The sequence below is a fragment of the Azospirillum brasilense genome (genome assembly GCF_005222205.1).
GTDB lineage: Bacteria > Pseudomonadota > Alphaproteobacteria > Azospirillales > Azospirillaceae > Azospirillum > Azospirillum brasilense_G.
Window position 1 is genome coordinate 65,001 of record NZ_CP032345.1, and the last position, 111,057, is coordinate 176,057.

A 111,057-nucleotide genomic window follows, 5' to 3' on the forward strand; every position below is an offset into this window, starting at 1 on the left:
GGCATAAGCCCGCCTGACTGCAAGACAGACAAGTCGAGCAGAGACGAAAGTCGGCCATAGTGATCCGGTGGTTCCATGTGGACGGGCCATCGCTCAACGGATAAAAGGTACGCCGGGGATAACAGGCTGATGACTCCCAAGAGTCCATATCGACGGAGTCGTTTGGCACCTCGATGTCGGCTCATCACATCCTGGGGCTGGAGCAGGTCCCAAGGGTTCGGCTGTTCGCCGATTAAAGTGGTACGTGAGCTGGGTTTAGAACGTCGTGAGACAGTTCGGTCCCTATCTGCCGTGGGTGTCGGAGTTTTGCGAGGATCTGTCCCTAGTACGAGAGGACCGGGATGGACATACCTCTGGTGCACCGGTTGTCACGCCAGTGGCATGGCCGGGTAGCTAAGTATGGACGGGATAACCGCTGAAAGCATCTAAGCGGGAAACCCACCTCTAAACCAGAACTCCCTTGAGAGCCGTGACAGACCATCACGTCGATAGGAGGCATGTGGACGGGCGGCAACGCCTGAAGCTGAGCCTTACTAATCGCTCGATCGGCTTGATCCTTCCCAGCCGGCGGCCCGCGCGCAGCGGCAAGCCCTGGGCGCACGAGCCAACACCGCAAGTACAAGAACGCATACGTCCTCACTTAACGAAACCTGCCGTCCCTGTCCGGATGGTTCGCGTGTGCCTTGGTGACCTGGTGGTCATGGCGAGGCTCCCAACACCCGATCCCATTCCGAACTCGGCCGTGAAACGCCTCAGCGCCGATGGTACTGCGTCTTAAGACGTGGGAGAGTAGGTCGCCGCCAGGTCACCACGGCACACGCCACACCACACCGGATGTGGACGCAGAAGGCTTCGCACCAACTTGACAATCGGCTTCATGAACGGCAAAGCCGGCGCGTTCCCAATGGGAGGCGCCGGCTTTTCGTTGTGCCTGGGGCCAACGTCGGCGCAAACCTTTGGATTGCCTGAGGGCTGCGCGGAGAGGCAAAGGGTTGGGAGACGGCGAGGAAAAACGGGGGCATGTCTATGCCGATGGCTGGTGACGTACCGGATTGCGAACGCTGCGGGGCCTGTTGCGCCTATTCCTGGGAGTGGCCGACCTTCATCGGTGAATGGGATGGCGACGGGATCATGGAGCACTTGAAGGAGGACGGGCGCATGCGGTGCAACGGCAACCGCTGTTCCGCCCTGATGGGAACCCTTGGTGAGTCCGTCTTCTGCAGCGTCTATGAGCACCGGCCCCTGGTGTGCCGCGAGTTTACGGCGGGGAGCGATGCCTGTTACACTGTCAGGTCCCAGTTGGGGCTGAAAGATTGAACCAAGCGCCGACGCGGTGACGCAAGCTGCGCCGGCGGTCCTCCTCCGGGGCTGGGGCGATGTCCCAGTCCCAAGCCCGGTCGGGATGAGGAAGCTCGAGTCCCCACAGGGAGTCCTCGCGCTCCTGCACTGCGCCGTTTTCCAGCCAGAGACTCTCCACATCGGTGAACAGAGCGGCCTGCTCGGCGACGCGAGACAGCCAGGAGCGATGAGTCTGCGCCAGGGCTCGGGCGAAGCGTTCCTGCTCCGCTTCGGGTGTGTTCGGAGCCTTGCGGTCGATGGCGTTCAGGGGCAGGAGGGGAAGCTGCGACAGGAGATTGCAGGACACGGCGAAAGCAAACCGCTCCCCCGGCAGGTTGGGCGGCGATGGCGAGGGCAGCGGTGAACCCTCGGACAGAGCGGTGTCCAGGGGCGCCAGCGCACCGGTGACGTCGAGAGTGAGCAGACGGACGTTGGGATGGCGCCGCGCCTGTCGGCGGGCGGCATGGGTGTGCACCATGTCGATCATCACCACCTCATCGAATCGCTCGGCCAGAAGTGGCAGCGGAACCTCGATCAGCAAGCCGGACCCCGCCACCAGCGCCCGCCCGCCGCGCGGCGCCTGCCCGGCGGCTTCCCGCACGAAGCGCCGGCAGGCCTCGACGTGGGGAGCCCAGGCCCGCCGCTGGCGCCGGTGGCGCGCACCGAGAGCCACCGCCTCCGCCAGATAGCCGTAGCGCCGGCCCAAGGGCGGGCAGGGTGTCATCAGGTACTCGAAGGCTTCCCTCAGCATGGCCGCGTCCCGCTCCGCGCGTCTTTCGCCGGTCCGGAGCCTGACCCGAAGGGAACCCCTTGACCGGAACGGGTGGCAGGGTACCTATGGCGGCATGGTGGAGATCAAGAGGAAAGCGGCCCTGGTCACCGGGGCCGGAAAGCGGATCGGACGCGCCATCGCGCTCGATCTCGCGGCGCGCGGCTGGCGCGTGGGTGTGCATTTCGGGCATTCCCGCAGTGAGGCCGACGCGGTGGTGACACAGATCGTCGGGCAGGGCGGCGTCGCCGTCGCGCTCCAGGCCGACCTGGAACGTGAACTGGACGCACAGGCGCTGGTGCCCGAAGCGGTGGAGCGGCTGGGCACGCTGTCGTTGCTGGTCAACAACGCCTCCCGCTTCGAGCGGGACGAGGTTGAGGACGTGACCCGCGAGTCCTGGGACCGCCACATGGAGGCCAACCTCCGCGCCCCCTTCGTGTTGAGCCAGGCCTTCGCGGCTCAGGTGCCGGGCGATGTGGAGGGGCTGATTGTCAACATGATCGATCAGCGGGTGTGGAACCTCACTCCGCACTTTATCTCCTATACCCTGTCGAAGGCCGGCCTGTGGACGCTGACCCAGACGCTCGCCATGGCGCTCGCCCCGCGCATCCGGGTCAACGCGATCGGTCCGGGGCCGACATTGAAGAACGCCCGTCAGACGGACGAAGAATTCGCCGCCCAGCGCGACGCGACACCGTTGAGGCGCGGTCCCTCACCGGACGAGATCTGCGCGGCTCTGCGCTTCCTCATCGACGCGCCGTCGGTCACTGGGCAGATGGTCGCGCTCGACGGGGGCGAGCATCTGGGCTGGGCGCAGCCGACCTTGGGGTTCGTGCCGACGGAATAGGCGATTCGGTCAGGCAAAGCCATGCCGTTCGGAAGCCGACGCCCTGATCGGTCGGGCACCCCGTCAAGAGGACCGCGCGTTGTACACACCCGGCCTCATCGGCGCAAGGGGCTGTTTGCACGATCCGGAAAAATAGCGGCACAGCGCCAAACTGCCGTCTTGACTCAAAGCGAAGCAAGGAAAAACAATAACTTAGCATAATTGCCTAATTTTTGTGCATAGCCAAGGAATCCCTTGGGCCATCTTGGTTCCGTTGGGGTAACTCCGGGGTTATCGACACACTTATCCACAGGAGTCGTGGATATCCCGACGGATGCCCACCGAAGCGGTGAGTCGTTCGTCTTAACCATTCAGGACAGGGGTGGTTGACCCCCTTCCAGGACCCGACGACATTCGAGACATGCCCGACACCGCAGACACCCCCACGGATATCACTCTCCCGGAGACGGACGGCACCGGTCTTCTGGATGCCGGCTCTCCGGGAGCGGACGCCCTCCAGGGAGCGGATGCCCCCAAGGGAGCGGGTGTCCATGGCGCGGACGCGACGCCGAGCCTTCGGCGGCGCCCCGCCGATCTCGCCCGCGGAGCGGAAGTGATCCGCGACCATCTCAAGACCCTGCCGCAGACCCCCGGCGTCTATCGCATGCTGGCGGGGGACGGGGCCGTGCTCTATGTCGGCAAGGCCAAGAACCTGAAGCGTCGGGTGTTCAACTACACCCAGGTCAACCGCCTGCCCGTGCGGCTGCAGCGCATGGTGTCGGAAACGGAGACCATGGAGTTCGTCACGACCCACACCGAGGTCGAGGCGCTGCTTCTCGAGTCGAATCTGATCAAGCGGCTGATGCCGCGCTACAACGTGCTGCTGCGGGACGACAAGACCTTCCCGCACATCATGATCACCAAGGACCACGACTACCCGCAGCTCACCAAGCACCGGGGGGCGCGGTCGCGCGACGCCGACTATTTCGGACCCTTCGCCTCGGCGGGGGCGGTCAACCGGACGATCACCGCGCTCCAGCGCGCCTTCCTGCTGCGCAACTGCGCCGACACGGTGTTCGCGGCGCGCACCCGGCCCTGCCTGCAATACCAGATCAAGCGCTGCACCGCGCCCTGCGTGGAGCGGGTCAGCCCGGCGGAGTATCAGGCGCAGGTCGATCAGGCCCGCGCCTTCCTTTCCGGCAAGAGCCGGGACATCCAGACGGAATTCGTCGCGGAGATGACCAAGGCGGCGGAGAATCTCGACTATGAGACCGCCGCCCGCTACCGCGACCGCATCCGTGCGCTGACCGCGGTGCAGGCGCACCAGGACATCAACGTCGAAGGGGTGATCGAGGACGCCGACGTGATCGCCGCCCATGCGGAGGGCGGGATGACCTGCGTGCAGGTGTTCTTCTTCCGCGGCGGGCGCAACTACGGCAACCGTGCCTACTTCCCCAGCCACGACAAGAGCGCCGAGACCCCGGAGGTGCTGGCCGCCTTCATCGCCCAGTTCTACGAGAACAAGGCGGCCCCCGGCCTCGTCCTGGTCAGCCACGACCTTCCGGAACAGGAGCTGCTGACCGAGGCCCTGGCGCTGCGCGCCGGCCACCGGGTGGAACTGGCCGCGCCCAAGCGGGGCGACAAGCGCCGCATCGTCGAACACGCCCTGACCAACGCGCGCGAGGCCCATGGGCGGCGGCTGGCCGAAAGCTCGTCGCAGGCGCGGCTGCTCGACGGGGTGGCGACGGTCTTCGGGCTGGACGGTCCGCCGCAACGCATCGAGGTCTACGACAACTCCCACGTCCAGGGCGCCCACGCCATCGGTGCCATGATCGTCGCCGGGCCGGAGGGCTTCATCAAGAACGCCTACCGCAAGTTCAACATCAAGACCGAGGGCGCCGCTGGCGACGACTTCGCGATGATGCGCGAGGTCATGGCCCGCCGCTTCGGCCGGGCGATCAAGGAGGACCCGGAGCGGACGCAGGGCACATGGCCCGATCTGGTGCTGATCGACGGCGGCATCGGGCAGCTCAACATGGCGCTGGGGGTGCTGGCCGATTTGGGGATCGACGACGTGACGCTGGTCGGCATCGCCAAGGGACCGGACCGCGACGCCGGGCGGGAACGCTTCTTCATGCCGGACCGCGCGCCGTTCCAGCTGGAAATACGCGACCCGGTGCTCTATTTCCTGCAACGGCTGCGGGACGAGGCGCACCGCTTCGCCATCGGCACCCATCGGGCGAAGCGCACCAAGGCGTTGGGAAAATCGATGATCGACGAGATCCCGGGAATCGGTCCCAGCCGGAAGAAGGCCCTGCTTCATCATTTCGGCAGCGCCGTCGCCGTCTCCCGCGCCGGTCTGGCGGATCTGGAGTCGGTCGAAGGGATCAGCAAAACAGTGGCGAAAAAGATATACGATCATTTCCATTCAGACGGTTAGAATGACGCCGCCCGCCGCGCGTTTCCTCCGACTCCAGAGTTGCGACCGATGCTGACCAGCCTGCCGAACCTGCTCACCCTGTCGCGCATCGCGGTGATTCCCGTCGTGGTCGGGTTGTTCTACGTGCCGGAGGCGTGGGCCGCCTACACGGCCTGCGCCCTGTTCGCCGCGGCCTGCATCACCGACTGGTTCGACGGCTATCTGGCCCGCGCCTGGGAGCAGGAAAGCGTCATTGGCAAGTTCCTCGACCCGATCGCGGACAAGCTGCTGGTCGCCGCGACTCTGATCATGCTGGTCGCCTTCGCGCGGCTGTCCGGGCTGTCGGTGCTGGCCGCCGTGGTTATCCTGCTGCGCGAGGTTCTGGTGTCCGGCCTGCGCGAGTATCTGGCCGGGCTGAACGTCGGGGTGCCGGTCACCTGGATGGCCAAATGGAAGACGACGATCCAGATGGTGGCGATCGGCTTCCTGATCGTCGGCGACTACGGCCCGGCCCACATCCCGGTCACGCTGATCGGCACGCTGGGCCTGTGGGTGGCGGCGATCCTCACCTTCGTCACCGGCTGGGATTACATGCGCGCCGGGCTGAAGCACATGATGGCCCACCAGCCGGCCAAGCCCCGGAAGGACGCCCCGGGCAACCCGGCCCGCACGCCGGGCTGATCCGGCCGCGGCTGCACCGCTGTTCACCGCGGTCGGCTTTCCGACACGTGGCAGAGCGGGCCGCCATTCCGGTTTGTCCGTTCGCATGCCCGTGTGTTTCTGCTATGTGACCGGGGAACGCCCGCGCAGCGATGGGCGGCAAGGCGGAGGATAGGGGCTTCCATGAAGATGTTCGGCCTGACGGGGTGGAGCGGCAGCGGCAAGACGACGCTGATCGTTCGCCTGATCCCGGCGCTGATCCGGCGCGGCCTGACCGTTTCGACCATGAAGCACGCGCACAAGGGCTTCGACATCGATCATCCCGGCAAGGACAGCCACAACCACCGCGAGGCCGGCGCCACCGAGGTGCTGGTCAGCTCGCCCCGCCGCTGGGCGCTGATGCACGAGATCCGCGACGACGAGCCGGAGCTGTCCCTGGCCGAACTTCTGCCGAAGCTGTCGCCGGTCGATCTGCTGCTGATCGAAGGCTTCAAGCGCGAACCGCACGAAAAGATCGAGGTGTGGCGCGCCTCGGTGGGCAAATCGCTGATCGCACGGGACGATCCGAGCATCGTCGCGATCGCCAGCGACGGGCCGGTTCCGGACGCCAAGGTGCCCGTCTTCGACCTGAACGACGAGGAGGCCATCGCGTCCTTCATCATCGAGCGTTGCGCGCTGGACCGGTGCAGGGCAACGGGGCAGGCTGTCTGAGACAGCGGACGGCCTGAAACAGGGTGGTCCGGCATAAGGTTGTCGGACGGCGGTGTGCGGGGTGGAATGGGGCGATGGCTCAGCTTAGCGACGATTGCTTCGCCTTCGGCGGGGACATGATGGCGGTGGACCGGGCGCTGGATCTTCTCTCCGGTCGACTCCACCCCGTCACGGAGACCCATCGCATCGGTCTTGCCGACGCGCTGGGCCATGTTCTGGCCGAGGATGTCGTCGCTCCGTTCAACGTGCCGCCCCACGACAATTCGGCGGTGGACGGCTACGCGGTCTTCTTCGACGATCTGACGCCCGACGCGGCCACGCGCTTGCCGGTCACGGCGCGCGTCGCCGCCGGCCATGCGCTGGACCGTCCAGGGCGGCGCGGAGAGGCGGTGCGCATCTTCACCGGTGCCCCGATGCCCGAAGGCTTCGACACGGTGCTGATGCAGGAGGACTGCAGGGCGGAGGAGGGTACCGTCGCCATTCCCCCCGGCATCCGTCGTGGCGCCAACCGCCGCCGCGCCGGGGAGGATATGACGCAGGGCAGCACCGTCCTGACCGCCGGCCGCCGGCTGCGGGCGGAGGACATCGGCCTGCTCGCCTCGCTGGGGCGGCGGGAGGTTATGGTGCGCACGACCCTGCGCGTCGCCGTCTTCTCCACCGGGGACGAGGTGCGTGAGCCGGGCGTGCCGCTGGAGCCCGGCTGCATCTACGACGCCAACCGATTCGCCCTGATCGCCTCGCTGCGCCAGCTTGGCTGCGGCGTGACCGACCTCGGCATCCTGCCCGACCGGCTCGACGCCGTTCGCGGCGCGCTGGAGGCGGCGGCAGGAACGCACGATGTCCTCATCACCTCGGGCGGCATGTCCACCGGGGAGGAGGACCACGTCAAGGCGGCGGTGGAGTCCCTGGGCGGACTGCATTTCTGGCGGCTGGCGATCAAGCCGGGACGTCCGGTGGCGCTGGGCACGGCCAAGAGCGCGGTTTTCATCGGCCTGCCGGGCAATCCGGTGGCGGTCATGGTCACCTTCCTGCGCATCGCCCGCCCGATCCTGCTGCGGCTGATGGGGGCGGCTGACGAGGCGCCCGCCTTGTTCCCGCTGCGCGCGGGCTTTACCTACAAGAAGAAGGCGGGGCGGCGCGAGTATGTGCGGGCCACGCTCGCCCGCGCCGCCGACGGGGTTTTGACCGCGGTCAAGCACCCGCGCGACGGGGCGGGCATCCTGTCGTCGATGGTCGAGTCCGACGGGCTCGTCGAACTGCCGGAAGAGATCACCCGCGTCGAGCCGGGGATGATCGTGGATTTCCTGCCTTTCAGTGAGGTTCGGTGATGAAGATCCTCTATTTCGCCTGGCTGCGCACCAAGATCGGCGTGGCGACCGAGACGGTGGACCTGCCGGCGGAGGTCCGCGACGTCGGCACCCTGGTGGAGTGGCTGAAAACCCGCAGCCCGAAGCACGCCGACGCGCTCGCCAACAGCACGGTGGTCAAGGTCGCGGTGAACCAGGAGCATGTGCCCTACGACCACCCGGTCGGCCCCGGCGACGAGGTGGCCCTGTTCCCGCCGGTGACCGGCGGCTGAAGAAGGAAGCTTTGCCGTGACGGTGAAGGTGCAGAGCGAGGATTTCGACGTCGGGGCGGAACTGGCCGCGATGACCGGCGGCAAGACGGGCATCGGCGGGGTGACCCTGTTCGTCGGGCTGGTGCGCGACATGGCCGGCGGCGAGTCCGTCAGCGCCATGATGCTGGAGCATTATCCCGGCATGACCGAACGGCAGTTGGAGGCGATCGAGGCGGAGGCTCGGGCGCGCTGGCCGCTGGACGACGCTCTGATCATCCACCGCTATGGGCGGTTGGAGCCGGGCGATCGGATCGTGCTGGTCGCCACCGCCAGCGCCCATCGCGAGGCGGCCTTTGAAAGCTGCCATTTCCTGATCGACTGGCTGAAGACCAGGGCGCCCTTCTGGAAGATGGAGGCCACCCCGGACGGCGAGCGCTGGGTGGCGGCCAAGGACTCCGACGACGCGGCGGCGGCCCGCTGGACGAAACCGGCGTGAGGTGAGAGGCAGCGCACAGACGGCGCCCTCCTCACGGTGATTGGATCCGCTCCCGCGCAAGGCTGTGCGCGCGTGCGGAGTGTCCGATCATGCGAACCCGGTTCCTGCTCGCCGGACTGGCGGTCCTGTCGCTGGGCGCGCTCCTGTCGTGCCCCGTCCAAGGGAAGGAGCGGCAGACGGCCGAGCGGATTCGGACTGACCCGGCCAGCGGCTGCCGCGTCCGCGATCCTGATCCGAGCCGGGGGAGATCCGTCCGCTGGAACGGCGCCTGCCGCAACGGCTTCGCTCAGGGTGCCGGCGTTCTTGAAACGTTCGATGGTGCGGAGCCGGCGGACTGGACCGAGGCGGTCTTCGTCGATGGCCGGGCCGAGGGACCGGGACGCAGCGGGCGCAAGGATGGGGCAATCTTCCAGGGCCGTTTCCGGCATGGCCTCGCCACCGGCAAGGGCACTCTGACCTTGCCGGACGGTCACCGCTACGTCGGGGCCTTCGCGTTCGGCCGTCCGACCGGGGAGGGGGAGTTCGTCGCGTCCATGGGGTTGCGCTACCGCGCCCAGGTCGATCGGGATGGGCGGGTGTGGCCCGGCGCGCTTCTCGGTGCGAAGCCTCCCGAGCCCATCCAGTCGGCCGAGCGGCCGGAACCGCGGGGCAAGGCGGCGCCGGGCAGCCTGGAGGAGTGGCTGCGCACGCCGCCCTGGGACTACCGCGATCCGGCGTCCGTCGATCCGGCGCCGGGCGACGCGAAGCGGCGTTGACCAGCTTTGCGCAGGCGGCGTTTGCCAGACGCGCCGCGCCGTGGTGACATCGCAAGGCCCCCCTTCGGAACACGGCGATGAACTGGCAGACTCTCGGATTCTTCTTCGCGACGGCCTTCGTGCTGTCGATGACCCCCGGCCCCAACATGCTGCTGGCGATGAGCCTCGGCCTGCGCTACGGCGTCCGCCGCGCGGCCTGGGGCGGGCTCGGCATGTGCGTGGCGCTGACGACGATGGCCACCCTGTCGGTGCTGGGGCTCGGCGCCCTGCTGGCGGCGTCGGAGCCGGCCTTCCAGGCGGTGAAGTGGGCGGGTGTGGCCTATCTGACCTGGCTCGGCATCGCCGCGTGGCGGGCGCCGGTGCCAGACGGCTCGCCGCGCGCCACCGGCGCCGCGGCGGTGGAGGAAGCCCCGGCCCATCGCCTGTTCCTGCGCGGGCTGCTGGTCGCCTTCAGCAACCCGAAGGCGCTGGTCTTCATGGCTGCCCTGTTCCCGCAGTTCATCGACCCGGCGGCCCCGCTGATGCCGCAGCTCGTCGCGCTGGTGGCGATCATGGTGGTGATCGAGTTCGGCTGGATCATGGCCTACGCCACCGGCGGCAACAGCATCGGCGCCCGCCTGACCAGCGGCTCCGCAGCCCGCACCCTCAACCGCCTGACCGGCGGCCTGATGATCGGCGCCGGCGGGCTGCTGGCGCTCGCCCGCCGGCTGTGATCGGCCGCGGCGTTCAGTCCATTCGGCGGAGGGTCGTCTCCAGACGGCCCTTGCCGGACCGGTCCAGCCAAGTGGCGGACAGGCGCCCGTCGGTCCGGACGCTGTAGCGCAGCACGTTGCGTCCCTTCTCGTCGAACACCAGCTCGTCGTTCTCGATGCGGCCCTTGCGCTGGGCGCGCTCCATCGGCTGGTCGGCCTCCATGCCCGGACCCAGCACGTAGTCGGCGTAGACGGCGTCGCCGTCGACCCGGTCCACCGCCAGCGCGATCTCCCGCCCGTTGATGTAGGCGCCGTACCAGACGCCGAGGAAGGAGCGGGCTCCGGTGCCCGCCGGGGAGGAGGTGCCGCTGCCGGTGCGCGGCTCCGGCACCGCGGCCCGCATCAGCTCCGCGCTCGGCGTGCGGCCCCAGGATTCGTCGCAGGAGGGATCGCCACGGCGCGGCGGCGCCTCGGCGAAGCGCAGGATGCAGGCGCCGAAGCGTCGGACGAACATGCCGGTCGTCGCCGCGCCGTGGCCGGTCAGCAGGGCCGGCTGATCCACCACGATGTGGTCCAGACCGCGCGAGGACAGGATGCCGCGCGCCGACTCCCCGCGCCCGCCGGGGTCGAAATCATCGCCGTGGAAGAAGAACAGCATCACCCGCGCGCTGTGGATGCCGCGCAGGATCGGCCAGAGCTGAGCGGCGTTCTCGCGGAAGCTGTCGTAGGAATCGGAGAAGTTTCCGAAGGCCGCGGGGGCGGTGCCGACGACGGCGTCCACCCGGTCGCTCTGCCCGGCGGCCATCAGCGAGAGAAAGGCGCCGAAGGACTGGCCGGTCAGCACGACCTTGCGGTAGCCGCGGTCCTTCAACTGGTCGGCGTAGCCCGCCAGCGCGCGGGAGCTGTTCGGCAGCGTGTCGCTGACCCGCATGCGGTCCAGACGGAACACGTCCCACCCGGCGTCCTTCATGGTCTTCATGTAGAGCGGCGTGGGGGCGTTCGAATCCTCCACGTCCACCGAACGGCCATGGCTCCACACCACCGCGCCGCGGGCCACGGTCGGGCCGAGCAGGGTGCCGTCGCCATAGGCCGGGTTCAGGTGAATCTGGGCCGCCGCCGTCTGCGCCATCCCAAGCATCGCCAACGCCGTCACCAAACCGAGCAGCGCCTGTCCGATTGTCCGCCTCATCCTTCCACGCTCCTGTCTGCGGGCGTGGAAAGGGTCCAGGAATATGGTTAACCCGACCTTTCCAGCAGGGCAGGCCGGCGTTTGTCACGGAGCGTTGTCACAGCCCCCGATCGGTGGCGGTGCCCTGCGTCAGAAGGTCCATGGATTGCAAATGCGAATGACTCGCAATCCTGAGGCGGATCGTCTAAGGTCGGGTCCGTCACTTCAGTCGGGAGGGGTCAACATGTGCGATTCGGTGGGCGAGGGGAGGCTGTCCCCCTGGACGGTGTCCGATCTGACGACGGCGGAGCGCGCGCTGCTGACCGGTTTCCGGCAATGGTTCCGTCACGGCACCGCGGGGGCGATGGCCGCCATGCGGGCCAGTTTCGGCGTGGCCGGCGTGCCTTCGTCGGCTTTGCTGCCGCTGTTCGCCCTGTTGGGGACCTTCGCCGTGACCAACGCCGGCCGGCCGGCGTTCCGCTGCCCCTCCTGCTCGCGGGTCGGGATGGACGAGATGGCGGTTCTGGACGCGCTGGCCGCCATGCAGGCCGGGGAGGGCGACGTGACGACCCAGGTGTTCGACCGCTGGCTTCCCCTGGTCGCCCTGACCATGGCCACGGATTCGGCACGGGAACTGGCGGACATCCTGGACGGCGCGCGCATCCGTCTGCCGCGGCGCCGCCCGGCCCGGCTCATAGCGCTGGCGGCGGAATGACCGGCGCGAAGCCGGTCCCGGTCTGCCACGCCGCCTGCCGGAACAGCGGCTTGCGCATGATCCATTGATCGATGGGCACCTGGACCAGCTCGCCGGCCGGGGTGCGGTAGGAATAACGCCCCCGTTCGGTGCCGCGCAGCTCGTAGCCCAGCCGCTCGTAGAAGGCGAGGACCCCGGCGTTGTCCCGGTCCACGCCCAGTTCCGCTTCCGAATAGCCGTGGTCGAGCGCGGTGCCTTCGGCGGCGGCCATCAGCCGTGTGGCGATCCCCCGGTTGCGGAAGGGCTGGAACACCCGCAAGGCCCACAGCGTCGCCCGGCGCAGATGCCGCTTGCGCTGGAAGTCGATACAGATCTGACCGGCGGGGAAGCCGTTGACCTCCGCCACGAGAAGGGCGCCGCTTCCGCGTTCCTGGGCGCGGAAGGCCGTGGCGAGGATTTCCCGATGCGGCGTGTGCAGCCCGAACCATTCGAGGTCCGGCAGGTCGGTCCGGCAGGCCGGGCGAATTGCGACGGGCAGGCTGATGACATCCTGCGACGCGGTGGCGGCGTCCATTCCTCCTCCGGGCTTCAAACCATTTGAAGGAATGAACGGACCGGCGCAGCGCAGCGTTCCCCCCGGTCTATGAAAGTCTTTTCGACAAGGCTTTCACGAAGGTTGGGCACGGCTCCCAAGGGGCAGGGGGTGTCGCTGCACTTCGAGGCCAGGTCCTCTGAAGGAAAGACAATCTGTGGTCTATGTCGATTGGCCTCGTTGACCGAATGTGAGTGTTTTTGGTAAGTCTCTAAATGAAATGGGGAGAACGCGACGCCGTGCGATGGCCGGACGCGAATCGATACCCCGGAGACGGAGGAGGAGAGTGCGATGATCAAGATCGTGAATCTCGGACGCACAGGCCTTTTCGTTGCGATGCAAAACGGCTCTCTGACCACGATCGGTGGCCGCAGCCATTGGCGCTCGCTCGACGATCTCCGTTCGGCGGCTAACGCGGCCAAGATAAAGGTCAGCGAAACGGTTCTTCGCACCGTTCTTTGATCGCGCGGCTCGAGCCGACGGGCTGGGCGCAGGCCGGTCAATGAGGCAGGCTGGTCCGTGAGTGGGAAGGGCGGCACAGGGTTGCGTCGCCCCTCCACTCCAGCGATCAACCGGCCCGCACCCGCGCCAGGAAGCGGTCGACCTCGGCCCGCAGATTGTTCGACTGAATGGACAGCTCGTTCGTCGCCGACAGGACGCTGCGCGCTTCCGATCCGGTTTCGGACGCCGAGGAATTGACCCGCACGATGGTTTCGCTGACCTCGCGCGTTCCGATCGAAGCCTGTTGGACGTTGCGGGCGATCTCGGTGGTGGCCGCTCCCTGCTCCTCCATGGCCGAAGCGATGGAGGTCGAGATGTCGTTGATCCGCGCGATGGTTTCCGAGATGGAGCGGATGGCGAGCACAGCGTCCTGCGTCGCGCCCTGAACCGCGCCGATCTGCGCGTTGATTTCCTCCGTCGCCTTGGCGGTCTGGTTGGCGAGGCTCTTCACCTCGGACGCCACGACCGCGAAGCCCTTGCCGGCCTCGCCCGCGCGGGCGGCCTCGATGGTGGCGTTCAAGGCCAGCAGGTTGGTCTGGCTGGCGATGTCGTGGATCAGCTTCACCACCTGACCGATCCGGCTGGCGGCGTCGGCCAACCCCTGCACGGTGGTGTTGGTGCGCTCCGCCTGCGACATGGCCTCGCCGGCGATCGCTGCCGACTGGGTCACCTGATGGCTGATCTCGCCGATGGAGGCGGTCAGCTCCTCCGCCGCCGCGGCGACCGTCTGGATGTTGACGGAGGCCTCCTCCGCCGCCGCCGCGACCTGGGTCGACTGCGCGCTGGTCTCCTCGGCCGTGCGGCTCATGTTCTGGGCGGTGCCCTGGAGCTGGTGCGCGGCGGAGGCCACGGCCTGCACCACGCTTTTCACTTCGCGTTCGAACGAGTCGGCGGTGGTTCCCAGCTCGCGCGAGATGATCGCGGCGGTGTTCAGGTCCACATAAACCGAGGTCGCCAGATCCATGTCCAGGAAGACCGCTTTGTTGATCGCCTGCATCAGTTGGGCGAGCTTCTCCGGCTTCTTGCGGTAGACCTGGTAGGCGAGGTCGATCAGCTTGTTCAGGGTGAAGCAATAGGCACCGGTGTACCAGCGCGGCTCCAGGCCGATGCGCTGGTGAGCCTGCCCGATCTTCAGAACCTGCGCCATGTAGGCGTCGTCGAAGGTTCCGGTGAAGACGTTCTTCAGCCAATGCTGCTTCTGCATGTCCCGTGCCCGGCTGACCACCGTCGGATTGGCGAGCAGTGTCGCGACCTGGGGGACGGAGCGCAGGTAGCCGTAGAAATCCTCGAGGATCTGATCGATGCGCTGGGCGAGATAGGGCTGGAATTCCCGAAGGATGGCCTTCGTGGGTTCGTCGATTCGCAGAAAGGAGATTCGGTCGAGAATGGATTGCGTCTGGGCAGAATGCGACATGGATCGACTTCCCCGCGAAAATAGGACCGCATCAGATTAGCGAAATTTGTTTCGAATGCAAAGTAACTAACCTGCGGGCGGCACTATGGAGGGTTACGATCGGTGTGAAAACCGGCAGCGTTGTCGCAGGCCGCCAAATCATTAAAGTCCTATAAAAATAGAAACCGGCGGAGCCGTTTGGCATCCGCCGGTATGTTGTGTGCCGCCGTGAAGATCGACTGTTCGTCTACATCAGGCAGCCATATGAGCCGGGGCGCGGCGCAGCGCCTGGGCGGCGCTCAGGACGGCCTTCTGAAGCTTCTCGAAGGCCCGCACCTCAATCTGCCGCACCCGCTCGCGCGACACGCAGAACTGCTGGCTCAACGACTCCAGGGTGGAGGGATCGTCCTTCAGGCGGCGCTCGAACAGGATGCGGCGCTCGCGGTCGTCCAGCCGTTCCAGGGCCTGCCCGACCAGCCGGCGGCGCAGCGCCAGCTCGTCGGCGTCGGCGATCACGCTTTCCTGCGTCGGACGGTCGTCGGCCAGGAGTTCCAGCCAGTTGGTCTCGCCGTCGCTGGACAGGGCGGCATCGAGCGAGCTGTCGTTCGACGAGAGCCGGCGGTTCATCTCCACCACCTCCTGCTCCGGCACATCCAGTTCGGTGGCGATGGCGGTGACGGTCGAGGGCGACAGGTCGCCCTGTTCCAACTCCTGCATCTGGCTCTTCAGGCGGCGCAGGTTGAAGAACAGCTTCTTCTGGGCGGCGGTCGTGCCCATCTTCACCAGCGACCAGCTGTGCAGGATGTATTCCTGGATGGAGGCGCGGATCCACCAGGTGGCGTAGGTCGCGAAGCGGAAGCCGCGTTCCGGATCGAACTTCTGGGCGGCCTGCATCAGGCCCACATTGCCTTCGGCGACGAGGTCGGGCAGCGGCAGACCGTAGCCGCCGAAGCCGCGGGCGATCTTGATCACCAACCGCAGGTGGCTGCCCACCAGACGCTCCAGCGCATGGCCGTTCCCGCGGTCGCGCCAGGCGACGGCGAGCTCGCGCTCTTCGTCGGGGGCCAGGATGGGGAACCGCTTCGACTCCTCGACGTAACGGGTCAGGCTGGCGTTTTCACCAGTCAGGAGTTTCTTGAGCACACCGGCCTCCTCTCTCCAACGCTCCACCGTCTCTTGCCGCGGAACCCTTTCGATGGCCGTTCGCAGACGCCCACCGTTTCGGCATTTTTTTTGTGGGGGATTTGCCGAAATTATCCGGGAACACGTCAATCAGACATTGATACTGTGCCGCCACCTCCAAGTTGGATCAAGCCTTGAAACGGCGGTGCAGCAATATTTTTTGGCCTATGTCCGGACTATTCGGTCCTTATGAATGCCGAAAAGATCGGGAGAACTTTTGGAATATTGGCGAAAAGATGACGATTTTCGTTTGGAGCTAAGGCAGATGCGGCTCTCTCCGCTTGGTCATCACTCGACGGCATGGATGTGTCTTTTGCATGATCTATGGCCATACAGGCTAAGGAGTATGGCCGCTTGGCATAGGACGTTCCTCCAGGGGGGATCAGGGATGCAATCCCTGGGCGGCAACGGTGGTGTTCTCCGGCGTCGCGGGCGTGCTATTCCAGCTGTTCGAACAAGGCGGGAGGCCACCCATGCACATCCGCGACAGCCGGCCGGACGATCTGCCGCGCATCCAGACGATCTACACCCATCATGTCCTGACCGGCACGGCCAGCTTCGAGGAGGTGCCTCCCAGCCTGGAGGAGCTTGCCCGCCGACGCGACGACGTGCTGGACCGGGGCATGCCCTATGTCGTTGCGGAGATGGACGGGCGGGTCATAGGATACGCCTATGCGGGCCCCTACCGGCTGCGCACCGCCTACCGGTACAGCGTCGAGGATTCGATCTATCTCGATCCGGACTGTATGGGCCGCGGCGCCGGTCGGGCGTTGCTCGCGGCGGTGATTGACCGCTGCACGGCGGCAGGGTGCCGCCAGATGCTCGCGGTCATCGGCGACAGCGGCAACGCGGCGTCCATCGGCCTGCACCGAAGCCTGGGTTTCGAATCAGCGGGCCTGCTGAAGGCGATCGGGTTCAAGTTCGGGCGCTGGGTGGACAGCGTCCTGATGCAGCGTCCGCTTGGTCACGGGGAAACGACGTCACCTGACGGTCGCTGAGGGCGCCGTATCGTCATCTTCCGCCGTTTCACGGCCATGCAGCGGCGAAGGCGGTAAGAAAAAGGCGCACCCCGAGGGTGCGCCTGCCGGCGGGTCCAGAGTGGAGCGCAGGGGGTCAGTCCTGCGCAACCCGCTTGCGGCCCAAACCGAGCTTCGTGGCCATTTCCGAGCGGGCCTTGGCGTAGTTCGGAGCGACCATCGGATATTCCGCCGGCAGATTCCATTTGGCCCGGTAATCGTCCGGCGACATGTCGTAGACGGTCTTCAGATGCCGCTTGAGCATCTTCAGCTTCTTGCCGTCCTCAAGGCAGACGATGTATTCCGGGGTCACCGACTTCTTGATCGGCACCGCGGGGACCAGTTCGGCCTTGGCCGGCGCGGTCTTTTCCTCGCCCAGACCGTTGAAGGCCGCCTGGACGTTGAGGATCAGTGCCGGCAGGTCGGCGACCGGCACCGTGTTGTTGCCGACATAGGCCGAGACGACCTTGGCGGTCAGGGCCTGCAATTCCGATGCTTCGATGGTCATGGCCGCGTTCAGCTCCGTTCCCCTGTGAGTCGGCCGTTTTGGAACAGCCTTGGATTGGGCGATGTCGATCAGACGTTCACCACGTCGCGCAATTGCTTGGCCGGTTTGAACCGCGGCGCTTTGGACGCGGCGATCCGCACCGCCTCGCCGGTGCGCGGGTTGCGCCCCTCGCGGGCGGCGCGCTCGGCCACTTCGAAAATGCCGAACCCGGCGAGACGCACCTCCTCGCCGCGGGCGAGCGCCGAAGAAATGCCTTCGAACACCGACTGAACGACCTTCGCCGCATCGGACTTGCGGATGCCGGCGTTGGTCGCGATGGTCTCGATGAGCTCGGCTTGGTTCATGCGAAACTCCTGGTGCCTTCGCGCGTGTGGATTTTTCCGTGTTCTTGGCAGATCGAATCCATCGGCACAAGAGTGATGGGTGGGAAAGCAACCATAAGTGTTTCACTGCTTGTGAATTCTTGCCTTCACTGTGGCTTGGATGCATCAAAAAGACCACCCTGGGCGACACAACGGCGCCGCGTGGCCGGCAAAGGAAGGATGTCCTGCCCGGAAAGTTGATCGACTCGCGGGATGCGGTTCTTGAACGATCAATCGGCAGCACCATTTGCGTGGCGTTCGGGTCCGGGCCCCTCTGACGGCTGAGGCGTCAGCCGTGATGTCGGACACCGCTTGAATTCACTGCAGACGCAGCGCAATCAAGTGGGTGTTGTTATGGATTCCCTTGTCACCCCCCTCTTTCTCGATGTCATGGGAAAGCCGGCGTGGGTCTGGCTGACCTTCGTCGGCCTCGTCCTGGCCTTGCTGGCCTTCGACCTCGGCATTCTCAACCGCCGCGACCGCGAGATCGGCGTGAAGGAAAGCCTTCGCCTCTCGGCCTTCTACATCGCCGTCGCCCTGCTGTTCGGCGGCTGGGTCTGGTGGTCGATGGGCGACGCCGCGGCCGCCCAGTACTACACGGGCTTCTTCATCGAAAAGAGCCTGTCGCTCGACAACGTGTTCGTCATATCGCTGATCTTCACCTACTTCGCGGTCCCGCGGGCCTACCAGCACCGCGTGCTGTTCTGGGGCATCCTGGGCGTGATCGTGATGCGCGGCCTGATGATCGCCGCGGGCGCCGCCCTGGTCAGCGAGTTCCACTGGGTGCTTTACGTCTTCGGCGCCTTCCTTCTGCTGACCGGCGTGAAGATGCTGTTCGCCGTGGACAAGGAGCCGGACCTCGCCGACAACCCGGCGCTGCGTTTCCTGAACCGGCATCTGCGCATCACCGACGGCTTCCGCGGCCAGAAATTCTTCGTGCGCGAGGCGGGGCCGGACGGGCGGACCGCGCTCTACGCCACCCCGCTGTTCCTGGCGCTGATGATGGTCGAGTTCGCCGACCTGATCTTCGCGGTGGACAGCGTGCCGGCGATCTTCGCCATCACCACAGACCCCTACATCATCTACACGAGCAACATCTTCGCCATCCTCGGCCTGCGCGCGCTCTACTTCGCGCTGGCGGCGATGGTCCACCGCTTCCGTTATTTGAAGTACGCGCTGGCGCTGGTGCTGGTCTTCATCGGCGGCAAGATCTTCTACGCGCAGCTCTTCGGCAAGCCGGACCCGCTGGTCTCGCTGGGCGTGACGCTGACCCTGATCGCGGGCGGCGTGGTCGTCTCGCTTCTCAAGACGCGCGGCGAGGGCAAGCGGCTGCCGGCGGAATGACCCCGGTCAGCCGGTGAAGCCCAGGCGCTTCAGGGCGGCGATGCTCTCCTTCGCGCTGGTGTGGAGGATGAAGTCGCCGCCCGCCTGGGTCCAGGGATCGCGGGCCTTCTCGCGGTCGTCCACCAGAACCGTGCCCGGCCCGCCGTGGCGGTGCTTGTCGCGGGCCATGCAGGTGATGACCCGCACGTGGGGTCCCAGCATGTGGGCGACCCAGCGCCGCTTCTGCTCCGGCGCCCAGGAGCCGAGCGGCAGGCCGGTCAGGATGGTCGGCGCGTAAGGCTCGCAGAATTGCCAGAGATCCTGCGCGTCGTGCATGAAATTCAGCGTGCCGAAGAAGTCCGGGTGGCGCGACAACTCCCGCCACATGACCTTCATCGGGATCTCCTCCGGGCGTTTGCCGGTGACCGCCTTCACGCCGCGGTCGAAGTCGGCGAGAACGCCATCGAGGTCGAGGAACAGCTTGGGTCTCGGCATCGTCTTCCTTGGAATTGTCCGTCCAACGCCGGGCGGACGGGACCGAAGAATACCGGTTGCACGGAACCTTCGCCAGCCGGTCGGGTTGCACCCGAAGGCATAGGCGCACGGCTTCGGTGCGGCAGGGGGTACGGATGACGGTCATAGGCATTTCAGGATCTTACGGCGGCCTGAATCTGGGTGATGAGGCGATCCTCACCTCGGCCATCCAGCAGCTCCGCACCACGGTGCCGGGGGTCGAGGTGGTCGTCTTCTCCCGAAACGCCGCTCATACCCGCGCGAACCACACGGTGGACCGCGTCCTGAATCCGCGGGAAGCCATGAAGGACGAGATCACCCCGGAGGTCGAGCGGCTCGACCTGCTGCTCCTTGGCGGCGGCGGCATCCTCTATGACAGCGAGGCGCAGACCTACCTGCGCGAGGTCACCATCGCGCAGAGGCTGGGCGTGCCCACCTACACCTTCGCCATCGGCGTCGGCCCGCTGAGGGACCGGGTGGAGCGCGACGCGGTGCGCGAGGGGCTGGACCGCATGGCCGGCATCACCGTCCGCGAGCCGAGCGCCAAGCGGCTGATCGAGGAAATCGGCGTGCAGGTTCCCGTGACGGTCACCGCCGATCCGGCGCTGCTGCTGACGCCGGAGCCCTTCACCGAGGAGATGCTGGCCGAGGCGGGCATCCCGCGCGGCCGTCCGCTGGTCGGCCTGTCGGTGCGCGAGCAGGGCGCTGCGGCGCCCGAACTCACCGACGCGGCCTACCACCAGCTTCTGGCGGAGGCGGCGGACTACATCGTGCAGCGGTTCGGCGCCGACGTGGTGTTCGTGCCGATGGAGCGCGCCGACGTGCGGGAGGCGCACCGAGTCATGGGCCGTATGGCCGTGTCCGAGCGTGCCCATCTGCTGCAGTACCGCTACACGCCGCGCCAGATCATCGGATTGATGGATCATTTCGAGATGGCCGTGGGGATGCGGCTGCATTTCCTGATCTTCGCGGCCATCACCGGCACGCCGCTGATCGCGCTGCCCTACGCCTCCAAGGTGTCGGACTTCCTGTCCTCGGTCGGGCTGGAGCCGCGGGCGACCGTGTCCCACACCACCGCCGGGACCTTCCTCGCCGACCTCGACCGCCTGTGGGATCACCGCGCCGAGCAGAAGGGACTGCTGCGCGACCGGATTCCCGTACTGATGGAGCGCGCCCGTGAAACGGCGCCGCTGGCCCTGCGGACGGTGGCCCCGCACGCCGAACCGGCGGTGGAACCGGCGGAATGATGGCCGGCGGAATGACGAAAGGAGCCAGTCTTGCCCGTTCTGCCCTGTCCCCCGAACCCTGAATCGGTCACGCTGCCGCCGCGCCGCGCCATGAAGGTGGCTCGCTGCCACGTCCTTGTCGTCGGCGGCGGCCCCGCCGGCATGGGGGCAGCCATCGGCGCCGCCCAGTCGGGGGCCGAGACGATCCTGGTGGAGCGCTACGGCTTCCTCGGCGGCAACGCCACGGCGGCGCTCGTCATGCCCTGGATGAGCTTCTACACCCAGCGCGGTTCGGTGGCCGTCGTCGACAACACGCGCCTGATGCCGCAGGACCACGGCCCCGGCGAGCCGGTGGTGGGTGGCGCGCTTGCCGTCTTCCTGGGGCGCCTCTACACCAACCAGGGTGCCATCCCGCCCTCGCCGGACACCGGCTTCACCGTTCCCTTCGATCCCGAGGTGCTCAAGGTCACCGCGCAGCAGATCCTCGACGAGGCCGGGGTGAAGGTGCTGCTGCACGCCTTCGCGTCCACCGTCCTCGGCGAACCGGGCAAGCCCGACGCCGTGGTGTTCGAGACGAAGTCCGGCCCGGTGGTCATCGAGGCCGACGTGATCGTGGATTGCACCGGCGACGGCGACATCGCGGCGCTGGCCGGCTGCGACTACGAGGTCGGGCGGGAGGAGGACGGGCTGACCCAGCCCATGACGCTGATGTTCCGCATGGTCGGCTTCGACCACGACGCCTTCAATGGCTATGTGCGGGAGCATCCGACGCAATGGCGCGGCGTGCACGGGCTGTGGGACCTCGTCTCCAAGGCCACCGCCAACGGCGACCTCGATCTGGCGCGCGAGGACATCCTGTTCTTCGCCACCACCCACCCCGGTGAAATCGCCCTGAACTGCACGCGGGTCACCGGCGCGCTGGGCACCAACGTCTTCGACCTGACCCGCGCGGAGTGGGAGAGCCACCGGCAGGCCGCGCAGATCGCCGGTTTCCTGCGCAAGTACGCTCCCGGCTTCGCCGATGCCTACACCTGCCAGACCGGCACCGGAATCGGCATCCGCGAGACGCGGCGCATCGTCGGCGACTACGCCATGACCGCGGACGACGTGCTGGGCGCGGCCAAGTTCAAGGACGCCATCGCCCGCGGCACCTACCCGGTGGACATCCACAGCCCGACGGGCCGCGGCACGGTGCTGAAGCGTGTGCCTTCCGGCGAATGGTACGAGGTGCCGATGCGCGCCCTGCTGCCCAAGGGGACGGAGAAGCTGCTGGTGGCGGGCCGTTGCATTTCCGGCAGCCACGAGGCCCACTCCTCCTACCGGGTCACGCCCACCTGCATGGCGACGGGGCAGGCGGCCGGGGTCTGCGCCTCGATGGCGGCGCGGCGCGGCGAGCGCACCCGCGACATCCCGGTCGGCGCCATCCAGCGTGAACTGCTGCGCCAGGGCGCCCTGCTGCGCGAGCCTGAGGCGTAGGCCCGCGAGGCGAGGTCAGCGCATCGCGAAGAGTTCCTGGTGAAAGCGTTGCTCCACCGGCAGGCCATGGGCTGCGAAGTCGTGCCGCAGCGCCTGCCCGAAGCCGATCGGGCCGCAGAACCAGACGCTGGCGTCACGCCAGTCCGGCACCAGGGTACGGATGCGCTGGCCGTCCAAGCGGCCGTCGCGGCTGTCGACCAGGACATGGAGGCGAACCCCCGCCGCCGCAGCGTCGGCGGTGAGCTTCGCGATCGCGTCCCCGTCGTACTCGCTGGTGGTGTGGAAGAAGTCGACGGTTTGCCGTGGCCGTTCAGCATTTTCCGCAAGGAACTTCATGCGGGCGATGAACGGCGTCACGCCGATGCCGCCGCCCACCCAGATCTGGTGCGGGCAGGAATCGTCGAAGGTGAAGCAGCCGTAGGGTCCCTCCACCGTCACCGCCTGACCGATCGCCAGCCGTTTGCGCAGCCGCCGGGTGTGGTCGCCCAGTTCCTTGACCACGAAGGTGATCCGGCGCTCGGCATCGTTCCAGGCCGAGGCGATGGTGTAGGGATGGGCGCCCTCCGCGCGGTCCGAGGTGGCGAAGGCGAACTGGCCCGCCTTGTGCCCCGGCCAGCCTTGCGGAACGTCGATCGCGATCTCCAGCGTGCGCACGCCGGGAAAGTAATGGAGCGCGCTGATGGTGCCGGGAACCCGCCGGTCAGCGGCGACCCGGCCGAGCAGCGCGACAACGGCGGCCCAGGCGCTGGCGGCGAGCAGCGGAGCCATCACCCAGCCGATGGGCGCGCTCCAGTAGGCGAAGTCGGTCAGCACGACGGCGTGGAAGACCAGCACGAGGTACGCCATCGCCAGCAGGCGGTGCGTTTTGAAGAACAGCCGGTAGGGAAGGCGTTTGAACAGCGCCAGCGCGATCAGCAGCACCGCCGCGTAGAAGGCCCATTCGCCGAGCCATTCGGCGGTGCCGCGCAGGCCGCGGAGCGACTGTTCGAGGGAGCTGTCGGGGATCGCCCGCGGTCCCCGTTGCGGCCGGGCCAGCCACCCCCAGCCCACCGCCCATTTCGGCCCCTGGGCCCACAGCCAATGGACGACCGCCGCGACGAGTCCGGCGATGCCCAGCCATTTGTGCAGGCGGTACATCTTGTCGAGACCGCCGAACCACGCCTCCGGCCAGCGCGGCCGCAGCGCCAGGATGGTCGCCATGCCCATGCAACCAATGGCGACGATCCCGCTGTACTGAACCAATGCAGCGCGAAGACCGAAGACGCCGTCCGCCCAAAACACTTCAGGTTCGGCGGCAAGCCATAAAATCGTGAGAAGGGCTAAAACACCCCATAAGGACAGTTTGATCGCTTTCATGGCGACATCCTCCGTGTCGGCCACCGTCAAGGTGCGGATGGAGGGATGTTTCGCGATCGCCTTTCCGGTGACAAGCCGATCCCGATCATCGCAGCCATTCGAATCGTCGGCCACGGCAACGGCGGGGGATGACGGGGAATTCGGTTACTTGCGGATCCAGACCTTGGTTTCCATGAAGCGGTTGGCGAGGAAGCGGTAGGTCTGCTTCTGCAACTGCTCGATGGCGGTCGACTTCTCCACCGGGGTGGTGTCCCAGGCCTGAAGGATGTCCTCCCACTCCAGCAGCCGGGCGCGCAGGTCGTCGCGGATCTTGCGGATGAAGGTCACGGTGGTGTCGAAGGCCTTCAGCGCGCCGAAGATCTCGCCGGTCTGGGCGTCCGCCTGCTCGAAGATGGCGTCGTAGTCCTTCAGCGGCTTGTTCAGCAGCCCCTGCATGCGCGCGACCTCGTTGCACAAGGTCCGGTCGGTCCGGTAGAGCTGGGTCAGCCGGGTCAGCTTGCCGCCGATGGCGCGGATGGCGTTGAAGCGATCGCGCAGCGCCTCGATGTAGGACAGCTCCTGCGTCAGGTCCTCGATGCGGTCGGTCAGGTACTGCTCGTAATTGTCCTTCAGGCCCAGCTTCGCCGCGATGTCCTTGAAGGCGGCCTTGACGCGCTGCTTGGTCTGAGGATCCTCGACGATCTGTTCCAACTCGTCGGCCTTCACCACGATCATCTCGGTTCCGGAGATCGAGGAGACGAGCTGGACGGTCAGGCGCCCGCGCGCGATGGTCCGGTGCTTCTCCTCGACCGACCAGGAGGCCCGGCCGTCCAGCAACTCCCCCGGGATCTGCTCGCCGGGACGGATCTGCTTCACGAAGGCCAGCCCCTTGGCAACGACGTCCAGCAGCTTGGCGTCGCGGCTGTCCTCCTTGATGTCGAAGGATTCCATCAGCGTGTTGAAGGGCAGGGCGGCCTTCAGATCGCCCAGCAGGATGTGCAGAACCGGCTGCTTGGCGGACGGGTCGATGCAGAAGAAGGCCCCGGACAGGCTGAACACCTTGTGTTCGAAATCGAAATGCGTGTCCCGCATCGGCGCAGCCGGAGAGGAATCGGGCGCCGCGGCGTCGGTTGGCGCCGACGCGGCGGGGGGAGCCTCGGCATCGGCTTCCATGCTTCCGGTTTCGGGATCGGGGACTTCGGACATGGGCGGGAACCGGAAGCGGGAATGGGACGGGCAGGTTACAGCAGATCGCGCAGCCGGAACCAGAGCATCGCGAGGACAAGCGCGGGTGTGCGGAACCGCCGTCCGCCGGGGAAGGGCAGGTGGGGCACGCGGGCGAAGACGTCGAACCGCTCCGCCGTGCCGCGGATCGCCTCGGCCATCACCCGCCCGGCCATGCCGGCCAGCGCCACCCCGTGGCCGGAATAGCCGTGGGCGAAACAGGTGGTGGGCGTCAGCCGCCCGACATCGGGCATGCGGTTCATGGTGATGGCGACGTGGCCGCCCCAGAAATGATCGACCGCGACGCCGCGAAGCTGCGGGAAGACCGCCAGCATCTTGGACCGCATGGCGATCTTCAGCCCCGGCGCGTCCAGCCCGGAATAGCTGACGCCGCCGCCGAACAGCAGACGGTGGTCGGCGGAGCGGCGGAAATAGTTCAGCACGAAGTTCATGTCGCTGACCGCCGCGTTGGTCGGCAGCAGGGCGGAGGCCGTCGCCTCCCCCAGCGGTTCAGTGGCGATCATGTAGGTGGCGACCGGCATCACCTTGGCCGACAGGCGCGGCGCCAGCGCCCCCAGATAGGCGTTCCCGGCGAGCACGAGGAAGCGCGCCGCCACCCGCCCCTCGGCCGTGGTGGCGCTGGGTTTGTCCCCGGTGTCGATGGCGGTGACGCGGCTGTCCTCGAAGATGCGGACTCCGGCCCGGACGGCGGCTCTGGCGAGGCCCAGCGCGTAGTTCAGCGGGTGCAGATGGCCGCTTCCGTCGTCGGCCAGCCCACCGACATAGGCGTCGCTGCACACCACTGCCCGTATCGCCTCACGGTCGAGCATGCGGACCTTGTCGTAGCCGTAGCGGTCGCGCATCTCGCGTTCCATCGCCGCCACGTCGTCCATGTGGCGCGGCTTCACCGCCGCGTGGGCGAAGCCCCAGGTGAGGTCGCAGGGAATGGCGTGCTTCGCCACCCGCTCCGCCAGAAGCGCCTTGGACTCCTCGCCGAGGTCCCACAGCCGCTTGGCATCCTCCGCCCCGACCCAACGCTCGATGGTGCTCATCGACTTGTTGTAGCCGGTGATGATCTGTCCGCCGTTGCGGCCCGACGCCCCCCAGCCGACGCGGTTGGCCTCCAGCAGGACCACGTCGTAGCCCCGCTCGGCCAGTTCCAGCGCGGTCATCAGCCCGGTGTAGCCGCCGCCGACCACGCAGACGTCGCAGGACAGCGTTCCTTTCAGCACCGGGTGTCGCGGATGCGGAGTCGCGGTGTCGGCGTACCACGAGCGGATGTGGGATGATGTCGGCATGACTGCCGAGTTAGGGGAGGGACCCCCGCCCCGTCAATGATTCCAGCGGTCAAATGGGCAGGGTCTTTGTTCCCCTCTGGCGCGAGGAGGGGGTGCGGGATCATAGTGTGGCGGTCGTTCACAGCAGGGAGGGGCTGCCCACCGTCCGGTGCGGTCCATACGTTCATGGGTTTCATGGAAGACTTCATCAAGAAGAACCGCATCACCGAAGTGGAATGCCTCGTGCCCGACATGTCGGGCATCGCGCGCGGCAAGATCGTGCCCGCCGAGAAGTTCCTGCGCATCCTGCGCGACCGCGGTCTGCGGCTGCCCGAGGCTATTTTCGTCCAGACCGTCACCGGTGAATATCCCGAAGACGATTCGGTCACCTCGGATGAGAATTCCGACATCTACATGATCCCCGACGAGCGGACGATCCGCTTCGTCCCCTGGTACGAGGAGCCGACGGCCCAGGTCATCACCGACTGCGTCTACGCCGATGGCAGCCCGGTGAACTTCTCGCCCCGCCATGTGCTGAAGCGCGTGCTGTCGCTCTACGAGGAGCGCGGCTGGAAGCCGATGGTGGCGCCGGAACTGGAGTTCTTCCTCGTCCAGATCAACAAGGACCCCGACTATCCGCTGGTGCCGCCGGTCGGGCGCAACGGGCGCGTGGAGAGCGGACGGCAGGCCTTCGGCATCGACGCGGTGAACGAGTTCGATCCGATCTTCGAGATGGTTTACGACTTCTGCGAGGCGCAGGACATCGACATCGACACCCTGACCCACGAGGCCGGGGCGGCGCAGATCGAGATCAACTTCAACCACGGCGACGCGCTGGAACTGGCCGACCAGGCCTTCCTGTTCAAGCGCACGGCGCGCGAGGCGGCGCTGCGCCATCAGGTCTACGCGACCTTCATGGCCAAGCCGATGCAGAACGAGCCGGGCAGCGCCATGCACATCCACCAGTCGGTGGTCGACGCGGATTCCGGGCGCAACCTGTTCTCCGACGCCAGCGGGGCGGACACGCCGCTGTTCATGTCCCACATCGCCGGGCTCCAGAAGTATCTGCCCTACGCGATGCCGCTGCTGGCACCGAACGTGAACTCCTACCGGCGGCTGGTGCCGAACTCCGACGCGCCGATCAACGTGCATTGGGGCCGCGACAACCGCACCACCGGCCTGCGTGTCCCCGTCTCGCCCGCCGATTCGCGCCGGGTGGAGAACCGGGTGGCCGGTGCCGACGCGAATCCGTACCTCGCCATCGCCGCGTCGCTGGCCTGCGGCTATCTCGGCATGGCCCAGGGGTTGGAGCCGACCGACCCGGTGAAGGGCTCCGCCTACCGGCTGGCCTTCACGCTGCCGCGCCACCAGGGCGATGCCTTGCAGAAGTTCAACGCCTGCAAGCCGCTGAAGGAGGTGCTTGGCGAGAAGTTCCTCGACGCCGTGACCTGCGTGAAGGAGGCCGAGTATGAGGCCTACCACCGCGTGATCAGTTCCTGGGAGCGCGAGAATCTTCTGCTGAACGTTTGAGCATTTTTCCGCCCCCTTCCGCCGCTGCCGCGGGAGGGGGCGTTCGCGTTCCGCAAAACCCGCAAAACCACCCGCAAATCGTTGACAACGAACCCCCCCGTGGGTGCAATAGCGCTCGCGCCGGGGACGCCGTGCACCGCACGCCGCCTCCCACGTCGAATGGAAAAAAGTCGACCAGTCACGAACTGACGAACGATCCAGAATTCGGGGGCTTTCTGCATGAAACGTTTCGCTCTCAGCGTCATCGGCGCCGTCGCGGCGATCGCCATCGCCGGCCCGGCGCTGGCCCAGGCCAAGAAGCCGGTCAACATCTACATCTGGAACGATTATCTGGGCGAATCGACGCTGGCGGACTTCACCAAGGCCACCGGCTACGACACCAAGGTGGACCTCTACGACAGCCTTGAGCTGCTGGAGCAGAAGGTGCTGGTCGGCAAGTCCGGCTACGACGTGATCGTCCCGACCGCCGAGCCGACCCTGTCGCGCATGATCCAGGCGAAGGTCGTGGCGCCGCTCGACAAGGCGAAGATCCCGAACCTGAAGAACGTCGATCCGAAGGTTCTCAAGCTCCTCGAGAACTCGGACCCCGGCAACAAGTTCTCCGTGCCCTATCTCGGCGGCACGGTCGGCATCGCCATCATCCCGGAGAAGATCAAGGCCGTCGCCCCCGACGTCCCGCTCGACAGCTGGGACCTGATCTTCAAGCCGGAGGTGGCGAAGAAGGTCGCGGCCTGCGGCATCACCGTGATGGACTCGGCCATCGACGTGATCCCGTCGGTGCTGAACTACCTCGGCCTCGATCCGAACTCCGAGAAGAAAGAGGATCTGGACAAGGTCGAGAAGACGCTGCTGGCGGTCCGCCCCTACATCAAGCAGTTCGTCACCGGCCAGAACATCAACATCCTGGCCGGCGGCGACGCCTGCGTCGTCATGGCCTACAACGGCGACGCCATCCAGGGTGCGGCCCGCGCCGAGGAAGCCAAGAACGGCGTGAAGGTCGAGTTCGTCACGCCGAAGGAAGGCGTGCAGGTGTGGTGGGACACGCTGGCCATCCCGGCGGACGCGCCGAACAAGGAGGGTGCGCACGCCTACATCAACTTCATCCTCGACCCGGCGAACATCGCCGCTGTGTCCAACACGGTCAGCTACGCCAACGCCGTTCCGGCCTCGCTGGCCTCGGTTGACGAGGGCGTGAAGACCAACCCCGCCGTCTTCCTGCCGGAGAACAGCAACGTCAAGCTGTTCGCCCTGAAGTCGATCAAGCAGACCACCGACCGCGCCCGCACCCGCGTCTGGACCAAGGTCAAGACCGGCAAGTAAGCGCGCCGCGAACCGGCACGCACGACACGCGCCCTGGTCGTTTCCCATCGGGAACGGCCGGGGCGTTCCCATGAGAAGAGGACGCCGAGAGGAGCCGCATGGCCGTCCAGCCGATCCGCAAGCCCACGCGCCTGGAACCCTGGCAGGACCCGGGACAGAAGCCCTATGTGCGAATCGAGAAGGTGACCAAGACCTTCGGCGATTTCGTCGCCGTGGACGAGGTCAGCCTGTCGATCTACCGGGGCGAGTTCTTCGCCCTGCTGGGTGGCTCCGGCTCCGGAAAGACGACCCTGCTGCGCATGCTGGCCGGGTTCGAGACGCCGACCGAGGGCAAGATCTTCATCGACGGCGTCGACATGGCCGGCATCCCGCCCTACGAGCGGCCGGTCAACATGATGTTCCAGTCCTACGCCCTGTTCCCGCACATGTCGGTGGAGCAGAACGTCGCCTTCGGCCTGAAGCAGGACGGCGTTCCGAAGGCCGAGATCAAGGAGCGGGTGGGGGCGATCCTCGACCTCGTCCAGCTCGGCCAGTTCGGCAAGCGCAAGCCGCACCAGCTCTCCGGCGGCCAGCGGCAGCGCGTGGCGCTGGCCCGCTCTCTGGTCAAGCGGCCCAAGCTGCTTCTGCTCGACGAGCCGCTGGGCGCGCTGGACAAGCGGCTGCGCGAGCGCACCCAGTTCGAGCTGGTCAACATCCAGGAGAAGCTGGGCGTCACCTTCATCGTGGTCACCCACGACCAGGAGGAGGCGATGACCATGTCCTCGCGGATCGCCGTGATGAACCACGGCGTCATCGCCCAGACCGGCACGCCGACCGAGATCTACGAATACCCACAGTCCCGCTTCGTCGCCGAGTTCATCGGCTCGGTGAACATGTTCGAGGGCAGGGTGGTGGAGGATCAGGCCGACCATGTGCTGATCCGCTCCGAGGACGCCGGCTGCGACCTCTACATCAACCACGCTGTGGCGGTCCCCGCCGGCGCCACGGTGGGCGTCGCCGTCCGTCCGGAGAAGATCGCGCTGAGCAAGGAGCCGCCGGCCAACGCCGCGGCCAACGCCGACGGGCGTAACGTCACCAGTGGGATCGTGCGCGAGATCGCCTATCTCGGCGACGTGTCGATCTATCTGGTGGAGCTGAAGACGGGCAAGACGGTGCGCGTCACGGCGCCCAACGTGGTGCGGCGCACCGAGATGCCCATCACCTGGGACGACGAGGTTTATTTGAGTTGGCGTCCCTTCGCCGGGGTGGTGCTGACGCAATGATCGACCTTCTGCGCCGGATCGGCCTGTGGGGGCGGGGGGTGGTGGTCGCCATCCCCTACCTGTGGCTTCTGCTGTTCTTCCTGGTGCCCTTCCTGATCGTGTTCGGCATCAGCCTGTCGGAGGCGATGCTGGCGCAGCCGCCCTACGCGCCGTTGGTCGACTGGCTGGTGGACGAGGATGCGGGCACGACCAAGCTCCAGATCCTGCTGAACCTGTCCAACTACCTGCGGCTGGGCGGGGACGACCTCTACATCCTGGCCTATCTGAACTCGGTGAAGATCGCGCTGGTCACCACCGTCTGCTGCCTGCTGCTGGGCTACCCCATGGCCTACGCCATCGCCCGGGCGGAGCCGTCCAAGCGCGGGCCGCTGATGATGCTGGTCATCCTGCCCTTCTGGACCAGCTTCCTGATCCGCATCTACGCCTGGATCGGCATCCTGAAGGCCAACGGGGTGGTGGACAACCTGCTGCAATGGACCGGCATGACGACGGAGCCGTTCGAGCTGCTCTACTCGGATTGGGCCGTCTACATCGGCATGACCTACTGCTATCTGCCCTTCATGGTGCTGCCGCTCTACGCGACGCTGGAGAAGCTCGACCCGACGCTGCTGGAGGCGGCGGCGGACCTCGGCTGCCGGCCCTGGAAGGCGTTCCTGACGGTGACTCTGCCGCTGTCTCTGCCTGGCATCATCGCCGGGTCGCTTCTGGTCTTCATCCCCTCGGTCGGCGAGTTCGTGACTCCGGAGCTGCTGGGCGGTCCGGACACGCTGATGATCGGGCGCGTGCTGTGGAACGAGTTCTTCGCCAACCGCGACTGGCCGGTCGCCTCGGCGGTGGCCATCGCGCTCCTGCTGTTCCTGGTGGTGCCGATCATGGTCTTCCAGCATGTCCAGGGGCGCCAGACGGAGGCCGGGCGATGAAGCAGATGGGCAAACTCGCCTGGGCGCTGTGGTTCGGCTACGCCTTCCTCTACGTGCCGATCGCGCTGCTGATCTTCTACTCCTTCAACGAATCGCGTCTGGTCACGGTGTGGGGCGGCTTCTCCACCAAATGGTACGCGGAGCTGCTGCAGAACGACCAGCTTCTCGGGGCGGCCTGGCTGTCGCTCAAGGTGGCGGCGATGTCGGCGACCGCGTCGGTGGTGCTCGGCACCGTCGCCGGTCTGGCGCTGGCCCGCTTCGGGCGGTTCCGCGGTCGGACGCTGTTCGGCGGCATGATCACCGCGCCGCTGGTTATGCCGGAGGTCATCACCGGCCTGTCGCTGCTTCTGCTGTTCGTGGCGCTGGAGCAGGCCATCGGCTGGCCGGACGGGCGGGGCATGACGACGATCACCATCGCCCACACCACCTTCACCATGGCCTATGTGGCGGTGATCATCCAGTCGCGTCTCGTCAGCCTGGACGAGAGCCTGGAGGAGGCGGCGATGGACCTCGGCGCCCGCCCGGCCAAGGTCTTCTTCGTCATCACGCTGCCGATCATCGCGCCGGCCATCGTGTCGGGCTGGCTGCTCGCCTTCACCCTGTCGCTCGACGACGTGGTGGTCGCCAGCTTCGTGTCGGGTCCGGGCTCCACCACACTGCCGATGGTCATCTTCTCCAGCGTGAAGTTCGGCATCAGCCCGCAGATCAACGCGCTGGCGACGCTGATGATGGTGGTGGTCGCCACCGGCATCTTCATCGCCAGTTTGGTCATGGCGCGGCAGGAACGTCAGCGGAAGCGGGACGAGCAGATGGCGGTGCAGGGGGGCTGAAGAGCCCCCTGTCACCCCAAAGCACCGTCTCATAGGGGCTATGCCGTTAGGCCGCAGACGGCGGGGTGGCCGTTCGCCGTTGCATTTGCTAGTGTATTGGCATCTGCAACAGCGAATGAGGTCGTATCGTGCGCGCGCTCTTATGGTTCCCAATGCTTCGTCTTGGTTTTTCGATGCCTTTTTCGGCGCCCAAGCGCCGTTATTCGGACCGTCCGCCCTCCCGCCACTGAGCGGTCGAGCGCGCTGCCCTTTCGGGCATTTCAGTGGCCCCTTTGGTGGCCGTTGCCAAATCCTCCGCTCCGTGGTTAGGGTGACCGTGGGTCACGGGTGACGCCGTGACGACTCGCTCCGGCCACGCACAAGAGCCGGACAGTTCAGGGATTTGGCAGGAGATTCAAAGATGACGACACCGGCGGCGGAAGGCTTCACCATGCCGGGCGAATGGGAACGGCACACGCGCTGCTGGATGGCGTGGCCGTGCCGGCCCGAGACGTGGCCCGAGGGGGCCTTCGACGCCGCCGCTGCCGCCTACACCGATGTCGCCCGCGCCATCAGCCGGTTCGAGCCGGTGACCATGGTCTGCGATCCCGCCGACGTCGCGGACGCTTCCCTGGCCTGCGGGCCGGGCGTCGAGATCCTGCCCCTGCCCATCAGCGATTCCTGGATCCGCGACACCGGACCCAGCTTCGTCACCGATGGGAAAGGGCAGGTGGCCGGCGTCCATTGGCGTTTCAACGCCTGGGGCGGCAACTACCAGGACAGCGCCAAGGACCAGCAGGTCGGGCGCCTGATGCTCGACCATCTCGGCTTGCGCTGCTTCGAAGCGCCCCTGGTCATGGAGGGCGGCTCCTTCCATGTGGACGGGGAGGGGACGCTGCTGACGACCGAGCAGTGCCTGCTGAATCCCAACCGCAACCCGAATCTCGGCAAGGCGGAGATCGAGGCGCTGCTCAAGGAGCACCTTGGCATCTCCAGCGTGATCTGGCTGGGCGAGGGCTATCAGGACGACGAGACGGACGGTCACATCGACGAGATCGCCCTGTTCGTAAAGCCCGGCGTCGTCATGGCGATCACCACCGACGATCCCGGCGATGCCAATTTCAAGGCGTTCCAGGACAATCTGGACCGGCTGAAGCGCGCCCGCGACGCCCAGGGCCGGGAGCTGGAAGTCATCCCGGTCCGCCAGCCGGCGCGGCGCGACGAGAATGGCGTCCGGCTGACGCTATCCTACACGAATCTCTACATCGCCAACGGCGGCATCGTCATGCCGGCCTTCGAGGATCCGGCGGACGACGAAGCCTTCCGCATCGTGCGCCGGGCCTTCCCGGACCGCGAGGTGGTGCAGGTCCCGGCCCTCGACATCGTGCGCGGCGGCGGCGGCATCCACTGCATAACGCAGCAGCAGCCGGCGGTCTGATCCGACATCTTGCGGGTTGCGAAAAGGCGAAGGCTGTTCCGGCTTTCGCCTGTGAATCGGCGAGTGCGGCGTTTGGGGTCTTGAATCGGTGGATGCGCGGGCGCATCTTCTTAACATGCAATTAAACCCGCTCAACATGCCACCGTTGGCAAAGCCTCAGCCGCCGATCACACCGGCGATGCAGATGGCCATGTCTCCGGCGGTCCAGGCGGCGCAGCAAACCGCCCCCACCGTCCGCACCCAGACGGTCCAGGCGACACAGGCGGTCGGCAAGATGGACCAGACGCGGGAAACCCGCAACGCCACCCAGTCGGGGCAGGCCATCGACCCGCAGACGGCGGCGGTCCAGGCGCGGACCAATGGCGCCGGCTATGGTGCCAAGCAGCGCGGCACGCTCCTCGACGTCAGCGTCTGAGGCGTTTACACGCGTCCTTTCCCGCTGTTCAATTCACACGCTCTCCGCCATTATCTTATGCAAAGCCGAGGCGGTTTTTCGCGTTGCCGAAGGCTGTTTCCAGGAAGCTGGTTCGGCTGTAACGCGCTGGAGCCGTTCGCGTGATGCATTCCGCCCTGATCGAGATGATCGCCGCCGGACAAACGGATGTTGGCCGTGTCCGGTCGCGCAACGAGGATTCGTTCCACCTCGACCCGGCGCGCGGCTTGGCGGTGATCTGCGACGGTATGGGCGGACACGCCGGGGGCGACATCGCCAGCCGCACCGCGGTGGAGGTGGTGGCCGCCGTCATCGCCTCCCAGGACCGGGCCGACGGTGCTCGGACGCCGTCCGCAGCGGAGGAGGAGAGGGCGGCGGCGGACGCCGCATCGGTGGTGCGTTCCGCGGTGGTGGCCGCCAATCGCCGGATCAACGCCCTGAATCGCCAGCGTGGCTTTCCCGAAGGGCGCGGCATGGGAACCACGTTGGTGGGGCTCTGGCGGGTTCCGGGAACCGGGCGCGTCGTCGTGTTCCATGCCGGGGACAGTCGCCTATATCGCCTGCGCGGCGGCGAGTTGCGTCCGCTGACGCGCGATCACAGCCTCTACCAGCTCTGGCTGGACAACGGACGCCGCGGGCAGGCCCCCCACCGCAACATCATCGTTCGCGCGCTCGGCACCGGCGAGCAGGTCGAGCCCGACATCGCCGTCCACGATCTGCAGCCGGATGACCTCTATCTTCTCTGTTCGGACGGGCTCACCGGCATCGTGCCGGAGGGCGTGATCCAGCGCATTCTCACCCAACAGCCGCCGCCGGCTGGCGAAGACGTCTGCGCCCGGCTGATCGACCTTGCCAACGGCGCGGGCGGGCCGGACAACATCACCCTCATCCTTGCCCGGTTCGTCCTTCTTCCGGCCTGACCAAACGGCCCCTTCAGGGCGCTCTGGTTTTGACAAAGCGCGCGGTGGCCACGGTGGCCGGCGCGGCGGAGTCCAACGCCTGTTTCAGCGCGGGCAGATACGACGCTGCGGCCTCGGCTTCGGGGCGCGGCGCGGCAAACAGCGGTGTGGGGCTGGCGATCACGACAATCAGTTCATGGCCGTAAGGCGGCCCAACCGTCCAGAAACGCCCGCCGGCGCCGCGCTCACCCAACCGGCGAATCGCGCCGGACTCCACGCGGCCGCTGATTTCCAGAGGATTGGGCAACAGATGGATCACGTCGCCATCCGACGTGAAATAGTCCACCTGCAAATACACCGGAAAATCGGGGGCCGCGACGTCGAACATCAGGGTCTGGCCGCCCTCGAACAGAATTCCGGTCGATCCCTTGAGGTCGATCGACAAGGGGGTGGCCAATCCGGCGTTGGCGGACCGGAGTTGGCCGATCAGCGTCAGGGGCTCGCACAGGGCAGGGGACGCGCGCTCGACCTCGACGGCGGCCCGTTGGCCGGTCAGGAGGTCCTGGGCGAGCAGTGCGAGGCTGTCCGGATCGGTATCGCCCGCGGTCAGGCCGGAGATCGCGACCCGCTGGTCTGCGCCGACGGCGACATCGAGTTCGGCACAATGGAATTCCGCCAAGGCCGTCCGCAAGGCCGACAGATCGGGCACGGCAGAAACAGGCGGTCCGTCCGCCGCGGGGACTGTCTGTGCTGGAAGAACGGTCTCGCTTTCCGAAGACGCTTCGGACGCCGCATCGGCGCGGTCCGTCCAGGCGGCCGTGGCGCCTCCAATGGCAGCGGCGAGCAGCGCGGCCGAGCATCGCAGTCGCCATGTCATCGGCGCGTAGACGTCCTTCACCGGCATCTGACCGTTGGTTATAAACTGCGATTTATGTAGCGTGCATTTTGGGCAACGCCAAGGGTGGAGGGACGAATCCCCTGCGGCGAAGGACGATCATATAATCTGTATTATGGAAAATAATAGCGCAGGGAAGCGAGCAGGGCACCAATCCGTCCCTTCCGGCGTTCCAGCCGATGGACTATCGTCGCGGTTCGTTCCCGCATCCATTCCCTCGATGAAGGTTGCGCTTTATGCCTCGCTCCTCGTGGCTTATCGGCCCCGTGCTGTCGTTTTGTCTGCTTCCGTTTGCCGCCTCCGCCCAAACGCCACCGGATTGTGCGAGGCCGGCCGGTCGCGCGGACCGGACCATCTGCGCGAGCGCCGACCTGAAGGTTGCTGCCGAGGATTTGGCGGCGCTCCTGCGTGACACCTTGGGAAACACGCCGGCCGACGGCCGGGACGCCATCGAGCGCGCGCAGAAGGCTTTCCTGGCCGCGCGTGACAGCACCTGCGCCGACAAATCCGCCGTTCCGGCCTGCCGTGCCCTCTATGAAGCCCGCGCCGCCGACCTCGCCGCCCAGAATTCGGCGGCGCAGAAAAAGCTGGCCGCAATCGTCGCCGGCATTCCGAAGGACGCCAAGGCCGCCGCCGCCGCTCTTCAGCGCCACGACGGCGCGCCCGCAAAGGCATGGCTGGTCTATCTCTACCAGAGCGGCATGGTGACCGTGGCCGACAAGGACGCCACCGTGCGCCGGCTTGTCGATGAAATCCTGAACCAGGATCTTCCGAAAGATCCCTATCTCCATGAGGAGATGGCGAATCTCGGCGATGTTCCGAGCGCTCCGCTGGGCACGGTTCTGCTGTTCCTGCGCCACGTCCTGTCGACCACGGAGATGGACGCGCCCTGCTTCCTGTTCACCAAGCACGGGCAGCCGGCGTTCGAAGCCTTCGGGGCCTTCTGGGGCAACGCGCGCGACGAGACGCCCGGGCTGTGCAGCCCGCCGTCTTCGGTGTTCGATCTGCCGGAATGGAAGTCCGTCTCCGCCCACATGGACCCGGCCATCGAACCGGCCCTGGTGGAGCGCGGCAGCATCCGTCACGGTTATGAGCGCCAGTTCGAGGTGGACGACCTTCAGGCGTCGCTTGTGCCCAGCACGCTTCTGGAGGCGCCGATGTCCGCCGAAGCCAGGAAGATGGCCGAGCAGCGGGGAAAGGCCGTGGCCGCCTTCCGGTCCTGGAGCGATTTCGAGGTTTGGCCGGAAAAGGAGTACCGCGCGGCGGCGCATGCCCTTCCGGTGGCCATCTCAGCCACATCAAAGCTTTACAGGGAGAAGTTCAGACTGAATCCCCAGACGGCGGATCAGGCTGCCAGGGCGGCCGCAGACCGCTTCATCGCCGGCCGGCTGGGCCTCATCATGCCGGACGATTAAAGCGGATTGCAATCCGCTTTGGACCGCGCCGGCGGTCCCGGTCGCACATGCGACCGGAGCCCGCCGGCGAATGAGGCGCTATGAGTCTAAAGCGAACGGAAGTTCGCTGTAAGGATCCCCTGCCCCATTTTTCCTTGGGCCCCCAAGGTCAAAGCTCGATGACGAGCCCGTCATAGGCGGGCTCGACGCCGGCGGGCAGCAGCCGGCGGAGCGTGTCGTAATCCATGGTCTGGTCCATGTGCGTCAGGTAGGCCCGCTCGGGGCGCACCCGCGCGATCCATTCCAGCGTCAGGGCGAGATGGGCATGGACCGGGTGCGGCGGTTCGATCCGTGCGCAGTCGACCACCCACACCTCGACGCCCTCCAACGCCGCGAAGGCGTCTTCATCCAATCTCACAACATCGGTCGAATAGGCAAATTTATCAAAGCGATAGCCAAGGGTCTTCAGATAACCATGATCCTGCTCGAAGGGCACGATCCGGTGACCGCGCACCTCGAACGGGCCTTCCACGGCGCGAGGCGTCAACACCGGGCGGTAAAAGGGATCGCCGGGGCGAAGAGGCTCGAAGCAATAGCCGAAACGCCGCTCCAGCTCGGCCAGATCATCGGCGCTGCCAAAGGCGTCGATGGGCGCGTGCATGGCGCGGCACAGTTCCCTGAGTTCGTCGATGCCATGGGAGTGGTCGGCGTGCTGGTGCGTCCAGAGCACAGCGTCGAGCCGCCGCACATCGGCGTTGAGAAGCTGCTGGCGAAGGTCCGGCGAGGTGTCGACCAGGACGCTGACCTCACCACCCTGCCCGGCCCCCTCCTGTTCCCACTCCACCAGGATGGACGGGCGCATCCGGTGGTTCCTGGGGTTCGCCGGGTCGCAGGACCCCCAGCCGAGACCGATCACGGGCACGCCCCGCGATCCGCCGCAGCCGAGGATCGTGACCCGCTGGCCGGTCATGCAGCGACCTGTTGGCCCGTGCCGGCACGGGGAAACAGGCGGAAGAAGTTGTCCGTTGAAATCCGGGCCAGATCCGCCGCGTCCACGCCCTTGACCCCGGCGACGCAGGCCGCGGTGTGGGCGACGTAGGCCGGCTCGTTGCGCTTGCCGCGGAAGGGCACCGGCGCCAGATAGGGCGCGTCCGTCTCCACCAGAATCCGGTCCAGCGGAACGTCCTTCACGATGGCGCGGAGGTCCTCAGACTTCTTGAAGGTGACGATCCCGGACAGGGAGATGTAGAAACCGAAATCCAAAGCCTCTTCAGCGAGTTGCCGACCGGAGCTGAAGCAGTGCAGCAAGCCGTTGACCGGCTGCCCGGCGGCTTCCTCGCGGACGATCTGCATGGTGTCGTCGTCGGCGTCGCGGGTGTGAACGATCAGCGGCAGCCCGGTGTCCAGGCTGGCCCGGATGTGCCGGCGGAAGCACTCCTGCTGAATGTCGCGCGGGCTCTTGTCGTAGAAGTAGTCCAGCCCGGTCTCGCCCAGCCCGATCACCTTCGGGTGCTTCGACAGTTCGACGAGGCGCTCGACGCTCACCCCGTCGATCTCCGCCGCCGCCTGGTGTGGGTGAACGCCGAGGGAGCACAGAACGTCGTCGTACCGTTCGGCGACCGCCAGGATGCGGTCGAAGCGTGACAGGTAGGTGCAGATGGTCACCATCCGCCCCACCCCCGCCTGCCGGGCGCGGTCGACGACCGCGTCCAGCTCCTCGGCGAAATCGGGAAAGTCGAGATGGCAGTGGCTATCGACCAGCATCGTTCGTCAGCTCTTCGCTTCGTCCACGTAGCGCGGGAACACGCCCTGAGGCGTCGGCAGCGGCGTGCCGGGGACCAGCGCCCCACCCGCCCCCAGCCGGTCGAACCCGCGGGCCTCCGGCCCTTGCGCCAGCTGGTCCAGGATCCTAGCCGAGGCTTCCGGCATGATCGGCTGGGTCAGGATGGCGAGATGGCGGATGGTCTCGGCCAGCACATACAGCACCGTGGCCATGCGCGCCGGATCGGTCTTCTTCAGCGCCCAGGGCGCCTGCTCGTCCACATAGCGGTTGCCGTCGCCGATCACCGCCCAGATGGCGTCCAGCGCCTTGTGGAAGGACTGCGACTGGATCTCCGCCCGCACGATCGGCAACAGGTTGCGGGCGGCGCCGAGCAGGGCCTCGTCGGCCTCGGTGAAGGCGCCCGGCTGCGGCACGGCGGCCCCGCAGTTCTTGCCGATCATCGACAGCGAGCGCTGCACGAGGTTCCCATAATCGTTGGCGAGGTTGCCGTTGATCCGCTGGACCATCTGCTTGTGCGAGAAGTCGCCGTCGTTGCCGAAGGGCACCTCGCGCAGCAGGAAGTAGCGGGTCTGGTCCAGGCCGTAGGTGTTGACCAGCGTCTCCGGCGCGATGACGTTGCCCAGCGACTTCGACATCTTCTGGCCTTCGATGGTCCACCAGCCGTGCGCGAAGACGCGCTTGGGCGGGGCCAGCTTGGCGGCCATCAGGAAGGCCGGCCAGTAGACGGCGTGGAAGCGCAGGATGTCCTTGCCGACCATGTGCAGGTTGGCCGGCCAGTATTTGGCGTACGCGCCGCCCTCGTCCGGGAAGCCGACCGCGGTGATGTAGTTGGCCAGGGCGTCCAGCCACACATACATGATGTGGTCGGGATTGCCGGGCACCGGAATGCCCCACTTGAAGGTGGTGCGGCTGACCGACAGGTCCTTCAGCCCCGACTTGACGAAGGCGACGACCTCGTTGCGCTTGCCGGCCGGGGCGATGAAGTCCGGGTTCTGCTCGTAGAACTCCAGCAGGCGGTCCTGCCAGGCCGAGAGGCGGAAGAAGTAGGAGGGCTCCTCCACCCACTCGCACTCGGCGCCGGTCGGGGCGATCTTCTTGCCCGACGGCGACGTGGTCAGTTCGTCCTCGCCGTAGAAGGCCTCGTCGCGCACCGAGTACCAGCCGGCGTAGCTGCCGAGATAGATCTCGCCGGCCGACTCCAGGCGGCGCCACAGTTCCTGCACCGACGCGATGTGCCGCGGCTCGGTCGTGCGGATGAAGTCGTCGTTGGAGAAGTTCATCAGCGAGACGAGGTCGCGGAAGTTCTTCGACACGCGGTCGGTGAACTCCTGGGGCGCGACGCCGGCGTTCATGGCGGATTTCTCCACCTTCTGGCCGTGCTCGTCGGTGCCGGTGAGGAACTTCACGTCATAGCCGTCCAGCCGCATGAAGCGGGCCAGCACGTCGCAGGCGAGCGTGGTGTACGCGTGCCCGATGTGCGGCACGTCGTTCACGTAATAGATCGGAGTCGTCAGGTAGAAGGTCTTCGACCCGGTCATGTCAGAGGCTCTCCCGAGAATGCGCCGGCCCGGCGCGTCGCCGGCCCGGGTGGGCGTGTTGTGTCGTCCGTGTTAAGTAGCAGCCGCTTCCAGCGTCGCCAAGGCGTTCAGGACCACCTGTTTGCGGTCGAGGTTGGCGGATTCCGCACGGGCGAAGTGGCGTTGGACCTTTTCCCACACCTCCACCCAACGTTCAAGGCCGCGGGCGTTGGCCAGGCGGGTCATCAGGGCGGCCTCGCCGGCCACCACCTCCGCCGGCCATGCCCCGCGGGCCAGCGACCGGACGAAGCGGGCCAGCCACCAGACGAGCAGGTCGGTGGCCGTCTCGTACAGACCATCGTCCTGCTTGCGGGTCAGCTTGTCGCCGAAGGCGTGGGCGGCGGTGATGTCCAGTCGCGGCAGGGTGCCGAGCAGACCGATCAGTTCCCGGTAGAGGTCGAGCCCGCCGGCCTCGGCCAGCCCGATGGCCCGCCCGATGCTGCCCTCCGCCAGCCGGGCGAGCGCCGCCCGGTCCTCGTCGCCGAGGTCAGGGCGATGCTGGACCAACAGGTTGAGGACCGTTTCCTCAGGAAGTGGTTGAAGCGTCAGCTTGCGGCAGCGGGAGCGGATGGTGGGCAGCATGCCGCCGGGGTTGTCGCTGACCAGAAGCAGCAGAGCGCCCGGCGGCGGCTCCTCCAGAATCTTGAGAATGGCGTTCAAGCCACTGAGATTCATGCGGTCCGCGCCGTCGATCACAGCCACGCGCCAGCCGCCCTCGGCGGCGGTCTTGCGCAGGAACGGGCCGATCTTGCGCACATCGTCCACGGCGATGTCGCGCTTCAGCCGGTCGCGCTTTTCGTCGCGTTGGCGCTCGACGGTCAGCAGGTCGGCGTGCCCGCCCGAGGCGACGCGGCGGAAGACCGGGGCGTCCGGGGACAGCGCCAGCGAGGCGGGTGGCGGCGGTGCGCCGAACAGGCCGGCGTCCGGCGGCTCGTGCCCCTGGGACAGGACGAAGCGGGCGAAGCGGAAGGCCAGGGTCGCCTTGCCGATCCCCGGCGGGCCGCCGATCAGCCAGGCGTGCGGCAGCCGCCCGGAGTTCCAGGCGTCGAGCAGCAAGCGCTCGGCGTCGTCATGGCCGGTCAGCTCGGGGTTGCGGCGCGGGGCGAGGGCATCCTCCTCCGCGACCGGTTCGGGCGCGCGGGCGCGGCTCACCTCAGGACGCTCCCAGACGGCGGGTCACCGCGTCCAGAATGGCCGCCTGCACCGCTTCGACGGGGTGTCCGGCGTCGACGAGCACGCAGCGCTCCGGCTCCCGCGCGGCGATGTCGAGGAAGCCGTCGCGCAGACGGTGGTGGAAGGCGACGTCCATGCGCTCGTAGCGGTCCTCCCCGCCGCGGCGGGCGGCGGCGCGGGCCAGCCCATCCTCCACCGGCAGGTCGAGGATCAGCGTCAGGTCGGGCCGGAAGTCGCCCAGGGCCGTGGCCTGGAGCGTGGCGACCAGATCGCGCCCCAGCCCCAGCCCATAGCCCTGATAGGCCATGGTGCTGTCGAAGAAGCGGTCGCAGATGACCCAGTGCCCGGCCTCCAGCGCCGGCCAGACGGTGCGCTCCAGATGGTCGCGGCGGGCGGCGGTGTGCAGCAGCGCCTCGGTCACCGGCCCCCAGCGCCCGGTTTCGCCTGAGACCAGCAGGCCGCGGATCTCTTCCGCACCCGGCGAGCCGCCGGGCTCGCGGGTCAGCACGACCCGCTTCCCCCAACCGATCAGCGCGTCGGCGAGCAGGCGGATCTGGGTGGTCTTGCCCGCCCCTTCGCCGCCCTCCAGCGTGATGAACCGCCCGCGCGTCATGGTCTGCTCCCGATGGTGATGAGGCCCGCCGCTGTCCGGATTCCGGCGGTGACGGGCCGGCTTACACCAATCAGCTCGCCCCGAAAATGAGGAACTTCGCCGCCGCCAGGGCGCGGCCGACGAAGCCCAGCTTCTCCACGTCCTGGGCGGCGACCACCGGGAACTCCTTGCCCGGGAAGCCCGGCGCGGAAACCACGACCTTGCCGACCACGTCGCCCTTCTTCACCGGGGCGGCGACCGGGGCGTTGCTGACCAGCGACACCTTCATGCCGCTGCGGTCGGCGCGGGCCATGGTGACCTTCATGTCCTCCGGCACGGTGACCGGAACGCTGTCCTGCGCGCCCAGCCAGAGCGGCACCTGATCCACCGTCTCGCCGGCCTTGAACAGGGCATAGGTGGCGAATTCGCGGAAGCCCCACTCGATCAGCCGGGCCGATTCGTCGGCGCGGGCCTGCATGTTCGGCAGCCCGTTGACCACCAGGATGAGACGGCGCCCTTCCCGCTCCGCTGAGGCGGTCAGGCCGTAGCCGCCGGCCTCGGTGTGGCCGGTCTTCATGCCGTCCACGTCCATGCCGCGGTAGAGCAGCGGGTTGCGATTGCCCTGGTTGATCCCGTGGTATTTGAACTCCCGGATCGAGTAGTAGTGGTAGTATTCCGGGAAGTCCTTGATCAGATGCTCGGCCAGGACCGCGAGATCGCGGGCGGTCATGTAGTGATTCGGGTCCGGCCAGCCCGTCGCGTTGGTCAGGTTGGTGTCCTTCAGCCCCAACTCGCGGGCGCGCTTGTTCATGCGCTCGGCGAAGGCCGATTCGGAGCCGGCGAGACCTTCGGCGAAGACGATGCAGGCGTCGTTGCCCGACTGCACGATCACGCCCTTGATGAGGTCGTCGACCTTGATGTTGTTGTGCAGCTCCACGAACATCTTGGAGCCCTGCATCCGCCACGCGCGTTCCGACACCGGCAGCGTGCTCTCCAGCGTCAGCCGGCCCTCCTTGATCGAATCGAAGACCATGTACATCGTCATGATCTTGCTCATCGAGGACGGCGCCATGCGCTGATCCGGGTTCTTCTCGAACAGCACGGTGTTCGAGGTGATATCGACCAGGATCGCCTGCTTGGCGATGGTTTCGATGCTGGCGGCGTGAGCCACCGGCCCCACCCCCGCCGCGAACAGCGCGACCGCAAGGCCCATGGCGAAACGGGTGCGGGCAACGCGGGTGCGGACGACAGCGACCATGACAACTCCCTTCGAAACGCGGACTGGACAAGACGTGAAACGGAACGAGGCCCGACATCGGGCCAAGCTTGGACTGGGCTCGCGGGTGATCAATCAACCACGATTTTGGCGTCGGTAAGGCCGGCTTGGAGGATCTGGTTCAAAACGGCGTCGGCAGACTCCACGCTGGCCAGCGGCCCCACCCTCACCCGCTGCAGCCGCTGCCGTCCGGCGACCGTCTGGGTGACCTGCGCCTGTTGGCCGAGCGAGGCCAGACGGGCGCGCACGCGGGTGACGTTGTCCGAACTGCCGAAGGCGCCGACCTGCACGTAGATCTGCTCGTAGGGCTTCACCGGAAGTTCGGCGACCACGGGGGCGGGAACGAAGCGCCCGTCCACCATGTCGCCGGCCACCGTCGCGGGCGGCGGCACCGGGGCGCGGGTGACCGCGGCGGGAGTCGCGCGGGCGGTGCCGTCGACCTCCACCGAGCCGCGCGGGGCGGCCTTCGGGGGCGGGCCGTCCAGTTCCGCCAGCATCGGGGCCGGTGTGCCCTGGCGGGCCGCGGCGGCGACCGCGCGGCTTTCCTCCGCCAGAATCTGCACGCGCACCTTGGCCGTGCCCGTGCCTTCGAACCCCAGCAATTGCGCGCCGCGCCGCGACATGTCGATGATTCGCCCGTTGGCGTAGGGGCCGCGGTCGTTGATGCGAACAACCAGCGACCGGCCGTTGTCGAGATTGGTGACGCGCACGAGGCTTGGCATGGGCAAGGTCTTGTGCGCGGCCGTCAGCTCATTTTGGTCGTAAACCTCGCCATTGGCGGTGACCTTTTGGTGGAATCCCGGCCCATACCAGGAGGCGATCCCGGTTTCGCTGTAGGAGTAATCCTCGGCGGGATAGTACCAGACGCCATTGACCTGATAGGGCTTGCCGACCTTGTAGACGCCGCTGCGCGGCAGTCCGGACGGCGATGGCGCGGAGGGCGCGGAGGCGCAGGCGGCGAGAGTCAGCGCCCCTGCGAGCACGACCGCCCCCCTCAGCATATGCGCGCGTCGCATGGCCCCACCCCGCTAAATCTGGTGGCGCCACTCTAGCCGAGTTACCTCCCCGCGCCAACCGCGCAGCGCCCGTCAGGAGCCCGCCGGCGCTGCATCGCGGTCATGGGCGGGCCCCGGAAACAGCGCTTCGGTCCGTCCCATCAGGCGGTAGGCGACGAGGCCGATCCATTCGCGGACCGGGTCCTGGAGCGCGTCGATCTGTTTGTCGAACTCGAACCGGAAGAAGGGGCGTCCACCGAAGCGCGTGCGGTAATCCACCGGGTGGGGGATCACCTCCCAGCCGATGCGCCGGAAGATGCCGACCGACCGCGGCATGTGCATGGCCGAGGTCACGAGAATCCATCGTTCGCCCGGCTTGGGCTGGACGATCCGCTGGCTGAACAGGGCGTTTTCCCAGGTGTTGCGGGACTCGTTCTCATAGGTCACGTGGTCCGGGTCGATTCCGACCTGCCGAAGCGCGCCGCGGACCGCGAGGTCCTCCCGCAGCTCCAGGGCATCCTGCCCGGCCAGCCGTCCTGAGCCGCCGGAAAAGACCGCGTGCGCCTGGGGATAGCGACGGATCAGTTCGGCAAAGGCGAGAACGCGCTCCGCCGCGTCGTTGAGGGACGGTTCCCCCCGATCGCGGGTGATTGGAGGATTCACCGCCCCACCCAGCATGATGATTCCGTCCACCCGCTCCGGCAGGTCGGGACGGGGAAAACGCTCCTCCAACGGCAGCGCCACCCAGGAAGCGATCGGCGTGACCATGACGATGACGAAGCCGACGGTCACCGCCACGACCAGCCGCCGCCCCCAGTGGGCCAGACGGCGGGTGAACAGCAGCGTCGTCCCGGCGGTGAGGATCAGCACGAGCAGATTGCCCGGCGAGACCAGGAGCCACAGCAGCTTCGACAGCACGAAGGACAACAGCCGACCTCCCCTTTCGATTTTCGGTGGTTTCTAGATACGGATGTTCATCCCCGATGCCCAGGGGGCGACGGCACGGTAACGAATCCGCCATCAAACCGTAACAGCGGCGTCTTCGGCGGCGGGTAAGGTCCGCGGCGCAACCAAGGATTTTCCGCATATGCTGTCGAACATTTCCATCGGCACGCGAATCGCGCTGCTGGTCGCCGCGTCCGTGGTCACCTTGGGCCTGCTGGGCGGGACGGTCACCGTCGGCGCCCAACGCATCTTCGAGGCGACCGCCGAATTGGACCAGTTCCGCGACGCCTATGAGCACACCGCCGCCGTGGAGCGCCGGGCCAGCCGCCTGCGCTTCCAGGCGCTGCGCTTCGTGGCCGACCGGGACGAGGCGGCGGCCGAAGCCTTCGCAAGGAACGCGGAGGAGGCCTCCCGCCTGCTGGACAATCTCAAGGAACGCAGTGCCGAGCGCCTGCCGCCGGAGGAACTGGACAATCTGTCGCAGGGCATCGGCACGCTGAAGGAGCACTTCTCGTCGGTGGTCGCGCGGGCGAAGGAATTGGGTCTGTCCGATGACAGCGGCCTGCGCGGCGGCCTGCGCGCCTCGGCCCGCGCCATCGAGGACGAGCTGAAGCAGTGGCCGAACGCCGACAAGCTGACCGGCCGCATGGAATCCATGCGGAAGATGGAAAAGGACTTCATCATCTACAGCGACGAATCGCTGCTGTCCGGCCACCGCAAAGCCTTCAACGAGTTCACCTTTTTCCTTGCCGATTCGGGTCTGGACGCGACCACCCAGACCAGGCTGGAGAAGCAGGCCCGCACCTACCGTTCGGATCTCGGCCGGTTCGTCGACGCCACCAAGGCCTTCCGGGGCGAGGTGCAGACCTTCAACGACGCGTTCCAGGCCATGGTGCCGCGCTTCGAAGCCCTGCTGGACTCGGCCAACGCCGGCATGGCCGGGGCGGTGGAAACGCAGAACCGGGTCCGCGGCGAGGTGATCGCCAACGTGCTTCAGGTCGGCTCCGTCCTGCTGGTCGGCTTCGCGATCATCAGCCTGCTGGTCGCCCGCAGCATCACCCGGCCGCTGCGCCTGATCGAGGGCGTGATGGAGCGGCTGGCCGGCGGCGACCGGACGGCCACCGTGCCGGAGACCGGGCGGCGCGACGAGATCGGCGCAATGGCCCGCGCCGTCAGCGTCTTCAAGGAGAATCTTCAGCGCACGCATGAGCTGGAGCAGGAATCCCGCCGGGCCGAACGGCGGGCGGAGGAGGAGCGCGAGAACGCGCTGCGCGCCATCGCCCACGACTTCGATTCGGCCTTCGGGCGCGTGCTGCACACCGTCGGCCACGCCGCCGACCAGATCCGCAACGGCGCGCACATCCTGCGCGACACCGCGGAGAAGATGAAGGAGCAGGCGCTCGACACCTCGGAGAAGGCGGAGCAGACCTCCGAGGTGGTCGGCATCGTCAACAACGTGTCGCGTACCCTCTCCGCTTCCATCGGCGAGATCGGCGGGCGGGTGACCACCTCCAGCACGGCGATTCGCCGCGCCGTGGACCACGCCCGGCAGAGCGACTCGGCGGTGGCGGCGCTGGCCGACAGCTCGCAGCGGATTGGAGAGATCGTCCGGCTGATCAACGACATCGCCGGGCAGACGAACCTGCTGGCGCTCAACGCCACCATCGAGGCCGCCCGCGCCGGAGAAGCCGGCAAGGGCTTCGCCGTCGTCGCGTCGGAGGTCAAGGTGCTGGCCAACCAGACCGCGAAGGCGACCGAGGACATCGCCGGTCAGGTCGGCGCCATCCAGGAGGCCACCGGCTCCGTCGTCGAGGCGATCCGGGCCATCCGGACGACCGTGGAGGAGGTCGCCCACCTGTCGGAGGACGTGTCCGCCGCCGTGCGCGACCAGCTCGAACAGACCGAGGAGATCGTCGGTGCGGTGGGCCGGGCCAACGACAACACCCACGAGGTGACCGAGAGCGTCAGCACCATGGCGATCACCGCCGCGGAAACTGGCAAGTCGGCCATCGAGATGATCTACTCCGCCGCCCAGCTGGCCGACGAACTCCGGCAACTCGAAGCCGACGCCGACCGCTTCGTGTCTTCGATCAAGATCTGAGGCAGCAAGCGGTCAGGCGCTCTTCAGACAAAGAGAAAGGGCAGGAGCCGAAGCCCCTGCCCTTTCACGCTTTTCTGGTCCAGATGAGCAGCCTTACGCGGCCAGCATCTCCAGCGCCTTCTGCAGCTTGTCGCGGGCCTGCTCCGCGGTGTCGCGGCGGTCGCGCTGCTCCTCGATCACCTCTTCCGGCGCCTTGGCGACGAACTGCTCGTTCGACAGCTTGGCGTCGATCTTCTTGATCTCGCCGGACAGCTTCTCGATCTCCTTGGTCAGGCGCGCCCGCTCCTTGTCGAGGTCGACGATGCCTTCCAGCGGCAGGATCAGCGTGGCCTCGTCCAGCACCGCCTGGACGGCGCTCTTGGGCACCGGGCCGGACAGCGGCTCGACGCTGGACAGGCGGCCCATGCGCAGGATCAGGTCGCGGTGCGTGTCCAGCCGCTTCAGGCTCTCCGGACCGGCGTCCTTCAGCTTCAGCTCGATCTGCGCCGCCGGCGGCACGTTCATCTCCGACCGCATGGAGCGGACCGAGGAGATCGCCCGCACCACCCAATCCATCTCGTCGCGGGCGGCCGGGTCGATCAGTTCCGCGCCATGCTCCGGCCAGCGGGCGGAGATCAGGCGGTTCGCCCGGTCGGTGGACAGCTGCTCCCACAGCTCCTCGGTGATGAAGGGCATCAGCGGGTGGAGCATGTGCAGGATCTCGTCCAGCACCCAGGCGGTGGTCGCCCGCGTCTCGGCGATGGCGGCCTCGTCCGAACCGTTCAGGATCGGCTTGGTGAACTCCAGGTACCAGTCGCAGAAGGTGCCCCAGGTGAAGGCGTAGGCGGTGTTGGCGGCCTCGTTGAACTTGTAGGCCTCGATGGACTCGCCGACCTTCTTCGCCGCCTCCGCCAGGGCGCCGACGATCCAGCGGTTGACCGTCTGGGTGAGCCCGACCGGCTTGAAGCCGGGGACCGGGGCCACCCCGTTCATCTGGGTGTAGCGCGCGGCGTTCCACAGCTTCGTCGCGAAGTTGCGGTAACCCTCGACGCGGCTGACCGCCAGCTTGATGTCGCGGCCCTGGGCGGCCATGGCCGTCAGGGTGAAGCGCAGGGCGTCGGTGCCGTACTGGTCGATCAGCTCCAGCGGGTCGATGACGTTGCCCTTGGACTTCGACATCTTCTGGCCCTTCTCGTCGCGGACCAGGGCGTGGATGTAGACCGTCCGGAAGGGCACGTCCTTCATGAAGTGCAGACCCATCATCATCATCCGGGCGACCCAGAAGAAGATGATGTCGAAGCCCGTCACCAGCACGTCGGTCGGGTAATAGCGCGCCAGCTCCGGCGTCTCGTCCGGCCAGCCCAGCGTGGAGAAGGGCCACAGGGCCGACGAGAACCAGGTGTCCAGCACGTCCTGGTCGCGGGTCAGCGCCACATCCTCGCCGTAGTGGGCCTTGGCCGCGGCGATGGCCGCCTCCTCGGTCTCCTCGACGAAGAAATGGCCGTCCGGGCCGTACCAGGCGGGAATCTGATGGCCCCACCAGATCTGGCGGCTGATGCACCAGGGCTGGATGTTGCGCATCCACTCGAAATAGGTGTTCTCCCACTGCTTGGGAACGAACACGGTCTTGCCGGTTTCCACGGCCTCGATGGCCGGCTTGGCGAGCGTGGCGGCGTCGACGTACCACTGGTCGGTCAGCCAGGGCTCGATGGCCACGCCGGAGCGGTCGCCGTGCGGCACCATGTGGGTGTGCGGCTCGATCTTCTCCAGAAGGCCCAGCGCCTCCAGCTCGGCCACGACCTTCTTGCGCGCCTCGTAGCGGTCGAGCCCGCGGTAGGCCTCGGGGACCTCGTCGCCGGTGATGCGGGCGTCGCGGTCCATGATGTTGATGGCCGCGAGGTTGTTGCGCCGTCCGACCTCGAAGTCGTTGAAGTCGTGGGCCGGGGTGATCTTCACGGCACCCGAGCCGGTCTCCGGATCGGCGTACTCGTCGCCGACGATCGGGATCAAACGGCCGACCAGCGGCAGGACGACGTTCTTGCCGATCAGGTCCTTGTAGCGCTCATCCTCCGGATGAACGGCGACGCCGGTGTCGCCCAGCATCGTCTCGGGGCGCGTGGTGGCGACCACGATGAAGCGGTCCGCCTCGCCTTCAATCGGGTAGCGGAAGTGCCAGAGGTTGCCCTTGATCTCCTTCTGCTCGACCTCCAGGTCGGAGATGGCGGTGTGCAGCTTGGGGTCCCAGTTGACCAGCCGCTTGTCCTTGTAGATCAGGCCTTGCTTGTGCAGCTCCACGAACACCTTGCGGACGGCGCGGCTCAGCCCCTCGTCCATGGTGAAGCGCTCGCGCGGCCAGTCGGGCGAGGCGCCCAGCCGGCGGAGCTGGCGGGTGATGGTGCCACCCGATTCGGCCTTCCACTCCCACACCTTGTCGATGAAGGCATCGCGGCCGAAGTCGTGGCGCGTCTTGCCTTCCTTGGCGAGATTCCGTTCGACGACCATCTGGGTCGCGATGCCGGCGTGGTCGGTGCCGGGCTGCCACAGGGCGTCGCGCCCGCGCATCCGGTTGTAGCGGGTCAGAACGTCCTGGAGCGTGAAGGTCAGCGCGTGGCCCATGTGCAGGCTGCCGGTCACGTTCGGCGGCGGCATCATGATGGTGTAAGGCTTGCCGTTCGACTCGGTCTTCGCCGCGAACGCGCCCGTCTCTTCCCACAGCCGGTAGTGCTTTTCCTCGACCTCGGCGGGCCGGTACGTCTTTTCCAACATCACCAGGAACTTTCGCTTACGAATTCAAACGGAATGCGTGGCGGGCGTGACGCCGCTCAGAATTTCTGGGAGCGCCGGATCATCCGGTCGATTTCCTGCTGCACCAGCCGTTCGACGATGGTCGGCAGGTTCTCGTCCAGCCACTCCTTCAGCAACGGCTTCAACAGCTCGCGGACCACCTCCTCCACGGTGCGGATGCCGACGGGCATCGGGCCGATGGACAGGTCGTCGCCGAGCTGGCGCGCCAGATGCGTGAAATGGTGAGACGACTCCTCGGCCACCCGGCGGGAGATCAGCCCGTCGTCGAGATCCGACGGACGGATGCGCGGCCGCGGCGGCGGCGGCTCGTCGTCGTCGAAATCGTCGAAGGCCGGGGCCGGGCGCTTCACCGCCGGCCGCGGCGGCGGCGGCGGCGGTTCGGGGTCCGGTGCGTGGAACGCCGGTTCCGGGTCGGCCATGCCACCAAAGGACGGCTCGTCGCGCCACGGATCGGGCTCCGGCTCGTCGGGCTCGTCCCTCCCCTCGTCCTGGAGCATCTGCGTGAGTTCCAGAACGTCATCGTCGTCATCCTCCATGGGAGGTGGCGGCGGAGGCGGAGGGGGTGGCGGCGGAGGAGGTGGTGGCGGGGGCGGCGGAGGAGGCGCCGCTTCCGCCTTCGCGGGTTCGCCATCCTCCGAGATGATCCGGCGGATGGAGGCGAGGATCTCCTCCATCGACGGTTCTTGCTGGCCTTTATCGCTCATCGTGGCAAACCCGGGGACGTCATCCTGACGCGGACACTAGGGCAGGACTGGGTAAAAAGCCACCAGACAAAAACGGCCCGCCGAGGCGGGCCGTTTCGATCATCCGGGGACGATCACCCAGGAAGCGGCATTCAAGTGCGGTCACTCCGGCACGCCGGTTCCGATCCACTTGTTCCGCACCTGCTTGTAGTGCGTGTCGGCATCGTAATACTGGACCGGCAGGTTGAGCTGCCGCGCCGTCAACTGGCCGATGGCACCCAGGACCGTGAAGGCCTGGACCATCTCCGTCCGCTGCGCGCGGACGAGGTTGACGCGGGCGTTCAGCAGCTCCTGCTCCTGGTTCAGAACGTCGAGCACGGTGCGCGAGCCGACCTGGGCCTCCTGCCGCACGCCTTCCAGCGCGATTTCGGCGGCCCGGATCTGGGAGTTGTAGGACTCGATGCTCGCCCGCGCGGCCTGCAGGCCCTGCCACGCGCTGATCGCCGCCTCGACCGCCTGACGGCGGGTGTCGTCGATCTGCAGGCGGGCCTGATTCGCCGTGTGCTTCGCCTCGCGGGTCAGCGCTTCCGGCAAGCCGGCCTGGTAGAGCGGGATGGTGATCTGCGCGGTAAGCTGGGCGCCGTCCTGCCGCTTGATGTCGATGCCGGACGAACGGCCGGCGTCGATGGTGCGGTTGGCCTGCGCCGACAGGTTGGCCGACGGGAGCAGGCGGCCGAACTGCTGGTCCACCGCCTCGCGCTGGGCCGCCTCGGTGTAGGTGGCCGACAGCACCGACGGGTTGTTGGAGCGGGCCATCTCGACGACCTCGTCCAGCGTCCCCGGCAGCTTGAACTTCGGCTTGGGCGCCTTCAGCTTGCCGGGCATCGAGCCGACGACGCGCTCGTACGTCGCGCGCGACGCCTGGAGCGTGCCTTCGGCGGAGATGCGCGCGGCGATGGAGGCGGCCAGACGCGATTCCGACTGGCTGACGTCGGTGCGGGTGTACTCACCGACGCGGAAGCGGTCGCGGGCGGCGTCGAGCTGGCGGCGCAGAACCTGCTCGTTGTTGGCCTGAAGCTCCAGCACCGCCTGGTTCTGCACGACGTCCAGATAGGCCGCCGCGGCGTTCAGCAGGATCTGCTGTTCGTTGGCGAGCACGGTGGCGCGCTGGGCTTCGACGGTGCGCTCGGCGCGGCGGACGGCCGGACCTACGGTCGCGTCGTAGAGCGGCTGGGTGGCGGTGATTCCGACGCTCTTGGCGTTGTTCTCGGAACCGGTTTCGCCGCCCTGAAAGGTGCTGTTGCTGGCGTTGCGGGTGATCCCCGCCGTCGCCCGCACCGTCGGGCGGTAGCCGGACAGGGCCTGCGGAACGCTCTCGTCCACGGCGCGCTGGCGGGCGCGCTGGGCGGCGAGCGCCGGGTTGTTGGAATAGGCCTGCGCTAGCGCGTCTTCGAGGGATTGGGCCGACGCAGTGTCGATGCCCCCGACGAAGGCGACCCCCAGCGTAAGGGCGGTCGCCATCAAATGGCGCGCGAAACGGCTTCGCACAGTCATGTTCAGTAGACCTTCATGTTCGGGTCGATTCGGCGCGCCCAGGCATCCACCCCGCCATTCAGATTGGTGGCGCGGGAAAATCCCTGGGAACGCAACCACATGGTCACCTGCGCGCTGCGCCCGCCGTGATGGCAGACGACCACGATGTCGCGGTCCCGCGGCAACTCTCCGACGCGGGCGGGCAGCGCCCCCATCGGGATGTGGAGGCTGTCGGGAAGGGCGCAGATGGCCACCTCCCCCGGTTCCCGTACATCAAGCACCAGCGGATCGCCACCCGATGTCCGGATGCGGTCCAGGTCCTCGACTTCCATCTCAAACGGCGCCGGCATGCCTTGATTCTCCGCTGCGGGCCGCAGGACCGCGGCCGGTGAAAGGCAAGGTGACAGGCTGGGGGAAAGGGGGGCCGAAGCCCCTGGGATCACTCACTCTGCGATCAGAATACGAATTTCGGCTTGGCTTCGAAACCGGGCAGCGGGTGCGTGTGCGCCTCGAACAGCGTGCGGGCCGAGGTGACGCCGCCGCTGCGCTGGTAGAGCTTCACCTCGCCGACCCCGCGGTCGCCCATGACGGCGGTGACCAGCCGGCCGCCCTCGGCCAGCTGGGCCAGAATGCCGTCCGGAACCTCCGACACCAGGCCTTCGATCACGACCACGTCGTAAGGAGCCTGCTGCGGGTAACCCTCGGCCAGGGGCGCCGAGATGATGACGGCGTTGTCCGCGCCGACGGCGGTCAGCGATTCCGTGGCCTGCCGGGCCAGTTCGGCGTCGGATTCGATGCCGACGACGGTCGCGGCGAGGCGGGAGAGCACGGCGGTCGAGTAGCCGGAGCCGCTGCCGATGTCGAGCACGACGTCGGTCGCGTCGATGCCGACTTCCTGGAGCATGCGGGCGAAGACCATCGGCTCCATCAGGTAGCGGCCTTTGCCGATGGCGAGATCCTCGTCCACATAGGCAATGCCGCGCGCCGCCTTCGGCACGAACTGTTCACGGGGGATGTCGAGCATGGCATCGACCAGACGCTGGTCGGTCACCTTGTTCGGTCGGATCTGCCCTTCGACCATGTTGAGGCGGGCGGCGGCGTATTCGGACATGGCGGTCGCTTACAATCTGGTGGACGGAGCGCGGCGCCAAGCCGTGGTGCGCGGCCTCGCTGCCTCGTCGCGTATATATCTTCAAAGTCTCACGAACACAACGCCGCACCGGTTCGTCGGAAAACGCCACAAAGGCGCTTGACCCCCTGTGTGAACAGCAGTATACGTCCGCTCCCACGCCGCGGCGCTCCCGCTAGGGGGTGCCGGACGCAAGGATGGCGCGGTGGCAGAGTGGTGATGCAGCGGACTGCAAATCCGTGTACGTGGGTTCGATTCCCGCCCGTGCCTCCATCCTTGATCCGGCTGAGACATCAGCGAAATCAAAGTATTTGATAAGCATCGCGCCGGAACGGCGCGGTGCGTTTCTGCGTTTTCGCATCGTGGGACCTGCGGCCCCCTGCCCTGCACCGACCGTCATTTTTTGCCATCAAAAGGCTTGGCAAGCGTCGGAGGGTCCGCTATATAGCCGCCCACGCCGGACGTTGCGCCTCGCAAGGCCGGTCAGACTGATCCCGGTTAGCTCAGTCGGTAGAGCAGCGGACTGTTAATCCGCGTGTCGCTGGTTCGAGTCCAGCACCGGGAGCCACTTCGATGAAAAGGCCGAGTCCTCGCGGGCTCGGCCTTTTCTCATAGCGGAATTCCGCCACATCGCTTCCGGCATCATCCGAAGGAATGGCTGTTCCGACCGAAGGCCTGATGCGTCCGCCCGCCTTCCGGCGCTACACTTTGAACCAGGAAACCCTTCGAGTCGGGATTGCGCCTGTTCAGCGGTGGAGGCGACCCATGACGATTATCCCACTCCTCTCGCGACCACCCATCTCCCAGAACGACCCCTCACGCTCCGGCGGCCCGCAGGACGGCGGGGGATGGATCGGCGCGGTGGCCGTCATCGCCCTGTCCATGGCCCTGGCGGTCGCCCTGCTCGGTATCGACTGGCATCGGATGCTGGTCCGGGGAGAGTCGGTGCTCCCGGAAAACCAGCGGTCCATGGTGGTCGCGCCGATGCCCCGCTGAATCGCGGGCCTGATGGTCCGATGACAGGTCGGACCCAGGCCCCGGATCCCTATCGGGGTTGCGGGTCGTCGTAGATCAGGCGGTTGTCCGCCGCCTCGCCGGCTGGATCGCCGATGTCGCGTTTCCATTCGCCGCACCAGTCGGTGGACAGGGTGATCGGAAAGCGTCCTTCGGTGTCGCGCGGCGTCACCTGCGGCGGAAAGCGGCGGCACAGGCCCTTCGGTCCCCTCTGGCGGATGCCCTGCCCTTCCCAGAACAGGCAGGTGTAGCAATTGTCGATTCGCTTCATCGTGGGGACGCGCTCCTTCCTTCAACGGCGGCGTCCCGGCCCGGCGACCCGGCCCGGGAGCGGCGGCAGTGTCGGTCAGCCGCCCCCTCCGCGTCGATGAAGAAATGCGCCCGCCGACGGGCGGAGAGTCACTCGTGGCGCGGCTTGCCCTTGCGCATGTCGTCGGAATGCTGGGCATAGAAAGCCTTGATATCCGCATCCAGTTCGAGCTTCCGGCGCTCGCCGGACGATCCGGCGGGCTCGTCGGCAAGACGCTGGAACTCCGCCATCGCCTGTTCGAGTTCGCGTTCGTTGTTGATGGGCATCGTCCCGTCCTTCGTGGTGTCGTTGCCTCGGGTAACGTCGCGCGGCCGGCGGAGGTTTCATGGCCCCGGCAAGGGACTCCCGTGGAATCGGAGCCCCCCTTGATGGCAGCGCCCCGACGCTCATGTTTAATTCAGGGATCGAGCAATCCGGCGTCCGGCCCGACTCGACTCCGGCACGGGAGGGAAGCATGACGGGTCGCTGGCGCCGCATCCCCTGGACCACAGCCTTCCATGCGGGTGTCCTTGCCGCCGTCTTTGCGGCGCTTCTTTCCATCACCGCGGCACGGGCGGACCAGCTCGACGCGGCGAAGCTGGCGGGTGCCCTGGTCCGCATTTCCGCCACCATCCTTCCCGACAGCCAGAGCGCCCGCTCGCTCGGCACGGAGCGCGAGGGAACCGGCGTCGTCATCGATGGCTCCGGGCTGATCCTGACGATCGGCTACACGATCCTGGAGGCGTCCCAGCTCCAGGTGACCACCGGCGAGGGGCGCGGCTACCCGGCGGAGTTCGTGGCCTACGATCAGGCCAGCGGGTTCGGCCTGCTGCGCGCCGGCATGGGCTTCAGCGCCGCCCCGGTGCGGCTCGGCGATTCCGACGCGATCAAGGAAGGCGAACGCGCCATGGTGCTCACCCGGCAGGGCTCCACCGGAGTGCAGCCGGTGCTGATCGCCGCGAAGCGCGAGTTCGCCGGCTATTGGGAGTATCTGCTGGATGAGGCGATCTTCACCACGCCGCCGATCATGGGCTTCAACGGCGCCGCCCTGATCGACCGCAAGGGCGAGTTGGTCGGGATCGGCTCGCTGATCGTGCGCGACGCGGTGCCGGCCCATGGCGGCATTCCCGGCAACATGTTCGTTCCCGTGTCCGCGCTGAAACCGATCCTGGCCGACCTGCTGGCCTTCGGCCGGCGGCAGGAGCCGGCGCGCCCCTGGCTGGGCGTTACCCTGCGCGAGGAGCAGGGCCGCCTGATGGTCGAGCGGGTCACCCCGCAGAGCCCCGCCGCGACTGTGGGAATTCAGCCGGGCGACATGATTGTCGGCGTCGCCGGCCAGCGGCCGAAAGGACTGGCGGACTTCTATCGGAAGGTCTGGGACCTCGGCCCGGCCGGCGTGACCGTGCCGCTGGAGTTGCTGCGCGGTCCCAAGCTGGAGCCGGTCGCCGTCCCCTCCGCCGACCGCTACAGCACGCTGAAGCTCAACCCGACCTTCTGAGGGCAGACATCCGGTCGCCTCGCCGTGGCCGGGCGGATGCGCTACATCCTTGGACCGTGCCCGCATCGCCAGCCAAGGAGTCCCGCCCGTGGATCATCCGGACATCGAGGTCCAAGAGAAGAAGAGGGCCTACGACGGCTATCTCAAGGTCGACGTCTACCGTCTGCGTCACAAGAAGTTCGACGGCTCCTGGACCGGCGTCCTGCCGCCGCGCGAGGTCTGCGTGCGCGGCGAGGCCGTGGGCGTCCTGCTCTACGACCCGGACCGCGACAGCGTCGTGCTGATCGAACAGTTCCGGGTCGGCTCGGCTTCGGCGGGCGGCCGGGCGTGGCTGACGGAGATCGTCGCCGGCCTTCTGGACGAGGGCGAGACGCCCGAGCAGGTGGCGCGGCGTGAGGCCATGGAAGAGGCCGGCTGCACCGTCCAGGACATCGAGATGATCTGCGACTATTACCCCAGCCCGGGCGCCTACGACGAGCATGTCACCGTCTTCTGCGGACGGGTGGACAGCCAGGGCCTCGCCGCGACCGGCGGCTGCGCGGACGAGCACGAGGACATCCGCATCATGGTCGTCCCGGCCGACGAGGCGATCCGGCTGGTCGACGAGAACCGGCTCAACAACTCCATCGCCATCATCGCGCTCGGCTGGTTCGCGCGGAACCGCGACCGGCTGCGCGGGCAGTGGATTGGAAAATAGAGGGGATCAGGAAGCGGAAAGAACGATCCTATCTCGTTCAATGCTGCATTTCACAGGCCGACCTTGAATTCCCTGGTGCGCAATCCGATAGTGTTGCCCGGCTCATCATTCGATTCGGGAGACAGTTCGTGGACATCCGCACCGGCTTCATCGGCTCCATCGGCAACACGCCGTTGATTCGGCTGGAAGGGCCGTCGAAAGCCACGGGATGCAAGATCCTGGGCAAGGCGGAATTCCTCAACCCCGGCGGCTCGGTGAAGGATCGTGCCGCCCTGGCCATCGTCCGCGACGCCGAGCGCCGGGGCCTGCTGCGCCCCGGCGGCACCATCGTCGAAGGCACGGCGGGCAACACCGGCATCGGGCTGGCGCTGGTCGGCAACGCGCTCGGCTACCGCACCGTGATCGTGATGCCGGAGACGCAGAGCCAGGAGAAGAAGGACATGCTGCGCCTGATCGGCGCCGATCTTCGTCTGGTGCCGGCGGTGCCCTACTCCAACCCCGACAACTACGTCCGCTATTCGGGCCGGCTGGCCGAGGAACTGGCGAAGACCGAGCCGAACGGCGCCGTCTGGGCCAACCAGTTCGACAATGTGGCGAACCGCGAGGGCCACCGCCTGACCACCGGTCCGGAAATCTGGACCCAGACCGAGGGGCGGATCGACGCCTTCACCTGCGCGGTCGGCAGCGGCGGCACGCTGGCCGGCGTCGGGCTGGCTCTGAAGGAGCGCAACCCGGACGTCCGCATCGTTCTGGCCGACCCGATGGGCGCCTCCCTCTACCATCACTACGCCCATGGGACGCTGAAGGCCGAGGGCAGTTCGATCACCGAAGGCATCGGCCAGGGGCGAATCACCGCCAACCTGGAGGGTGCTCCCGTCGATCAGGCGCTGCAGATTACCGACGAGGAGGCCCTTCCGGTCATCTTCGACCTGATCAAGTCGCAGGGTCTGGTGCTGGGCGGCTCGTCGGGCATCAACGTGGCGGCGGCCATCCGCATCGCCAAGGAGATGGGGCCTGGCCACACCATCGTGACGATTCTCTGCGATGGAGGGCAGCGCTACCAATCGAAGCTCTTCAATCCGGCGTTCCTGCGTGAGAAGAATCTGCCTGTGCCCGATTGGCTGGATTAGTAAACGCACCCGAGGTTCCATGGAGCTGATCTTCCGCGAGGACGCCTACGCCACCTCCTGCACCGCCACCGTGACATCCGCGGACGAGCGGGGCATCCGCCTGGACCGGACGGTCTTCTACCCCAACGGCGGCGGCCAGCCCGGCGACACCGGCCTGCTGCGCGTCGCCGGCGCCACGCTGCGCATCGTGGATACGGTGAAGGGCGACGGGCCGGACGATGTGATCCATGTGCCCGAGCCCGGCACCGCCCTGCCCGCCCCCGGCACCACGGTGGAGGCGGAGATCGACTGGGACCGCCGGCACCGCCACATGCGGATGCACACGGCGCTGCACCTCGTCTGCGCGGTCCTGCCCGGCGCTTCGATCACCGGCGCCCAGGTCGGGACGGAGCGCAGCCGGGTCGATTTCAATGTCCCGACCGAGGGGCTCGACAAGGAGGCCATCGCGGCGGCCCTGAACCGGCTGGTCGCCGCGGACACGCCGGTCGGCTCGCTGTGGATCACCGACGCGGAGCTGGACGCCAACCCCGAGCTGATCCGCACCCTGACGGTGAAGCCCCCGCGCGGCCATGGCCGCGTCCGGCTGGTGGACATCGCCGGGGTTGACCGTCAGCCCTGCGGCGGCACCCATGTGAAGCGGCTGGGCGAGATCGGCGGGCTCGACGTCGTGAAGATCGAGAACAAGGGCAAGCAGAACCGGCGCGTGATCGTCGCGCTGCGCGATTGAACGGGGAGCATTTTTCATGACCGATTCGCACATTACGCTCACCCTCCCCGGCCCGATCGTCCCGACGGGCTGGCTGGCGGACCGCCTGGGCCAGCCGGGCCTGCGCGTCCTCGACGCCTCCTGGTTCATGCCCGGCTCCGGCCGTGACCCGGGCGCCGAGTTCCTGGAGCGGCACATTCCCGGCGCTGTGCGCATCGACATCGATGAGGTGGCCCAGCCGGACACCCACCCCCTGCCGCACATGGTTCCGGACGAGGCGACCTTCGCGGCCAAGGTCGGGGCACTCGGCGTCGGCAGCAGCGACGCGGTGATCGTCTACGACAGCGCCGGCATGGCCACCGCCGCGGCGCGCGTCTGGTGGATGTTCCGCCTGTTCGGGCATGGCCGCGTCGCCGTTCTGGACGGCGGCCTGCCGAAATGGATCGCGGAGGGCCGTCCCCTGGAATCCGGTCCGGCCGATCCCGCCATGGCGGACTTCGGAGCGACGCTGCGGCCGGGCCTGCTGCGCCGGGCCGACGATGTGCTCGCCAACATCGACTCGCGGGTGGACCAGGTGGTCGACGCCCGGGCTGCCAACCGCTACGAGGGCGCCGTCGCCGAGCCCTGGCCGGGCCGCCGCAGCGGGCGCATCCCGGGCAGCCTCAACCTGCCCTTCAACGACCTGATCGATGCGGAGAGCAAGACCCTGCTGCCGCCGGAAACCATCGCGGAACGGGCGAAGGACGCCGGCCTCGACCTGGAGCGTCCCATCGTCGCGTCCTGCGGCAGCGGGGTGACCGCCTGCGTGCTCGCGCTCGGGCTGGCCGCGGCCGGCAAGGAGGACGTGGCCGTTTATGACGGTTCCTGGGCGGAATGGGGGCTGCGCAGCGACCTTCCGCTGGAGACCGGGCCCCGGAAAGCCGAACCGGTGAAGCGGTGACCGGAGTGTTGGGTATCCGCCATTACGAGCCGGCGGACCGCGACGACGTGGTGGCGCTGTGGACCGCCTGCAACCTTGTCGTGCCATGGAACGACCCGGTCGCCGACATCGCTCTTGCGGTGTCGAAGCCGAACGCCACGATCCTGATCGGCCGCGAGGGCGAGCGGACCGTGGCGTCCGTCATGGTCGGTCATGACGGGCACCGCGGCTGGTTCTACTATCTCGCGGTCGACCCCACGTGCCGCGGGAACGGTCACGGCCGGGCGATGGTCCGGGCGGCGGAGGGCTGGCTGGTGGAGGCAGGCATGCCCAAGGCGCAACTCATGGTGCGCGCGACGAACCACGCCGTGGTGGCGTTCTATGAGCGGCTGGGCTATGCCACCGGTCCCGTTACCGTGATGCAGAAATGGCTGAAGACCGATTCTCCCTGACGCCGCCTCCCCGGACGTCCCTGCCGCAGTCCCAAATCGCGGCGCCGGTGCCGCCCGGCTGCCTGTCCGTCATCGTCACCTATCTGGAGATGACGGCGCCGCCGGCCCATTCGCCCCTGCCCCGCCCGGCGGGTGACGTGGCGCTGGTGCGGGCCAACCCGCCGACCGCCTCCTACTACCGTTATCTCTACGACACGGTCGGCGAACCCTGGCTGTGGCACGAGCGGCGGCGGATGCCGATGCCGGAGTTGGGACGCATCGTCACCGACCCCCGGATCGAGATCTGGGTCCTCTACGTGAACGGCACGCCCGCCGGCTACGCCGAGATCGACCGGCGGGAGGAGGACACCGATCTCGCCTATTTCGGGCTGATCCCCGACTTCATCGGCCTGAAGCTCGGCCCCTGGCTGCTCGACACGGCGATCCGGCTGGCTTGGCAGGGCGGGACCACGCGGCTTCTCGTCAACACCTGCACCTTCGACCATCCGAAGGCGCTGCCGCTCTACCAGTCGATGGGGTTCGTGCCCTACCGGCATGTGACCCGCGAAATCCGCGATCCCCGGCTCCTCGGCTGGCTGCCGCGGACCTCGGCCCCGCACATCCCGATCAACGAGTGACGGGCCGACCTGGCCCGCTCTCCGCCGCTCCGAACGCCAGGACACCGACGCCATGACGAAGGGCATTCTGTTCGCGTTCCTGGCCTTCGCCTTCTTCGCCTGGGGCGACGCGCTGGTGAAGGCGATCGGGCATGGGCTGGACCCGTTCGAGGTCACCTTCTTCGCCTACATCATGCCGCTGCTGCTCTCCCCGGTCTTCATGACCAAGGGCGACCGGCTCGGCGACCTGTTGCGCTGGAACCGGCCCTGGCTGATGACGGTGCGGCTGGTCTTCGTGGCGGCCTCCACCCCGCTCAGCGTCATGTCGTTCCGCAGCCTTCCCTTCGCGGAAGCCTTCGCGATGATCTTCCTGATGCCCAGCCTGGTGACTCTGCTGGCGATCGTCGTGCTGAAGGAGCCGGTGCGCTGGCGCCGGCGGCTGGCCATCGGGGCGGCCTTCATCGGCGTGCTCATCGTCGCCCGACCCGGCTTCCGTGAGCTTCTCCCCGGCCATTTCGCGGCGCTGGGCTGCGCCTTCAGCTCCGCCGTCGTGGTCATCACCGGCCGGATGATCGGGCATACGGAGAAGCGCTTCACTCTGATCGGGACCGTGTTCCTGTCGACCGCCGTTGCGTCCGGCCTGTTGATGATTCCCGGTTTCGAGTGGCCGACGCGGGAGCAGTGGATACTGACGGTGGGCTTCGCCACCACGACCTTCGCCGCCCAGGCCCTGTTCACCCTGGCCGCCGCCTTCGCCCCGGCCGACCGGGTGGGGGCGGCCCAGTACAGCCAGATCCTGTGGGCGCTGGCCATCGGGGCGATCTTCTTCGACGAGTGGCCGGACCTGCTCTCGCTGGTCGGCATCGTGATCGTCGTCGGCTCCGGGCTGTTCATCTTCGCCCGCGAGCATGCCCGGCATCCCGACCCGATGCCCGAACCGGTTCCCGGCGAGGAGCCGGAGGTCAGCTCAGAATCTCTCCCAGAGCCGCGACCAGAGCGCGGTTTTCGTCCTCCCGCCCGACCGTGATGCGCAGGCAGTCGGCCAGCCCGTAATCCTGGGTGGGCTTCACCAGGATGCCGCGGCGCGCCAGATGGTCCAGCACCGCCTGGACGCCGAGCGACGGGTCGGTCGGGATGCGCGCCAGGATGAAGTTGCAGACGCTGGGATAGACGCGCACGCCGAGCTGCTCCAGCTCGTGGCTCAGCCAGGGCAGCCAGGCGCTGTTGTGGGCGAAGGTCGCCTCCTCATGCTCGGTGTCGCCGACGGCGGCCTCCGCCGCGGCCTGGGCGGCGATCCCGACGTTGAAGGGGCCGCGCGTCTGGTTGACCGCCTCGATCACCCCCGCCGGGCCATAGGCCCAGCCGACGCGCAGCCCGGCCAGCCCGTGCAGCTTGGAGAAGGTGCGCACCATCAGCACTTTGTCGGAATTCTCGACGATCGCCGTGCCGTCGCTGTAGTTGTCGCGCCGGCAATAGTCGGCGTAAGCCGAATCGAGCACCAGCAGCGTGTGCGACGGCAGGCCGGCGCGCAGCCGCAGGACCTGCTCGGATGGGATGTAGGTGCCGGTAGGGTTGTTCGGGTTGGCGAGAAAGCAGAGCTTCGTCTTCTCGTTCGCCCGGTCGATCATCGCCTCGACATCGACGACCAGATCGCGCTCCGCGGCGATGACCGGCGTTGCCCCGGCGGCGCGGATCGCCTTCATGAAGCCGCGGTAGCCATGCTCGTGGCACAGAACCTCGTCCCCCGGCCCGGCGAAGGCCTGGGTGACGAGGTGGATCATCTCGTCGGAGCCGTTGGCGCAGGTGATGTGGCCGGCGTCCAGATCATAGCGCCGGGCGATGGCGTGGCGCAGGCGGTCCTGCGACCAGTCGGGATAGCGGTGGATTTGCGCCGCCATGTGGCGGTAAGCGGTGAGCGCCTTCTTGCCGGGCCCCAACGGATTGACCGTCAGCGACAGATCGACCCAGGCGGCGCCGTCCTCCGGAGGTCGGGCGGGACGGTAGGGCTTGATCTGGCCAATTCCGGGACGGGGACTCAGCAGCTCCATCAGGCGGGCTCCGTTGTGCATAACGGCAAACAGCACGAACGGACTGCATTCAACCCGAAACCGGGGCAACCCGCCAGCGTTCCTTGCGGGTTGCGCTGGTTTACCGCGCCGGAACAAGCCGTTCCGGCGCGGTTATGAGCATCAGTGGTTCAGGATCTGGCTGAGGAACAGCTTCGTCCGGTCCGACTGCGGGTGGTTGAAGAACTCGTTGGGCGTGTTCTGCTCGACGATCTCGCCGCGGTCCATGAAGATGACGCGGTCGGCGACCGACTTGGCGAAGCCCATCTCGTGCGTGACGCAGAGCATGGTCATGCCGTCCTCGGCCAGCCCGATCATGACGTCCAGCACCTCCTTGACCATCTCGGGATCGAGGGCGGAGGTCGGCTCGTCGAACAGCATGACCTTCGGGCTCATGCACAGCGAGCGGGCGATCGCCACGCGCTGCTGCTGACCGCCGGAAAGCTGGCCGGGATATTTGTGCGCCTGCTCGGCGATGCGCACCCGCTTCAGGTAGCGCATCGCCATCTCCTCCGCCTCGGCCTTCGGCTTCTTGCGGACCCAGATGGGGGCGAGCGTGCAGTTTTCCAGCACGGTCAGGTGCGGAAACAGGTTGAAGTGCTGGAACACCATGCCGACTTCGCGGCGGACCAGTTCGATGTTCTTCAGGTTGCCGGTCAGTTCGATGCCGTCGACGACGATGGAGCCCTTCTGGTGCTCCTCAAGCCGGTTCAGGCAGCGGATCATGGTCGACTTGCCGGAACCCGAGGGGCCGCAGATGACGATCCGCTCCCCCTTGGCGACCGACAAGTCGATGTTCTTCAGGACGTGGAACTCGCCGTACCACTTGTGCACGCCCTGGCACTGGATGATCGGCTCCCCCTGGGCGAAGGTGCGCGCGGCGCCGGCGGTTTGGGCCATGGTCATCTCTTTTCCCCTTCCCTCAGCGACGATGACCGCGACGCAGGTCGCGTTCGAGCTTTTGGCTGTATTTGGACATGGAGTAGCAGAACACCCAGTAGATCACGCCGATGAACAGGTAGGCCTCGCGGTAGAAGCCGCGCCACGCCGGATCGGAGAGCGCCGCCTTGGCCGTGCCCAACAGGTCGTAGAGGCCGATGATGATGACCAGCGACGTGTCCTTGAAGAAGCTGATGAAGGTGTTCACCAGCGGCGGGATGGAGATGGCGAGCGCCTGCGGCAGGATGATCTTGCCCATCGCCTGCCAGTAGTTCAGGCCGAGAGCGTCCGCCGCCTCGTACTGCCCCTTCGGAATGGCCTGGAGACCGCCGCGGATCGCTTCCGCCATATAGGCGGCGGCGAACATGATGAAGGCGATCTGGGCACGCAGCAGCTTGTCGAAGTTCACGCCGGTCGGCAGGAACAGCGGGAACATCACCGAGGCCATGAACAGCAGGCTGATCAGCGGCACGCCGCGGATCAGCTCGATGTAGGTCACCGAGATGACGCGGATGGCGGGAAGCTGCGAGCGCCGCCCGAGGGCCAGCAGGACCGACGCCGGGAAGGCCACCGACAGGCCGACCACCGACAGCATCAGCGTCAGCGGCAGGCCGCCCCACAGCGTGTTCTCGACATAGGTCAGGCCCAGAACGCCGCCCCACATCAGCACGCCCACCGCGGTCAGGCCGGCGATCCAGACGAGGGCCAGCCAGGGCTTCCAGAAGCGGCGGTCGCAACTCGCCAGCACCAGCGCGATGATGATCACGATGGTGACCAGGGGCCGCCACTGCTCGTCGTACGGGAAGGTGCCGAACATGACGAAGCGCAGCTTCTCGCTGACGAAGGTCCAGCAGGCGCCGCCCTCCTGCCGGCACACCTGGGGCGGCGTGCCGAAGCTGTTGGCGCTGAAGATCAGCCAGTCGAGAAGCGGCGGAATCGCCTTGAACAGCAGCCAAGCGATCAGGATCGTCAGGAGCGCGTTGTACCAGGTGTTGAACAGATTGTTGCGCAGCCACGCCACGGGGCCGACGGTGTTGGACGGCGGACGCTCGTCGGGGATGCTTCCGGTGGAGACGTTACCGGTATGGACGTTGTCTGTCATGGCCGTCAGCGCTCCACCAGCGCGATGCGCTTGTTGTACCAGTTCATGAAGATCGAGATGCCCAGGCTGATGACCAGATAGGTGCCCATGATCATCGCCACGCCCTCGATCGCCTGACCGGTCTGGTTCAGCGTCGTGTTGGCGATCGACACCAGATCCGGGTAGCCGATGGCGAGCGCCAGGGAGCTGTTCTTGGTCAGGTTCAGATACTGGCTGGTCAGCGGCGGCACGATCACCCGCAGCGCCTGCGGCAGGACGACGAGCCGCAGCGTCTTGCCGCTGTCGATGCCGAGGGCTCTTGCGGCTTCCGTCTGGCCCCAGTTGACCGCCAGGATGCCGCTGCGCACCACCTCGGCGATGAAGGCGGCGGTGTAGACGACCAGCCCGACCAGGATCGCGAAGAACTCCGGGGTGAGGACCACGCCGCCGACGAAGTTGAAGCCCTGCAGCTTCGGAACGTCCAGCGCCGTCGGCGCGCCACCGGCGATGTAGGCGATCAGCGGCAGGCCGATCAGCAGACCCAGGCTCGCCGTTCCGATCGGGAAGGGCTGGCCCGTCCGCTCCTGCCGGGCCTTGGCCCAGCGCCGCAGGAAGATCACGCCGATCACCGCGATGGCGAGCGCGAAGCCCATCGTGCCCCACACCGGGTCGGCGGAGGGCACCGGCACGAACAAGCCGCGCTGCGACAGGAACACGCCGGGAATCGGGTTCAGCGCCTGCCGCACCGGCGGCATGCTTTCCGACACCAGCGCGTACCAGAAGAAGAGCTGGAGCAGCGGCGGAATGTTGCGGACGATCTCCACGTAGGTGGAGGCCAGCTTGGCGATCAGCCAGTTGCTCGACAGGCGGGCGACGCCGATCAGCGTGCCCAGCACGGTCGCAAGCACGACGCCGATGATCGACACTTTCAGCGTGTTCAGCACGCCGACCAGGAAGGCCCGGCCGTAGCTGTCCCGCGGATGATAATCGATCAGGCTCTCACCGATGCCGAACGAGGCCTCGCGTTCCAGGAATCCGAATCCCGTCGCGATGGACCGCTTCGACAGGTTGTCGAGCGTGTTGTGGATCAGGAACCAGCCGACCGCGATGACGATGCCGACCACCAGAACCTGGTAGAACACGGCACGGACCGTCGGGTCGCTGAGGGAAAATGAAACACCGCCAGGCGCGCTTGGGCGCGCGGTGTCCCGGGTCTCGCTGGCCACGGTTCTCTCCCCTCACCAGCATGGCGTAAGCGCGCCGGCCGCCTCCCGAACGTCCGCCGCAACCTGCGCCACGTATATCGTCTCCCAAACGGGCCTGCGGCACGGGCATTGATTCTTGTCGCCCTGCAACCGCCGCGCCCGTCGTCAAAAAAAGGAAGGACCGCGGGCCTCCCTGTGGTCCGCGGTCCCCCTTTCCGTCCTCAGCGGATCGGCATCGCGTACTGCAGACCGCCGTTGGTCCACAGCGCGTTCAGGCCGCGCTCCAGCTTCAGCGGCGTCTTCAGGCCGACGTTGCGCTCGAAGATCTCACCATAGTTGCCCATGGTCTTGATGACGTTGTAGGCCCACTTCTCGTCCAGGCCCAGCGCCTTGCCCATGCCCGGCGAGGTGCCGAGGATGCGCTGGATCTCCGGGTTCTTGCTGTTCACGAACTCGTCGACGTTCTTGGACGTGATGCCCATCTCTTCGGCCTGGATCGTGGCGTAGACGGTCCACTTCACCACATCGAACCACTGGTCGTCACCATGGCGGACGGCGGGGGCCAGCGGTTCTTTGGAGATGATCTCCGGGAGGATGATGTGGTCGTCCGGAACCGGGGCCACGCCGGCGCGGGTGCCGGCCAGGCCGGAGGCGTCGGTCGTCAGCACGTCGCAGCGGCCGGCGAAGTAGGCGGCGTTCACCTCGTCGTTCGACTCGATGACGACCGGGTTGTAGGACATGTTGTTGGAGCGGAAATAGTCCGCCAGATTCAGTTCGGTCGTGGTGCCGGCCTGGACGCAGACGGTGGCGCCGTTCAGCTCCTTGGCGCTCTTCACGCCGAGCTTCTTGTTCACCATGAAGCCCTGGCCGTCATAATAGGTGACCGGGGCGAAGTTCAGGCCGACCGAGGTGTCGCGGGTCAGCGTGACGGTGGTGTTGCGCGACAGCAGATCGACCTCGCCCGACTGGATGGCGGGGAAGCGCTGCTGGGCCGACAGCGGGGTGAACTTGACCTTGTTGGGATCGTTGAACAGCGCAACCGCGACCGCGCGGCAGTAATCGACATCGAGACCGGTCCAGTTGCCCGAGCTGTCGGGGTTGCCGAAGCCCGGAAGGCCGGCGTTCACGCCGCACTGGACGAAGCCGCGGCCCTTGACGGCGTCCAGCGTCGGACCGGCCTGGGCGCCGGTCACGGCGCCGAACACCACGGCCGCGGCAGCAGCGGCGAGGATTCCCGATTTCATATTAAGCTCCACCCTGTTCTTGCGTTTTTACGCTTAGGTTCATGCATTGCGCGTCCCGCATGGCGGACACGCGCGTGTGACAAGAGTGCACCAACAGCATCCGGCTTGTCGAATCATCCTTAAGCCGTGCATTTGGCTTGGTTATCCCTTACAGAGGCTTAGGGAAAAGAATCTTTGGTGGCCGGGTCCATCTCGGAATGTCGGGATGTGGCCGCCATCACTGTTGTTGCGGGAAGACCCATGAAAGACGCACGAAAAGATACGATCCTCGGACACGCCGGGCGCTGCCCGCGCGAGAATCACGGAATCGTGAATCCGCCGGTCTACCATTGCTCGACGGTGCTGTTTCCGACGCTGGAAGATCTGGAGGCGGGCGACCAGGCGCCTTTCGACCGCATCAACTACGGGCGCATCGGGACTCCGACCACGCTGGCCTTCGAACAGGCGGTGGCCGAGCTTGAGGGCGCCTATCGCGCGGTGAACACGGGATCGGGGCTGAACGCCATCGCCACGGCGCTCATCGCCTTCACCAAGACGGGCGACCATGTTCTGATCACCGACAGCGCCTATGGCCCGACCCGCCGATTCGCCAACGACACGCTGGTGCCCTACGGCGTGGAGGTCGAGTATTTCGACCCCACCATCGGCGCCGGCATCACCGCGTTGCTAAAGCCGAACACCAGCGTGGTGTTCCTCGAATCGCCGGGCTCCCTGACCTTCGAGGTGCAGGATGTCCCGGCCATCGCGGCGGCGGCCAAGACCGTGGGCGCCACGGTGATGATCGACAACACCTGGGCCACCCCCCTCTTCTTCCAGCCGCTGCGGCACGGGGTGGACGTGTCGATCCACTCGGCCACCAAATACATCGTCGGCCACGCCGACGCGATGCTGGGCGTGATCTCCTGCGCCACCGAGGAGCACTGGCTGGCGGTGAAGAAGGCCGCCACGCGGACGGGCACCTGCGCCGGTCCGGACGACATCTATCTGGGGCTGCGCGGCCTGCGCACGCTCTCCGTCCGCCTGAAGCAGCACGAGGAAAGCGCGCTCGCCCTCGCCGGCTGGCTGTCGAAGCAGCCCGAGGTCACGCGCATCCTGCATCCGGCCTTCCCCGACTGTCCGGGCCACGCGTTGTGGAAGCGCGACATCGGGCGCTCCTCCGGCCTGTTCTCCATCGTCATGAACGCGGTGCGGAAGCCGGCCCTGTCGGCCATGCTGAATTCCCTGGAACTGTTCGGAATGGGATACAGCTGGGGCGGGTTCGAGAGCCTGATCCTGCCGACGCGTCCTGCCGCCGTCCGCACGGCGACCCGCTGGACCGATCCCGGCACCGTTCTGCGCCTGCACGCCGGTCTGGAGGACGTGGACGATCTCATCCGGGATCTGGACGGCGCTTTCACCCGCCTGAGGGCCGCGCTGTAACGGGTGCAACCGGACGAGCGGCACATGCACGAGGATTGGACATCATGACGGACGCCACCGCCACCGCGCCCGGGCCCGCATCCGAGCCCGCATTCGACGACGTGATCGCCGCCATCGCCTTCAACGCCGACGGGTTGGTCCCCGCCATCGCCCAGGCCGAAGGAAGCGGCGAGATCCTGATGATGGCCTGGATGAACCGCGAGGCCGTTCTGGAAACGCTGCGCACGGGGCGCGTCTGCTACTGGTCGCGGTCCCGCAAGGGGTTGTGGCGCAAGGGCGAGACCTCCGGCCAGATGCAGCGGCTGAAGGATTTCCGCGTCGATTGCGACGGCGACACCCTGCTGGTGATCGTGGAGCAGGACGGCGTGGCCTGCCACACCGGGCGCCGCAGCTGTTTCTACCGCGCGTTGCGCGATGGGAAGCTCGCCATCACTCAGGACGTTGAAACCGATCCTTCGGTTCTCTACGGACACACGCACAAGTAAGACGCTAAACCTTCGCTGCAATGCGAAAAGTGTTTGATCTATGTCAACGTAGCCCGGGGCGGGAAGAGGTAGAACGCTCTTGTCTCTAACCCTCCCTGTATTCGCCTATGCCGGGGGTTCCAATGGAACCCTCGGCTATTTTTTTGTTCAAAGTCAAAGCCGGTCCGGTTGCAGCGGACCGATAAAATTATCGCAGATTGATACAGATCAACGAAGCGGGCCGCCCAAACAGTTAAACAGTGCTTGTCTCTAACCCTCCCTGTATTCACTTAACCGGAGATCCACTGGATCTCCGGTTTTTTCTTTTGGGGGCGGCGGAGTTAGGGATTGCATTACGGGCGGTGGCGCGTGCGGGTCCAGCGCATGACCGCTCCGATCACGGACAGCGGGACGACGATCACCGCTCCGATCAGGATGTAGGGCAGCGCCCAATGGAACATGTCCGCGGCGAGCCGGGCGATGTCCTGTATGGTGTCCCAACTGTTGGTCAGGATGCTAGCCGGATTGATGTCCAGGAAGGACAGAACCAACCCGACCACGAAGCACAGCAGAAGCGTTCTGACGATCCAACCCACCAAGACATCACCTCGTGTTGACGGCCGATCGGCGCGGGGGTGCTCGGGCGCCCCGTGAAACGTCACCGGCACGGGGAGCGTTCCTTGCGGTAGATGGTTACGGCAGCGGCGCATGCGAACGCCTCGGCTCCGCCTCGCGCGGGCGCGTTCGGGTTATCCCCATTTTCTGTGGATAACTTTGTGGATGAGTCCCCAAGCCTGTTGGAGTGGCGATATCTTGCCGTCATGCCCCCAAATTGGGCATGGTCATCGCGAGGCGAAACCATTGGATACACTGCAAATCGTCAGTGTCGTACCGCAACCAAAGGCTTCATGTCCCCTTTGCCTACGACAAAAAGGATATGGGGATAACTGTGTTGACCGTTTGGGAATCGGAAGCGCGTCCGGTGGCGGGAATCCACCGACGGCGCTCATCGATCGGGACGATGTGCTGTTTCAAAGGAAGGTGGCGACCCCAGCAGGATTCGAACCTGCGACCTATCGCTTAGAAGGCGATTGCTCTATCCAACTGAGCTATGGGGCCCCGGTCCGGCTCAGAAGCGCGGACGGTCCATGCGGAAATTGTCGGCGTAGTTGCGCGGGCGGACGCGGCGGACCGGCGCATCCTGGACCGTGTAGTCCCAGCCCTTGCGCTGGGCGAAGGCAACCGCCTCCTCGGACGTCTCGAAACCGATCCGCACCTGGTTCAACGTGTCGCCGGAGCTGATCCAGCCCATCAGCGGCTCCGGACGGCGCGGAGTCTCGATCTCGTACTCCAGAAGCCAACGATGCGTCTTGGCACGCCCGGACTGAGTGGCCGCTTTGCTCGGCTGGTAGATCCGGACCTTCATGACGCGGCATCTCCTCTGATACGTGCGTGGTGCATCGTTCGAATTTCGTTGGTCGGGGCGCCCGGATTCGAACCGGGGGCCTCCAGTACCCAAAACTGGCGCGCTGACCAGACTGCGCTACGCCCCGACGTCGCGCAGTGGAATACACGAACCCCGCGCGGACGGCAAGACGCAGCCGCATCTATCCCGCAGGGTGGTGCTTCCGTATGATGCCGCCCCTTTCGACAGCGTCGGCCGCCTTTTCCGTGAACACCCCGTCCATGCCGCCTTCCCGTCTCGCCCTCTTCGTCTCCGCGCTGGACGACACGCCCTCCGGCCGCGCCGCGGTGGCCTTGGCCGATGCCCTGCGACGGCGCGGCTGCGCGCTCGATGTGGTGGCGCCGATGGGGGGTGGACCGTTGCGGGCGGCGCTGCATCCCGGCATCGGCCAGATCGATTTGGCCAAGCGCCACACCGCCGGTTCGGTCCTCGCTCTCGCGCGGATCGTCGCCGAGCGGCGGCCGGTCGGGCTGATCGGGGTGGGGACGGATGCCGGGCTCGTCGCCCTTGGCGCCGTTCGGCTGGCGCGGCAGGGCACGCCCGCGGCGGTGCTGGAGGAACCACCGTCGTCCGATGGCGTGTTGCGGCGCACCCTGCGGGGGTGGCTGCACCCGGGCGCCGCCGCAGTGGTGAGCGGTTCGACCACCGACCCCGAGGCGGCCGCCCGGCTCTTCCTGACCGCCTTCGGGTTTCCCGACGACCACCGTTAACGCGGCGGCGCCATCACTTTGCTGTGCCGAACGCCGCGTGCGCCACACGGTCGCCCGGACGGATGCCCAGGCGCGCGCTCATGCCGCCGTTGATTTCCAGGATGCCTTTCACCGGACCGGCGGAGTTGACCGCGTCCAGCGATTGCGGCACGGCGTTGGCGTGGATGTTCACGATGCGGCCGTCGGCCCCGATGAAGATCATGTCGAGCGGGATCAGCGTGTTCTTCATCCAGAAGCTGGCCGGCTGCGGACGGTCGTAGGTGAACAGCATGCCGGCGTCGGCGGCCATCTTCTCACGGAACATCAGCCCCTGCGCCTGCTGCGCCGGGGTTTCCGCCAACTCCACGTCGAAGCGGTACTTGCCGCCGCCCGCCGTCTCGACTGTCAGGGTGGAGCGCGCGAAGCTCTCCAACGCCGTCGCCGGCAGGGCCGACAGCAGAATCGCGGCCCCCATCAGAAGCCCACCCAAGAGGCCACGCACAGCCCGTCCGATCATCGCGACCAACCCATTCCTTGACGTTCAGAGCTTGGACGATGCCGCCGCGATGCGCGGCTGTCCAGCGGCCTCTTCGGCGGCGTTACGCCGCCGTCCGGTCGGTCGCGGTGGTGTAGATGTCCTTGGTCAACGGCTTGACCTGCTTGATCTGATAGCCGGGGCGGGCGCTGAAGCGGCGGATGGCGCGCTCCCCGGCTTCCCGGTCGCTTTCGGCCCAGACGAGATAGTCGCGCCCGCGCGCCCACTCGACGGCCAAAGGGTGCAGCGCGTCGATCTCGCCGACCTGGGTGTTGACGACGGTCACCAGCCATTCCCGGTCGTTCGGATTGCGCCGGTCGGTCAGAATCAGGAGCTGTGGCCGCTGCTTGGTCTGCGCCTCGGACAGGCGTCGCTGGATCTCCGACTGCTTGCGGCGCGCCTCCACCGTGTCGGCCATGCACTCGTCGATTTCCTTGGCGAGGTTCTCTTCCTCGCGCTGGAGTCTGCGGATCGTCGCTTCCAGCTTGCCGATGGTGTCCTTGGCGGCGCGCATGCGGCTGCGGCTCTGCGCCATCTGAGCATCGACCGCGAGGAGCACGTTGCCCAGCCACGCTCCGATGGCGATGATCCCGAGGATGATGAGGAAATTGATCATCATGATGCGGGCGCCCTGATCCGGCCGGGGTTGGGGCGGCCCTGCGTCTTCTGGAACGTCTTGGTGAAGCCCATCTTGAACGGGAACGCCACCTCGACGAGTTGTCTGGCCTCCTCCGCGTTGGATGCCCAGACCTCCGCCACGTTGGCGCAGCGCCAGATCGGGTTGACCTGGGACTTGTCCCCGCCGGAGGACGCCTTCTCCTGGGCGACGTTCACCAGGAACTTCGACAGGCCAGCCTGGGGATCGCCCACCTCATGCACGAACACCGGCGGCTGGAGGGCGATGTCCGCGATCGCCCGCTCCATCTTGCGGTTTTCGGTTTCCGCGCGGTGCTTCTCCGCGGACACCTGGTTGCGCCGCTGCACCTTGCCGTTCACCCGGTCCTGGATTTCGTGGATCTCCGAATGAAGGACGTAGATGCGGTTCTCAAGCTGGCCGATGCCGGCCGAGCGGTGAAGGAATTCGGGCAGGAAGCGCTTCAGCATCATGGCGACCGGGACGGCGGCCAGCATCATCGCGGCGATGGTCAGCAGGAGCAAGGTGGTGTTGGACATCGGCGGCCTGCCCCCTCTCCTTCTCTGCGGCTTCCGGTCTCCGGCATGACGCGGATGGTCGGATCGGCCTGCGGACAGCGCGAGTCGCGCGAATCAGGCTGGCCGATTCGTCCCATTACGTCAACTGCGTGACATACGTGAATGAAAAACTTTCCAAAGATTATCCAGTACGGACCATCTTCGCAATTGCCGCAGCGGCAACGCGACGCACCTCGTCGCGCAGCGGGCCGGGACGCGGCGCGTCGGCCAGGGTGGTGAACCAATGCTCGGGCGGGTTGCGCCCGGCAGCACGCGACCAGGAGAGCGCCCGCAGCACGCCTTCCGCCTCCGGCGTCGGCGGCACCGCCGGGTCGATGCCGTTCAGCACCGCCCAGATCCCCGCCCAGCAGCGCCCGACGGACCAGGGATTGTAGCCGCCGCCGCCAACCACCATCAGGCGCGGCGCCAGCCCCATCAGGGCGCGCACCGCCCGCCACAGCGCGCCGTTCGACAGCTCCAGCCGGCTCAGCGGGTCTTCGGCCAGCGCGTCGGCCCCGGTCTGGATGACCAGCGCCTGGGGGTGGAACGCCCTCCCCACCGGCAGGATCGCCGCCTCCAGAAGGTGATCCATCTCCGTGTCGTTGAACCCCGGCGGGACCGGCAGATTGAAGGCCAGAGCGCCGGGCCGATCCTCCGCCTTGCCGGTGAAGGGCCAGCGACCATCCTCGTGGACCGACAGGGTCAGCACGCGGTCGTCGTCGGCGAAGGCGTCCTCCACCCCGTCACCGTGGTGGGCGTCGAGGTCGACGTAGAGCACCCGGTCAATTCCGGAATCGAGCAGAGCCAGGATGCCCAGCACCGGGGCGTTGAGATAGCAGAAGCCGCTGGCCCGCCCGGGGCGGGCGTGGTGGGTGCCGCTGGCCGGGCTGTAGACAATGCCGGCGGGCACCTCCGCCAGCAGGCGCCCGGCCAGGATGGCGGCACCGGTGCTGATGGCCGGTCGGCGGTACATCTCCGGGAAGACGGGATTTTCCAACCGGCCGAGGTTGTAGCGCTCCCCCGTTTCGGCATCCACCCGCTGGTCCGCCTCCGCGCGGTGGAGGGCGGCGAGGTAGTCCGGGCTGTGGAAGCGCCCCAGCTCCTCCGGCGTCGCCAGCGGGCTGTCGCGGTAGACCGCGTCGGGCAGCCAGCCCATGGCGCGGCTGAGGTCGATGGCGGTGGACACCCGCGGGATGGCCAGCGGGTGCTTCGCGCCATAGCTGGACCCCCGGTAGATCTCGCTGCCCAGAAACAGCGGGCGGCCGGGAAACATTGGCGGAGATTCGTTCGGAAAATCGGTCGGCATGGGGTGGAGAGGTGGAGCCGCGACGCCCATCCGTCAACGTCTCGTGCAGAAGGCCCCTTGTCGTGACCGCGCGGCGATCTCTTTTCTTGAGGGGTATGGGCGAAAACATCCGCGGGGGAGGCTCGGCATGGACGGTGCGTGGCGTCTGGCGGGGGTGGCCGTCGCGGTTCTTGTGGCCGGCGGAGCGGGTGCGCCGGTCCTGGCCGATACGCCGGTCGATCTGGAACTGGTGCTGGCCGTGGACGTGTCCGGCAGCGTGGACGCGGAGGAAGGCCGTCTTCAGCGGGAAGGCTACGTCGCCGCCCTCACCGACCCAAAGGTCCAGGCGGCGATCCGCGGCGGTCCCTTCGGGCGCATCGCCGTCACCTACGTCGAATGGGCCGGCGACAGTTTCCAGCGCATCACCGTGCCCTGGACCCTGCTGAGCGACCACGGCAGCGTCGAGGCCTTCGCCTCCTCCATCGCGGAATCGCCCACGCTGAGCGCGCAATGGACGTCGATCAGCGCGGCCATCGACTTCAGCGCCCGCCTGTTCAACGACAACGGATTCGAAGGGACGCGGCGGGTCATCGACGTGTCGGGCGACGGGGTCAACAACCGCGGCCGCCCGGTGCAATGGGCGCGCGACGAGGCGGTCGCCGCCGGGATCACCATCAACGGCCTGCCGATCCTCAACGACCGGCCCAACCCCTGGGGCGGGGCGGCGCCGACGAATCTCGACGGCTATTACGAGGAGCATGTGATCGGCGGGCCCGGCGCCTTCCTGGTCCCCGCCGTCAGCTTCGAGGCCTTCGCGGACGCCATCCTGAGCAAGCTCCTGCTGGAGATCTCCGGTCTTCCGCCCGACCCCGGCGCGGGCGGGCTCCGGGGCCTCGCCAGCCGTTAGCTGGATCGTTGCCAGATTGGTTCAACAAACATTACCTATGGAAGGCCGGTCATCCGGTTCGAAACCTGCGAGCGAGACCATGCCGATCAAGACGATCCTGCTGCACATGTCGAACGACGACCGCCACACCCTGCGTCTGGAGGCGGCCGCCATCCTCGCCAAACGCTTCTCCGCCTTTGTCGAGGTGCTGTTCGTCGCCACGCCGGTGTCCATGCCCGCCGCGGTGACCGGCCGCGCCGCGTCCTACGCCTACATCGCGGAGGCCACCGCCATCGCCCACGAGAAGGCGGAGCAGATCGAGCAGGAGGTTCGGCAGGCGCTGAAGGACTGCTCCTACTCCTGGACAATCGAGGAAGGTGACCATGTAGAACTGCTGGCCGCCCGCGCCGTCTACGCCGACCTTGCCGTGGTGACTCAGAGCCATGACGACGAGCGTAGCGACCGGGTGGCGCTCCAGGTGCCGGACCGGCTGCCGCTGACCAGCCCCTGCCCCACCTTGGTCCTGCCCCATGCCGCACCGTCCGCCTCGGGGATCGGACGCCACGCGGTGGTCGCCTGGAAGAACACGCGGGAGTCCGGGCGCGCCGTTCGAAACGCCCTGCCGTTCCTGAAGGAGGCGGAGAAGGTCACGGTGGTCACCGTCGACCCGCCGGGCCACCGGCTCGACAGCGGACGCGACCTGATGATCTGGCTGGAGCGCCACAGCGTGCGCAGCCAGCATCAGGCGATCATCTTCAAGGGCGGTGACGTTGGCGACGTTTTGATCAGCGCCTGCCGCGAGCTGGGCGGCGATCTTCTGGTGATGGGGTCCTACGGCCATTCCCGCCTGCGGGAGATGGTGCTGGGCGGCGCCACCCGGACGGTGCTGGCGAAGCTGGAAGTGCCGGTTCTGATGTCCCACTGACCGGCGAAGCGCCGGGCGGCGACGGGCCGCCCGGCATCGGTACCTGGAGTTTCGGACCTAGAGGAAGAACACCCAGGTCACCAGGACGAACAGCGGCACCAGGATGCCGAAGGACCACAGCATATAGCCGAAGAAGCTCGGCATCGCCACGCCGCGCTCCTCGGCGATGGCCTTGACCATGAAGTTCGGCGCGTTGCCGATGTAGGTGTTGGCGCCCATGAACACCGCGCCCGCCGAAATGGCCGCCAGGGTCACCGCGAGATCGGTCATCAGCACCTGCGCGTCGCCGCCCGCGGTGTTGAAGAAGATCAGATAGGTCGGCGCGTTGTCGAGGAAGCTGGACAGGATGCCCGCCGCCCAGAAATAGGCCGCCGGGACCGGTTGGCCATCCTGGTTCACCGCCGCGATGATGGCGCCGAGCGCCCCGTCGGTGCCCGCCCGCAGGATGGCGATGGCCGGGATGATGGTCAGGAAGATCGCCGCGAACAGCTTCGCCACCTCCAGGATCGGCCCCCAGGTGAAGGCGTTCAGGCGGCGGCTGTGCGCGCTGGTCAGCGTCAACGACAGGCCGGTGATGACGAGGAGCAGCAGGTTGCTGACGATCGTCTCCAGCGGCACGTGGATGTGGTAGATCTCCACCCCCACCCCCGGATGCCAGACGCCGCTGAGCAGGACGGCACCGACGATGGCGACGAGCAGGAGCAGGTTGACCGCCCCCTCGATCCGCACCGGCTCCCGCTCGTGCACCCCCTCGATCAGCGGGTGCTTGCCGGGGTCCTTGGTGTGCAGGTAGAGGTCGACCACGAAATAGATCGCCAGCAGGCAGCCGGCCACCAGCATCATCGGCCAGAACAGGTGCACGGTCGGCCAGAAGAAGCTGACCCCCTTCAGGAAGCCCAGGAACAGCGGCGGATCGCCCAGCGGCGTCAGGGAGCCGCCGACGTTCGACACCAGGAAGATGAAGAAGACGATGGTGTGCACCTTGTGCCGCCGGTGCTCGTTGGCACGGATCAGCGGGCGGATCAGCAGCATCGAGGCGCCGGTGGTCCCCATCAGGCTCGCCAGCAGCGTGCCAAGCCCCAGCCCCAGCGTGTTCGCCAGCGGCGTCCCAACCAGGGTGCCGGCGATCCGCACGCCGCCCGCCACCGTGAAGAGGGCGGTCAGCAGCACGATGAAGGGGATGTATTCGAGAAGAAGGGTATGCAGCAGCTCGTAGGTGGCGAGCCCCGCCCCAAAGGTCAGCGCGAAGGGCATCAGGAAGGCGATGGCCCAGCCGGCGGCGACCTTGCCGAAATGATGGTGCCAGAAGGACGGCGCCAGCAGCGGCATCAGCGCGATGGACAGGAGAATCCCGGCGAAGGGAATCACCCAGAACACGCTCAGATCCCGCCCGTCGAGATGCGGAGCCCCCGCCGCTTCCGCCGCCAGGGCCAACCCCGGCAGTCCGGCGACGGCGAGGCCAGCCAGGGCGGCCAGGGGTACGGACAGTGAACGGGGGAGGCGGTGTCGGGTGGGTCGGGCGTCGGTCATAACACGCATTCATCTGTAATATCAGTTACCGAAGTATGCGTCTCCGAAAGGGCTAAGCCAAGCCGGATCGCCCCCACGAAATCACCTTACCCGCCGTGCGTGAAAAACGTGTCTCTAGCCGCAGGGCTTCAGTTCGAGGGGACTCGGGACCGGTCCGCCGATCCAGCCGTGAAGCGGGCGGCACTCTCCCCCCGCGCACAGCCTGTGGTCCGGCGTGTAGGACGAGGCGGCCAGCACCAGCCGCTCCAACGGCGGTACCGCCGGCACCCATATCCACCAGCGATCGGCGAAGCGGGCGCCCGGCGGCGGCTCCATCCCGGCGCCGGTGCCCTTCACGCGGGCTTCGGTCAGGACAAGACGCCCATCCTCGATGCGCCACTCCTCCCGCCATTCGGTCTTCTCCACCGAATGGGTCCAGGACAGGGTGAAGGCGGGACCCGGCAGGGCGGCCAGAACCGCCCCGCCGAACGCCGACAGGCACAAGGCCACGCTCATGCCGTCTTCATCATGCCGGGGCGCTGCTCCGCCCCAGGCGCCGCAGGCGATGGCGCTGCCACAGCAGGAAAGCCGCCGTCATGGTGAAGCCGACCTCGTCCGTCACCGGCAAGGCCACGACGAACAGGAAGGCGGCGGCGGCCGAGAACACCCGCTCCGCCAGGTTGAGAGGCGTCCAGAAGAAGCCGATGGTCGCCGCTCCCCACAGGCCGATGGCGATCAGCGCCTTGAACAGGACGTAGGCCACGGCCAGCGGATCGGTGGTCTGGAGCATCAGCGCGGGGGAATACACCGCCATGAAGGGCACGACATAGCCGGCCATGGCGATCCGCGTGGCGATGAATCCGACCTGCATGTGCCCGGCCCGGCAGATGGACGAGGCGGCCAGCGCCGCCAGCGCCACCGGCGGGGTCAGGTCGGCCATGATGCCGAAGTAGAAGACGAACATGTGCGACACGATCAGCGGCACGCCCATCTGCAGCAGGGCCGGCGCCGCGATGGCCGCCGTGACGATGTAGTTGGCCGTCGTCGGCAGCCCGGTGCCCAGCAGGATGCAGGCCAACATGGTGAGGATCAGCGCGACCAGCAGATTGCCGCCGGACAGCTGCACGATCGTCCCGGCGAAGCTGGAGGCTAGTCCGGTCAGGGTCAGGATCCCGATCAGCACGCCCACCAGCGCGCAGGCCACGCCGACGCCCACGGCGTTCTTGGCGCCATCGGCGAGGCTGTTCACCAGCATCGCCAGAGTCTCCCGCCCGCCCTTCACGATCAGGCAGGGAATGACCAGAAGCCCGACGATGGCGAAGGCCAGATGCTCCGTCCGCCAGCCCATCCGCCACAGCGCCGCGGCAAGGAGCCCCAGCACGACCCAGAAGGCGACGCGCAGGGCCATCGGCCCGATGGAACCGACGATTGTCGTGCCGAGGATCAATGCGATGGTCGACGCGATGCCGATCACCCCCGCAAACAGCGGTGTGAAGCCGGAGAACAGCAGGTAGACCAGCGCCGCCAGAGGCAGGATCAGGTACCAGCCCTCGATCAGCGCGCGGGACACGCTGGGGCATTGGTCCTTCGGCAAGCCGATAAGGTTGCGCTTGCCCGCCTCCAGATGGACCATCCAGAAGGCGCTGCCGAAATAGAGGATGGCCGGGATCGCCGCGGCAATGGCGATGTCGCTGAAGGGAACGCCGATGGTCTCGGCCATGATGAAGGCGGCGGCCCCCATGACCGGCGGCATGAGCTGCCCACCCATGCTGGCCGTCGCCTCGACCGCCCCGGCGAAGGCTGGGCGGTAGCCGAAGCGCATCATCAGGGGAATGGTGAACTGGCCGGTGGTCAGCACGTTGGCCACGCCCGAGCCGTTGATCGTCCCCATGAAGCCGGAGGAGATGACCGCCACCTTCGCCGGCCCCCCCTTGGCAGACCCGACGAGGCCCAGCGACACGTCGTTGAACAGCTTGATCATGCCGGCGCGCTCCAGAAAGGCGCCGAACAGGATGAACAGGAAGATGAAGGTCGCGGAGACGAAGGTGGGCGTGCCGTAGATGCCCTCGGTCGACAGGTACAGGTTGTCGATGACCTGATCGATGTCGTAGCCGCGGTGGGCCAGCCCGAAGGGCAGATGCCGCCCGAACAGCGCGTAGGGAATGAAGACGCCGCAGATGATCGGCAGCGCCCAACCCGTGATGCGCCGGGCGCCCTCGAACACCAGCGCGATGGTGATCGCGCCGACGATCAGGTCCGTCATGTTCGGATCGCCGGCCCGCTGGATCAGATCGACCTCGAACACGTAGTGATACAAGCCCAGCGTGAAGGCGCCGAGGCCGAGCAGCCAGTCGTACCAGGGCACGCTGCGCCTCTCCCCGTGCGAGCGGAAGCCGAACAGGGTGAAGGTCATCAGCAGGAGGAAGCCGACATGGACCGACCGGACGACCATGCTGGACAGCGGGTTGAACGCCGCCGTCCAGATCTGGAACAGCGAGAAGGCGACGGCGATGGCGAAGACGGCCTTTCCGGACACGCCTTCGAAGGCCACGACCGTCGAGGGATTCTCGCGGTCGATGGCCTGGCGGATCTTGTTGTCCGCGTCTTGGGAGGATGCGCTCATCGCACGGGGGTTCCGGGACGACGGGGCACGCTTACATCAGGCCCTTTTCCTTGTAGAACTTCTCCGCCCCCGGATGCAGCGGCACCGGCGACTGGATGGTGGCCGCGTCCAGCTTGATCTGCTTGGCCGCGGCGTGGGCGGCGGCCATGGCTTCGAGATTCTCGAACATCGCCTTGGTCATCGCGTAGACCGCGTCGTCCGACACGCCGGAATGGGTGACCAGCAGGTTGCGCACTGCCGCGGTCGGCACCGGCTCGCTCTGGCCGCTGTAGCTGTTGGCCGGGATGGTTTCCGCGATGTAGGCGGGATCGCCGACCTTCTGGATCACGTCGGCCGGGATCGACACGATGGTGATCTCCTGCGAGGTCGCCAGATCCTTGATCGCCGCCACGCCGAGGCCGGCGGAGATGAGCGTCGCGTCGAGCTGCCGGTTCTTGATCAGGTCCACCGATTCGGCGAAGGGCAGATACTCGGTCTTGGAGAAGTCCTTGTAGCCCAGACCGGCGGCAGCGAAGATCGCGCGGGCGTTCAGCTCCGTCCCCGACTTCGGCGCACCCACCGACACGCGCTTGCCCTTCAGGTCGGCCAGCGTCTTCACGCCGGAATCCTTGCTGGCGACGATCTGGATGTAGTTGGGGTAGATGGCGGCGACGGTGCGCAGCTTGGTCAGCTTGGTCTTGAAGCCGGCCTCCTCGTCGCCCTTCCAGGCGCCGCTTAGCGAATCGCCGAGCGAGAAGGCGATCTCGCCGCGCTCCGACTGGAGGAGGTTCAGGTTCTCCACCGAGGCCTTGGTCGCCTGGACGGTGACCTTGGCCCCCGGGATGGCCTTGCCGTAGATGCCGGACAGCGCGACGCCCAACGGGTAATAGACGCCGCTGGTGCCGCCGGTGAGGACGGTGACGAACTGCTCGGCCTGGGCCGGCAGCGCGGTGAGCATGCAGACGCCGACCGCGGCCAGGAAACGCTTCATTCTTCTATCCTCCCAAAAGGCTGTCCGTAGCGGATCGTTCGTAAGACGCTTTGGTTTGCGTCGGATTGTTGGCTATCCTAACTTGTGGTCGGTGGGTCCGCCAGTCCGTAGGAACCGATAGGCGCGCGGCGGTTCGGCACAAGCCCTCTCCCTTCGGAGGAGGCCGAACGGCGTCTTGACCGGACAGGACGACGCCCCCCTATCCTTGTTCCGGTTGGTCCTGCACCACACTTTATCCCGCAGATTTGGAAGAGCCGTCGAAAGAAGCGTCGCGAAGGTCGGGGCAACAGAACGTCACCAACATTGGGAGGACAGCGGATGCCGTGTACCGTTTCCATGACCGTCAACGGAAAGGCGGTCTCGCGCGAGGTGGAGGAGCGGACCCTGCTGGTCACCTTCCTCCGTGACCAGCTCGGCCTGACCGGCACCCATGTCGGCTGCGACACCAGCCAGTGCGGCGCCTGCGTCGTCCACATCGACGGTCGGTCGGTGAAGTCCTGCACCATGCTGGCCGCCCAGGCCGACGGCGCCGCGGTCACCACCATCGAGGGGCTGGCGGCGGCCGACGGCACGCTGCACCCGATGCAGGCGGCCTTCCGCGAGCATCACGGCCTGCAATGCGGCTTCTGCACGCCGGGCATGGTGATGAGCGCCGTCGATCTGGTGACGGCCAACCCCTCCCTCAGCGAGCACGACGTCCGCGAGGGTCTGGAGGGCAACATCTGTCGCTGCACCGGCTACCACAACATCGTCAAGGCGGTGATGGCCGGGGCGGAGGCGATGCAAGGCGGCACGATGAAGGCCGCCGCCGAATAACGGGCGGAAGCAAGGCTCACATGGGAGGAACACCAAGATGGCGAACCCCACCGGCATCGGCGCTTCCGTGCGCCGGCGCGAGGACGCGCGCTTCCTGACCGGGCGCGGCACCTACACCGACGACATCAACCGGCCCGGCCAGACCCACGCGGTCTTCGTCCGGTCCCCCTACGCCCACGCCCGCATCACCGGCATCGACGCGGCCGAGGCCATGCAGGCCCCCGGCGTGATCGCCGTGCTGACCGGCGCCGACATGGAGGCCGACAAGGTCGGCAGCCTGCCCTGCGGCTGGCAGATCCATTCCAAGGACGGCTCCCCGATGAAGGAGCCGCCGCACTTCCCGATCGCCCGCGACCGCGCGCGCTACGTCGGCGACGCTGTCGCCGTGGTCATCGCCGAGACGCGCGAGCAGGCGAAGGACGCCGCCGAACTGGTCATGGTCGATTATGAGGAACTGCCGGCGGCGGTGACCTCGCTGAAGGCGCTGGAGGGCGGCGCGCCGCTGGTCCATGACGACGTCGGTGGCAACCTCTGCTTCGACTGGCATCTCGGCGACGCGGCGGCGGTTGACGCGGCCTTTGCGCAGGCCGCCCATGTGGCGAAGCTCGATCTGGTCAACCAGCGGCTCGTCCCCAACGCCATGGAGCCGCGGGCGGCGCTCGGCGAATACGACCGGGCGACCGGCGAGCACACGCTGACCACCACCAGCCAGAATCCGCACGTCATCCGCCTGCTGATGGGCGCCTTCGTGCTGGGCATCCCGGAGCACAAGCTGCGCGTCGTCGCCCCCGACGTCGGCGGCGGCTTCGGCTCCAAAATCTTCCATTACGGGGAGGAGGCGGTCGTCACCTGGGCGGCGAAGAAGGTCGGGCGCCCGGTGAAATGGACCGCCGAGCGCTCCGAGAGCTTCCTGACCGACGCCCATGGCCGCGACCATGTCAGCCACGCCGAGCTGGCGATGGACCGCGACGGCAACTTCCTGGCGCTGCGCGTCGCGACCATCGCCAACATGGGCGCCTATCTGTCGACCTTCGCGCCGTCGATCCCGACCTACCTCTACGCCACGCTGCTCGCCGGCCAGTACAAGACCCCGGCGATCTACGCCGAAGTGAAGGCGGTCTTCACCAACACCGTGCCGGTGGATGCCTACCGCGGCGCCGGGCGTCCGGAGGCCTGCTACCTGATCGAACGGCTGGTCGAGGTCGCCGCCGCCGAGACGGGCATCGACAAGGCGGAGCTGCGTCGCCGCAATTTCGTGCCGGCCAGCGCCATGCCGTATCAGACCCCGGTGGCGCTCCAGTACGACACCGGCGACTTCGCCAAAAATCTCGACATCGCGCTGCCGCTGGTCGACTACGACGGTTTCGCGGCGCGCAAGGCGGAATCCGCCCGGCGCGGCAAGCTGCGCGGCATCGGCTTCGCCACCTACATCGAGGCCTGCGGCATCGCGCCGAGCAACGTCGCGGGCGCGCTGGGCGCGCGGGCCGGGCTGTATGAATCGGCGGAGGTGCGCTTCCACCCCACCGGCTCGGTGACGGTCTTCACCGGCTCCCACAGCCATGGGCAGGGTCACGAGACGACCTTCGCGCAGCTCGTCTCCGAGCGCTTCGGCGTACCGATCGAGAATGTGGAGATCGTCCACGGCGACACCAGCAAGATCCCCTTCGGCATGGGCACCTACGGCTCGCGCTCCCTGGCGGTCGGCGGGTCGGCCATCGTCAAGGCGATGGACAAGGTGGAGCGCAAGGCCAAGAAGATCGCCGCCCACATGCTGGAGGCCGCCGAGGCCGACATCGAGGTGAAGGACGGGCGCTTCGTGGTGGCCGGGACCGACAAGGCTTTGACCATTGGCGACATCGCCCTGCAGGCCTACGTCCCGCACAACTTCCCGCTCGACGAGCTGGAGCCGGGGCTGGACGAACAGGCCTTCTACGACCCGAAGAACTTCACCTACCCCAACGGCTGCCACGTCTGCGAGGTGGAGATCGACCCCGACACCGGCGTGGTGCAGGTGGTCAACTTCGCCGCGGTGGACGATTTCGGGCGCGTCATCAACCCGCTGATCGTCGAAGGGCAGGTCCATGGCGGGCTGGTCCAGGGCATCGGGCAGGCGCTCTACGAGAACTGCGTCTATGACGAGGACTCGGGCCAGCTCATCACCGGCTCCTACATGGACTATTGCATGCCGCGGGCGGACGACGTGCCGTCCTTCACGGTGCGCTACCACGAGGACCAGCCCTGCACCCACAACCCGCTGGGCGTGAAGGGCTGCGGCGAGGCCGGGACCATCGGCGCGTCCGCCGCCGTGATGAACGCGGTGGTTCACGCCCTGTCCGAATACGGCGTCACGCATCTCGACATGCCGGCGACCCCGGAGCGGGTCTGGCAGGCGATCCGGCGCCACACCCCCGCCCAGGCGGCCGAGTAAGAGGGAGGAGACATCATGTACGCCTTCACCTATCACCGCCCCAAGAGCGTCGCCGACGCCGTCGCCCTGCTCGGCCAGTTCGAGGACCCGAAACTTCTGGGCGGCGGGCAGACGCTCCTGCCGACGCTCAAGCAGCGCCTCGCCCGGCCGAGCGATCTGATCGACCTCGGCCAGATTCCGGAGCTCCAGGGCATCCGGGAGGAGGCCGGCGGCCTGACGGTCGGCGCCTTCACCCGCCACGCCCAGGTCGCTCATTCCGATGTCGTGCAGCGGGTCATCCCAGCGCTGGCCAGCCTCGCCGAGGGCATCGGCGACCGGCAGGTGCGCAACATGGGCACGCTCGGCGGGTCGATCTGCAACGCCGATCCCTCCGCCGACTACCCCGCCGCGGTCGTCGCGCTGAAGGCGACGGTGAGGACCGACCGGCGGGAGATCGCCGGCGACGACTTCTTCACCGGCATGTTCGAGACGGCGCTGGAGCCCGGTGAGATCGTCACCGCCGTGCATTTCCAGAAGCCCGACAAGGCCGCCTACGCCAAGTTCCGCAACCCGGCCAGCCGCTACGCCATCGTCGGCGTCTTCGTGGCCGTGTTCGGCAGCGAGGTTCGCGTGGCGGTGACCGGCGCAGGTCCGTCGGTCTTCCGGGCCGACGACATGGAGGCGGCGCTGGCCCAGGACTTCCGCGCCGACGCCCTGAACGGCGCGTCGGTGTCGGCGGCCGGGCTGAACGCCGACATCCACGCCAGCGCCGACTACCGCGCCCATCTGGTGCGGGTGATGGCGCGGCGCGCGGTGGAGGCGTGTGGGTAACCGTCTTCCCTCTCCCGCCCTGGGAGAGGGTGGCGCGAAGCGCCGGGTGAGGGTACCGTCGAGCATCGGTGCCGTACGCTTGTCGGCACCCTCACCCTTCCCACATCGTGGGCCCCTTCCCTCTCCCGGGGCGGGAGAGGGAGTTTTCCCGCTGGATGACGGATGGCCATGCCCAACACCCTCCCCGCTTCCGTCGATGACACGCTGGACCTGCTGCGGCGGGGGAACTACGTCGCCGACCGCTCGCTGGCGACGGCGCTGTACCTCGCGCTGAAGCTTCGGCGCCCGCTGTTCCTGGAGGGCGAGGCCGGGGTCGGCAAGACCGAGATCGCCAAGGTGCTGTCCGCCACGCTGGGCCGGCGCCTGCTGCGGCTGCAATGTTACGAGGGGTTGGACGTCGCCGCGGCGGTCTACGAGTGGAACTACGCCCGGCAGATGATGGAAATCCGGCTGGCGGAGGCGTCGGGCGACCGTGACCGGGAGGCGCTCGGCGCCGACCTCTTCTCCGAGCGCTTCCTCATCAAGCGCCCGCTGCTCCAGGCGCTGGAGCCCGATCCGGCCGGCGCGCCCGTCCTGCTGATCGACGAGTTGGACCGCACCGACGAGCCGTTCGAAGCCTACCTGCTCGAAATCCTCTCCGATTTCCAGGTCTCGATTCCGGAGTTTGGGACGGTCACGGCGCCGGAGCCGCCCATCGTCATCCTGACCTCCAACCGCACCCGCGAAATTCACGACGCGCTGAAGCGGCGCTGCTTCTACCACTGGGTCGATTACCCCAACGCCGAGCGTGAGCGCGCCATCCTGGCGGTGAAGGCGCCGAACGCCGACGCCCGGCTGGCCGCCCAGGTGGTCGGCGTCGTGCAGAGCCTGCGCGGGATGGACCTCTACAAGGCGCCGGGCGTGGCGGAGACTCTGGACTGGGCGCAGGCGCTGGTGGAGCTGAACCAGCTGGAGCTGGAGCCGTCGGTCATCAACGACACGCTGGGCACGCTGCTGAAGTACCAGGACGACATCGCCCGCATCCAGGGCAGCGAGGCCGCGCGCATCCTGGCCCAGGTCAAGACGGAACTCGCCGCCAGCACGGCGCGGTGAGCGGCCATGCAAGGCGGCCTTGCCATCAACCTGATGCATTTCGCCCGCGCGCTGCGGGCGGCGGGGCTGCCGGTCGGGCCGGGCAAGCTGCTCCAAGCCGTTGAAGCCGTGGAGGCGGTGGGGATCGGCAACCGGGCGGACTTCTACTGGGCGCTGCACGCCGTCTTCGTGAACCGGCGCGACCAGCGCGAGGTTTTCGACCAAGCCTTCCACGTCTTCTGGCGCAACCCCGACATCCTGAAGCGGATGATGGGGCTGATGCTGCCGACCATCCGCACGGAGTCGCCGGACACGCAGGACCCGCTGTCCCGCCGCGTCGCCGACGCGCTGCGCGGCACCGCGCCGGAGGCCGAGGGGCCGGAGAAGTCGGAGATCGAGGTGGACGCCGCCTTCACCGTTTCGGCCCAGGAACGGTTGCAGGAGAAGGACTTCGAGAAAATGTCGGCGGCGGAGATGGCCGAGGCCAAGCGCATGCTCGCCCGCATCGCCCTGCCGGTCGCCGAGGTGACGACCCGCCGCCACCGTCCCGACCCGCGGGGGCCGCGCGTGGACCCGCGGGCGACGCTGCGGCGGATGCTGCGCTCCGGCGGCGATCTGGCCGATCTGGCGCGGCGCAGCCGCCGCACGCGCCCGCCGCCGCTGGTCGTGCTGTGCGACATCTCCGGCTCCATGACACGCTATTCACGGATGCTGCTGCATTTCATGCACGCGCTCAGCAACGACCGCGACCGTGTGCACAGCTTCGTCTTCGGCACCCGCCTGACCAACATCACCCGCCACCTGCGGCACAAGGACGTGGATGTGGCGCTGGACGCCGTGTCGGCGGCGGTGGCGGACTGGTCGGGGGGAACGCGCATCGGCACGGCGCTGCACGCCTTCAACCGGACCTGGGCGCGCCGGGTCCTCGGCCAGGGCGCGGTGGTCTTGCTCATCACCGACGGGCTGGACCGGGATGCCGGCGAGGGGCTTGCGGCGGAGGCCGAACGGCTGCACAAGAGCTGCCGCCGACTGGTCTGGCTGAACCCGCTCTTGCGGTGGGAGGGGTTCGCACCAAAATCCAGCGGTATCCGGGCCTTGTTGCCGCATGTGGACGACTTCCGCCCGGTCCACAACCTGAACAGTCTGGCCGGGCTCGCCGACGCGCTGAACCGCGACGGGCCGCGACGGGCCGAAAGCCTGCGCAAGTGGCTGAAGGAGGCCGCATGAAGGACGATATTCTGGAGCAGGCCGCGGGCTGGCGCGCGGAGGGCCGCAAGGTCGCCCTGGCGACGGTGGTCGCCACCTGGGGGTCCTCCCCCCGCCCGGTGGGCAGCCAGATGGCGGTGGACGACGCCGGCTCGATGATCGGCTCCGTCTCCGGCGGCTGCATCGAGGGGGCCGTGGTGCACGAGGCGCGCAAGACCATGGAGGATGGCGAGCCCCGGATGATCTCGTTCGGGGTCAGCAACGAAATGGCTTGGGAGGTCGGGCTGGCCTGCGGCGGCCGGGTGCAGGTCTATGTCGAGGCCGTGGAATGAAGCGCGACATCACCGAACGGCTGCTGGCCGCCCGCAAGGCCGGGCGTCCCGTGGCCCTGGTCACCGACCTCGGCACCGGCCTGCAGACTCTCGTCTATGAGGACGCCATCCACGGCGGCTTCGGGCTGGAGGACGACCTTCTGGAGGAGGTGCGGGAGCGGCTGCGCCAGGATCGTTCCGGCCTCGTCAGCGATCCGGAGGATGAGGAGGACGGCGTCCAGCTGTTCGTTCAGACCCACAACCCACCGCTGCGGCTGCTGGTGGTCGGCGCCGTACACATCGCCCAGGCGCTGGCACCACTCGCCACGCTGACCGGCTATGCCGTCACGGTGATCGACCCGCGCGGCTCCTTTGCCACCGAATCGCGCTTCCCCGGCGTTGCCCTGCACGATTCCTGGCCGGACGAAGCCCTGGCGGATTTGAAGATCGACAACCGCACCGCCGTGGTGACCCTGACCCACGACCCCAAGCTGGACGACCCGGCCCTGCTGGTGGCGCTGCGCTCCCCGGCCTTCTACGTCGGCTCGCTCGGCAGCCGGCGCACCCACGCCAAGCGGCTGGAGCGGCTGACGGAGCAGGGCGTGACCGACGCGGAGCTGGCGCGCATCCACGCCCCGGTCGGGCTGGACATCGGCGCCGTGACCCCGGCGGAGATCGCCCTGTCGGTCATGGCCCAGATCACCGCCGTGCGGCGCAAGGCCGGCGCGGCCTGACAGGAGTTCACCACCATGTTTTTCGGCCCGCTGCCCCTGCGGGAGCTGGAGGGCGCCATTCTGGCGCATTCGGTCCGCCGCGGCTCCGTCAGCTTCAAGAAGGGCCGCATCCTCAGCGCCGAGGACGTGACCGCCCTGCGCGACGCCGGCCTTACCACGGCGACCGTTGCCAAGCCCGGCCCTGACGATGTGGGCGAGGACGCGGCGGCGGCCCGCATCGCTACCGCCCTGAAGGGGCAGGAGATCACCACCGGCGCCGCCTTCACCGGGCGCGTCAACCTGTTCGCCGAATCGCGCGGCCTGTTCGTTCCGGATGTCGAACGGATCAACGCGCTGAACCTCATCGACGAAAGCGTAACGGTCGCCACCCTGCCCGCCTTTGCGCCGGTCGAGCCCGGCCAGATGGTCGCCACGGTCAAGATCATCCCCTTCGCCGCCCCCCGCGGCGCCGTGGAAGGGGCGGAGGTCGAGGCGTCCGCCGGGATGCCGGCGCTTCGCGTCGCTCCGTTCCGCCCCTTGACCGCCGCGCTGATCCAGACCCGCCTGCCGGGCGTGAAGGACAGCGTCCTCGACAAGACCGTGGCGGTGACGCGCGAGCGTCTGGAGGCGATGGGCGGGCGGCTGGTCCGGGATTCCCGCTGCTACCACGGCGAGGCGGCTCTGGCCGACGCCATCGCGGCGGCGGGGCGCGTCGACCTGCTGCTGATCGCCGGGGCCTCGGCCATCACCGACCGGCGCGACGTGCTGCCCGCGGGCATCGAGCGGGCGGGCGGCGTGATCGAGCATTTCGGCATGCCGGTCGACCCCGGCAATCTGCTGCTGATCGCGCATATCGGGGAAACGCCGGTGCTCGGCCTGCCCGGCTGCGCGCGGTCGCCCAAGCTGAACGGCTTCGACTGGGTGCTCCAGCGCATCGCCGCGGGGATTCCGGTGACGCGGGCCGACGTCATGCGCATGGGGGTTGGTGGCCTGCTGGCCGAGATCCCCAGCCGGCCCCTGCCCCGAGCCGGCGCCGTCGCGGTGGAACCGCCCCGCGCGCCGCGCATCGCCGCTCTGGTTCTGGCCGCCGGACGGTCGAGCAGGATGGGCGGCAGCAACAAGCTGCTCGCCGATGTCGGCGGGGAACCGCTGGTCGTCCGCACGGTCGAATCGGTTCTGGCCTCGCAGGCCAGGCCGGTGGTGGTGGTGACCGGCCACATGGCGGAGGCGGTGTCCGCCCCGCTGGCCGGGCGCCCGCTGACCATCGTCCACAACCCGTCGTTCGCCGACGGGCTCAGCGCCTCGCTGCGCGCCGGGCTGGCCGCCCTGCCGGCGGATGTCGACGGGGTGGTGGTGTGCCTCGGCGACATGCCACGCGTCACGCCGCAGGCCATCGACCGTCTGATCGCCGCCTACAACCCGCTGGAGGGCCGGACCGTCTGCGTCCCGACCGTCCAGGGCAAGCGCGGCAACCCGGTCCTGTGGGACCGCGGCTTCTTCGCGGAGATGGCGAAGCTGAGCGGCGACGCCGGGGCCAAGACCCTGCTGGCCACCCACGCCGATCAGGTGATCGAGGTGCCGGTGGAGGACGGCGGCATCCTCTACGACGTCGACACGCCGGACCTGCTGGCGGAGCTGCGCGGGTAAGGCTCAGGACGCCCGTTCGATCACCAGATCCAGCCAGCGGCGGGAGATCGTCCGGGCGACCGCCTCGGCGGCGGGCAGGTGCCGCTCCAGCGCGGCGTCCAGCCCATCGAGGACGGCCCGGTTGCGCTCCCGCGAATCGACGCCGAACTTCTCCGCCCAGCCGCGGACGATGGCGGCGTCGGCCTCGGGGTGGAACTGGAAGGCGTAGAGGTTGCGGCCGAGCCGGAAGGCCTGACGCATGCAGGCCGCGCTCCAGGCCAGCGGCACGGCGCCCTCGGGAAACTCGAAGGTGTCGTAGTGCCACTGCACCATGTGCAGCTCCGGCTCCAGCCCGCCGAACAGCGGATCGTCCGAAGCGGCGTTGAACAGCCGGACCGCGCCAACACCGATCTCCGCCACCGAATGGCGGTAGACACGGGCGCCGAAGGCACGGGCGGCCAACTGCGCCCCCAGGCAGATGCCCATCACCGGGCGCTCCTCCGCCGCGAAGGCGCGGATCAGTTCCATGACCTGCGGAAAGTGCGGCCCCTGCGCGTCGTTCCAGGCGTCCTGCGGTCCGCCGAGAACCAGCAGCCCGTGATAACCCTCCGGCGTGGCGGGCAGCGCCTCCCCTTCGTCCGCGGCGACGGTGACCAGCGTCGCGCCGAACTCGGCCAGCGCGTCGCCCACGATTCCGGCGGGGGCGTTTCGGTTGTTCTGGACGACCAGGATGCGCATGGAGGGGCCATGTCGGTTGGAACGGAGTCCGCGGGGCGGATGCTTCGTTCATGAGCGGCGGCGGCGGCGAAATCAAGCGGCGCAAGGCCGCTATGCGCCACGCCACGGGACGGCGTACAGTGCGAGGACGCGAAGGAAGCCATCAACTTCCCCAGGGAGACGAGATCAATGCTGACCCGGATTCGCACGCTGGCAGGGGCCGCCGCCCTTGCCGGTGCCCTTCTGTTCCCCGCGACCCTGCTGTTCCCGACCACGGCCTCCGCCCAGAACGGGACAGTCACCTTCCTGCACTTCAACGACATCTACGAGATTTCCCCGGTGAAGGGCCGCGGCGGCTTCGCCCCCCTGATGACGGTGCTGAAAGCGGAGCGGGAGCGCAGTGCGGGAGCGCTGACGACGGTCGGGGGCGATTTCCTCTCGCCCTCCCTGCTCTCCGGAACGACGCAGGGCGCGCAGATGCCCGACCTGTTCAACGCCATGGGCGTGGACGTCGTCGGCTTCGGGAATCACGAGTTCGATTTCGGCACGGAGGTGCTGAAGGCCCGCATCGCCGAATCGAAATTCCCTTGGATCGGCACCAACATCGCCGGGCCGGACGGCCAGCCGCTCCCCGGTTCGGTCGCCACCTGGACGAAGACGGTCGGCGACGTCAAAGTCGGCTTCGTGGGGCTCCTGACTCCGGAGACCGCGCATCTGTCCAGCGGCGGGGCGGAGGCCACCTTCACCAACGTGCAGGCCGCCGCGGCCCTGGCGGTGAAGGGGCTGCGCGACGCGGGGGCGCACGTCGTCGTCGCGCTGACCCACCAGACCATCGCGGAGGACCGCGACTTGGCCGTCAAGGTCAAGGGCATCGACCTCGTGCTGGGCGGCCACGACCACGACCCGATCAGCTTCTACGAGGGATCGACCCTGATCCTGAAGGCCGGGGCGGACGGCCACTATCTCGGCGTCATCGATCTGGCGGTCAGCACCAAGGCCACGGACAAGGGGCCGGCGACCACCGTCGCTCCCGCCGGCTGGCGTTTCGTCAGCACCGCCGGGTTGGCCCCGGACGCGGAGGTCGGTGCCTTGGTCAAGCGCTACACCGACCAGCTCGACGCCACGCTGGCCGGGGTGATCGGGCGGACGGAGACCGACCTGGACAGCCGCAAGGACGTCGTCCGCTCGCAGGAGACGACGATGGGCAACCTGATCGCCGACGCGCTGCGCGACGGGCTGAAGGCCGATGTCACGATCACCAACGGCGGCGGAATCCGCGCCGACACGCTGCACCCCGCGGGCAGTTCACTGACCCGCAAGGACATCTTCGCGGAAATGCCCTTCGGCAACGTCGCCGTGCTGACGTTGCTGTCCGGCGCCGACATTCTGGCTGCGCTGGAGCATGGCGTGTCGAAGGTGGAGGACAAGGCCGGGCGCTTCCCCCAGGTGTCGGGCCTGACCTTCGCCTACGACCCGAAGCTGCCGTCGGGCACCCGCGTGACCGGCGTGACGGTGGGCGGCCAGCCGCTCGACCCCGCCAAAACCTACCGCGTGGCGACCAACGACTACATGCTGAAGGGCGGCGATGGCTACGCCGCGTTGACCCGCGGCCGGACGGTGGTGGACGCCTCCGGCGCCGTGCTGATGGCGACGATGGTCATGGATTATGTGGAGGCGAAGAAGACGGTCGCTCCGAAGGTCGAAGGCCGCATCGTGGCGAAGTGACCGGAACGCGCGCAAAAAAGAACGCCCCTGGACCGGCTGGTCCGGGGGCGCAAGGCCAGGATGGATCGTTGGTGAAGCGTCAGGCGCTGCGGCGGGCGTGGCGCGCGGCTCCTTCGGCCCGCGCGTTCAGCCGCCGCACCGCGTCGTTCGCAGTTTTCGCCGACAGCTCCGAAATCTTGACGCTGCGGTTCAGCAGAAGTTCCATCTCGTCTTTGACCATGCTGCTCTGCGCGGCGTAGAGGTCCTGGACCGACCGGCTGCGCATCATCGCGTTGATGCCCTCGGCGTTGCGGGCCATGGCCTCCTGGGCGAAACCCATCCATTCGCGCATGATGGACTGCATGCCATCCATCAGCACGGACCCGCACTGCGTCATGACGTCCATGTTCTCGCGGGCCTGCTGGGCGACCTCGCCCTGAGCCTCCGCGGACAGGCCCATCATGCGGTTGAGTTGGTCGGTGGTCTGGCCGGCAACCTGGCCAGCCACCTGGGTCGCCTTTCCCATCATGTCGCTGGCCGTGTCGGCGCCGCGCTGGGTCGCCTCCGCGGCGGTTTCCGCCATGCGGCGGGTGGTGTCCTCGGCAACATTCCGGCCTTTGGCGGCGGTGTCGCGCGCGATGGTCTGCGCGTCCTTCTCTGAAGCCATCTGCCTTGCTCCTGGTTTCGTTCCGTCCGAATCGGACGCTCCCCCCATTTTTCTTGAGTGTCGCGATTTTTGTGCAGTGCGACACAAACATCCATATACCATGGTGGCGAAGAATAGTTCCACAACTCTAAAAACTAACCTTACCTACTTTTTTGCGGATACGGAGAAGTCTCCGCAAGGATTTATTGCAGGGGGTTTTGCATCAAATTTCATGGAGTGTTTTAATTGATCCAAAGAAAATCATTAAGCAGCACCGTAAGAGAGATGCGGACGGCCTGAACACACCCCAAATTCTGAGGTAAGAAACCTTGAGCCGGTGCGCTGCCCGTCCTGGTCCGGCACCGGCCCACCCGCGGAGGATGCCCATGCTCATCGGCGTGCCGACGGAAATCAAAAACCATGAATACCGCGTCGGGCTGACCCCGGCCTCGGTCCGTGAACTGACGCATCACGGGCACAGCGTGCTGGTGCAGGCGGGAGCCGGCGCCGCCATCGGGCTGGACGACGAGCACTATGAAGCCGCCGGGGCGGGCATCGTGCCGGACGCCGCAACCGTCTTCGCCCGCGCGGACATGGTCGTGAAGGTGAAGGAGCCCCAGCCGCAGGAATGCGCGATGCTGCGCCGGGGACAGATCCTGTTCACCTATTTGCATCTCGCCCCCGATCCGAAACAGACCACGCTGTTGCTGGACTCCGGCGCCGTCGCCATCGCCTACGAGACGGTGACCGATTCCCGCGGCGGCCTGCCGCTCCTGGCGCCGATGAGCGAGGTGGCCGGCCGCATGTCGGTCCAGGCCGGCGCCCATTGCCTGGAGAAGGCGCAGGGCGGGCGCGGCGTCCTGCTGGGCGGCGTGCCTGGCGTTCCGGCGGCGAAGGTGGTGGTGCTGGGCGGCGGCGTGGTCGGCACCAACGCCGCCCGCATGGCCATGGGGCTGGAGGCGAAGGTGGTCGTCATCGACAAGTCCCTGCCCCGCCTGAAGGAGCTGGACCTGCAATTCGGCGCCAAGTTGCAGACGCTCTATTCAACGGTCGACACGATCGAGGAGCATGCGCTCGACGCCGACCTCGTCATCGGCGCGGTCCTCGTGCCGGGGGCCGAGGCGCCGAAGCTGGTGACCAGGGCGATGGTGGAGCGGATGCGGCGGGGCGCCGTGGTGGTGGACGTCGCCATTGACCAGGGCGGCTGTTTCGAGACCTCGCACCCCACCACCCACGCCGACCCGACCTATCTGGTGGACGGAGTGGTCCATTACTGCGTCGCCAACATGCCGGGGGCGGTCGCGCGCACCTCGACCTTCGCGCTGAACAACGCCACCCTGCCCTTCACGCTGGCGCTCGCCGACCAGGGCTATCGGGCGGCGCTGGCGCGCGACCCGCATCTGCGGGCCGGGCTGAACATCCATGCCGGGGCGGTCACCTGCAAGGCGGTGGCCGACGCCCAGGGGTTGGGTTACCAGCCGGCGGAGGAAGCCCTGCGGCTTTGATTTCCGTTCCCGGAGGGGGCGACCACGCTCGCCCTCTCCGAAAGCGGGTTCTCAATCCCGCCGCAGCCGCGAGAACCGGAAATCGCAGTGGCTGGCGCCGCCGGCCAAGGTTTGTGTTCTGTCCAGATGGATGCCGCGTGTCGCGTAGGCGTCGAAATCAAGCCCGCAGATGTTCGGCAGGATGTCCTTGTCGCCGTGGCGGGCCGCAAACTTGCAGAAACCGCAGGCTTTGTAGTTGATGCCGAACTCGAAACTGTCCCCTGGACCCGGCTCGACGAAATCGTAGACGAAATCCTCGGGAAACCGCTCCTGATGGCTTTTCGCCGCCTGCTCGCGCAGAAAAGCCTGATTCTCCGGAGACAGGAACGCACGCCCCGCGGCAAGGCGTTCCGCTTCGGGCACGGTGAGCAGTTGGGCCTTGTAGGCCTCCCGCTCGACATCGCCGATCACCGACAGCGGCACATCGTGCCGCCTAAGCACCCGGCTGATCGCCATGAAGCCCAGGAGCCGCATGAAGAAGTCGCTCATGCGGCTGTCCGCGCCCCCGACATAGGGCATCTGGGAGAGCACGATGCCGAACTCGTCCATCACCTCCCCCTTGATTCCTTCGATGTCGGAGGGGGGGACGTGCTCGCCCAACATCGCTTCGGCAAGGTCGAGGCGCTGGCGCATGGCCGCTTCCATCGCCTCGCGGTGCTCCTCGTAAAAGGGATGGATGGTCCCGGCCATTGGCGTCTCCCACGATGAACGGCAATCGGTCGGCGCCGCCCCGCTCATGGGCGCTTGCCACCGAACCGGGCGGCGATCTCCCCGACAATGCCGCGGCGGAACAACAGCACGCAGGCGACGAAGATGACGCCGATCACCACCGGCACCGGCAGGTTGCTCGCCGCCAGATAATTCTCCAGCGTCACCACCAGCGCCGCTCCGACCACCGGGCCGAACAGCGTTCCGATGCCGCCGAGGAGGGTCATCAGCACCACCGCGCCGGACATCTGCCACTGCACGTCGGTCAGGGTGGCGAGCTGGAAGACGATGGCCTTGGTGCCCCCGGCCAGTCCGGCCAGGGCGGCGGACAGGACGAAGGCCATCAGCTTGTAGTGGTCGGTGCGGTAGCCGAGCGAGATGGCGCGCGGTTCGTTCTCGCGGATCGCCTTCAGCACCTGCCCGAAGGGTGAATGCACGGTGCGCCAGATCACCATGAAGCCGAACAGGAAGACCGCCAGCACCGTGTAGTACATCGCCATCGGCTGGCTGAGGTCGATCATCCCGAACAGATGGCCGCGCGGCACGGCCTGGATGCCGTCCTCGCCGCCCGTGAACTTGAGCTGGAGCGCCATGAAGAAGACCATCTGCGACAGCGCCAGCGTGATCATGGCGAAATAGATGCCCTGCCGCCGGATCGCCAGCGCGCCGAAGGCAAGCCCAAGCGTCGCGGAAAAAGCGGTGCCCAGCAGGATGCCGAGTTCCGGCGGCAGCCCCCAGACCTTCACCGTGTGGGCGGTGATGTAGGCCGCCCCGCCGAAGAAGGCGGCATGACCGAAGCTCAGGAGGCCGGCGAAACCGATCAGCAGGTTGAAGGCGCAGGCGAACAGCGCGAAGCACAGCACCTTCATCACGAAGACGGGGTACAGCACGTAGGGCGCGGCGATCAGGACCAGCAGCAGCACGGCCAGGGCCAGAAGGCCCGGCATGGCCGGTCGGGCGGACGCCGCGGCATCGCGGCGGACGGCGTGGATCTCGGTCGCCATGGGTCACCTCTCCCGCCCGAACAGGCCAGCGGGCTTGATCAGCAGCACCACGGCCATGATGACGAAGACGACGATGTTGGACGCCTCCGGATAGAACACCTTCGTCAGACCTTCCAACAGGCCCAGGCCGTATCCGGTCAGCACCGCCCCCAGAATCGACCCCATGCCGCCGATCACCACCACGGCGAAGACGACGATGATCAGGTTGGAGCCCATCAGCGGCGACACCTGATAGATCGGCGCGGCGAGAACGCCGGCCAGCCCGGCCAGAGCGACACCGAACCCGTAGGTCGCGGTGATCATCAGCGGCACATTGATGCCGAAGGCCTGGACCAGAACCGGATTCTCGGTGGCGGCGCGCAGGTAGGCGCCGAGCTTCGTGCGCTCGATGGCGTACCAGGTGGCGAGGCAGACGACCAGCGAGGCGACGACGACCCAGCCGCGGTAGTTGGGCAGGAACATGAAGCCCAGATTTTGCCCGCCGCGCAGCAGGTCGGGGATCGGGTAGGGCTGGCCCGACACACCGTAGAAATGGCGGAACACTCCCTCCACGATCAGCGCGAGGCCGAAGGTCAGCAGCAGCCCATAGAGATGGTCGAGCTTGTAGAGGCGGCTGAGCAGGGTCTTCTCCAGAATCACGCCGAAGGCGCCGACGACCAGCGGTGCCAGCAGCAGCGCCCACCAGTAGCCGATCCCCGCCATGGTCAGCAGCAGCCACGCCACGAAGGCCCCCAGCATGTAGAGCGCGCCGTGGGCGAAGTTGATGACGTTCAGCATGCCGAAGATCACCGCCAGCCCGAGGCTGAGCAGCGCGTAGAAGGACCCGTTGATCAGCCCCAGCAGAAGCTGCCCGAACAGCGCCTGGGGCGGGATTCCGAAAATGGTGGACATGTGGTTCGCCTCCGGCCGTTCTGCGCGGCGGGTGATCGCCCCGGCACCCGGCCCCGCGCAGTGGCGGGAAACCGGTCGCCGGGGCGGGCGGGGATCAGCCCGGCAGCTTGCAGCCGCTTTCCGCCATGGTGGCGAAGGCCTCGTCGCCGGGGATGGTGCGGATGATCTCGTAATAATCCCACGGCCCCTTGGACTCGCTGGGCTTCTTCACGCGGGCCAGATACATGTCGTGGACCATGCGCCCGTTCGGCAGGATCTTGCCGTTCTTGGCGAACATATCGTTGACCGGCATCTCCTTCATCTTGGCGGCGACGGTCGGCCCGTCGTCGGTCCCCGCCGCCTCGATGGCCTTCAGGTAATGCTTCACCGAGGAATAGCTGCCGGCCTGCACCATCGTCGGCATCTTGCCGGTCTTCGCCTTGTACTTCTCCGACCAGGCGCGCTTCTCGTCGTCCATGTCCCAATAGAAGCCGGTGGTCAGGACGAGGTCCTGGGCGACCTGGAGCCCCAGCGCGTGCACGTCCGACAGGAAGATCAGCAGCCCGGCCAGCTTCTGCTGCCCGCTCTGCGTCAGGCCGAACTCCGACGCCTGCTTGATCGAGGTGATGGTGTCGCCGCCGGCGTTGGCGAGGCCGATGACCTGGGCGCCCGACGATTGCGCCTGCAGCAGGAAGGAGGAGAAGTCCGCCGTGTTCAGCGGCGCCCGCACCGCGCCGACGACCGTGCCGCCGGCCTTCTTCACCTGCGCCGCCGTGTCGGTTTCAAGCTGGTGACCGAAGGCGTAGTCGGCGGTCAGGAAGAACCAGCTCTTGCCGCCTTCCTTCACGATGGCCTGCCCGGTGCCGACGGCCAGCGCGCGGGTGTCGTAGGCCCAGTGGAAGCCGGTGGGAGAGCAGGCGTCGCCGGTCAGGCGCGAGGTCGCCGGCCCCTGCATCAGGAAGAGCTTCTTCTTCTCGCGCGTCACCTCCTGCACCGCCAGGGCGACGCCGGAGTTCGGCACGTCGACGATGACGTCCACCCCGTCGCGGTCGATCCATTCGCGGGACAGGTTGGAGCCGATGTCGGGCTTGTTCTGGTGGTCGGCGGCGATCACTTCGATGGGCTTGCCCAGAATCTTGCCGCCCACCTCCTCCACCGCCATGCGGACGGCAACCACCGAGCCCTCGCCGCCGAGGTCGGCGTAGAGGCCGGAGCGGTCGTTGAGGACGCCGATCTTCACGACGTCGCCGGAGATCTTGCCCTGCTGGGCCTGCGCGGAACCGACGGCCAGCGCGGCAAGCGCCGCCCCGGCAAGCAGACGTGCAATCATTCCATTCCTCCCGGTTCGAATTCGAGCGTTTCTGCTTGTTGATTCAGACACCCAGATACGTGTGCAACTTCTCCATATTGGCGGCGAGCTGGTTGTTCGGGATCATGTCCACCACGTGGCCTTCCTCCATCATGTAATGGCGGTCGGCGATGGTGGCGGCGAAGCGGAAATTCTGCTCCACCAGCAGGATGGTGAAGCCGCGTTGCTTCAGCTTGCGGACGGCCATCCCGATCTGCTCGATGATCACCGGGGCCAGCCCTTCCGTCGGCTCGTCGAGGAGGATCATGGTGGCGCCGGTGCGCAGGATGCGGGCGATGGCCAGCATCTGCTGCTCGCCGCCCGACAGGCGGGTGCCCTGGGTCGAGCCCCGGCCCTGCAGGTTGGGGAACAGCTCGTGGATCTGGTGAACCGTCATCCCGCCGTCCTTGACGATGGGCGGCAGCGTCAAATTCTCATCGACGTTGAGCGAGGCGAAGATGCCCCGTTCCTCCGGCACATAGCCGATGCCGAGGCGCGGAATCTTGTGCGGCGCCATGCCGATCAGCTCCTGTCCCTGGAAGCGGATGGCGCCGGTGCGCTTGCCGACGATGCCCATGATGGAACGCATGGTGGTCGTCTTGCCGGCGCCATTGCGGCCCAGCAGGGTCACCACCTCGCCTTGGCGGACCTCCAGGTTCACCCCGTGCAGGACGTGGCTCTCGCCGTAGAAGGCGTGGAGATCCGAGACCTCCAGCATTGCGGTCCTCACCGTTGCGCCGTCAGGCATGACCGCTCCCCATGTAGGCTTCCCGGACCTTCGGGTGGCGCGACACCTCGGCGTAGGGGCCTTCGGCCAGGACCTCGCCGCGGGCCAGCACGGTGATCCAGTCCGACAGGTTGGAGACCACGGACAGGTTGTGCTCCACCATCAGGATCGTGCGGTTGGCCGAGACCCGCTTGATCAGTGCGGCGATGCGGTCGATGTCCTCGTGCCCCATGCCGGCCATCGGTTCGTCCAGCAGAAGCATCTCCGGTTCCAGGGCCAGCGTCGTGGCGATCTCCAGCGCCCGCTTGCGGCCGTAGGGAAGCTCCGCCGCGGGCCGGTGGGCGTAGCCGGCGAGCCCGACATCCTCCAGCAGCTCCATCGCCCGCCCGTTCAGCCGGTCGAGCACCGATTCCGATTTCCAAAAGTGGAAGGAGTTGCCGAGGGGCCGTTGCAGGCCGACCCGCACATTCTCCAGAACCGACAGATGCGGGAAAACCGCCGAAATTTGGAAGGAGCGGATGATGCCCAACCGGGCCACATCCGCCGGTTTCACCGCGGTGATGTCGCGCCCGTTGAACAGGATGTGTCCGTTGCTGGGCTGAAGGAACTTGGTGAGCAGATTGAAAACGGTCGTTTTACCGGCCCCGTTGGGACCGATCAGCGCATGGATGGACCCCCGTTTGACCCGCAGGCTGACGTCGCGGACGGCGACGAAGCCCCGGAATTCCTTGGTCAGTCCGCGCGTCTCCAGAATGACGTCACTTGCCATATCCTCCCCATTCCCTGTTTTCAGCGGCCTTCCGCGAGACCACCTGTTGTTTGGTTCAGGCTATCAGCAATCTGTCACACGTACAGCTTACGGAAAGAACTTAATCCCGTCCATCCGGAAGCATCGAAGGCATGACAAAGCGTGGCCGGACGGCGGGTCCGGTGAGGAAATGGCTGTGTGGGAAGCCGGAAGGCGGGCATGAAAAATGCGGCCACGCAGGGCCGCACACCGACTCGCGGCACGCCCCCGGACTTGAAGCCGGAGGCGTGCCTTTCTCTTTCGACGCAGGAGCCGGAAACCGCGGTACCGATACGACTCAGGCGGCCGCGGCTCAGGCCGCCGAGGTCAGCGGAAAGCCGCTGTAGTCGAGCGACGCGGACCAGAAGCGTTCGAGCTTGCGCAGGGTCTCGTTCGCCTTGACCAGCTCCTCGTCGCTGAAGCCGGCCTTCTCCAGCGCCGTCAGGTGGCGCTCGAACATGCGGCTGATCTTCTCGCGAAGGTCGAGGCCCTTCTCCGACAGGCGGACGCGCACCGACCGGCGGTCGTGCGGCGAACGCTCCTGCCCGAGATAGCCGTTCTCGACCATCTTCTTCACGTTGTAGGACACGTTGGAGCCGAGATAGTAGCCGCGCGCCGTCAACTCGCCGACGGTCATCTCGTCTTCGCCGATGTTGTAGAGGATCAGGCTCTGGACGTTGTTGATGTCCTGGATACCGAGCCGGTCAAGCTCGGTCTTCAGCACCTCGAGAAAGTGGCGGTGAAGCCGTTCGATCAAGAGGATGCTTTCATAATAGGGTTTGCGCACCGCGGTCTCCTTTGGCTCGTACCGGACATGGGCCGACCTGTGGCCTTTCCGGGGTCCTTAAGCGGAGATTAACCGATCATTGTCCGGCAATCACCTCAATAATGCCCCAAAAGCACAGCCCGGGTTGTAGAACAGCCTGGCCCTGCGGAATATCCCCGTCCTGCCGCGCCAAGCCCCGTCGCGTGCCAGGAGATGCCTGGAATCCAGGCACCCCGGCGGCGTTCCCGCCCGGCGAACCGAGCGGCAAGCCGACCCGTCCCATCCAAACCCCCGACAACAACCGTCAGGCAACAACAACGGTCAGGTTTGAGACAAGTCCCGCAAGGATTTCCCCGATACTAACGCAGAAACGCGCGGAATGTGCCTGCATCCGTGCACGTTCAGAGTGCAATAAAGGGGAGCGGGCCTCTTCATTCGGTAAAGCGCAAATCCCCGCCAACGGGTTCGGCGAAGTAACCGGCCACCTCTTCAGCCGTCACGTCGGCCAAGGAGGCTGGCGACCAGCGCGGATTCCGATCCTTGTCCACCAGCGCCGCGCGGATGCCTTCGTAGACATCATGGCGGTCGAGGAAGGCGAGGCTGAGGCGAAGCTCCTGGACCATGCAGCCGTCGAAGTCCAGCTTGGCGCCGCGGCGCAGAGCCTCCAGCGTCACCTTCAGGCTGGTCGGCGACACCCGCTTCAGCGTGGCGAGCTGGCCGGCGGACCACTCCGTGCCTTCGGCCTCCAGGGCGGCGACGATGGCCTCCACCTCGTTGTGGGCGTAGCAGCGGTCGATGGCCGCGCGGTTGGCGGCGACCGGCGGTTCTCCGGCTTCCTCGCGATGGCGGGCAACCGCCTCGTCGGCCGGCACGCCGTCGGACAGTTCGGCGATCAGGGACTCCAGCCGGGCGCTGGGGACGAAGGCGTCGGCGGCGCCGACCTCGATCATGTCGGCCGCCTTCAGACGGTCGCCGGTCAGGCCCAGCCAGATGCCGACCTGTCCGGGCAGGCGCGGCAGGAAGTAGGTGCCCCCGACGTCCGGATAGAGTCCGATGCCCGTCTCCGGCATGGCGAACATCGTCCGCTCGGTCACGATCCGGTGCGACCCGTGCACCGACAGGCCGACGCCGCCGCCCATGCTGATGCCGTCGATCAGCGCCACATAGGGCTTCGGGCAGGTGTGGATCAGGCGGTTGAGGACGTATTCCTCGCTGAAGAAGGCGCGGATGGACGCGCCGTCCCCCTGCCCCGCCTTGGCGGCCTTGCCCGTCTCGTACAGGTTCACCACGTCGCCGCCGGCGCAGAAGGCCTTCTCCCCCGCGCCCTGCACGACGATGGCTTTGATCTCCGGATCGGCGATCCAGGCGCGCAGCTGCGGATCGAACAGGCGGATCATGCCCAGCGTCAGGGCGTTCAGCGCCTTCGGGCGGTTCAGCGTCACCAGCCCGATGGAGCCGCGGCGTTCGAACAGGATCTCGGCGAACTGAGTCTCGGCGGGGTCGCTCATGGTTCCGGTCGTTTCCATTTGTTCGTTCGTGGGGCGAATTGATCGGTTTCGGGCGATGATACGGGCGGCGGGCGGCGTGTCAAACCGCGGTTTCGCAGCGCAGCGTCGCGGAACACCACCCCGGCCCCAGCCGTTGCCGCACCCACAGTCATGAGCGGGACAGTTCCATGATGGCAGCCTCAGCAGCGCAAGCGTCACGTCAGGAGGGACCGGGCCGCAAGACGGCCATCATCCTCAACCGGTCCGCGGGGACGCTGGCCGGCCAGCCGATCGACGATACGGTGGCGGCGATCCGCAGCGCCTTCGAGCGGCACGGGGCGGAGGTGTCGCTGACCGCGGTGGAACCGGCCGACTGCGCTTCGGAAATCCGCAAGGCCATCGACTCCGACGCGGAGCTGGTGATCGTCGGCGGCGGCGACGGGACCATCCACACCGCGGTCAACATGATCCTGCCCACCGGCAAGATCCTGGGCATCCTGCCGCTCGGCACCATGAACCTGCTGGCGCGCGACCTGAAGACGCCGCTGGACCTCGACGAGGCGTACGAGGCTCTGGCCGCCGGCGAGGTGAGCAGCATCGACGTGGCGGAGGTGAACGGCGAGGTCTACCTGAACAGCTCCGTCCTCGGCTTCTATCCCCAGGTGGTCCAGGAGCGCGAGGAGAAGCGCAAGCGGCACCGCCTGCTGAAATGGCCGGCGATGGCGCTTGCCATGGTCCGCACCTTCCGCCGTCTGCCCCTGCTCGACGTGCGGATCGACTGGGGCGAGGGGCCGCGCCGCGTGCGCACCCCGATTCTGGTGGTTTCCAACAATCCCTTCGACGGCGAGGCGGGCAGCATGCTCCTGCGCCGTGCCCGGCTCGATTCCGGCAAACTCGGCGTCTATGTGGCGCGGCAGCGCGACCCCTGGGGGCTGCTGCGGCTGATGGGGCGCACCATGCTCGGAACTTGGCAGCAGGATGAGGAGTTGGAAACGCTGACGGCCACGCAACTGACGGTGCACAGCCGTCGGCGGCGGCTGAAAATGGTCAACGACGGTGAAATCCTGCAAATGGAGCCGCCGCTGAACTACCGCATCCGTCACAAGGCGCTGAAGGTTCTGCTGCCCAAGGCGGCGCCGGAAGGCGACGGCACGGCGGACGACGCGTGACGGGAATGACTGCCGGGGAGGTGTCGTGAAGAAGCTCGCCCACATCTCGGACCTGCATTTCGGGCGGATCGACCCGCTGGTGGTCGACGGCCTGCTGGCCGATCTGACGGCGGCGCGGCCCGACCTGATCGTCATCTCCGGCGATCTCGTCCAGCGCGCCAAGGCCCGCCATTTCCTGGAGGCGCGGGCCTTCCTGGAAAAGCTGCCCTTCCCCTATCTGGTCGTGCCGGGCAACCACGACATCCCGGTGTACAACGTGGTGCGCCGCTTCCTCGACCCCTTCGGCAACTACAAGCGCTACATCACCACCGACCTCAGCCCCTTCCACATCGATTCGGAGATCGCCGTTCTGGGGATCAACACGGCGCGCTCGGTCATCACGGATTTTTCCGAAGGGCGCATGAACAAGGCGCAGATCAAGCGCGTGCGCGAGGTGTTCTGCGAGGTGCCGGACACCGTCTTCAAGGTGCTGTTCACCCACCACCCCTTCCTGCCGCCGCCCGACGCGCCGAAGACGAAGCTGGTCGGGCGGCACAAGCTGGCCCTGCCGGCGCTGGAAAGCTGCGGGGTCGATCTGCTGCTGGCCGGGCATCTGCACCGCGCCTATTCCGGCGACATCATGACCCACCACACCCAGGTGGCGCGCTCCATCCTGGTCGCCCAGGCCTCCACCGCGACCTCCACGCGCCTGCGCAACGAGGCCAACGCCTACAACCTCATCGCCATCGAGCCGCCGCGCGTCACCTTCGAGGTGCGGTCCTGGGAGGGGGCGGCCTTCACCGGCGGACTCGTCTCGCAATGGCGCAAGGACGGCCACCGCTGGATCATGGAGATGCAGGACTCGGGATTCAGACCTGTGAGCGGTGCGGCTTGAGTCGCGGCGGCCATGCGGCGTAGGATCGCGCCGCAAGTTTTAAGAGCACATCAGGTCCCCCGCATGTCCGCTTCGCATTTCCGGTCCCCGGCGTCCTTCCCGCGCACCCGGCTGCGCCGCAACCGCGCCGACGCCTGGACCCGCCGCCTCGTCGCCGAAAACCGCCTGACCGTGGACGACCTGATCTGGCCGGTCTTCGTCATCGAGGGGCAGAACCAGCGGGTGCCCGTGGCCTCGATGCCCGGCGTGGAGCGTCTGACCATCGACCTGCTGACCGAGGCGGTGGCCGCGGCTGGCGATCTCGGCATCCCCTGCGTCGCCCTGTTCCCGGTCGTCGGCGCCGAAGGCAAGTCGGAGGACGCGGCGGAGGCCTACCGCCCCGACAACCTGATGAACCGCGCCATCCGCGCGCTGAAGGCCGCGGTGCCGCATGTCGGAATCCTGGGCGACGTGGCGCTGGACCCCTACACCACCCACGGCCACGACGGCCTGCTGCGCGACGGCTACATCCAGAACGACGAGACGGTCGAGGTGCTGGCCCGGCAGGCGCTGTCGCAGGCCGACGCCGGCGTGGACATCGTCGCCCCGTCGGACATGATGGACGGCCGCATCGGCCTGATCCGCGACCGGCTGGACAGCCACGGCCACGAGCTGGTGCGGCTGTGCTCCTACGCCGCCAAATACGCCTCGGCCTTCTACGGCCCGTTCCGCGACGCGGTGAACTCCGGCGGCTTCCTGAAGGGCGACAAGAAGACCTACCAGATGAACCCCGCCAACACCGACGAGGCCCTGCACGAGGTCGCCCTCGACCTGCAGGAAGGGGCGGACATGGTGATGGTGAAGCCCGGCCTGCCCTATCTGGACGTCATCCGCCGGGTGAAGGACACCTTCGCCGTCCCGACCTTCGCCTACCACGTCTCCGGCGAATACGCGATGCTGCGCGCCGCCGCGCAGAACGGCTGGCTGGATTACGACAAGGCGCTGCTGGAGACCTTGACCGGCTTCAAGCGCGCCGGCTGCGACGCCATCCTGACCTACGGCGCCGTAGACGCGGCGCGGCGGCTGCAGGAGGGCTGAGCCGTTCGGGCTCGTCTTTGAGCTGTTCGGGCGCACGGGTGTGCGGACGCTTTTGTAGCATGTGGCCATCGCCGACCGATGGAGTTTCCCCATGCGCAATCGTTCCGCTCTCCTGCTCGCCGCCATCCTTGCCATAGGCGCCGCCCCGGCCACCGCTTTTGAGCTGACCAGCCCCGACATCAAGGACGGGGCGCCGCTGGGCGAGCGGCATGTCTTCGCCGGCTTCGGCTGCACAGGGGAAAATCTCTCGCCAACGTTGGCCTGGAAGGACGCACCGGCCGGCACGCGCAGCTTCGCTGTCACCGCGTACGACCCCGATGCGCCGACAGGCAGCGGCTGGTGGCATTGGATCGTCTTTAACATTCCCGCCACCACCCTGCAGCTCTCGGCCGGGGCTGGAAATCCGGACACGGGATTGCTTCCGGCCGGAGCGTTGCAAAGCCGCACCGACTTCGGCACGCCGGGCTACGGCGGTGCCTGTCCGCCGGTCGGCGACACACCACACCGCTACGTCTTCACCGTCCACGCATTGAAGACGGACAGCCTTCCGCTCGACGCGAACTCGTCGGGCGCCATGGTCGGCTTTCTACTGAACGCCAACCGCCTGGAAAAGGCCACGCTGACCGCGCGTTACGGTCGATGAGCGTGCCGATGGGGCGCTGCGGACCTTGCCCGTGCGTCCCGGCGCCTCCTAGACTGGACGCCGCCATGACACCGGACCTCCTTCCAGCATTGTCCCGCTACGCCGCCCGCGACCTCCGACCGGGCTCCGGCGATCGCCCACACCGTCCCGAACTGTGGGCGTTCGTGGCCCGCAACCGCGAACGCATCACGGACGTCCGCATAGAACGCACGGCCTTGATCGTGGTGATCGACGGTGCCAAAGAGGTCACCGACACCCGCGGCACCCACCATTTTCCGAAGGGTTCGGCGATGCTGCTGCCGCCCGGCTGGATCGGCACGGTGGTGAACGCCCCGAGCGAGGCGACCGGGCATTACCGCGCCCTGATCCTGGAATTTCCGGGGGACATGGTCCGGCGGCTTCTCGACGCCCATCCCACCGCACGGGTCGGCACTCGGCAGCATCCGCGCGACTTCCGCGTGGCCCTGACGCCCGCTCTGGTCAGCGCGGTGGAGCACGCCGCCGCCGGCTTGGCCGCGGGTGCCGCGCTCAGCCCACGCCTCGTCGAGCACCGCTGCATGGAAGTCCTGCTGGCCCTTCTGGACGACTGTGTGTGGTGGCTCGGGCACGGAATGCCTGGTGGCACGGCCGACGCGGTCCGCCAATTGGTCCGCGCCTATCCCGACCAGCCTTGGACAGCCAGGAGCGTCGCTGTCGAGATGGGTCTCAGCACGGGAACCTTGCGCCGACGCCTTGCCGATGAAGACGCCTCCGTACGGCGCATCCTGACGGAGGAGCGTGTCGCTCACGCCCGTCGGTTGCTGGAAAGCGACGGGCTGTCTGTGCAGGAAGCGGCGGAGGCCGTTGGCTACACCTCCCGCTCCCACTTCGCCCGACGGGTTCGGGCCGTTACGGGCGCGAACCCGTCGGACCTGCGAGGCGATGGTCGCTGATTATTTCGGCGTGCCTTTCCACACCTGGAACTGCGGCGTTTCCAGCAGCAGATCGGCGTGGCCGAAGGCCGTCTTGAACAGCTTGCCGACGCCCGCCGTCCGCTGCGTCACCGCGACCAGCGAGCCGCGCAGCTTCAGATACTGCTTGGTGCCGGCGACCAGGGCCTCCAGCATCCCGAAATCCTCGTCCTTGCCGCGGTGGAGCGGCGGGTTCGAGACGATCAGCCCGAAGCGCTCCCGCGCGCCGAGCCCGGCCAGCCCGTCGCTGAGCACGCATTCCGCGTCCGGCACGTTCTGGCGGGCGGCATGCAGAGCCACCGCATCGATGTCCAGCAGGGTCAGCCGGGCGTCCGGCGTGCGCTCCCGCACCGCCCGGGCGATCACCCCGGCGCCGCAGCCGAAATCAAGAACGGCGGTGCCCGCCGCGATCTCCGGCAGGACCTGGAGCAGGCATTCCGTGCCGGTGTCGAGCCGGCCATGGGCGAACAGGCCGGGGTAGGACACCAGATCGAGCGCGTCGTCACGCCCCGGCAGCGGCAGGGCGACGGTCTCCCGCCAATCCTCCAGATTGCCCTTGGCCGAATCACTGGTCCGGCGGGTTTCCAGCAGACGGGCGCGGCGCTTGATGGTCAGCGTCTCCACGCCTTCCGCCAGCCCGTCGAAGCGCTTCGGCGCGGAAGTGATGCCCTCGTCGTTGCTGCCGGCGATCCACAGCGGCGCCCCCGCCGGCAGGCGGGCGGCGAGGGCGTGCAGGGCCATCTCGAAGGCGGCCCAGCCGCGCGGTAGGCGCAGGACCGCGCCGTCGAAGGCGCCGTCCGTCGGCCAGGGCGTGGCCGGTTTGCCGTCCAGCCCCAGGCGATGCCAGGAAACGACCTCCGCCCCGCCATCGGCCAGGGCCTCTTCCATGGCGCCGTCGGTGTCACCGGCCACCAGGATGCGGCCCTGCGGGCGGCGCTCGGCCAGGGCCTCCGCGGCGACGCCGGCCACGGTGGAATCGCGGTCGGTCGCGCGGTTGGACAGTCGGCTCACAGGTTTCTTCCTTTTATCCCCGGTCGCGCATCAGGCGCGCCTTGTCGCGCTGCCACGTCCGTTCCTTCTCAGACTCGCGCTTGTCGTGCTTCTTCTTGCCGGCGGCCAAGCCCACCTCGACCTTGGCGATGCCGCGGTCGTTGAAATAGACGGACATGGGGATCAGCGTGATCCCCTTCTGCTTGATGGCGCCCATGAGCTTGCTCAGCTCGCGGCGGTGCACCAGCAGCTTGCGCGGCCGCTTGGTCTCGTGCTGAAGCCAGCGTCCCGCCTGCCCGTATTCCGGGATGTAGGCGTTGAACAGGTACAGCTCCCCGTTCTTGAGGCCGGCGTACGCCTCGTTGATGCTGGCACGGCCGCCGCGCAACGACTTCACCTCGGTGCCGGTCAGGATCAGACCGGCCTCCATGGTGTCTTCGATGAAATAGTCGAAGCGTGCGCGGCGGTTCTGTGCCGCGATGCGCCTTGGTTCGGGCTCGCGGGCGGCCACGGATCCTCCTTCCCTGGGGCGGGGTGCTGCCGTCCCTTAGGACAGCAGCCCGGCCTTCTTCATCGCGTCGCGGACGGTGGTCCGCGTGCTCTCCGACGCGGCGACCAGCGGCAGGCGAACCTCGTCCGAGGACTTGCCGAGCAGGCTGGCGGCGTATTTCACCGGGGCCGGGCTCGTCTCCACGAACATGGAATCGTGCAGCGGGGTCAGCAGGTCGCGGTACTTGTAGGCGGTGGCGAGATCGCCCTTCCGCCAGGCGTCCTGCATCGCGGCGCACTGGGCCGGCGCGATGTTCGCCGTCACCGAGATGCAGCCGACGCCGCCCTGCGCGTTGAAGGCCAGCGCCGTCGCGTCCTCGCCCGAGAGCTGGATGAAGTCGGGACCGACCTCCTGCAGCAGACGGACCGGGCGGGCCAGATCCGCCGTGGCGTCCTTCACGCCGATGATGTTCGGCAGCTTGGCGAGGCGGGCCATCGTTGCCACCGACATATCCACGACACTGCGGCCGGGAATGTTGTAGATAACGATCGGCAAATCCGCCGCGTCATGGATCGCTTTGAAATGCTGGTACAGACCTTCTTGCGTCGGCTTGTTGTAATAGGGCGTGACGACCAGCGCCGCGGTGGCGCCGGCCTTCTTGGCGTGCCGGGTCAGCGCGATCGCCTCCTCGGTGGAGTTCGACCCGGTGCCGGCGACGACCGGAACCTTCCCGCCCGCGGCCTCGATGCACAGCTCGACGACCCGGTTGTGCTCCTCGTGGGAGAGGGTCGGCGACTCGCCCGTGGTGCCGCACGGAACGAGACCGTGGGTGCCCTGCGCAACCTGCCACTCGACGAAGGACTGGAAGGCGGCCTCGTCCACTTTCCCGTTTTTAAACGGAGTCAAAAGAGCGACGATGGAACCGTACAACATGCCTGCCACCTCCGACGGACTTCAAGAAAAGTGTCGCGCACCTTAGCCGCACCCGTTCCCCCGAGCAAGAGCGCCCGGATGATCATCCGACATGCCACCCGTTCCGCCACCCGTTCCGCCATTGCCGCCGCCCTGCTGGGGCTGATCGTGCTGGCCCAGCCCGCTGGGGCGGCCAGCCTGACGGCGCAGGACCTCGCGGTCTATCGGCAGGCCTTCAAGGCCGCCGACAACGACCGGCACGACGAGGCGCTGCGCCTCGCCGCCCAGGCCTCCAACAAGCTGCCGGCCAAGGTGATCCGCTGGATGGCCCTGGCGACTCCCGGCGGCGGCAGCTTCGACGAGATCGCCGCCTTCATCCGCGAGAACGGCGACTGGCCCAACCAGGCGCAGCTCCGCCGTCAGGCGGAAAAGGCGATGCCCATCGACCTGGACGAGGACCGGGTGCTCGCCTGGTTCAAGCAGTACCCGCCGCTGTCCAACGAAGGCTTCATGCGCTACGCCGACACGCTGCTGGCGACCGGCAACGCCGAGCGGGCGGTGCGGATGGTGCGCGACCGCTGGGTCGAAGCGAACTTCACCTCCGCGGACGAGGAGCAGTTCCTGGCCCGCTACCGCTCCCACCTGCGCCCGCAGGAGCACAAGGCGCGCATCGACCGCCTGCTGTGGGAGCGCCAGGAGGCCGCGGTGCGCCGCATGCTGCCCTTCTTCGACGAGGCCTACGATCTGCTGATCGAGGCGCGGATCGCCCTGGACGGCGACGCCAAGAACGCCGACGCGGCGCTGGCGCGCGTCCCTGCCTCCCTGCGCAACGACCCCGGCCTGCTGTTCGACCGCGCCCGCTACCGCCGTCGCAAGGGCGACGACGCGGGAGCCCTGGAGATCATCGCCCAGGCGCCCAAGGACATGGGCCGCCCGCAGGCGTGGTGGACGGAGCGCCACATCCTGGCCCGCCGCGCCATGGTGAACGGCGACCACAACCTCGCCTACCGTCTGGTCACGGCGCACGGCCAGACCGAGGGCAGCGGCGCGGCGGAGGCGGAATTCCTTGCCGGTTTCCTGGCGCTGCGCTTCCTCGACGATCCGTCGAGCGCCTTCAACCACTTCCACAAGCTCTACCGTTCGGTCGGCGCGCCGATCAGCAAGGCGCGCGGCGCCTACTGGTGCGGGCGCGCGGCCGAGGCGCTGGGCCAGACGGCGCAGGCCAAGGACTGGTACGCCAAGGCCGCCCAGTACGGGACGACCTTCTACGGCCAGCTCGCCGCCCGCCACGCCGGGAGCGGGCGCATCGCCCTGCCCGCCGAGCCGCGCGTGTCGAACGCCGACGCCACCGCCTTCGAGCGGCGGGAGGTGGTCCGCGTGA

110 protein-coding genes, 4 tRNA genes, 2 rRNA genes and 1 pseudogene (2 of these 117 running past the window's edge) are annotated in these 111,057 nt (G+C 67.4%); 60 read left to right on the forward strand and 57 right to left on the reverse strand.

The window, feature by feature from the left end; genetic code table 11:
- The 3 genes from D3869_RS00310 to D3869_RS00320 form a co-directional block, all read left to right on the forward strand.
- A 23S ribosomal RNA gene (locus D3869_RS00310) occupies positions 1-558 on the forward strand; it begins 2,189 nt to the left of the window's first position.
- A 132-nt stretch (positions 559-690) separates the two neighbouring features.
- Positions 691-806, forward strand: a 5S ribosomal RNA gene (gene rrf, locus D3869_RS00315).
- 226 nt (positions 807-1,032) lie between these two features.
- Entirely contained in the window at positions 1,033-1,317 is a 285-nt protein-coding gene (locus D3869_RS00320) for a YkgJ family cysteine cluster protein (protein ID WP_247895757.1), read from the forward strand.
- Here the strand turns inward: D3869_RS00320 and D3869_RS00325 are convergent.
- Positions 1,289-2,089, reverse strand: a complete 801-nt coding sequence (locus D3869_RS00325) for a hypothetical protein (protein WP_137138474.1) — start codon at positions 2,087-2,089, stop codon at positions 1,289-1,291. The two genes, D3869_RS00320 and D3869_RS00325, sit on opposite strands and share 29 nt — an antisense overlap.
- A gap of 94 nt (positions 2,090-2,183) precedes the next feature.
- Between D3869_RS00325 and D3869_RS00330 the strand changes: the two genes are divergently transcribed.
- The 9 genes from D3869_RS00330 to D3869_RS00370 all read left to right on the forward strand — a co-directional run bounded on the left by D3869_RS00330 (position 2,184) and on the right by D3869_RS00370 (position 10,245).
- Positions 2,184-2,954, forward strand: a complete 771-nt coding sequence (locus tag D3869_RS00330; protein WP_137138475.1) for an SDR family oxidoreductase — start codon at positions 2,184-2,186, stop codon at positions 2,952-2,954.
- Positions 2,955-3,354: 400 nt separating this feature from the next.
- Positions 3,355-5,373, forward strand: coding sequence for an excinuclease ABC subunit UvrC (gene uvrC, locus D3869_RS00335; protein ID WP_137138476.1), 2,019 nt, complete (start codon positions 3,355-3,357; stop codon positions 5,371-5,373).
- Positions 5,374-5,421: 48 nt separating this feature from the next.
- Positions 5,422-6,033, forward strand: coding sequence for a CDP-diacylglycerol--glycerol-3-phosphate 3-phosphatidyltransferase (gene pgsA, locus D3869_RS00340; protein ID WP_137138477.1), 612 nt, complete (start codon positions 5,422-5,424; stop codon positions 6,031-6,033).
- A gap of 162 nt (positions 6,034-6,195) precedes the next feature.
- Positions 6,196-6,723, forward strand: a complete 528-nt coding sequence (gene mobB, locus D3869_RS00345) for a molybdopterin-guanine dinucleotide biosynthesis protein B (RefSeq protein WP_137138478.1) — start codon at positions 6,196-6,198, stop codon at positions 6,721-6,723.
- Between the two features lie 74 nt (positions 6,724-6,797).
- The gene (moeA, locus tag D3869_RS00350) at positions 6,798-8,051 is read left to right on the forward strand and encodes a molybdopterin molybdotransferase MoeA (RefSeq protein WP_137138479.1); all 1,254 of its coding nucleotides are present in this window, start codon (positions 6,798-6,800) and stop codon (positions 8,049-8,051) included.
- Entirely contained in the window at positions 8,051-8,302 is a 252-nt protein-coding gene (gene moaD, locus D3869_RS00355) for a molybdopterin converting factor subunit 1 (protein WP_137102903.1), read from the forward strand. Before moeA ends, moaD begins: the two co-directional genes overlap by 1 nt.
- A gap of 16 nt (positions 8,303-8,318) precedes the next feature.
- Positions 8,319-8,777, forward strand: coding sequence for a molybdenum cofactor biosynthesis protein MoaE (locus D3869_RS00360; protein ID WP_137138480.1), 459 nt, complete (start codon positions 8,319-8,321; stop codon positions 8,775-8,777).
- A gap of 89 nt (positions 8,778-8,866) precedes the next feature.
- Positions 8,867-9,532, forward strand: a complete 666-nt coding sequence (locus D3869_RS00365; protein WP_137138481.1) for a hypothetical protein — start codon at positions 8,867-8,869, stop codon at positions 9,530-9,532.
- Between the two features lie 77 nt (positions 9,533-9,609).
- Positions 9,610-10,245 (forward strand): LysE family translocator, encoded by a 636-nt coding sequence (locus tag D3869_RS00370; RefSeq protein ID WP_137138482.1) that lies wholly within the window; start codon positions 9,610-9,612, stop codon positions 10,243-10,245.
- A 13-nt stretch (positions 10,246-10,258) separates the two neighbouring features.
- Here D3869_RS00370 and D3869_RS00375 read toward each other — a convergent pair whose 3' ends face one another.
- Complete coding sequence (locus D3869_RS00375; protein ID WP_137138483.1) at positions 10,259-11,413, reverse strand: alpha/beta hydrolase family protein; 1,155 nt, start codon at positions 11,411-11,413, stop codon at positions 10,259-10,261.
- A gap of 223 nt (positions 11,414-11,636) precedes the next feature.
- Here D3869_RS00375 and D3869_RS00380 point away from each other — a divergent pair, with 223 nt between their 5' ends.
- Positions 11,637-12,107: a hypothetical protein gene (locus tag D3869_RS00380; RefSeq protein WP_109071237.1), complete on the forward strand. Its 471-nt coding sequence runs from the start codon at positions 11,637-11,639 to the stop codon at positions 12,105-12,107.
- Here D3869_RS00380 and D3869_RS00385 read toward each other — a convergent pair.
- Positions 12,085-12,660, reverse strand: a complete 576-nt coding sequence (locus D3869_RS00385) for a GNAT family N-acetyltransferase (protein ID WP_137138485.1) — start codon at positions 12,658-12,660, stop codon at positions 12,085-12,087. The two genes, D3869_RS00380 and D3869_RS00385, sit on opposite strands and share 23 nt — an antisense overlap.
- A 309-nt stretch (positions 12,661-12,969) precedes the next feature.
- Between D3869_RS00385 and D3869_RS32925 the strand changes: the two genes are divergently transcribed.
- Complete coding sequence (locus tag D3869_RS32925) at positions 12,970-13,140, forward strand: hypothetical protein (RefSeq protein WP_175426366.1); 171 nt, start codon at positions 12,970-12,972, stop codon at positions 13,138-13,140.
- Between the two features lie 106 nt (positions 13,141-13,246).
- Here the strand turns inward: D3869_RS32925 and D3869_RS00390 are convergent, their stop codons facing one another.
- Together D3869_RS00390 and rpoH are read right to left on the reverse strand one after the other, a co-directional pair.
- Complete coding sequence (locus tag D3869_RS00390) at positions 13,247-14,593, reverse strand: globin-coupled sensor protein (RefSeq protein ID WP_137138486.1); 1,347 nt, start codon at positions 14,591-14,593, stop codon at positions 13,247-13,249.
- A 231-nt stretch (positions 14,594-14,824) separates the two neighbouring features.
- On the reverse strand, positions 14,825-15,715 hold the full coding sequence (gene rpoH / locus D3869_RS00395) for an RNA polymerase sigma factor RpoH (RefSeq protein ID WP_137138487.1): 891 nt from the start codon (positions 15,713-15,715) through the stop codon (positions 14,825-14,827).
- A 512-nt stretch (positions 15,716-16,227) separates the two neighbouring features.
- Here rpoH and D3869_RS00400 point away from each other — a divergent pair.
- Positions 16,228-16,752, forward strand: coding sequence for a GNAT family N-acetyltransferase (locus D3869_RS00400; protein WP_137138488.1), 525 nt, complete (start codon positions 16,228-16,230; stop codon positions 16,750-16,752).
- Between the two features lie 115 nt (positions 16,753-16,867).
- On the opposite strand, the gene D3869_RS00405 is transcribed toward D3869_RS00400, so the two are convergent.
- Entirely contained in the window at positions 16,868-17,278 is a 411-nt protein-coding gene (locus D3869_RS00405; RefSeq protein WP_137138489.1) for a MucR family transcriptional regulator, read from the reverse strand.
- 68 nt (positions 17,279-17,346) lie between these two features.
- Positions 17,347-17,673, reverse strand: a complete 327-nt coding sequence (locus D3869_RS00410; RefSeq protein ID WP_282190172.1) for an HU family DNA-binding protein — start codon at positions 17,671-17,673, stop codon at positions 17,347-17,349.
- A gap of 321 nt (positions 17,674-17,994) precedes the next feature.
- Between D3869_RS00410 and D3869_RS00415 the strand changes: the two genes are divergently transcribed.
- Complete coding sequence (locus D3869_RS00415; protein WP_137138490.1) at positions 17,995-18,984, forward strand: TerC family protein; 990 nt, start codon at positions 17,995-17,997, stop codon at positions 18,982-18,984.
- Positions 18,985-18,990: 6 nt separating this feature from the next.
- Here D3869_RS00415 and D3869_RS00420 read toward each other — a convergent pair whose 3' ends face one another.
- Positions 18,991-19,458 carry a hypothetical protein gene (locus D3869_RS00420; RefSeq protein ID WP_137138491.1) on the reverse strand — a complete coding sequence of 156 codons (468 nt, stop codon included), beginning with the start codon at positions 19,456-19,458 and terminating at the stop codon, positions 18,991-18,993.
- 134 nt (positions 19,459-19,592) lie between these two features.
- Here D3869_RS00420 and D3869_RS00425 point away from each other — a divergent pair, with 134 nt between their 5' ends.
- Together D3869_RS00425 and D3869_RS00430 are read left to right on the forward strand one after the other, a co-directional pair.
- The gene (locus D3869_RS00425) at positions 19,593-20,723 is read left to right on the forward strand and encodes a polysaccharide pyruvyl transferase family protein (protein ID WP_137138492.1); all 1,131 of its coding nucleotides are present in this window, start codon (positions 19,593-19,595) and stop codon (positions 20,721-20,723) included.
- A gap of 30 nt (positions 20,724-20,753) precedes the next feature.
- Entirely contained in the window at positions 20,754-22,178 is a 1,425-nt protein-coding gene (locus D3869_RS00430; RefSeq protein ID WP_247895664.1) for an FAD-dependent oxidoreductase, read from the forward strand.
- A gap of 15 nt (positions 22,179-22,193) precedes the next feature.
- Here D3869_RS00430 and D3869_RS00435 read toward each other — a convergent pair whose 3' ends face one another.
- The 3 genes from D3869_RS00435 to D3869_RS00445 all read right to left on the reverse strand — a co-directional run bounded on the left by D3869_RS00435 (position 22,194) and on the right by D3869_RS00445 (position 26,035).
- Positions 22,194-23,534, reverse strand: a complete 1,341-nt coding sequence (locus D3869_RS00435) for a ferredoxin reductase family protein (protein WP_137140521.1) — start codon at positions 23,532-23,534, stop codon at positions 22,194-22,196.
- 144 nt (positions 23,535-23,678) lie between these two features.
- Positions 23,679-24,686: a hypothetical protein gene (locus D3869_RS00440; protein WP_247895666.1), complete on the reverse strand. Its 1,008-nt coding sequence runs from the start codon at positions 24,684-24,686 to the stop codon at positions 23,679-23,681.
- Between the two features lie 68 nt (positions 24,687-24,754).
- Positions 24,755-26,035 carry an NAD(P)/FAD-dependent oxidoreductase gene (locus tag D3869_RS00445; protein WP_137138494.1) on the reverse strand — a complete coding sequence of 427 codons (1,281 nt, stop codon included), beginning with the start codon at positions 26,033-26,035 and terminating at the stop codon, positions 24,755-24,757.
- Between the two features lie 165 nt (positions 26,036-26,200).
- Here D3869_RS00445 and D3869_RS00450 point away from each other — a divergent pair, with 165 nt between their 5' ends.
- The 8 genes from D3869_RS00450 to D3869_RS00485 all read left to right on the forward strand — a co-directional run bounded on the left by D3869_RS00450 (position 26,201) and on the right by D3869_RS00485 (position 34,646).
- Positions 26,201-27,544, forward strand: a complete 1,344-nt coding sequence (locus tag D3869_RS00450) for a glutamine synthetase family protein (RefSeq protein WP_137138495.1) — start codon at positions 26,201-26,203, stop codon at positions 27,542-27,544.
- Between the two features lie 219 nt (positions 27,545-27,763).
- Complete coding sequence (locus D3869_RS00455) at positions 27,764-28,864, forward strand: extracellular solute-binding protein (protein ID WP_137138496.1); 1,101 nt, start codon at positions 27,764-27,766, stop codon at positions 28,862-28,864.
- 98 nt (positions 28,865-28,962) lie between these two features.
- Positions 28,963-30,126 carry an ABC transporter ATP-binding protein gene (locus D3869_RS00460; protein ID WP_137138497.1) on the forward strand — a complete coding sequence of 388 codons (1,164 nt, stop codon included), beginning with the start codon at positions 28,963-28,965 and terminating at the stop codon, positions 30,124-30,126.
- The gene (locus D3869_RS00465; RefSeq protein ID WP_137138498.1) at positions 30,123-31,046 is read left to right on the forward strand and encodes an ABC transporter permease subunit; all 924 of its coding nucleotides are present in this window, start codon (positions 30,123-30,125) and stop codon (positions 31,044-31,046) included. The genes D3869_RS00460 and D3869_RS00465 overlap by 4 nt, the downstream gene beginning before the upstream one ends.
- Positions 31,043-31,876: an ABC transporter permease subunit gene (locus D3869_RS00470; protein ID WP_137138499.1), complete on the forward strand. Its 834-nt coding sequence runs from the start codon at positions 31,043-31,045 to the stop codon at positions 31,874-31,876. The genes D3869_RS00465 and D3869_RS00470 overlap by 4 nt, the downstream gene beginning before the upstream one ends.
- 400 nt (positions 31,877-32,276) lie before the next feature.
- Positions 32,277-33,293: an agmatine deiminase family protein gene (locus D3869_RS00475; RefSeq protein ID WP_137138500.1), complete on the forward strand. Its 1,017-nt coding sequence runs from the start codon at positions 32,277-32,279 to the stop codon at positions 33,291-33,293.
- Positions 33,294-33,477: 184 nt separating this feature from the next.
- A complete protein-coding gene (locus D3869_RS00480; RefSeq protein ID WP_247895667.1) occupies positions 33,478-33,708 on the forward strand; it encodes a hypothetical protein in 231 nt (76 codons plus the stop codon).
- A 143-nt stretch (positions 33,709-33,851) separates the two neighbouring features.
- Positions 33,852-34,646 (forward strand): PP2C family protein-serine/threonine phosphatase, encoded by a 795-nt coding sequence (locus D3869_RS00485; RefSeq protein ID WP_137140522.1) that lies wholly within the window; start codon positions 33,852-33,854, stop codon positions 34,644-34,646.
- 13 nt (positions 34,647-34,659) lie between these two features.
- Here the strand turns inward: D3869_RS00485 and D3869_RS00490 are convergent, their stop codons facing one another.
- Positions 34,660-35,529 carry a DUF4384 domain-containing protein gene (locus D3869_RS00490; protein ID WP_137138502.1) on the reverse strand — a complete coding sequence of 290 codons (870 nt, stop codon included), beginning with the start codon at positions 35,527-35,529 and terminating at the stop codon, positions 34,660-34,662.
- Positions 35,530-35,756: 227 nt separating this feature from the next.
- Here D3869_RS00490 and D3869_RS00495 point away from each other — a divergent pair, with 227 nt between their 5' ends.
- Positions 35,757-36,935, forward strand: coding sequence for a lysozyme inhibitor LprI family protein (locus tag D3869_RS00495; RefSeq protein WP_137138503.1), 1,179 nt, complete (start codon positions 35,757-35,759; stop codon positions 36,933-36,935).
- A 148-nt stretch (positions 36,936-37,083) separates the two neighbouring features.
- Here D3869_RS00495 and D3869_RS00500 read toward each other — a convergent pair whose 3' ends face one another.
- The 8 genes from D3869_RS00500 to D3869_RS00535 all read right to left on the reverse strand — a co-directional run bounded on the left by D3869_RS00500 (position 37,084) and on the right by D3869_RS00535 (position 45,228).
- Complete coding sequence (locus tag D3869_RS00500) at positions 37,084-37,884, reverse strand: MBL fold metallo-hydrolase (protein ID WP_137138504.1); 801 nt, start codon at positions 37,882-37,884, stop codon at positions 37,084-37,086.
- Entirely contained in the window at positions 37,881-38,678 is a 798-nt protein-coding gene (locus D3869_RS00505) for a TatD family hydrolase (RefSeq protein WP_137138505.1), read from the reverse strand. The genes D3869_RS00500 and D3869_RS00505 overlap by 4 nt, the downstream gene beginning before the upstream one ends.
- Positions 38,679-38,684: 6 nt before the next feature.
- Entirely contained in the window at positions 38,685-40,235 is a 1,551-nt protein-coding gene (gene metG / locus D3869_RS00510; RefSeq protein ID WP_137138506.1) for a methionine--tRNA ligase, read from the reverse strand.
- A gap of 72 nt (positions 40,236-40,307) precedes the next feature.
- Entirely contained in the window at positions 40,308-41,426 is a 1,119-nt protein-coding gene (locus tag D3869_RS00515) for a DNA polymerase III subunit delta' (RefSeq protein ID WP_137138507.1), read from the reverse strand.
- A 1-nt stretch (position 41,427) separates the two neighbouring features.
- Positions 41,428-42,060 carry a dTMP kinase gene (tmk, locus tag D3869_RS00520; protein ID WP_137138508.1) on the reverse strand — a complete coding sequence of 211 codons (633 nt, stop codon included), beginning with the start codon at positions 42,058-42,060 and terminating at the stop codon, positions 41,428-41,430.
- A 70-nt stretch (positions 42,061-42,130) separates the two neighbouring features.
- Positions 42,131-43,297 carry a D-alanyl-D-alanine carboxypeptidase family protein gene (locus tag D3869_RS00525; protein ID WP_137138509.1) on the reverse strand — a complete coding sequence of 389 codons (1,167 nt, stop codon included), beginning with the start codon at positions 43,295-43,297 and terminating at the stop codon, positions 42,131-42,133.
- Between the two features lie 89 nt (positions 43,298-43,386).
- Complete coding sequence (locus tag D3869_RS00530) at positions 43,387-44,331, reverse strand: septal ring lytic transglycosylase RlpA family protein (protein ID WP_137138510.1); 945 nt, start codon at positions 44,329-44,331, stop codon at positions 43,387-43,389.
- A 72-nt stretch (positions 44,332-44,403) separates the two neighbouring features.
- Positions 44,404-45,228: a YdcF family protein gene (locus tag D3869_RS00535; RefSeq protein WP_247895758.1), complete on the reverse strand. Its 825-nt coding sequence runs from the start codon at positions 45,226-45,228 to the stop codon at positions 44,404-44,406.
- Between the two features lie 1,078 nt (positions 45,229-46,306).
- Between D3869_RS00535 and D3869_RS34690 the strand changes: the two are divergent.
- Positions 46,307-47,356: pseudogene (locus D3869_RS34690) on the forward strand (methyl-accepting chemotaxis protein); the annotation flags it as partial.
- A gap of 93 nt (positions 47,357-47,449) precedes the next feature.
- Here D3869_RS34690 and D3869_RS00545 read toward each other — a convergent pair.
- From D3869_RS00545 to D3869_RS00565, 5 genes are all read right to left on the reverse strand, one after another.
- On the reverse strand, positions 47,450-50,101 hold the full coding sequence (locus D3869_RS00545; RefSeq protein WP_175426367.1) for a valine--tRNA ligase: 2,652 nt from the start codon (positions 50,099-50,101) through the stop codon (positions 47,450-47,452).
- A 56-nt stretch (positions 50,102-50,157) separates the two neighbouring features.
- Positions 50,158-50,844 carry a DUF2497 domain-containing protein gene (locus tag D3869_RS34370; protein WP_137138514.1) on the reverse strand — a complete coding sequence of 229 codons (687 nt, stop codon included), beginning with the start codon at positions 50,842-50,844 and terminating at the stop codon, positions 50,158-50,160.
- Positions 50,845-50,985: 141 nt separating this feature from the next.
- The gene (locus D3869_RS00555; protein WP_247895668.1) at positions 50,986-52,344 is read right to left on the reverse strand and encodes a TolC family outer membrane protein; all 1,359 of its coding nucleotides are present in this window, start codon (positions 52,342-52,344) and stop codon (positions 50,986-50,988) included.
- A gap of 35 nt (positions 52,345-52,379) precedes the next feature.
- A complete protein-coding gene (locus tag D3869_RS00560) occupies positions 52,380-52,706 on the reverse strand; it encodes a rhodanese-like domain-containing protein (RefSeq protein WP_137138516.1) in 327 nt (108 codons plus the stop codon).
- A 104-nt stretch (positions 52,707-52,810) separates the two neighbouring features.
- Positions 52,811-53,467 carry a protein-L-isoaspartate O-methyltransferase family protein gene (locus D3869_RS00565; RefSeq protein WP_137138517.1) on the reverse strand — a complete coding sequence of 219 codons (657 nt, stop codon included), beginning with the start codon at positions 53,465-53,467 and terminating at the stop codon, positions 52,811-52,813.
- A 217-nt stretch (positions 53,468-53,684) separates the two neighbouring features.
- Here D3869_RS00565 and D3869_RS00570 point away from each other — a divergent pair.
- From D3869_RS00570 to D3869_RS00580, 3 genes are all read left to right on the forward strand, one after another.
- Positions 53,685-53,758, forward strand: a tRNA-Cys gene (locus D3869_RS00570).
- A gap of 219 nt (positions 53,759-53,977) precedes the next feature.
- Positions 53,978-54,053 (forward strand) — tRNA-Asn (locus D3869_RS00575).
- Positions 54,054-54,250: 197 nt separating this feature from the next.
- Positions 54,251-54,481: a hypothetical protein gene (locus D3869_RS00580; protein WP_137138518.1), complete on the forward strand. Its 231-nt coding sequence runs from the start codon at positions 54,251-54,253 to the stop codon at positions 54,479-54,481.
- A gap of 49 nt (positions 54,482-54,530) precedes the next feature.
- Here D3869_RS00580 and D3869_RS00585 read toward each other — a convergent pair whose 3' ends face one another.
- Together D3869_RS00585 and D3869_RS32930 are read right to left on the reverse strand one after the other, a co-directional pair.
- On the reverse strand, positions 54,531-54,770 hold the full coding sequence (locus D3869_RS00585; RefSeq protein WP_014240444.1) for a hypothetical protein: 240 nt from the start codon (positions 54,768-54,770) through the stop codon (positions 54,531-54,533).
- 128 nt (positions 54,771-54,898) lie between these two features.
- Entirely contained in the window at positions 54,899-55,075 is a 177-nt protein-coding gene (locus D3869_RS32930; protein WP_175426368.1) for a hypothetical protein, read from the reverse strand.
- A gap of 188 nt (positions 55,076-55,263) precedes the next feature.
- On the opposite strand from D3869_RS32930, the gene D3869_RS00590 reads away from it, so the two are divergent.
- The 8 genes from D3869_RS00590 (at position 55,264) to D3869_RS00625 (ending at position 61,813) form a co-directional block, all read left to right on the forward strand.
- Positions 55,264-56,286, forward strand: a complete 1,023-nt coding sequence (locus tag D3869_RS00590; RefSeq protein ID WP_137138519.1) for a S1C family serine protease — start codon at positions 55,264-55,266, stop codon at positions 56,284-56,286.
- Between the two features lie 88 nt (positions 56,287-56,374).
- Complete coding sequence (locus D3869_RS00595; RefSeq protein ID WP_137138520.1) at positions 56,375-56,983, forward strand: NUDIX domain-containing protein; 609 nt, start codon at positions 56,375-56,377, stop codon at positions 56,981-56,983.
- Positions 56,984-57,111: 128 nt separating this feature from the next.
- Positions 57,112-58,113, forward strand: coding sequence for a cysteine synthase A (locus tag D3869_RS00600; RefSeq protein WP_137138521.1), 1,002 nt, complete (start codon positions 57,112-57,114; stop codon positions 58,111-58,113).
- Between the two features lie 19 nt (positions 58,114-58,132).
- Positions 58,133-58,840 (forward strand): alanyl-tRNA editing protein, encoded by a 708-nt coding sequence (locus D3869_RS00605; RefSeq protein WP_137138522.1) that lies wholly within the window; start codon positions 58,133-58,135, stop codon positions 58,838-58,840.
- A 16-nt stretch (positions 58,841-58,856) separates the two neighbouring features.
- Entirely contained in the window at positions 58,857-59,759 is a 903-nt protein-coding gene (gene sseA / locus D3869_RS00610) for a 3-mercaptopyruvate sulfurtransferase (RefSeq protein WP_137138523.1), read from the forward strand.
- On the forward strand, positions 59,756-60,190 hold the full coding sequence (locus D3869_RS00615) for a GNAT family acetyltransferase (protein WP_137138524.1): 435 nt from the start codon (positions 59,756-59,758) through the stop codon (positions 60,188-60,190). The genes sseA and D3869_RS00615 overlap by 4 nt, the downstream gene beginning before the upstream one ends.
- The gene (locus D3869_RS00620) at positions 60,166-60,807 is read left to right on the forward strand and encodes a GNAT family N-acetyltransferase (protein WP_137138525.1); all 642 of its coding nucleotides are present in this window, start codon (positions 60,166-60,168) and stop codon (positions 60,805-60,807) included. Before D3869_RS00615 ends, D3869_RS00620 begins: the two co-directional genes overlap by 25 nt.
- Before the next feature lie 52 nt (positions 60,808-60,859).
- Positions 60,860-61,813 (forward strand): DMT family transporter, encoded by a 954-nt coding sequence (locus D3869_RS00625; protein ID WP_137138526.1) that lies wholly within the window; start codon positions 60,860-60,862, stop codon positions 61,811-61,813.
- Here the strand turns inward: D3869_RS00625 and D3869_RS00630 are convergent.
- The 5 genes from D3869_RS00630 to D3869_RS00650 all read right to left on the reverse strand — a co-directional run bounded on the left by D3869_RS00630 (position 61,749) and on the right by D3869_RS00650 (position 67,321).
- Positions 61,749-62,834 (reverse strand): pyridoxal phosphate-dependent aminotransferase, encoded by a 1,086-nt coding sequence (locus tag D3869_RS00630; RefSeq protein WP_137138527.1) that lies wholly within the window; start codon positions 62,832-62,834, stop codon positions 61,749-61,751. The genes D3869_RS00625 and D3869_RS00630 overlap by 65 nt on opposite strands.
- A gap of 141 nt (positions 62,835-62,975) precedes the next feature.
- A complete protein-coding gene (locus D3869_RS00635) occupies positions 62,976-63,752 on the reverse strand; it encodes an amino acid ABC transporter ATP-binding protein (protein ID WP_014240433.1) in 777 nt (258 codons plus the stop codon).
- A gap of 22 nt (positions 63,753-63,774) precedes the next feature.
- A complete protein-coding gene (locus tag D3869_RS00640; RefSeq protein WP_137138528.1) occupies positions 63,775-64,893 on the reverse strand; it encodes an amino acid ABC transporter permease in 1,119 nt (372 codons plus the stop codon).
- Positions 64,894-64,898: 5 nt separating this feature from the next.
- Positions 64,899-66,098, reverse strand: coding sequence for an amino acid ABC transporter permease (locus D3869_RS00645; protein ID WP_137138529.1), 1,200 nt, complete (start codon positions 66,096-66,098; stop codon positions 64,899-64,901).
- Between the two features lie 200 nt (positions 66,099-66,298).
- Positions 66,299-67,321: an amino acid ABC transporter substrate-binding protein gene (locus tag D3869_RS00650; RefSeq protein ID WP_137138530.1), complete on the reverse strand. Its 1,023-nt coding sequence runs from the start codon at positions 67,319-67,321 to the stop codon at positions 66,299-66,301.
- Between the two features lie 240 nt (positions 67,322-67,561).
- Here D3869_RS00650 and metC point away from each other — a divergent pair, with 240 nt between their 5' ends.
- Together metC and hisI are read left to right on the forward strand one after the other, a co-directional pair.
- A complete protein-coding gene (gene metC, locus D3869_RS00655) occupies positions 67,562-68,740 on the forward strand; it encodes a cystathionine beta-lyase (RefSeq protein WP_137138531.1) in 1,179 nt (392 codons plus the stop codon).
- Positions 68,741-68,784: 44 nt separating this feature from the next.
- Positions 68,785-69,225 (forward strand): phosphoribosyl-AMP cyclohydrolase, encoded by a 441-nt coding sequence (hisI, locus tag D3869_RS00660; protein ID WP_137138532.1) that lies wholly within the window; start codon positions 68,785-68,787, stop codon positions 69,223-69,225.
- A 332-nt stretch (positions 69,226-69,557) separates the two neighbouring features.
- Here the strand turns inward: hisI and D3869_RS00665 are convergent, their stop codons facing one another.
- The 4 genes from D3869_RS00665 to D3869_RS00680 all read right to left on the reverse strand — a co-directional run bounded on the left by D3869_RS00665 (position 69,558) and on the right by D3869_RS00680 (position 70,757).
- On the reverse strand, positions 69,558-69,800 hold the full coding sequence (locus tag D3869_RS00665; RefSeq protein WP_247895669.1) for a DUF6460 domain-containing protein: 243 nt from the start codon (positions 69,798-69,800) through the stop codon (positions 69,558-69,560).
- Positions 69,801-70,246: 446 nt separating this feature from the next.
- Positions 70,247-70,323, reverse strand: a tRNA-Arg gene (locus D3869_RS00670).
- A 10-nt stretch (positions 70,324-70,333) separates the two neighbouring features.
- Positions 70,334-70,630, reverse strand: coding sequence for an ETC complex I subunit (locus D3869_RS00675; RefSeq protein ID WP_014240426.1), 297 nt, complete (start codon positions 70,628-70,630; stop codon positions 70,334-70,336).
- A gap of 49 nt (positions 70,631-70,679) precedes the next feature.
- Positions 70,680-70,757: transfer RNA gene (locus D3869_RS00680), tRNA-Pro, on the reverse strand.
- A gap of 133 nt (positions 70,758-70,890) precedes the next feature.
- Here D3869_RS00680 and D3869_RS00685 point away from each other — a divergent pair.
- Positions 70,891-71,379, forward strand: a complete 489-nt coding sequence (locus D3869_RS00685; RefSeq protein WP_137138534.1) for a hypothetical protein — start codon at positions 70,891-70,893, stop codon at positions 71,377-71,379.
- Positions 71,380-71,392: 13 nt separating this feature from the next.
- Here D3869_RS00685 and D3869_RS00690 read toward each other — a convergent pair whose 3' ends face one another.
- From D3869_RS00690 to D3869_RS00705, 4 genes are all read right to left on the reverse strand, one after another.
- Positions 71,393-71,833, reverse strand: a complete 441-nt coding sequence (locus D3869_RS00690; RefSeq protein WP_247895670.1) for a DUF192 domain-containing protein — start codon at positions 71,831-71,833, stop codon at positions 71,393-71,395.
- Between the two features lie 124 nt (positions 71,834-71,957).
- The gene (locus D3869_RS00695; RefSeq protein WP_137138536.1) at positions 71,958-72,512 is read right to left on the reverse strand and encodes a hypothetical protein; all 555 of its coding nucleotides are present in this window, start codon (positions 72,510-72,512) and stop codon (positions 71,958-71,960) included.
- On the reverse strand, positions 72,509-73,066 hold the full coding sequence (locus D3869_RS00700) for a hypothetical protein (RefSeq protein WP_137138537.1): 558 nt from the start codon (positions 73,064-73,066) through the stop codon (positions 72,509-72,511). The genes D3869_RS00695 and D3869_RS00700 overlap by 4 nt, the downstream gene beginning before the upstream one ends.
- A gap of 160 nt (positions 73,067-73,226) precedes the next feature.
- Complete coding sequence (locus D3869_RS00705; protein WP_247895671.1) at positions 73,227-74,357, reverse strand: acetoin utilization protein AcuC; 1,131 nt, start codon at positions 74,355-74,357, stop codon at positions 73,227-73,229.
- 160 nt (positions 74,358-74,517) lie between these two features.
- Between D3869_RS00705 and D3869_RS00710 the strand changes: the two genes are divergently transcribed.
- Together D3869_RS00710 and D3869_RS00715 are read left to right on the forward strand one after the other, a co-directional pair.
- Positions 74,518-75,276 carry a DUF1194 domain-containing protein gene (locus D3869_RS00710; protein ID WP_137138538.1) on the forward strand — a complete coding sequence of 253 codons (759 nt, stop codon included), beginning with the start codon at positions 74,518-74,520 and terminating at the stop codon, positions 75,274-75,276.
- A 79-nt stretch (positions 75,277-75,355) separates the two neighbouring features.
- Positions 75,356-76,180: a universal stress protein gene (locus D3869_RS00715; RefSeq protein WP_137138539.1), complete on the forward strand. Its 825-nt coding sequence runs from the start codon at positions 75,356-75,358 to the stop codon at positions 76,178-76,180.
- A gap of 57 nt (positions 76,181-76,237) precedes the next feature.
- Here the strand turns inward: D3869_RS00715 and D3869_RS00720 are convergent, their stop codons facing one another.
- From D3869_RS00720 to D3869_RS00735, 4 genes are all read right to left on the reverse strand, one after another.
- Entirely contained in the window at positions 76,238-77,710 is a 1,473-nt protein-coding gene (locus tag D3869_RS00720) for a sodium:proton antiporter (protein WP_137138540.1), read from the reverse strand.
- Between the two features lie 114 nt (positions 77,711-77,824).
- Positions 77,825-78,205, reverse strand: a complete 381-nt coding sequence (locus D3869_RS00725; RefSeq protein WP_137138541.1) for a DUF1850 domain-containing protein — start codon at positions 78,203-78,205, stop codon at positions 77,825-77,827.
- A gap of 10 nt (positions 78,206-78,215) precedes the next feature.
- Positions 78,216-80,312, reverse strand: coding sequence for a TRAP transporter permease (locus D3869_RS00730; protein WP_137138542.1), 2,097 nt, complete (start codon positions 80,310-80,312; stop codon positions 78,216-78,218).
- Between the two features lie 31 nt (positions 80,313-80,343).
- Entirely contained in the window at positions 80,344-81,282 is a 939-nt protein-coding gene (locus D3869_RS00735) for a TAXI family TRAP transporter solute-binding subunit (protein WP_137138543.1), read from the reverse strand.
- Between the two features lie 318 nt (positions 81,283-81,600).
- Here D3869_RS00735 and D3869_RS00740 point away from each other — a divergent pair, with 318 nt between their 5' ends.
- From D3869_RS00740 to D3869_RS00775, 8 genes are all read left to right on the forward strand, one after another.
- Complete coding sequence (locus tag D3869_RS00740) at positions 81,601-82,098, forward strand: (2Fe-2S)-binding protein (RefSeq protein ID WP_137138544.1); 498 nt, start codon at positions 81,601-81,603, stop codon at positions 82,096-82,098.
- 37 nt (positions 82,099-82,135) lie between these two features.
- Positions 82,136-84,526, forward strand: a complete 2,391-nt coding sequence (locus D3869_RS00745) for a xanthine dehydrogenase family protein molybdopterin-binding subunit (RefSeq protein ID WP_137138545.1) — start codon at positions 82,136-82,138, stop codon at positions 84,524-84,526.
- Positions 84,527-84,541: 15 nt separating this feature from the next.
- Complete coding sequence (locus D3869_RS00750) at positions 84,542-85,336, forward strand: FAD binding domain-containing protein (protein WP_137138546.1); 795 nt, start codon at positions 84,542-84,544, stop codon at positions 85,334-85,336.
- Positions 85,337-85,504: 168 nt separating this feature from the next.
- Positions 85,505-86,428 (forward strand): AAA family ATPase, encoded by a 924-nt coding sequence (locus tag D3869_RS00755; RefSeq protein ID WP_137138547.1) that lies wholly within the window; start codon positions 85,505-85,507, stop codon positions 86,426-86,428.
- 6 nt (positions 86,429-86,434) lie between these two features.
- On the forward strand, positions 86,435-87,634 hold the full coding sequence (locus D3869_RS00760; protein WP_137138548.1) for a vWA domain-containing protein: 1,200 nt from the start codon (positions 86,435-86,437) through the stop codon (positions 87,632-87,634).
- Positions 87,631-87,945: an XdhC family protein gene (locus D3869_RS00765; RefSeq protein ID WP_035673760.1), complete on the forward strand. Its 315-nt coding sequence runs from the start codon at positions 87,631-87,633 to the stop codon at positions 87,943-87,945. The genes D3869_RS00760 and D3869_RS00765 overlap by 4 nt, the downstream gene beginning before the upstream one ends.
- Positions 87,942-88,658 (forward strand): XdhC family protein, encoded by a 717-nt coding sequence (locus D3869_RS00770; RefSeq protein ID WP_137138549.1) that lies wholly within the window; start codon positions 87,942-87,944, stop codon positions 88,656-88,658. The genes D3869_RS00765 and D3869_RS00770 overlap by 4 nt, the downstream gene beginning before the upstream one ends.
- 15 nt (positions 88,659-88,673) lie before the next feature.
- Positions 88,674-90,284, forward strand: coding sequence for an NTP transferase domain-containing protein (locus D3869_RS00775; protein WP_137138550.1), 1,611 nt, complete (start codon positions 88,674-88,676; stop codon positions 90,282-90,284).
- Positions 90,285-90,287: 3 nt separating this feature from the next.
- Here the strand turns inward: D3869_RS00775 and D3869_RS00780 are convergent, their stop codons facing one another.
- Positions 90,288-91,001 carry a type 1 glutamine amidotransferase gene (locus D3869_RS00780; RefSeq protein ID WP_137138551.1) on the reverse strand — a complete coding sequence of 238 codons (714 nt, stop codon included), beginning with the start codon at positions 90,999-91,001 and terminating at the stop codon, positions 90,288-90,290.
- Positions 91,002-91,169: 168 nt separating this feature from the next.
- Between D3869_RS00780 and D3869_RS00785 the strand changes: the two genes are divergently transcribed.
- Positions 91,170-92,705: a bifunctional metallophosphatase/5'-nucleotidase gene (locus D3869_RS00785; protein WP_137138552.1), complete on the forward strand. Its 1,536-nt coding sequence runs from the start codon at positions 91,170-91,172 to the stop codon at positions 92,703-92,705.
- A gap of 79 nt (positions 92,706-92,784) precedes the next feature.
- On the opposite strand, the gene D3869_RS00790 is transcribed toward D3869_RS00785, so the two are convergent.
- Entirely contained in the window at positions 92,785-93,351 is a 567-nt protein-coding gene (locus tag D3869_RS00790; protein ID WP_137138553.1) for a phasin family protein, read from the reverse strand.
- 365 nt (positions 93,352-93,716) lie between these two features.
- Between D3869_RS00790 and ald the strand changes: the two genes are divergently transcribed.
- Positions 93,717-94,835, forward strand: a complete 1,119-nt coding sequence (gene ald / locus D3869_RS00795) for an alanine dehydrogenase (protein WP_137138554.1) — start codon at positions 93,717-93,719, stop codon at positions 94,833-94,835.
- A gap of 51 nt (positions 94,836-94,886) precedes the next feature.
- On the opposite strand, the gene D3869_RS00800 is transcribed toward ald, so the two are convergent.
- The 8 genes from D3869_RS00800 to D3869_RS00835 form a co-directional block, all read right to left on the reverse strand.
- On the reverse strand, positions 94,887-95,564 hold the full coding sequence (locus D3869_RS00800; RefSeq protein WP_175426369.1) for an L-2-amino-thiazoline-4-carboxylic acid hydrolase: 678 nt from the start codon (positions 95,562-95,564) through the stop codon (positions 94,887-94,889).
- Between the two features lie 44 nt (positions 95,565-95,608).
- The gene (locus D3869_RS00805) at positions 95,609-96,529 is read right to left on the reverse strand and encodes a branched-chain amino acid ABC transporter permease (RefSeq protein ID WP_137140524.1); all 921 of its coding nucleotides are present in this window, start codon (positions 96,527-96,529) and stop codon (positions 95,609-95,611) included.
- Positions 96,530-96,589: 60 nt separating this feature from the next.
- Positions 96,590-97,477, reverse strand: coding sequence for a branched-chain amino acid ABC transporter permease (locus D3869_RS00810; RefSeq protein ID WP_137138556.1), 888 nt, complete (start codon positions 97,475-97,477; stop codon positions 96,590-96,592).
- 94 nt (positions 97,478-97,571) lie between these two features.
- Complete coding sequence (locus D3869_RS00815) at positions 97,572-98,786, reverse strand: ABC transporter substrate-binding protein (RefSeq protein WP_137138557.1); 1,215 nt, start codon at positions 98,784-98,786, stop codon at positions 97,572-97,574.
- 43 nt (positions 98,787-98,829) lie between these two features.
- Complete coding sequence (locus D3869_RS00820; protein WP_137138558.1) at positions 98,830-99,552, reverse strand: ABC transporter ATP-binding protein; 723 nt, start codon at positions 99,550-99,552, stop codon at positions 98,830-98,832.
- Complete coding sequence (locus D3869_RS00825) at positions 99,545-100,300, reverse strand: ABC transporter ATP-binding protein (protein ID WP_137138559.1); 756 nt, start codon at positions 100,298-100,300, stop codon at positions 99,545-99,547. The genes D3869_RS00820 and D3869_RS00825 overlap by 8 nt, the downstream gene beginning before the upstream one ends.
- A gap of 331 nt (positions 100,301-100,631) precedes the next feature.
- Entirely contained in the window at positions 100,632-101,105 is a 474-nt protein-coding gene (locus D3869_RS00830; protein ID WP_014240398.1) for a MarR family winged helix-turn-helix transcriptional regulator, read from the reverse strand.
- Between the two features lie 410 nt (positions 101,106-101,515).
- Positions 101,516-102,592 carry an enoyl-CoA hydratase/isomerase family protein gene (locus D3869_RS00835; RefSeq protein WP_137138560.1) on the reverse strand — a complete coding sequence of 359 codons (1,077 nt, stop codon included), beginning with the start codon at positions 102,590-102,592 and terminating at the stop codon, positions 101,516-101,518.
- A 167-nt stretch (positions 102,593-102,759) separates the two neighbouring features.
- Between D3869_RS00835 and D3869_RS00840 the strand changes: the two genes are divergently transcribed.
- From D3869_RS00840 to D3869_RS00860, 5 genes are all read left to right on the forward strand, one after another.
- The gene (locus D3869_RS00840; RefSeq protein ID WP_137138561.1) at positions 102,760-103,740 is read left to right on the forward strand and encodes a diacylglycerol/lipid kinase family protein; all 981 of its coding nucleotides are present in this window, start codon (positions 102,760-102,762) and stop codon (positions 103,738-103,740) included.
- 25 nt (positions 103,741-103,765) lie between these two features.
- Positions 103,766-104,614, forward strand: a complete 849-nt coding sequence (locus D3869_RS00845) for a metallophosphoesterase family protein (protein ID WP_137138562.1) — start codon at positions 103,766-103,768, stop codon at positions 104,612-104,614.
- 63 nt (positions 104,615-104,677) lie between these two features.
- Positions 104,678-105,691 (forward strand): porphobilinogen synthase, encoded by a 1,014-nt coding sequence (gene hemB / locus D3869_RS00850; protein ID WP_137138563.1) that lies wholly within the window; start codon positions 104,678-104,680, stop codon positions 105,689-105,691.
- A gap of 91 nt (positions 105,692-105,782) precedes the next feature.
- Positions 105,783-106,334 carry a YbhB/YbcL family Raf kinase inhibitor-like protein gene (locus D3869_RS00855; RefSeq protein ID WP_137138564.1) on the forward strand — a complete coding sequence of 184 codons (552 nt, stop codon included), beginning with the start codon at positions 105,783-105,785 and terminating at the stop codon, positions 106,332-106,334.
- A 65-nt stretch (positions 106,335-106,399) separates the two neighbouring features.
- Complete coding sequence (locus D3869_RS00860) at positions 106,400-107,266, forward strand: helix-turn-helix transcriptional regulator (RefSeq protein WP_137138565.1); 867 nt, start codon at positions 106,400-106,402, stop codon at positions 107,264-107,266.
- On the opposite strand, the gene D3869_RS00865 is transcribed toward D3869_RS00860, so the two are convergent.
- From D3869_RS00865 to dapA, 3 genes are read right to left on the reverse strand one after another with little or no spacing between them, the layout of a single operon-like run.
- Complete coding sequence (locus D3869_RS00865; RefSeq protein WP_137138566.1) at positions 107,267-108,295, reverse strand: methyltransferase; 1,029 nt, start codon at positions 108,293-108,295, stop codon at positions 107,267-107,269.
- Positions 108,296-108,308: 13 nt separating this feature from the next.
- Complete coding sequence (smpB, locus tag D3869_RS00870) at positions 108,309-108,785, reverse strand: SsrA-binding protein SmpB (protein ID WP_038527736.1); 477 nt, start codon at positions 108,783-108,785, stop codon at positions 108,309-108,311.
- Positions 108,786-108,821: 36 nt separating this feature from the next.
- A complete protein-coding gene (gene dapA / locus D3869_RS00875; RefSeq protein ID WP_137138567.1) occupies positions 108,822-109,697 on the reverse strand; it encodes a 4-hydroxy-tetrahydrodipicolinate synthase in 876 nt (291 codons plus the stop codon).
- Positions 109,698-109,775: 78 nt separating this feature from the next.
- Here dapA and D3869_RS00880 point away from each other — a divergent pair, with 78 nt between their 5' ends.
- Positions 109,776-111,057: the 5' portion of a lytic transglycosylase domain-containing protein gene (locus tag D3869_RS00880; RefSeq protein ID WP_137138568.1), read on the forward strand. 695 nt of this gene lie beyond the right edge of the window; only the first 1,282 of its 1,977 coding nucleotides appear in the window; it begins with the start codon at positions 109,776-109,778; its stop codon lies off the right edge, out of view.

What these genes read in the sequence shown, in the direction of transcription:
- D3869_RS00780 (WP_137138551.1), bottom strand. Translation starts at nt 91,001, where the DNA reads ATGCGCATCCTGGTCGTCCAGAACAACCGAAACGCCCCCGCCGGAATC.
- D3869_RS00590 (WP_137138519.1), top strand. Translation starts at nt 55,264, where the DNA reads ATGACGGGTCGCTGGCGCCGCATCCCCTGGACCACAGCCTTCCATGCG.
- D3869_RS00380 (WP_109071237.1), top strand. Translation starts at nt 11,637, where the DNA reads ATGTGCGATTCGGTGGGCGAGGGGAGGCTGTCCCCCTGGACGGTGTCC.
- D3869_RS34370 (WP_137138514.1), bottom strand. Translation starts at nt 50,844, where the DNA reads ATGAGCGATAAAGGCCAGCAAGAACCGTCGATGGAGGAGATCCTCGCC.
- D3869_RS00825 (WP_137138559.1), bottom strand. Translation starts at nt 100,300, where the DNA reads ATGGCAAGTGACGTCATTCTGGAGACGCGCGGACTGACCAAGGAATTC.
- metG (WP_137138506.1), bottom strand. Translation starts at nt 40,235, where the DNA reads ATGACCGGGTCGAAGACCTTCTACCTGACGACTCCGATCTATTACGTG.
- ald (WP_137138554.1), top strand. Translation starts at nt 93,717, where the DNA reads ATGCTCATCGGCGTGCCGACGGAAATCAAAAACCATGAATACCGCGTC.
- pgsA (WP_137138477.1), top strand. Translation starts at nt 5,422, where the DNA reads ATGCTGACCAGCCTGCCGAACCTGCTCACCCTGTCGCGCATCGCGGTG.
- D3869_RS00465 (WP_137138498.1), top strand. Translation starts at nt 30,123, where the DNA reads ATGATCGACCTTCTGCGCCGGATCGGCCTGTGGGGGCGGGGGGTGGTG.
- D3869_RS00420 (WP_137138491.1), bottom strand. Translation starts at nt 19,458, where the DNA reads ATGCCGAGACCCAAGCTGTTCCTCGACCTCGATGGCGTTCTCGCCGAC.
- D3869_RS00835 (WP_137138560.1), bottom strand. Translation starts at nt 102,592, where the DNA reads ATGAGCGACCCCGCCGAGACTCAGTTCGCCGAGATCCTGTTCGAACGC.
- hemB (WP_137138563.1), top strand. Translation starts at nt 104,678, where the DNA reads ATGTCCGCTTCGCATTTCCGGTCCCCGGCGTCCTTCCCGCGCACCCGG.
- D3869_RS00375 (WP_137138483.1), bottom strand. Translation starts at nt 11,413, where the DNA reads ATGAGGCGGACAATCGGACAGGCGCTGCTCGGTTTGGTGACGGCGTTG.
- D3869_RS00790 (WP_137138553.1), bottom strand. Translation starts at nt 93,351, where the DNA reads ATGGCTTCAGAGAAGGACGCGCAGACCATCGCGCGCGACACCGCCGCC.
- D3869_RS00505 (WP_137138505.1), bottom strand. Translation starts at nt 38,678, where the DNA reads ATGCTGGTCGATAGCCACTGCCATCTCGACTTTCCCGATTTCGCCGAG.
- D3869_RS00580 (WP_137138518.1), top strand. Translation starts at nt 54,251, where the DNA reads ATGACGATTATCCCACTCCTCTCGCGACCACCCATCTCCCAGAACGAC.
- D3869_RS00555 (WP_247895668.1), bottom strand. Translation starts at nt 52,344, where the DNA reads ATGGCGACCGCCCTTACGCTGGGGGTCGCCTTCGTCGGGGGCATCGAC.
- D3869_RS00445 (WP_137138494.1), bottom strand. Translation starts at nt 26,035, where the DNA reads ATGCCGACATCATCCCACATCCGCTCGTGGTACGCCGACACCGCGACT.
- D3869_RS00720 (WP_137138540.1), bottom strand. Translation starts at nt 77,710, where the DNA reads ATGACCGACGCCCGACCCACCCGACACCGCCTCCCCCGTTCACTGTCC.
- D3869_RS00765 (WP_035673760.1), top strand. Translation starts at nt 87,631, where the DNA reads ATGAAGGACGATATTCTGGAGCAGGCCGCGGGCTGGCGCGCGGAGGGC.
- D3869_RS00500 (WP_137138504.1), bottom strand. Translation starts at nt 37,884, where the DNA reads ATGACCGGCCAGCGGGTCACGATCCTCGGCTGCGGCGGATCGCGGGGC.
- D3869_RS00415 (WP_137138490.1), top strand. Translation starts at nt 17,995, where the DNA reads ATGGATTCCCTTGTCACCCCCCTCTTTCTCGATGTCATGGGAAAGCCG.
- D3869_RS00705 (WP_247895671.1), bottom strand. Translation starts at nt 74,357, where the DNA reads ATGTTTCCCGGCCGCCCGCTGTTTCTGGGCAGCGAGATCTACCGGGGG.
- D3869_RS00390 (WP_137138486.1), bottom strand. Translation starts at nt 14,593, where the DNA reads ATGTCGCATTCTGCCCAGACGCAATCCATTCTCGACCGAATCTCCTTT.
- metC (WP_137138531.1), top strand. Translation starts at nt 67,562, where the DNA reads ATGAAAGACGCACGAAAAGATACGATCCTCGGACACGCCGGGCGCTGC.
- D3869_RS00785 (WP_137138552.1), top strand. Translation starts at nt 91,170, where the DNA reads ATGCTGACCCGGATTCGCACGCTGGCAGGGGCCGCCGCCCTTGCCGGT.
- D3869_RS00565 (WP_137138517.1), bottom strand. Translation starts at nt 53,467, where the DNA reads ATGTCCGAATACGCCGCCGCCCGCCTCAACATGGTCGAAGGGCAGATC.
- D3869_RS00860 (WP_137138565.1), top strand. Translation starts at nt 106,400, where the DNA reads ATGACACCGGACCTCCTTCCAGCATTGTCCCGCTACGCCGCCCGCGAC.
- D3869_RS00675 (WP_014240426.1), bottom strand. Translation starts at nt 70,630, where the DNA reads ATGAAGGTCCGGATCTACCAGCCGAGCAAAGCGGCCACTCAGTCCGGG.
- D3869_RS00620 (WP_137138525.1), top strand. Translation starts at nt 60,166, where the DNA reads ATGGCTGAAGACCGATTCTCCCTGACGCCGCCTCCCCGGACGTCCCTG.
- D3869_RS00585 (WP_014240444.1), bottom strand. Translation starts at nt 54,770, where the DNA reads ATGAAGCGAATCGACAATTGCTACACCTGCCTGTTCTGGGAAGGGCAG.
- D3869_RS00460 (WP_137138497.1), top strand. Translation starts at nt 28,963, where the DNA reads ATGGCCGTCCAGCCGATCCGCAAGCCCACGCGCCTGGAACCCTGGCAG.
- D3869_RS00605 (WP_137138522.1), top strand. Translation starts at nt 58,133, where the DNA reads ATGGAGCTGATCTTCCGCGAGGACGCCTACGCCACCTCCTGCACCGCC.
- D3869_RS00800 (WP_175426369.1), bottom strand. Translation starts at nt 95,564, where the DNA reads ATGGCCGGGACCATCCATCCCTTTTACGAGGAGCACCGCGAGGCGATG.
- D3869_RS00325 (WP_137138474.1), bottom strand. Translation starts at nt 2,089, where the DNA reads ATGCTGAGGGAAGCCTTCGAGTACCTGATGACACCCTGCCCGCCCTTG.
- D3869_RS00805 (WP_137140524.1), bottom strand. Translation starts at nt 96,529, where the DNA reads ATGCCGGGCCTTCTGGCCCTGGCCGTGCTGCTGCTGGTCCTGATCGCC.
- D3869_RS00525 (WP_137138509.1), bottom strand. Translation starts at nt 43,297, where the DNA reads ATGGTCGCTGTCGTCCGCACCCGCGTTGCCCGCACCCGTTTCGCCATG.
- D3869_RS00495 (WP_137138503.1), top strand. Translation starts at nt 35,757, where the DNA reads ATGCCTCGCTCCTCGTGGCTTATCGGCCCCGTGCTGTCGTTTTGTCTG.
- D3869_RS00715 (WP_137138539.1), top strand. Translation starts at nt 75,356, where the DNA reads ATGCCGATCAAGACGATCCTGCTGCACATGTCGAACGACGACCGCCAC.
- D3869_RS00545 (WP_175426367.1), bottom strand. Translation starts at nt 50,101, where the DNA reads ATGTTGGAAAAGACGTACCGGCCCGCCGAGGTCGAGGAAAAGCACTAC.
- D3869_RS00735 (WP_137138543.1), bottom strand. Translation starts at nt 81,282, where the DNA reads ATGAAGCGTTTCCTGGCCGCGGTCGGCGTCTGCATGCTCACCGCGCTG.
- D3869_RS00405 (WP_137138489.1), bottom strand. Translation starts at nt 17,278, where the DNA reads ATGACCATCGAAGCATCGGAATTGCAGGCCCTGACCGCCAAGGTCGTC.
- D3869_RS00650 (WP_137138530.1), bottom strand. Translation starts at nt 67,321, where the DNA reads ATGAAATCGGGAATCCTCGCCGCTGCTGCCGCGGCCGTGGTGTTCGGC.
- D3869_RS00440 (WP_247895666.1), bottom strand. Translation starts at nt 24,686, where the DNA reads ATGGAAGCCGATGCCGAGGCTCCCCCCGCCGCGTCGGCGCCAACCGAC.
- uvrC (WP_137138476.1), top strand. Translation starts at nt 3,355, where the DNA reads ATGCCCGACACCGCAGACACCCCCACGGATATCACTCTCCCGGAGACG.
- D3869_RS00485 (WP_137140522.1), top strand. Translation starts at nt 33,852, where the DNA reads ATGCATTCCGCCCTGATCGAGATGATCGCCGCCGGACAAACGGATGTT.
- D3869_RS00690 (WP_247895670.1), bottom strand. Translation starts at nt 71,833, where the DNA reads ATGGGGGCCGCGATTCTGCTGTCGGCCCTGCCGGCGACGGCGTTGGAG.
- D3869_RS00425 (WP_137138492.1), top strand. Translation starts at nt 19,593, where the DNA reads ATGACGGTCATAGGCATTTCAGGATCTTACGGCGGCCTGAATCTGGGT.
- D3869_RS00630 (WP_137138527.1), bottom strand. Translation starts at nt 62,834, where the DNA reads ATGGAGCTGCTGAGTCCCCGTCCCGGAATTGGCCAGATCAAGCCCTAC.
- D3869_RS00840 (WP_137138561.1), top strand. Translation starts at nt 102,760, where the DNA reads ATGATGGCAGCCTCAGCAGCGCAAGCGTCACGTCAGGAGGGACCGGGC.
- D3869_RS00560 (WP_137138516.1), bottom strand. Translation starts at nt 52,706, where the DNA reads ATGCCGGCGCCGTTTGAGATGGAAGTCGAGGACCTGGACCGCATCCGG.
- D3869_RS00400 (WP_137138488.1), top strand. Translation starts at nt 16,228, where the DNA reads ATGCACATCCGCGACAGCCGGCCGGACGATCTGCCGCGCATCCAGACG.
- D3869_RS00810 (WP_137138556.1), bottom strand. Translation starts at nt 97,477, where the DNA reads ATGTCCACCATTTTCGGAATCCCGCCCCAGGCGCTGTTCGGGCAGCTT.
- D3869_RS00370 (WP_137138482.1), top strand. Translation starts at nt 9,610, where the DNA reads ATGAACTGGCAGACTCTCGGATTCTTCTTCGCGACGGCCTTCGTGCTG.
- D3869_RS00490 (WP_137138502.1), bottom strand. Translation starts at nt 35,529, where the DNA reads ATGCCGGTGAAGGACGTCTACGCGCCGATGACATGGCGACTGCGATGC.
- D3869_RS00775 (WP_137138550.1), top strand. Translation starts at nt 88,674, where the DNA reads ATGTTTTTCGGCCCGCTGCCCCTGCGGGAGCTGGAGGGCGCCATTCTG.
- D3869_RS00475 (WP_137138500.1), top strand. Translation starts at nt 32,277, where the DNA reads ATGACGACACCGGCGGCGGAAGGCTTCACCATGCCGGGCGAATGGGAA.
- D3869_RS00635 (WP_014240433.1), bottom strand. Translation starts at nt 63,752, where the DNA reads ATGGCCCAAACCGCCGGCGCCGCGCGCACCTTCGCCCAGGGGGAGCCG.
- moeA (WP_137138479.1), top strand. Translation starts at nt 6,798, where the DNA reads ATGGCTCAGCTTAGCGACGATTGCTTCGCCTTCGGCGGGGACATGATG.
- D3869_RS00685 (WP_137138534.1), top strand. Translation starts at nt 70,891, where the DNA reads ATGCCGCCTTCCCGTCTCGCCCTCTTCGTCTCCGCGCTGGACGACACG.
- tmk (WP_137138508.1), bottom strand. Translation starts at nt 42,060, where the DNA reads ATGACGCGCGGGCGGTTCATCACGCTGGAGGGCGGCGAAGGGGCGGGC.
- D3869_RS00385 (WP_137138485.1), bottom strand. Translation starts at nt 12,660, where the DNA reads ATGGACGCCGCCACCGCGTCGCAGGATGTCATCAGCCTGCCCGTCGCA.
- D3869_RS00725 (WP_137138541.1), bottom strand. Translation starts at nt 78,205, where the DNA reads ATGAGCGTGGCCTTGTGCCTGTCGGCGTTCGGCGGGGCGGTTCTGGCC.
- D3869_RS00435 (WP_137140521.1), bottom strand. Translation starts at nt 23,534, where the DNA reads ATGAAAGCGATCAAACTGTCCTTATGGGGTGTTTTAGCCCTTCTCACG.
- D3869_RS00320 (WP_247895757.1), top strand. Translation starts at nt 1,033, where the DNA reads ATGGCTGGTGACGTACCGGATTGCGAACGCTGCGGGGCCTGTTGCGCC.
- D3869_RS00820 (WP_137138558.1), bottom strand. Translation starts at nt 99,552, where the DNA reads ATGCCTGACGGCGCAACGGTGAGGACCGCAATGCTGGAGGTCTCGGAT.
- D3869_RS00455 (WP_137138496.1), top strand. Translation starts at nt 27,764, where the DNA reads ATGAAACGTTTCGCTCTCAGCGTCATCGGCGCCGTCGCGGCGATCGCC.
- D3869_RS00530 (WP_137138510.1), bottom strand. Translation starts at nt 44,331, where the DNA reads ATGCGACGCGCGCATATGCTGAGGGGGGCGGTCGTGCTCGCAGGGGCG.
- D3869_RS00740 (WP_137138544.1), top strand. Translation starts at nt 81,601, where the DNA reads ATGCCGTGTACCGTTTCCATGACCGTCAACGGAAAGGCGGTCTCGCGC.
- D3869_RS00815 (WP_137138557.1), bottom strand. Translation starts at nt 98,786, where the DNA reads ATGATTGCACGTCTGCTTGCCGGGGCGGCGCTTGCCGCGCTGGCCGTC.
- sseA (WP_137138523.1), top strand. Translation starts at nt 58,857, where the DNA reads ATGACCGATTCGCACATTACGCTCACCCTCCCCGGCCCGATCGTCCCG.
- D3869_RS32925 (WP_175426366.1), top strand. Translation starts at nt 12,970, where the DNA reads ATGATCAAGATCGTGAATCTCGGACGCACAGGCCTTTTCGTTGCGATG.
- D3869_RS00755 (WP_137138547.1), top strand. Translation starts at nt 85,505, where the DNA reads ATGCCCAACACCCTCCCCGCTTCCGTCGATGACACGCTGGACCTGCTG.
- D3869_RS00330 (WP_137138475.1), top strand. Translation starts at nt 2,184, where the DNA reads ATGGTGGAGATCAAGAGGAAAGCGGCCCTGGTCACCGGGGCCGGAAAG.
- D3869_RS00700 (WP_137138537.1), bottom strand. Translation starts at nt 73,066, where the DNA reads ATGTCCAACACCACCTTGCTCCTGCTGACCATCGCCGCGATGATGCTG.
- D3869_RS00855 (WP_137138564.1), top strand. Translation starts at nt 105,783, where the DNA reads ATGCGCAATCGTTCCGCTCTCCTGCTCGCCGCCATCCTTGCCATAGGC.
- D3869_RS00695 (WP_137138536.1), bottom strand. Translation starts at nt 72,512, where the DNA reads ATGATGATCAATTTCCTCATCATCCTCGGGATCATCGCCATCGGAGCG.
- D3869_RS00745 (WP_137138545.1), top strand. Translation starts at nt 82,136, where the DNA reads ATGGCGAACCCCACCGGCATCGGCGCTTCCGTGCGCCGGCGCGAGGAC.
- D3869_RS00710 (WP_137138538.1), top strand. Translation starts at nt 74,518, where the DNA reads ATGGACGGTGCGTGGCGTCTGGCGGGGGTGGCCGTCGCGGTTCTTGTG.
- D3869_RS00770 (WP_137138549.1), top strand. Translation starts at nt 87,942, where the DNA reads ATGAAGCGCGACATCACCGAACGGCTGCTGGCCGCCCGCAAGGCCGGG.
- D3869_RS00450 (WP_137138495.1), top strand. Translation starts at nt 26,201, where the DNA reads ATGGGTTTCATGGAAGACTTCATCAAGAAGAACCGCATCACCGAAGTG.
- D3869_RS00480 (WP_247895667.1), top strand. Translation starts at nt 33,478, where the DNA reads ATGGCCATGTCTCCGGCGGTCCAGGCGGCGCAGCAAACCGCCCCCACC.
- hisI (WP_137138532.1), top strand. Translation starts at nt 68,785, where the DNA reads ATGACGGACGCCACCGCCACCGCGCCCGGGCCCGCATCCGAGCCCGCA.
- mobB (WP_137138478.1), top strand. Translation starts at nt 6,196, where the DNA reads ATGAAGATGTTCGGCCTGACGGGGTGGAGCGGCAGCGGCAAGACGACG.
- D3869_RS00750 (WP_137138546.1), top strand. Translation starts at nt 84,542, where the DNA reads ATGTACGCCTTCACCTATCACCGCCCCAAGAGCGTCGCCGACGCCGTC.
- D3869_RS00640 (WP_137138528.1), bottom strand. Translation starts at nt 64,893, where the DNA reads ATGACAGACAACGTCCATACCGGTAACGTCTCCACCGGAAGCATCCCC.
- D3869_RS00625 (WP_137138526.1), top strand. Translation starts at nt 60,860, where the DNA reads ATGACGAAGGGCATTCTGTTCGCGTTCCTGGCCTTCGCCTTCTTCGCC.
- D3869_RS00730 (WP_137138542.1), bottom strand. Translation starts at nt 80,312, where the DNA reads ATGAGCGCATCCTCCCAAGACGCGGACAACAAGATCCGCCAGGCCATC.
- moaD (WP_137102903.1), top strand. Translation starts at nt 8,051, where the DNA reads ATGAAGATCCTCTATTTCGCCTGGCTGCGCACCAAGATCGGCGTGGCG.
- D3869_RS00365 (WP_137138481.1), top strand. Translation starts at nt 8,867, where the DNA reads ATGCGAACCCGGTTCCTGCTCGCCGGACTGGCGGTCCTGTCGCTGGGC.
- D3869_RS00470 (WP_137138499.1), top strand. Translation starts at nt 31,043, where the DNA reads ATGAAGCAGATGGGCAAACTCGCCTGGGCGCTGTGGTTCGGCTACGCC.
- dapA (WP_137138567.1), bottom strand. Translation starts at nt 109,697, where the DNA reads ATGTTGTACGGTTCCATCGTCGCTCTTTTGACTCCGTTTAAAAACGGG.
- D3869_RS32930 (WP_175426368.1), bottom strand. Translation starts at nt 55,075, where the DNA reads ATGCCCATCAACAACGAACGCGAACTCGAACAGGCGATGGCGGAGTTC.
- D3869_RS00760 (WP_137138548.1), top strand. Translation starts at nt 86,435, where the DNA reads ATGCAAGGCGGCCTTGCCATCAACCTGATGCATTTCGCCCGCGCGCTG.